Below are 113,310 nucleotides of genomic sequence, written 5' to 3' on the forward strand. Positions count from 1 at the left end.
AAGATGGACGGGGTATCAACTAATCTGGCGTTGATTTTTGGCACGCTGTTGAGTTCTCAAGGTGCGGACGCTTCCTTTGTACTCACCCTCGCGGGTTTTCCTCCGGGCGCTTCCTTCGTTCTTGCGTTTCCGACTCTATCAGATCTTTTCGACCCGATTTCCTCGGTGCTTTCCGGTTCATTTGCCAGGCATTCACCTTGCGAACCTTCGGCGGGGTCAAACACTACCAGGCTTTTCCGCTCCCCCTGACCACTCCGTCTGCGAGCATGCAGAGGTGTAGACCACTGGGGTTAGGATCTGACTGATAGTCGCTGCCGACCCACGACTCAAAGCCGCGTTGGGGTCAGGCAGGAGTACGACAGTACATCCCGTCGCCTCTAGAGGCAAATCGCTTGCCGTCGTCCCTAGGTCTGCCAACTGGTACGTCTCGTGCGGAACTGGGACTTCTTATGACTTAGGCTTCTGAACAGTACGCCGTCCAGGACAGGTAGTGACGGCGCCACACAATCTCCGCCCCTGGGAGGCTTCCCATGACAACCGTGTCGTCGCCACTCGCTGGACGCGCCATCGGTCTCGCCAATGTTCCCGACCCCGTCTTCTCCGGCGCGATGGTCGGGCCCGGCACCGCAATCGACCCCGTACGTGAGGCGTCCGAGGCCGTCTCGCCCGTGGACGGTGTCGTCGTTTCTCTGCACCCGCACGCGTTCGTCGTCGTCGACAGCGAGGGCCACGGTGTGCTCACCCACCTCGGGATCGACACCGTTCAGCTCAACGGCCAGGGCTTCGAGCTTCTGGTCAACAAGGGTGACACCGTGACGCGCGGCCAGGCCGTCGTGCGTTGGAACCCCGCCGAGGTCGAGGCCGCCGGCAAGTCCCCCATCTGTCCCATCGTGGCGCTCGAGGCCACCGCGGACTCGCTCTCCGATGTCATCGACGACCAGGACGTGAAGGCCGGCGACGCGCTCTTCTCCTGGAGCTGACGGCCAGCTCGTCGTCCTGACGAGCGCTTACGACATTCAACGCGGCGGCCCGGCCGCCGCTTCTACCGGAGACGGGTGAGATGGAGACAACGCTGCGAGGCGTCGGCGTCAGCCACGGAGTGGCGATCGGCGAGGTCCGGCACATGGGCACGGCGGTTCTCGAGCCGCCGGCCAAGCAGATTCCGGCCGATGAGGCGGAGCGCGAACAGGGGCGCGCCCGCCAGGCGGTGGAGGCTGTGGCGGCCGACCTGATTGCGCGCGGCAATCTGGCCGGTGGCGAGGCCCAGGCGGTGCTCGAGGCCCAGGCGATGATCGCCCAGGACCCGGAGCTCATCGCCGACGTCGACCGCCGGATCGCGGTCGGCAGCACGGCCGAGCGCGGTATCTACGACGCGTTCTCGCACTACCGCGAGCTGCTCGCGGGTGCGGGTGAGTACATGGCCGGCCGGGTGGCCGACCTGGACGACGTGCGGAACCGGATCGTGGCGCGCCTGCTGGGCGTGCCGATGCCGGGTGTGCCGGACAGCGACGAGCCGTACGTGCTGATCGCGCGGGACCTCGCTCCCGCCGACACGGCGCTGCTCGACCCGGCGCTGGTGCTCGGCTTCGTGACCGAGGAGGGCGGGCCGACCAGCCACAGCGCCATCCTGGCGCGGGCGCTGGGTGTGCCGGCCGTGGTCGCGCTGCCCGGTGCGGGTGAGCTGGCCGAGGGCACGGTCGTCGCGGTGGACGGTTCCACCGGTGAGATCTTCGTGGACCCGAGCGAGGAGAAGAAGGCGGCGCTGACGCGGGCCGCCGCGGAGCGCAAGGCCGCTCTCTCCGCTTCTTCCGGTCCTGGTGCCACCTCCGACGGGCACAAGGTGCCGCTGCTCGCGAACGTGGGCGGTCCCGCCGACGTCCCGGCGGCGGTCGAGGCCGGTGCCGAGGGCGTGGGTCTGTTCCGCACCGAGTTCCTGTTCCTGGACGACAGCAAGAAGGCGCCGTCCGAGGACAAGCAGATCGAGGCGTACCGCAAGGTCCTGGAGGCGTTCCCGGAGGGCCGTGTGGTCGTCCGGGTGCTGGACGCGGGCGCCGACAAGCCGCTCGAGTTCCTGACGCCGGTGGACGAGCCGAACCCGGCGCTCGGTGTCCGGGGGCTGCGTTCGCTGCTCGACCACCCGGAGGTGCTGCGCACGCAGCTGACCGCGCTGGCGAAGGCGGCCGAGGGGCTGCCGGTGTACCTCGAGGTCATGGCGCCGATGGTGGCCGACCGTACGGACGCGAAGGCGTTCGCCGACGCGTGCCGTGAGGCGGGTCTGCGGGCGAAGTTCGGCGCGATGGTGGAGATCCCGTCCGCCGCGCTCCGGGCGCGTTCGATCCTGCAGGAGGTCGAGTTCCTGTCCCTGGGCACGAACGACCTGGCGCAGTACACCTTCGCGGCCGACCGTCAGGTGGGTGCGGTGTCGCGGCTGCAGGACCCGTGGCAGCCGGCGCTGCTCGACCTGGTGGCGCTGTCCGCGGACGCGGCCAAGGCCGAGGGCAAGAGCTGTGGTGTCTGTGGTGAGGCGGCGTCGGATCCGCTGCTCGCGTGTGTGCTGACGGGTCTGGGTGTGACCTCCCTGTCGATGGGCGCCGCGTCGATCCCGTACGTGCGGGCGACGCTGGCCAAGTACACGCTGGCGCAGTGCGAGCGTGCCGCGGCCGCGGCGCGTGCGGCGGACACCGCGCACGACGCGCGGCTGGCCGCGCAGGCGGTGCTGTCCGGAGAGTGATCCGGGTGGTCCGGCCGTAGGCCGGGGTGAAGGGGCTTCTCGCCAGGTTCTGGCGGGGAGCCCCTTTTTTTCGCGTGTTCTCGCGTCTCAGTGCGGGTGGTGCCGGGGGTCGGTGTCGGGCAGTGGGTCGAGCGGGAGTCCGGCCAGGTGGTGGACGTGGGGTTCGGGGGCGATGGGGTCGCCGGTGTGGGCGTCGGTGCAGTACGCGTCGAAGACCTCGGCCTCGGTGAGGGGGTGGAGCTGTCCTTCGGCGAGGCGCCAGCCGTGCAGGCGGTCGGGGTGGCCGGGGGTGGTGGTGCGCAGGACGACCCCGCCGGGGCCGCCGAGGGCGATGCCGGCGGCGAGGACGGTGACGAACTCTCCGCCGTGCGGGGTGTCGAGGAGGTCAGGTCCCGTGCTGTGGGGGTCCGTCCGAAGTGCGGCGACGAGCTGGTCCTCGTCGGCGGGGACGCTGCAGACCAGGTGGTGGGTGCCGGGTCCGGCGGCGTCGAGGAGGCGGAGCAGCAGCAGGGAGGCGCGGGCGAAGGCGGCGTGGCCGATGTGGCGTCCGCAGTCGGGGCACTCCCCCGCCTCGGCGAGGAGGAGGGTGGCGTACTCCCAGGTGGTGTGGCGGACAGTGACCTCGACGAGGGTGGCGAGCAGGGTCGCGAGGGGTTGTCCGGTGTAGGGGACGTGGGGTCCGGTGGTGGCCTGGTCGGCGGTGTAGTGGGCGCGGCTGGTGGGGTGGTCGGGGTCGCGGCCGGTGGCGGCGCAGTGGTCGGCGTAGTCCTCGGGGTCGAAGAGGGTGACGGAGGTGTGGCCACCGGTGGCGCGGAGGGTCTTGAGGTGGTTCTCGACGTGGTGCAGGTAGTCGGTGTGGCTGGTGAAGGGGAAGGTGGCGTAGCGCCGCATGGCGGTGAAGTCCTCGGTGTCGGCGAGGAGGCCGAGGGTGGCGGTGGTCTCGCGGCGCAGGGTGCGGCGGGCGGTGGTGCGGGTCGGGCGGGTCGGGTGGTCGTGGTGGGTGGGCCGGGTCGGGTGGTGCTGGGTCATGGGTCCCCCTGGGTGCGGTGGCTTTCGCCGTCCATCACTTCTCACTCACCGTAACCGTCGGCACTGACAGTGACGGATCCGCGGCCGGTGCGGGGGCTGGGGCGGCCGGGGTGACGTGGTCGCGGAGCAGCCGGTGCTGGGTGGCGGCGGCGCCGACGAGGGCGAGGCCGAGCACGGGCCAGGCGAGCGGGCCCGCGGCCATGACGCCGGTGACCAGGAGCGGGCCCGCGAAGCGCTGGCCGGACTGGGCGAGGCCGTGGAAGCCGAGGTAGCTGCCCTGGGCCTCGGCGGGGGCGAGGGCGACGGAGAGTTCCCAGGAGGCGGTGGCGTGGATGATCTCGGCGAAGGTGAGCGCGATGACGGCGGCGATCAGGGCGCAGGTGGCCAGGACGGGTCCGCCGGTGGCGGAGACGGCGAGGCCGAGGGTGCCGGCGGCGAAGAGTCCGGCGAGCGGGACGAGGAGCCGACGGGCGGCGGGGGTGGTGGCGCCGAACCGGGCGAGCGGAACCTGGAAGAGGACGACGAGGACGGTGTTGAGGACCAGGAGCAGCGGGACGAGGCCGACCGGGGCGTCGGTGGCGTGGACGATCCAGAGCGGGACGGCGACCTGGAGGATCGTGTCGTCGAGGAAGAGGGCGGCGTCGGTGGCGGTGTAGCCGAGGAAGACGCGGTCGCGCCAGGGGTTCGCGGGGCGGTCACGGACGGCGTCGGCGCAGGCGTCGGCCGAGGCGTCGGCGCAGGCGTCGGCCGAGGCGTCGGTGGAGGTGGTGACGACACGGGCGGGGGCCGGGGGTTCGGCGCAGCGCAGGGTGAGGGCGGCGATCACGGCGTACGAGAGGACGTTGCCGACGAGCAGGTAGGTGTAGGCGTCGACGCTTCCGGTGGCGAGTGCGGCGGCGGCGCCGAGGCCGCCGATGGACCAGCCGATGTTGACGGTGGTGCGCTGGATGGCCTGGTAGCGGACGCGGTCCGGTCCGGCGAGGCGGGCGGCGTAGAGCTTGATGAGGACGCTGCCCGCGCGGTCGGGGAGGGCGCCGAGCGCGGAGTAGAGGGTGAGGAGGAGGTAGTGGTCGGTGGTGAGGAGGGCGAGCAGGGCGGCGCCGCGCAGGAGTTGGGTGGCGACGATCAGCCGGACGACGGGGAAGCGGTCGGCGAGGCGGCCGGCGATGGGGGCGCCCGCGAGGCCGACGCCGCCGGAGATGGTCATCAGGAGGCCGACCTGGCCGAGGCCGAGTCCTGAGACGTAGGTGAAGTAGAGGGCGGTGCAGCCGGCCCAGAGTCCGGTGCCGGTCTTGTCGATGATGCTGACGACCAGCATGCGGCGGCCGTCACGGCCGCCGGGTATGCGGTCGAGGACGGTGCGGTGGCGTGGAGTCGGGCGGCTCACTCGGTTCCCCCTTGACGCGAGTTATGTATTGATACATAGTTCAGTACGTGGCAACACAATATGCGATCAGTGGGACGACGGCCAAGGGAATTGCCGCGTCCGTCGAGCGGGGCGTTTCCGAGGGCGAGCTCGCGCCGGGGGACGCGCTGCCTCCGGTGCGGCGGCTCGCCGACGACCTCGGCGTCAGTCCCGGCACCGTGGCGACCGCGTACAAGGAACTGCGCGGCCGGGGCCTGGTGGTCACCCGGGGCCGCGGCGGCACGGTGATCGCCCAGGCGCCTTCGGTGGCCTCGCGCCGCCCGCTGCGGGTTCCGGACGGCCTGGTGGACCTCGCGGGCGGGCATCCCGACCCCGCGTTCCTGCCGGTGCTGTGCCCGCCCGCCGAACTGCGCCCCCGGTTCGGCTCGCACCGCGCCGCGCCCCGGCTCGACGCGCTCACCGGGCTGACCCGTGCCTGGTACGCCCGGGACGAGGTGCCCGCCGAACAGGTGAGCTTCGCGCACGGCGCGCTCGACTGCGTCGCCCGGCTGCTCGCCGTGGAACTGCGCCCCGGCGACGCGGTCGCGGTCGAGGACCCCGGCTTCCACCATCTGCTCGACCTGGTCCCGGCCCTCGGCCTGCGGATGGTCCCGGTCCCGGTGGACCGCGAGGGCATCACCCCGGACGGCCTCGCGACGGCCCTGCGGGCCGGAGTCCGCGCCCTGGTCTGCACCCCGCGCGGGCAGAACCCCACCGGGGCGTCCTTCTCCCCCGCCCGCCGGGACGCCCTCGTGGCGCTGCTCCGGGACGCCCCCGAGGTGCTGGTGGTGGAGGACGACTACACCGCGCCGCTCGAAGGACCGGCCGCGCCCACCCTCGCGGCAGCGGGTCTGGAGCGCTGGGCGCAGGTGCGGACCGTGTCCAAGCGGCTCGGCGTCGATCTGCGGTGGGCCGGGGTGGCGGGCGATCCGGTGACGATCGCCCGGCACGACGGGCGGCTCCTGATGACCTCGGGCTGGGTCAGCCACATCCTTCAGGACACGGTGGCCCGGCTGCTCGCGGACCCGGCGGTCGTCCGGCTGGTGACGGCGGGCGAGACGGCGTACGCCGAGCGGCGCCGGACGCTGACCCAGGCGCTCGCCGGGTACGGGATCCGCGCCGAGCCGGGCTGCGGGATGAACGTGTGGGTGCCGGTGCGCGACGAGTCGGCGGTGGTGAACGGGCTGCGCACCCGGGGCTGGTGGGTGGCGGCCGGTGCCCGGTTCCGGATCGACGCGCCCACCGCCGTACGGATCACCACGGCCGCGCTCCCGCCGGCGGAGTGCGTACGGCTCGCGGCGGACTTCGCGGCGGTGCTCGGGGATGCGCAGGCGACGTACGGCGGGTGAGCCCCGCCGTACCGCCGCGCCGTACGCCTGCGGCCGCCGGTCCCGCTACCGCTCGGCGCGGCTGCGGGCCAGCTCCTCGTAGAAGCGCAGCAGTTCCAGGTCGTCGACCGAGCCCGGGTTGACCGCGCGGGCCATCGGGGTGCCCTGGAGGAGGCGCTTGACCGGGACCTCGATGCGCTTGCCGGTCAGGGTGTGCGGGACGCCGGGGACCTCGATGATGTCGTCGGGCACATGGCGCGGGGAGAGTTCGGTGCGGATGGTGGCGCGGATCCGGCCGACGAGCTCCTCGTCGAGGGTGGCGCCTTCGGCCAGGTGGACGAAGAGCGGCATCCAGTAGCCGCCGTCCGGCTCCTCGATCCCGATGACGAGCGATTCGCGGATCTCCGGGAGGCGTTCGACGGCCTCATAGATATCGGCGCTCCCCATCCGGACGCCCTGACGGTTGAGGGTGGAGTCGGAGCGGCCGTGGATGACGACGGAGCCGTGGTCGGTGATCGTGATCCAGTCGCCGTGCCGCCAGACGCCCGGGAACATCTCGAAGTAGCTGTCCCGGTAGCGGCTGCCGTCGGGGTCGTTCCAGAAGCGGATCGGCATCGACGGCATCGGGTTGGTGACCACGAGCTCGCCGACCTCGCCGGTCAGCGGCTTGCCCGCCGGGTCCCAGGACTGCAGGTCGGTGCCGAGGCAGGCGGCCTGGAGCTCGCCGATGTGGACCGGGAGGGTGGGGACGGCGCCCGCGAAGCAGGAGCAGACGTCGGTGCCGCCGCTGACCGAGGCGATCCACAGGTCGGCGCGGACCTCGTCGTGCAGCCAGCGGAAGCCGTCCGGCGGCAGCGGGGAGCCCGTGGTGGCCACGCAGCCCACCTTCGACAGGTCGAAGTCGCGGCCCGGGTGGACGCCCGCCTTGGCGCAGGCCATCACGTACGCGGCGGAGGTGCCGTACAGGGTGGCGCCGGTGCGCTCGGCGATCCGCCACTGGGCGGCGGTGTCCGGATAGCCGGGGCTGCCGTCGTACAGGACGACGGTGGTGCCGGTGAGCAGGCCGGAGACGAGGAAGTTCCACATCATCCAGCCGGTGGAGGTGTACCAGAAGAACACGTCGTCGGGGCCGAGGTCGCAGTGCAGGCCGAGCTGCTTGAGGTGTTCGACCAGGATGCCGCCCTGGGACTGCACGATGGCCTTGGGCAGGCCGGTGGTGCCGGAGGAGTAGAGCACCCACAGCGGATGGGCGAACGGCACCTGCTCGAAGACCGGTTCGGTGTCGGCGGCGGTCAGCGCGGACCATTCCAGGGCGCCTTCAGGGGCGGCGGTGCCGAGCAGCGGGATGTGCACCACGGCGCGCAGGGTGGGGAGTTCGGCGCGGAGCTCGGCGACGGTGGCGCGGCGGTCGTGCTCCTTGCCGCCGTAGCGGTAGCCGTCGACGGTGAACAGGACGACGGGCTCGACCTGCTGGAAGCGGTCGAGGACGCTGCGGGCGCCGAAGTCGGGGGCGCAGGAGGTCCAGACGGCGCCGACGGCGGCGGTGGCGAGCAGGGCGACGACGGCCTCGGGGATGTTCGGCAGATAGCCGCTGACCCGGTCGCCGGGGCGGACGCCGAGGCCGCGCAGTTCGGCGGCGAGCGAGCCGACCTGGCGGCGCAGCTCGGCCCAGCTGACCGGGGTGGGCTCGTGGGTCTCGTCGACGTGGAGCAGCGCGGCGGCGTCGGGGCGGTCCTCGGCGGCGCGCAGGGCGTGCTCGGCGTAGTTGAGGGTGGCGCCGGGGAACCAGTCGGCGCCGGGCATCGTACGGTCGCCGATGACGCGCTCGTACGGGGTGCCGAAGCGGACGTCGAACCATTCGGTGACGGCGGCCCAGAAGGTGTCCAGCTCGTCGACGGACCAGCGGTGCAGGGCCGGGTAGCCGCCCTCGGCGGGGGCTCCGCGGCGCTCGGCGGCCCATGCCTGGAAGCGGGTGACGGCGGCCGCGGCGATGCGGTCCGCGTCGGGCTGCCACAGCGGCTCGGTCTGCGATGTCATGGGTCGGCTCCCTGGCTGTACGCGGGTCTGCGTGGGTCGCGCGCACGTGCTGGGGTGTGCGCGTGACGCGGCTGACAGGGACGATGCCATGGGAACCTCTTTCGCACCAGGGTTCGCCGCCCATGGTCGGACGGTTGAATATGTGCCCGCACCACAGGTGAACGGCAGTTGAACGAAGCGCATACCGCTCCGCGCGGATGGCAGGCTGAGCTGCATGGACGGTCGTGAGCTGGTGCGCTCGGTGCGGGAAACGGTTTCGGTGCGGGGGTTGCGGGGGGTGCGCTCGGCGTGGCTGCGGCGGCGGACGGACGCGCGGGCGCTGCCGCCGCCGGGCGCGGAGCGGGCCCGGGTGCCGGGTCCGGTGAGCACGGCGGAGACCGCGCCGGGCGGCGGGATCCTCCGGTTCGCCCGCTCGGAGCTGCGGGTCTCGGTGTCGGCGGGCGGCACGGTGTTCTGGGCGTGGGACGGGGCCGAGCCGCTGCCGTCGTACGGGCTCTGCGGGCAGCCGCCGGGGCCGGACCCCAGGGCCGTCCTGGAGCCGGACACCGACGGCGGCTGGCGGGTGGTGTCGGAGCGGGTGACGGTGGTGGTGTCCCGGCACGGGGCGGTGGAGGTGCGTACGCCCGGTGGCGTGGTGCTGCGCCGGGAGCTGCCGCCGCGCTGGTGGGAGCCGGTACGGGGCGGGGCGGCGCGCTGGGTGCAGCGCAGCGAGGTGGCGGCGGACGCCCGGTTCTTCGGGCTCGGCGGGCGGGCGGCGGGGCCGCGGCTGCGGGACGGCGTGTACCGGCTGTGGAACACCGATCCGAAGGCGCCGTTCGTTCCGGGCGACGATCCGCTGTACATCACCATGCCGGTGCAGCTGGTGGTCGCGGACGCGGGCACCCATCTGGCGTTCTACGACAACTCGTGGGACGGGCGGGTGGTGCTCACCGAGGGCGAGGAGGGCGCCGGATCCGGCCATGACCGGCCCGGCACCAGCGAACTGCGGATGGACGGCGGCCCGTTGCGCTGCTGGGTGGTGGTCGGCACCCCCGCGCGCGTGCTGCACGGCTGGGCGGCGCTCTCCGGGGCCCCGGCGCTGCCGCCGGCCTGGGCGCTCGGCCCACAGCACGCCCGCTGGGGCTTCGGCAGCGAGCGGGAGGTGCGCCGGGTGGTGGACGGCTACCGGGACCGCGGCCTGCCGCTGTCGGTGCTCCATCTGGACATCGACCACTACGCCGGGCACCGGGTGTTCACCGTGGACCGGGAGCGGTTCCCGGACCTGCCGGGGCTGGCGGCGGAGCTGCGCGGGCGCGGGGTGCGGCTGGTGTCGATCGTGGATCCGGCGGTGAGGGCGGAGCCGGGCGACCCGGTGTACGACGCGGGGCGGGCGGCCGGGGCGTTCGTGCGCGACGACCGGGGCGCGGAGGTGCGCGGCGAAGTGTGGCCGGGCGAGTGCGCCTATCCGGACTTCACCGATCCGGCGGCCAGGGCGTGGTGGGGCGGGCTGTACGAGGAGCGGCTGCGGCAGGGCTTCTCGGGGGTGTGGCACGACATGAACGAGCCGGTGTCGTTCGCCCCGTTCGGGGACCGTACGCTGCCGCGCTCGGCCCGGCACTCCCTGGAGGGCCGGGGCGGCGACCACCGCGAGGCGCACAACGTGTACGGCCTGACGATGGCCAGGGCGGGCTACGAGGGGCTGCGGGCGCTGCGGCCCGAGGAGCGGCCGTTCCTGTTCTCGCGGTCCGGCTGGGCGGGGATGCAGCGGTACGGCGGCACCTGGTCGGGTGATGTGGCGACGGGCTGGCCGGGGCTGCGGGCCTCGCTCGCCCTGGTGCTCGGGCTGGGGCTGTGCGGGGTGCCGTACTCGGGTCCCGACGTGGGCGGTTTCGACGGCAGTCCGTCGCCCGAGCTGTTCCTGCGCTGGTACCAGCTGGGGGCGTGGCTGCCGTTCTTCCGCACCCACTCCGCGATCGACGCGGGGCGGCGCGAACCGTGGGAGTTCGGCCCCGAGGTGCTGGCCCACGCGCGCGTGGCGCTCGCCGAACGGGAGCGGCTGCTGCCGTACTTCGTGACGCTGGCGCGGCTGGCCCGGACGACGGGCGCGCCGTACGTGCGGCCGGTGTGGTGGGGCACGCCGGAGGACCGGGCGCTGCGGGACTGCGAGGACGCCTTCCTGCTGGGTGACGCGCTCCTGGTGGCGCCGGTGCTGAGCGGCGGCGCGGACCGGCGGGCGGTGCGGCTGCCGCGCGGCCGCTGGTACGACACGGCGACCGGTGCCGCGTACGAGGGTCCTGGTCAGGTGCTGCTCGACGCGCCGCTGTCCCGGGTGCCGGTGCTCGCCCGGGCGGGCGCGGTGCTGCCGGTGCGCGACGAGGACGGCGCGGGGCTCGCCCTGGAGGTGTGGGCGCCGCAGGCCGGGCGGACCGGCGGCGGGCTCGTGGTGCGGGACGCCGGGGACGGCTGGGAGCCCGCCGAGATCGAGCGCTATCAGTCGCGGCTGGTGGACGGCCGGGTGGTGGTCGAGCGGGTGACGGACGCGGGGCCGGTGCCCGCGGACCTGCCGGTACGGGTGCGGGGCCTGGCGCCGTAGCGGGCGCGGGCCCGGGCGGTCCGGGCCGCGGGGGCCTGGCCCGGTGTGGGGTCAGCGGTCGTAGGCGCCGCTGAAGAAGCGCCGTACCGCCTCGGTGTGCAGCGGGAAGGCCAGCTCCTCGGGGCCGTGCAGCAGATGGTGGCCGGTGGTCTCGTCGGTCGGGGCCGGGGGCGGCAGGGTGTCCGCCGGGCGGGGCGGGAGCAGGCCGAGGACGAGGAGGTGTCCGGCGGGCGAGCTGAGGGCGTCGGCGAGGCGGACCTCGTCGGCGGTGGCCGGGATGCCGGTCTCCTCGTACAGCTCGCGGGCCACGGCGTGCTGCCAGTCCTCGCCGAAGTCGATGAATCCACCGGGCAGCGCGACCTGTCCGGCGGCCGGGGGGATGGTGCGGGTGATGACGACGAGGGCGGTGGACCCGGTGCCGGTGGTGACGGGCAGCAGGGCGATGGCGACCGGCAGCGGGTTGCGGTAGGCGGTGGTGCCGCAGCTCGGGCAGGTGCGGGGCCAGCCGGCGTCGGCCCGGTGGCGGGCGCCGCAGGACGAGCAGTGGGTGTGCGGGGCCGGGGCGGCGGGAGAGTCGGTCACCGGCCGACCGTACGCGATCGGCCTTTCGCGGCGCGGCCGTTCCGGGTAGACCGGGCCCATGACCGCATTCACGCACCGCACCGCGACGCACACGACGGCGACGCACCGCACCGGGCCGGGCCGCACCGGGCGCGGGCTCGCCGCCGCCCGCCGGGTCCTGGGCGCGCTGGCCGCCGCCGGGCTGCTCGCCGTCACCGCCGCCGTCCCGTCGGCCGAAGCGGCGCCGGGCCCGCGTCCCGCGCCGGAGCCGAAGGCGCCGCCGGAGTTCGTGGCCCTGGACCGGATCGATCCGACGATCCGTCAGGAGATGCGCTACGCGGGCGCGCACAATTTCGTGGGCGAGCGGATCGACGGGTACCGCCAGCCGCTGTGCGTCCTGACCCGGCCGGCCGCCGAGGCACTGCACCGGGCGCAGCGGCGGCTGCTCGCCCGGGGCTACACGCTGAAGGTGTACGACTGCTACCGGCCGCAGCGGGCCGTCGACCACTTCGTGCGCTGGGCGAAGGACCTGGACGACGAGCGGATGAAGCGGGAGTTCTATCCGCTGGTCGCCAAGTCCCGGCTGTTCCTGGACGGTTACATCGCGGAGAAGTCCGGGCACAGCCGGGGTTCCACGGTGGACGTGACCGTGGTGCGGCTGCCCGCGCGGCCCACCCGGCCGTGGGTGCCGGGCGAGCCGCAGGTGGAGTGTTTCCGGCCGCAGGCCGAGCGGTTCCCGGAGAGCTCGCTCGACATGGGCACCGGCTTCGACTGCTTCGACACGCTGTCGCACACCGACGATCCACGGATCGACGGGGCCCGGCGGGCCAACCGTGATCTGCTGCGCGGGGCGCTCGCCGAGCAGGGGTTCGTCAATCTGCCCGAGGAGTGGTGGCACTTCACGTTCAGGCCGGAGCCGTTCCCCACCACGTTCTTCGATTTCCCGGTGTCCCGCCGGTCGGTGGCCGGACACTGATGTCTTCCCCCATCGGGCCGCCCGTGCCAGACTCCTGACGGATCGTCAGATAATGGGGAGGCCCGGTTTCATGGCACGCACACGCAGGCCGGTGGTGACCGGCTGGTTCACCGATCCCGCCGAGGGGACGGACGGCGCCGTCCCCGAGGCGGACTTCCGGCTGCTCGGCACCCGCTGCACGGCCTGCGCGTCGGTGTTCTTCCCGCGCGAGGACGACAGCTGCCGCAATCCGCGCTGTCCGGGCGGCGGCGAGCTCGCCGAGACCCCGCTGTCCCGGCGCGGCCGGATCTGGTCGTACACCGACGGGCGTTACCGGCCGCCCGCCCCGTACGTCTCCGACCCGGACACGCCCTGGGTGCCGTACGTCCTGGTCGCGGTGGAGCTGGCGACGGAGGCGATGGTGGTGCTCGGGCAGGCGGCGCCGGGCGTGGGCACGGCGGACCTGGCGATCGGCGCCGAGGTGGAGCTGGTGCCCGGGGTGCTGAACGAGGACGACGAGCACATCTGGACCACCTGGCACTGGCGGCCGGTGGCCGCGGCGGACCGCGCAACGGGCCGGGAAGGGGAGCGGGCATGACGGAGACGACGGGCGCGCACGACATCGCCGTCCTCGGGGCGGGCATGCACCCGTGGGGCAAGTGGGGCCGGAGTTTCGTCTCGTACGGCACGGCGGCGGCCCGGGCCGCGCTCGCCGACGCCGGGCTCGACTGGTCCGACGTCGGCTCGATCGTCGGCGCCGACACCGTGCGCGGCGGCTACCCCGGCTATGTCTCCGGGGCCACCTTCGCGCAGGCGCTCGGCTGGCAGGGCGCCCGGGTGACCAGCGTCTACGCGGCCTGCGCCTCGGGCGCCCAGGCCGTGAACACCGCCCGGGCGCAGATCCTGGCCGGGCTCGCCGACGTGGTCCTGGTGGTGGGCGCGGACGCGGCCCCGAAGGGCTTCTTCGCCCCGGCCGGGGGCGACCGCCCGGACGATCCGGACTGGCTGCGGTTCCGGGTGCTCGGCGCGACCAACCCGGCGTACTTCGCGCTGTACGCCCGGCGCCGGATGGCGCTGTACGGGGACACCGCCGAGGACTTCGCCCAGGTGAAGGTGAAGAACGCGGCGGCGGGCGCGCTCAACCCGCGGGCCCGCTACCGCACGCCGGTGACCGCCGCCGAGGTGGCGGCCTCGGCCGTGGTGGCCGATCCGCTGCGGCTGCTCGACATCTGCGCGACCTCCGACGGCGGGGCGGCGCTCGTCCTGTCCAGCCTGGACTTCGCCCGGCGGCACGGGCACCGGGACCCGGTGCGGATCCGGGCGGTGTCCACGGTCACCCCGACCTATCCGAAGGCGGTGCTCGACCTGCCGGACATCGCGACCGACTCGGCGGTCGCCGTCGCCCCCTCGCCGCACTCCTTCCGCGCCTCGATCGCGAGGGCCGCGTACGAGGAGGCCGGGCTCGGCCCGGACGAGCTGTCGCTCGCCGAGGTCTACGACCTCTCCACCGCCCTGGAACTGGAGTGGTACGAGGACATCGGGCTCTGCCCGCCCGGCGAGGGCGCCAAGCTGCTGCGGGAGGGCGCCACGGCGCTCGGCGGCCGGATCCCGGTGAACCCGAGCGGCGGGCTCGCCTCGTTCGGCGAGGCGGTGCCCGCGCAGGCCATCGCCCAGGTCTGCGAGCTGACCTGGCAGCTGCGGGGCACGGCGGGCGACCGGCAGGTGCCGGGGGCGCGGGCCGGGATCACCGCCAACCAGGGCCTGTTCGGGCACGGTTCGGCCGTCGTCGCGGTCCGCTGACCGCGCCCGGCGTCGGCATCCCGCGGGCGCCCTGCCGCCAAGGCCCGGCGCGCGGACCTCAGTTGGTCAGCGCGGCGGGCCCGGCGGCCAGCTCCATGGCGTGCTCGACGACGGCGACGAGGACGTTCTTCACCGACTCGCGGTCCCGCGCGTCGCACATGAGCAGCTCCACCTCGGGGTCGAGGTCGAGCGCGCCGCGCACCGACTCCGGCGGGTAACTCCGCGCACCCTCGAAGCAGTTGACGGCCACCGTGAACGGGATGCCGCGCCGCTCGAAGTAGTCGATGGCGGCGAAGCTGTCCTCAAGACGGCGGGTGTCGGCGAGCACCACCGCGCCGAGCGCGCCCTGCGCCAGCTCGTCCCACAGGAACCAGAAGCGGTCCTGCCCGGGCGTACCGAAGAGGTAGAGCACCAGGTCCTCGCGGAGCGTGATCCGGCCGAAGTCCATGGCGACGGTGGTGGTCGACTTGGTCTCCACGCCGTGCAGGTCGTCCACCGGCCGGCCGGCCTCGCTGAGCACCTCCTCGGTGCGCAGCGGCCGGATCTCGCTGACGGCGCCGACCAGGGTCGTCTTGCCGACGCCGAAGCCGCCCGCGACCAGGATCTTCAGGGTCACCGGTTCGACCGGGGGCTGCCTGCGGCTCGCGCCGCCGGAGCTAGAGCGCCCGAAGGCCATTGATCACCTCGCGGAGGATGCTCACGTCCGGCAGCTCGGCCGGCGGAACGGGGCGGGTCACATGGACGAGCTCGTCGTCGACGAGATCGCCGACGAGGACCCGGACCACCCCGACGGGGAGGTCGAGTCCCGCGGCGAGTTCGGCGATCGACTGCGGCTGGTCGGCGCAGCGTTCGACGATCTCGACGTGCTCGGGGGACAGCGTCTGGTCCCGGCCGGGATCGTCGGCGGCCGGTTCGGGCACCACCAGCGCGATCAGGTCGAGCCGGTGGCGGGTGGCGGCACTGGTCCGGCCGCGGGTCATCGCGTACGGGCGGACCACCGGGCCCGCGTCGTCGTCGAACCAGCGGGCGGCCGGTTCCTCGCGGGACTGGTCCGTGCGGGACTGGTCCGTGTCGGTCATGGCGTCCCCCTCTTCCCTCATCCTCCGGCCGGCAGCCCGGTCCTGGGCGCCGTGGCGAGATGCGCGCCGACCCGCTTGACCATCAGGGTCATCTCGTACGCGACCTGGCCGACGTCCGAGTCGGCGTCGGCGAGCACGGCCAGGCAGCTGCCGTCACCGGCGGCGGTGACGAACAGGAAGGCGTCCTCCAGCTCGACCACGGTCTGCCGGACCCTGCCCGCCTCGAAGTGGCGGCCGACGCCCTTGGCGAGGCTGTGGAAGCCGGAGGCGACGGCGGCGAGGTGCTCACCGTCCTCACGGGTGAGGTCCTGCGAGGCGCCGGTGGGCAGGCCGTCGCTGGAGAGCACCAGGGCCTTGCGGATGGAGCCGACCCGCTGGACGAGTTCGTCGAGGAGCCAGTTCAGCTCCCCGTTGCCCTGGGCGGAGCTGTGGGCTGCGGCGTTCGGTGCGGTCATCGACCGTCCCCCTCGGGTGTCGTTCCTGGTGCTTGCGTCTCGGCGTTCTGCTCGCGGCCGCGCTGCCAGCCCCGCTGCATCGAGGCCATCCGGCTGCGCACCTCCTCGGCGTCGCGCTCGAAGGAGTCGGGTTCGGCGGCGGCCGGGGCCGTAGCTGTCCGGCCGGTGCGGTCCGGGCGGCCGGTGGCGGGCCGGTCGTCGGCGCGGCCGTCGGTCGCCCGCAGCTGGGGCGCGAGGCTGGCCTGCCGGACCCGGCGGGGCAGCCCGCCGAACGGGGTCTCGTCGTCCTGCGGCGCGTCGGCGCGCGGGACCGGGACGAGGGTGGGCGTGGTGCGCACCCGGGCCAGCTCCATGGTGTCGTCGGGACGGCCGCCGGGGCCGGGGCCCGCGTCGCGCGCGGGGCCTGGGGCGGTCGGTTCGTGGTCCGACGCGTCGGTGCCGGGGTGGGCGCGGCCGTCCTCGTCGAGGCGGCGGCCGTGGTCGACGACGAGCGTCGGCGGGCGGCGGCGGGGCAGCGGCACCGCGCGGACCGGCCGGTCGTCGTCCGGGTCGTGGCGGTCGGTGGAGCGGGCCCCGGCGTGGTCCTGGGCCTGCTGGTGCTGGTCGCCGCGGCGGCGGTGCTCACGGGCCCGGAACAGGCCGCCGCGCTCGCTGTCGGTGTCGAGCAGGTCGCCCGCGCCACCGAGCAGGCCGCGGCCGTCGTCGGCGAGCGGGGCCTCCAGCTCGACCGGTCCGTCGACGAGCGGCGGTACGGGCGCGAGCGCCGGGTCGGGCACCTTGGTGAGCGCGGGGCGGCGGATCGGCAGGCCCTCGGGCCCGGTGACGGTCCGGCCCGCCGGGTCGACCCGGTCCAGGTGCGGGCGCTCCGGCTGCGGCCGGTCGGTGCTCTTGCGGTCGAGCCGGAAGCCCGCGCCCTGGGTCTCGGGGGCGTCGGTGAGCAGTGCGGCCGGGAGGAAGACGACGGCGGTGGTGCCGCCGTACGGGGAGGGCTGGAGCGAGACGCGGACGTTCTGGCGCTGGGCGAGGCGGCTGACCACGAACAGGCCGAGGCGGTCGGTGTCGGAGAGTTCGAACTCGGGGGTCTCGGCGAGCCGGAGGTTGGCGTCGAGCAGGGCGTCGGGGTTCATGCCGAGGCCGCGGTCGTGGATCTCCAGCGTGAAGCCGTTGGCGACGCGTTCGCCGAGCACCTGCACGGCGGTGTGCGGCGGGGAGAACACGGTGGCGTTCTCCAGGAGTTCGGCGATGAGGTGGGTGAGGTCGGCGACGGCGGGGCCGCCGACGCCGAGCCGGGGCAGCCGCCGGACCTCGATCCGCTCGTAGTCCTCGACCTCGGCGACGGCCGCCCGGACCACGTCCATCAGCTGGACGGGCTTGCGCCACTGCCGGGAGGGCGCGGCGCCGGAGAGGATCACCAGGCCCTCGGCGTGCCGGCGCATGCGGGTGGTGAGGTGGTCGAGCCGGAACAGGTCGGCGAGCTCCTCGGTGTCCTCGGTGCGGCGTTCCATGGTGTCGAGGAGGGTGAGCTGGCGGTGCAGCAGCACCTGGTTGCGGCGGGCGAGGTTGACGAAGACCTCGGAGACGCCGCGGCGCAGCTCGGACTGCTTGACGGCGGCCTCGACGGCGGCGCGCTGGAGGGTGTTGAGGGCCTGGCCGACCTGGCCGACCTCGTCGTCCTCGTACCGCAGGTGGGGCACCTCGGTCTCGACGTCGACGTGTTCGCCCGCGGCGAGGCGGCGCATCACGCTGGGCAGCCGGACGCCGGAGACCTCCTGGGCCTCCTTGCGCAGGCGGCGCAGGTCGCGGATGAGTTCGCGGCCGACCCGGACCGAGACGACGACGGAGACGAGCAGGGCGACGAAGCCGAGGATGCCGGCGACGCCCGCCTTGAGCAGCACGCTGTAGGCGGCGGGCTGGACGCGGTCCTGGTAGCGGTCGCCGGCCGCGGTGTTCTCCTGGGCGAGGGTGTCGAGGACCGGGGTGGCCTGCTCGGCCCAGCGGGCGGCGGTGGCGGCGCGCGGGCGGTTGGTGGCGCCCTCGGTGATGACGGCTTCCTCGGCCTTGCGCAGCGGCAGGGTCTCGGTGCCGCCCCAGTACTTCTCGAAGCGGTCGCGTTCGGTGCCGGGCAGGATCTCCAGGTTGGCCTCGTAGAGGAGCTTGCGTCCGGCGACCAGGTCGGTGACGGCGCGGACCTCCTCGGCGGTGACGCGTTCGGCGGCGAGCGCGGAGACCACGAGGGCGTCCTCGCGGGAGAGGAGTTCACGGGCCCGGGTGATGCCGACGAGGGCGCGGCCCTGCTTGTCCATCTCGACGTTCTCCAGGGCGTGGAGCGTCATGAGGAAGCTGTAGCAGGGGTCGACGAGGCGGTTGTAGAACTCCAGGGCCTGCATCCGGCCGATGTCGCGGTTCTCCACGGAGCGGCGCAGCGCGGAGAGTTCGTCGAGGGCGGTGAGCAGTGAGCCGAGCCGCTGGGCGGTGACCGGGTTCATCTCGCCGCGCACGCCGGTGTCGGCGGCGTTGCGGCGGATGACGGTGATCTGCCGGTCGGTGGCCTCGCGTTGCTCGCGCAGGTCGGTGAGCGCGTCGGCGGCGCGCGGGTCGGCGAGGTAGACGAGGGACTGGCGGCGCTCCTGCTGGATGACGCGCGCGGTGTCCTCGACGGGGTAGCCGACCTTGTCGACGATGTAGCGGACGTCGAGGAGCTGGCGCGCCTCGCGTCCGGTGAGGACGGTGGCGAAGCCCCAGAGGGCGGTGAGGGAGACGAGCGGCACGAGCAACAGGGCCACGATCTTCCTGCGGATGGACTTCCCGCGAAAGCGCATGGCCTCCCCCAGCTCGGCCTCCGCGGCCACGGAGGTCCTTCACGTCGGTGCGCCCCGGTGTCAACACGCGGCGTCAACCTTCAGCTTCAACAAACGGCGGCGCGAGCCTACTACTGCATCACGGCCATCCCTAAGACGCACTCGGGCGATTTTCAGCCGGTCGAGTGAGTGTTGATCATGAGATGTCCCGGTATTCGGGGAGTTGGGTTCCGCCAGTGTGGTGCAGGACACCTGACGGAACGGGGGTTATCACCGGAACGGGGATGGCTGGAACTGGACGTTCCGGAATCGGTCCTACCGGGACCCGGCGAAACCTTTGTCCTCCCGCGTGCGTCATTCTGTACCGGGGCGGGTTGTGTCCGTGTAAAGCGACGCAAGACGGGCAGCCACCCTGGAGACGTCTGTGGTGGGGAGTGAGGGCGCGATGGGACGCGAGGCGCGGCCGGTGCGGCAGTTGTGGGTGGACGACGACCGGGGCCGTCGGCGGATGCCCGATCCGGTGCGGAGGGCGGCGGTACGGGCGTTGCTCATCACCTCGGTGACGCTGATCCAGGGCATGGTCGCGTTCCTGTGTTCCGTCACCGGCTCCTGGCTCGCCTTCCCGCTCACGGTCACCGCCGTCGCCAGCACCGTGGTCGCCACCTGGAGCGTGCTCGACGTGTGGATCACCCGTCAGGTGTGGCGCCAGCGCCACGGTGTGGTGTCGCAGCCGAGCAGCGTGGCGCGCGGTTCGCGGCACGAGCGGCACGGCAAGGACGGCGCGGCGCTGTCCGAGGCGGCCTGAGCCGGAGCGCGACGGCGCGGCGGTACGTACGCACTCGACCGGCCCGGTCCCCCGTACGAGGGGGCCGGGCCGGTCGCCGTCTCATGCCTCCGCGGCCTCCCCGGCCTCAGCCGTGGCTGCCATGGGCACCGTGGGCGCCGTGGGCGCCGTGGGGGCGTCGGCCGCGGCGGCGGTGTGCTGCGCGGGCAGCGCGCTCCGGCGGAACATCCGGGTCGCGGTGATCTCGCCGTGCACGGTCTCGCCCTCGGCGCTCGGCTGCGGCAGACCGGGCCGCAGGTGCTCCTCGACGCTGATGTACTTCAGGCCGGCGCGCAGGTCCGCGTCGTTGCGCAGCCGGATGACCAGGGGGAACTCGGCGAGCGCCGTGGTGTCGAACAGGCCCGTGGTGTAGAGCAGCTGGACACCGAGCGCGTCCGACACGGCCCGCTGGAGTTCGAGCAGGTACGTGGCGTTGGCGCGGCCGATCGGGTTGTCGAGGAACAGGGTGCCCGCGTGCCGGTGCTTGTCGCGGCCCCGGTCGTGGGAGCGCAGCGCGGCCATCGTGCAGTACAGGGCGATGGCGGCGGTGAGCAGCTGGCCGCCGGAGAACACGTCGCCCATCTGACCGACCGGCACCCGCTCGGCGCGCAGCACCGCGTCCGGCTTGAGGATCTCGACCGCGATGCCGCGCGGTTCGAGGGCGGCCTGGACGCCGCGGAGCAGCAGTGACATGCCGTCCCTGCGCAGGTCGGAGTTCTTCTTCACGGCGGCGCGGGTGGCCTCGTCGACGACCTCGCCGAGCCGCTCGGTCAGCGTCGCCTGGTCGGGCTCCTCGAAGCGGATCCGCAGGAACTCCTGCCCCGACCACTCCCCCAGGCCCTCGGGCAGCCGGGACAGCCGCTGCGCCGAACGCAGCGTGGTCAGCGCGGACTCCACCAGACCGCGCAGCCGGGCCACGATCGAGTCGCGGTTGCGCTCCAGCTGCGCCAGTTCGTCGGTGAGCACCCGCAGCCGGGGCGCGAACGCCTCGGCCCACTTGGCGGCGTGCTCCGGCAGCGCGGCGGCGGGCAGTTCGCGGATCTGCTGCCGGGCCGGGGTGCGGACCTGCTCGAAGCGGGTCGCGTTGGCGTGCCGGACCAGGATGTCCCCGGCCTCGCGGACGGCGGCGTCGGCGCCCGACAGGTCGGCGGCGCAGCCGCGCAGCGAGCGGCGGGCCTCAGCGGCGGAGGTGCGGGCCTCGGCGAGCGGGCCCGCGTACGGCTCGGGCGCGTCGGGCTCCTCCTCCGGGTGGTCGCGGAGCAGGTCGCGCAGCAGGGCGGCGGTCTCGTCGAAGCCGCCCGCCGCGTCCTCGGCGGCCCGGTGGGCCCCCAGCAGCCCGGTGTGGGCGGCGCGGGCGGCCTCCAGGGCGGCGGTGCGGGCGGCGAGTTCACCGGTGGCGGTACGCAGCAGGGTCTGGGCCTGGTCGGCGTCGGCCGGGACCAGGTCGTCGGCCAGCTCGGTGTGCTCGGCGCCGTCCTCGGGGGCGAGCCGCTCGGCCTCGCCGCGCAGCCGGCCCAGCTTCTCGCTGGCCTCGGACGCCCGGGTCTCCAGCTTCTGCACCAGGGCCTCGGCGCGGGCCGCGGCGGCCTGCCGGGACGGGCCGTCGGCGCCGTCGGTGGACTCCAGGAGCAGTTCGGCGCGGGCCCGGACCTTGTTGGTGAGCCGGTCGAGCTCGGCGAGCGCGGCGGACTCGTCGCTCTCGGCGCGGGCCTGCTCGGCGCGCAGATCGGCGCCGACGCCGACCTTCTCGTACACCTGGGAGGCGGCCCGGTACGCCTCGCGCAGGGCGGGCAGCGGGACGCGCGGCGCGTCGGGGTCGGCGGCGGGCAACTGCTCGGGGGCACCGGCGATCTCGGCGCGCTCGGCGCGCAGCGCGCGGGCCGTGCGGTGGGCGTCGTCGGCGGTGCGCTGGGCGGCCCGGCGGTCCTCGTCGGCGGCGCGGGCATGCTCCAGGCAGGTCTGTGCGCGGGCCTCGGACTCGGCGGCCTCGTCGGCGAGTTCGCGGAGCTTGGCCTGCCAGGCGGCGCGCTCGCGCAGCCGGTGGGCGAGTCCGGCGAGCGCGTCGGCGACCCGGCGGGCGCGCTGGGCGGCCTCCTGGCGCTCGTCGCGGACCCGGGTGGCGTCGGCGGCGGCCTCCTCGGCCTCGGCCCGTACCGTACGGGCCTCGGCGAGCGCGGCGGCCGCGGTCTCGGCGGTGGTGCGGGCGGTGGCGGCGACGGCGGCCAGCTCGGTGAGCATGCCGAACGGGCAGTCGGCGCGCCACGCGCCGATCCGGGCGGCGAGCGAGCGGTCGCCGGTGAGCCGGGCGGCGAGGGTGCGGATGTCCTCGTCGCGGGCGGCGGCGCGGGCGCGCAGCGCCTGGCGCTCCTCGTCGGCGGCGCCCTCGTCGTGCATGGCCGGGTTCGGCGGCACCAGGAAGACGTCGCCGTCCTGGCCGGACTCCGGCGCGGGCACCGGGGCGAGCAGGGCGGCGGCGGTGCCGACGGCGACGGTGGAGCGGGGCAGCAGGGCGGCCCCGGCCAGGACCTCGCGGGCCCGCCCGTACGAGACGGGGTCGGTGATGACGACGCCGTCGACGAGTTCGGGGCGGGCGGCGAGGACGGCGGCGTGGTCGGCGGGGTCGACGGCCTGGGCGAGGTAGCGCCAGCCGGGCAGGGCCGGGATGCCGTGCTCGCCGAGGTGTTCGACGGTGGCGAGGACGTCGGGGCCCGGCGGCAGCAGGCCGCCGTCGCCGAGCGCGCCGAGGATCCGGCTGTCGTCGGCGGCGGCGGTGCGCAGGTCGAAGAGCTGCCGTTCGGCGGCGGCGATGGACTGGTCGAGCAGGCCGCGCAGTTCGTCGGCGGAGCGGTCGAAGTCGGTGACGGAGAGCGGGCCTTCGGTGGCGGCCGCGGCGTCCGGTGCGGTGGCTTCGGCGGGTTCCGGGGTGCCGGAGCGCTGGCCGGGCAGCGGGGAGCCCTGGGCCGGGTCGGCGCCGGGCAGGCCGAGGAGTTCGGCCAGCCGCGGGTCGGCGGCGAGTGCCTCGGCGGCGCGCCGCTCGGCGTCGTAGGCGTGCTCGGCGGCCTCGGCGGCGTCGGCGGCGCGGGCGGCGGCGAGTTCGGCGCGGGACTCGGCGGCGGCGGCCTCGCGGGCCCGCTCGGTGGTGGCGCGGCCGGCGTCGCGGGCCGCGTCCCAGGCGGCGACGGTGGTCTTCTCGGCGTCGCTGGCGGCGAGCGCGGCGCGGGCCGGGTCGGCGTCGGGCGCGGTGTCGTCGAGCCAGCCGGCCCGGACCGCCTCGGCGGTCTCCTGCTCGACCTCGGCGAGCCGCTGGCGCAGGTGGCCGGACTCGCTGCGGGCCCGCTGGGCCTCGGTGGCGGCGGCGGTGGCGTCGCGGTGGGCGGCCTCACCGGCTTCCTGGAGGACGGCGGAGCGCTCCTCCTCCTCGGCGGCCCGGCGCTCGCCCTCCTCGGCGGCGGCGGCGAGCGCGCGGACCAGGTCGGCGGCGGCGGTGGCGCGGGCGGCGAGCGCCGGGGCGGCGTCCCGCTCGGCCTCCCGGATGGCGGCGGCGACCCGGGTGGAGCGGTCGCTCGCGGCGCGGTGGCGGAGCACCGACTCGGCGGCCTGCCAGGCGGAGTGCAGGGTGCGGGCGTCGGTGAGTTCGCGGCGCTGGGCGGCGGCGCCCTTCTCGGCGGCGGCGAGCGCGAGGGAGGCGTGCCGGTAGGCGAGTTCGGCGGCGATCAGGGCGCTGGTGGCGCGGCCGGCATCGGCTTCGGCGACGGCGTGCGCGGCGGCGGTGACCTGCTCGGCCAGTTCGCCGGTGCGGCCCCGTTCCACGGTGGCGCGGGCGGCGAGCCGCCGGGCCAGGGTGCGGGTGCGGCGCTCGGCTCCGGCGTGCACGTCGCGGGCCCGGGCGCGGGTCCCGGCGGCCTCGACGATCCGGCCGAGGAGGTCGACCGAGCCCGCGGTGAAGTCGCGTTCGGCGGTGAGTTCGGCGCGTCGGCCGAGCTTGTTGCCGAAGCCGCTGACCAGGTCGGCGAGACCGTCGGTGTCCCGGGTGTCGGTGACGGCGCGCAGCAGCAGGTCGGTGAAGTCGGAGTCCTTCTTGACCGCGAAGAGACCGGCGGCCTCGCCCTCGTCGGCGTTCATCTCGCGCTGGTAGCGGAAGAGTTCGGGGTCGAGTCCGAGGTCGCCGAGGTGCTCGTTCCAGCGGTCGTGGATCTCCTCCCAGAGCACTTCCAGATGCGGGTACGCCTTGCCCGCCTCGGTCAGCGCGTCGCGGAAGCCCTTCATGGTGCGGCGGCGGCCGGTGGCGCCGGACGCGCCCTCGGCGGCCGGTCGGACCGTGGTGGCCTCGGCGACCGGCAGGTTGTCGAGGCTGAGGCCGGGTCCGGGGCGGAAGGAGTACCAGGCTTCGGCGAACTTGCGGGGGTCGTTGGAGACCTGGCGGCCGCGCCACTCGCTGACCTTGCCGACGACGACGAGTTCGCCGGTGAGGGTGTGCTGCCATTCCAGGGCGACATGGCCGCAGTCGTCGGCGAGCAGGAACTTGCGGAGCACGCCGGAGCTGGCGCCGCCGAGGGTGTTGCGGTGGCCGGGGAGCATCACCGAGAAGATCAGCTTGAGCAGGACGGACTTGCCGCCGCCGTTCTCCAGGAAGAGCACGCCCGCGGGTGCGGGGCGGCGCGGCGGGCCGACCGGCTCGTCCTCGAAGAACTCCGCCTGGGTGGGGGCCGGGCGGGGCACCGGCGCGCCGACCCCGCGCAGGTCCAGGACGGTGTCGGCGTAGCGGGCACCGGCCGGTCCGATGGAGTAGAGGCGGACCCGGGACAGCTCGTACATGCGGCGGACTCTCGTGCTTCTCGTGCTGGTCGGACTGCTCGGACTGGCCTGCCTTGGGGGGGGGCGGCGTGGTGCGGGTCGGGCGTGGGCGGCGGGCGGGTCAGGCATGGGCGGCGGGCGGGTCAGGCATGGGCGGCGGGCGGGTCAGGCATGGAAGGGCAGGCCCGCGTCGGCGGCGATCTCCAGGTCGTCGCCCTCGGGCGGCGGCAGGAGGGTCGCGGAGCCGTCGCTGACGGGGACGACGCCGAGCTCCAGGAGCTCGGCGAGGGCGGCGCTGCCGGCCATGTCGCGGACCTGGAGCTGGTAGCGGGCGGTGGTGCGGTAGGAGCCGCCGGACTCGTCGCCGGTGCGCTGGAGGAAGCCGGACTCGGTGAGGAAGGCGACGGCCTTGCCGACGATGCCGGTGGTGGATCCGGCGAGGCGGCGGGCGTCCTTGGTGGCGCCGGTGGCGCTGCGGCGGGCGTAGACCCGCCAGGCGGCCTCCAGTCCCGGCGCGTCGGTGGCCGGGTCGGTGTTGTCGCCCTGCTGCTCGGCGCGCTCCTCCAGGCGGCGGCATGCCTGGCGGACGAAGCCGTCGACGCCGTTGACCGTGAAGCGGCCGATGTAGCCGTCGTCGGCGAGGTCCTCGGGGCGCGGGAAGGCCATGGCGGCGACGGCGAGGTGGGCGAGGCCGTGCAGGAAGCGGTCGGCGGAGTCGGGGGCGGCGCGCCGGGCGTAGTCGCCCATGCGGACGGCGAAGACGGAGTCCTCACCCGCGGTGACGGCCATGCCCGCGCGCGGGGAGACCTCCAGGACGACGAGGCCGAGGCCGGTGGCGACGGCGTCGGCGAGCCGGGCGAAGGCGGGGTCCTCGCGGTAGCGGCGGAGCAGGTCGGCGTACTCGGCGTCGCGGGCGGGCAGCAGCTTGGGCTGGAGTCCGAAGGAGACGAGCCGGGCGGCGTCGGCCGCGTCGGCGGGCGTCACCGCGGCGGGCGCGACCGGGGCGTGCGGGGCCTCCGGCTCGCTCCACGCGTCGGTGTGCTCGACGTGGTGTTCGCTCACGGCTGGGGCTCCTCGGGTGCGGACGGCGGGGCGGGCGGGCGCGGGGCCAGCGGCAGGCGTACGGGGGTGACGGCGACGGCCCGGATCGCGGGCGCCTTCTCGGGGGCCCGCTTGCGGGCCCTGGGCAGTGCCATCGGCCGGACGGACACGGGCTGCCGCTCGGCTGGCGGCGGCGCGATGGTGACGTGGGCGACGCGGGGCCCTGGCGCCCGGTCCTGGCGCGGGGCGGGGCCGGGGGCCTCGGCTGCGGGCGCCGGGGCCGGGTCCTGGGCGGGGACGGTGGGGGCGTCGGCCGGGAGCGGGCTCGGCGGGGTGCCGGTCAGCTGCTCGGGGGCGGTCATGACGCCTCCGTACGGTCGGCGGCCATGCCCACGGCGTCGAGCAGGGCGGTGCCGACGATGAGGTCGGCGCCGCCGAAGTCGGGGTCGTCGAGCGGGGTGCCGTCGTCGACGGCGAAGAGCAGCCGCTCCTCGCCCTGCCGGTAGGCCGTGCCGACCGGCGGGCTGGCCGCGTGCACGGCGAGCAGGGCGACCAGGTAGGCGAGGTCGGTGCCACCGGCGGGGCCGCCGCGGCGGCGGGCCTCGGCGAGCAGCCCGGACAGGCGGCGCGGGGCGTCGTGCTCCAGGTCGAGCAGGTCGAGGGCGGTGGCCAGCTGCTCCTCGGTGAAGCGGCTGTCGTCGGGGGTGGCGATCAGGTCGGGCTCGGGCATCTCGGCGCCCAGGTGCTGGCGCTCGACGGGCGGGGTGAGCAGCAGGTCGACGAGGTCGCCGACGCGGACCGAGGCGGGGGTGCGCAGTCCGGTGCCGTGGGCGAAGAAGGCGTCGGTGACCCGGGCGGCCCGCTCGACCGGGAGCGGCAGGATCGGGGCGACGAGCTGCCCGTACAGGTCGAGTCCGGTGTACGCGGTGGGCGCGGCGAACGCCTGGCGGTCCTGCTCGGCGCGGAACAGCGGTCCGGCCTCCAGGAGGCGGGACTGGAGCTGGGTGTGGCGGCGGATGCAGTCCTTGACGATGTCGACGAGCTCGGCGGCGCGGCGCTTGTGCTCGGCGGTCTTGGCGTCGGATCCCGCCTCGGCCTCGTCGCGCGCCTTGCGGATGTTGGTGAGGATCGCGTTCTCGTGCCGGTAGCGGTCGGCGACGTGGTCCAGGGCCTCGGCGATCATGTCGGGGACCGTCTGGAGCCAGTCGACCGCGCGGACGTTGCGCCGGGTGGCCTCCAGGGTCTTGCGGAGGGTCTCGGCGAACTGCACGGTCCGGTAGCGGGCCTGTTCGGCGGCGAGCTGGGCGTCGGCGAGGCGGCCCCGGTTGATCAGGACCTCCAGCTTCACCTCGGCGGCGATCTGGGCGCTGGTGACGTCGGTGTCGAGGGCGCCGACCAGCACGTTGACGGCCTCGTCGGTGGTGCGCAGGTAGATGCCGCCGCCGTAGCCGGGGACCTCTTCGATGAGCTTGAAGTCGTAGTCGCGGCGGGTGTAGACGCCGTCGGCGCCGAAGGTGCCGTAGACCGCGCGGAAGCCGCGGTCCACGCTGCCGACGTTGATCAGGTTCTCCAGGACCCAGCGGGCCACCCGCTCGTGCTCGGCGGCCGGGCGGTCCGGGGCCTGGGCGGCGACGCGGGGCAGCAGCCGGGCGACGATCTGCTCGTGGTCGGCGCCGGTGTCGAAGTCCATGGTGAGGGTGACCAGGTCGATCGCGGCGAGGGCGACCTCGGCCATCGCGTAGATCGAGTACTCGCCCGCGAGGTTCGCCTTGCGGGTGTCGAGGTCGTGCAGCGGCGCGGTGCACGCGAGCGCGCGGAGCCGCCGCGCGAGCCCTTCGTCGGCGGCCGGCCCCTGCGCGGGGCGCGGCCCCGCGCTGAGCTGGGGCGGAGCGAGGTCCGTCGAGGCAGGCGAAGTCACGGTGCACAGAGTAGGTCCTCGCACTGACAACGGTCGAAACGGCGCTTATACGACCGTGCCGGCGGGCCGGGCCGCCGTTGTGGCGGGGCTCACTCCCCCGGTGCGTCGACCGTCCGCGCGTAGACGTCCACGACCCGGGCCCTGGAGTCGTCGAGGTAGCGGGCCAGCAGCGCCTCGGCGCGGGCCCGGTCGCCGCCGGTGAGGGCGGCCAGGATCTCCCGGTTGCGCAGCAGGTAGGGCTCGTGGAGGCCGCGGGGGTCGGCGACGAGGTGGAAGGCGAGGCGGAGTTCGGCGAGGACCCCGCGCATCAGCTCGTCGGTGCGGGCGCTGCCCGCCAGGGCGACGAGTTCGCGGTGGAAGTGGATGTTGGCGGTGGACACGCCGGGCCAGTCGCCGCGCCCGGCGGCCCGCTCGCCCTCGGCGACGGCGGCGGCGAGGCCGTCGGTGGCGTACGGCGGCTCGCCGAGGCCGTGCACGACGGCGCATTCGACCAGCCGCCGGGTGCGGTAGATGTCGGCGACATCGTCGACCGCGAGCACCCGGACGAAGACACCCCGGTTGAGCTGGTGGACCAGCAGCCGTTCGTGGGTGAGCAGCCGGAACGCTTCGCGCAGGGTGTTGCGGGAGACGCCGAGGGCGCCGCCGATGCTCTCCTCGGAGAGCCGGGTGCCGGGCGGGAAGAAGCCTTCGGCGATCCGGGTGCGCAGGATGTCGGCGACCCGCTCCGCCGTGCTGGTGCGGCCCAGCAGGACGCGGTCGTCCGCGAGTTCGCCGATCGGGTCCATGGTGCCTCGTTCCCTGGTGGGTGCGCCGTTCGAGGGCCGAGTCAACCGCAGCGGGGCGGTGGCGGACAAGAAGGTCCGCCGGGCGGCGCGCGGGCGGGCTCGTAGGACGTCCCGTCATGAGGCTTGTCGGATCGTTGAACGATCCCTACATTGAACGACAGCTCGGCACATGGCACGACCGCTCGGCCGCACGACCTCCCGGCACGTCTCTCCCGCACCCTCCTCTTCCTCCTGCGAGGTGCAGATGAGCACGACCCAGACCCGGCGCCCCGGCACCGGCGAACAGCCCCACGACGACGGCCTGTTCGGCTGGCTGCGGGCACTCGGCCCGCGGGGCCGCCGCGCGTTCGGCGGCGCCTTCGGCGGCTACGCCCTGGACTCCTACGACTTCTTCACGCTGCCGCTCTCGATGGTGGCCATCACCGCGTACTTCCAGCTCGACAAGGGCCAGACCGGGCTCCTGACCACGGTCACCCTGGTGGTCTCCGCCGTCGGCGGCGCGCTCGCCGGGATCCTCGCCGACCGGGTCGGCCGGGTGAAGGCGCTCCTGGTGACGGTCGTCACCTACGCCGTGTTCACCGTCCTGTGCGGGTTCGCCCCGAACTACGAGACGCTGATGGTCTTCCGGGCCCTGCAGGGCCTCGGCTTCGGCGGCGAGTGGGCGGTCGGCGCGATCCTGGTCGCCGAGTACGCCTCCGCCCGGCACCGGGGCCGTACCCTCGGCGGCGTGCAGAGCGCGTGGGCGGCGGGCTGGGCGCTCGCCGTGATCGTCTACACCCTGGTCTTCCAGGTCGTGGACGCCGACACCGCGTGGCGGGTGATGTTCTGGACCGGGGCGCTGCCCGCGCTCCTGGTGGTGTGGGTGCGGCGGCACGTCCAGGACGCGCCGCGGGCCGAGGAGATGCGCCGGACGACCGCGGACCGCGGCTCGTTCACGGCCGTCTTCAAGGGGCCGCTGCTGCGCACCACGCTCTTCGCGGTGCTGCTGTCGACCGGGGTGCAGGGCGGCTACTACACCCTCGCCACCTGGGTGCCGACGTTCCTGAAGACCGAGCGCGGGCTGACCGTGGTCGGCACCGGCGGGTATCTGACCTTCCTCATCTCGGGCGCCTTCATCGGCTATCTGACCGGCGGCCATCTCACCGACCGGCTCGGCAGGAAGAAGAACATCGCGCTGTTCGCGGTCCTTTCGGCGGTCGCGGTGCTCGCCTACACCCGGATCCCGGACGGCGCGAACGGCCTCCTCCTGGTGCTCGGTTTCCCGCTCGGCTTCTGCATGTCGGCGATCTTCAGCGGCTTCGGCTCGTTCCTCGCCGAGCTGTACCCGACGGCGGTGCGCGGCACCGGGCAGGGCCTCACCTACAACACGGGCCGCGCGATCGGCGCGCTGTTCCCGACCCTGGTGGGCTTCCTGGCGGAGAGCTGGGGCGTGGGCGGGGCGCTGGTGTTCGGCGCGGTCGGCTACGGCCTCGCGGTGCTCGCGCTGCTCGGTCTGCCGGAGACCCGCGGGCGGGAGCTGACGTGACCGGCGACGCCCACCGGTCGCGTTTCTGTGCCGGAAGGAAAGGAAACCTCTGATGACCAGGGTCTCGATCGACCTCAACGCCGATCTCGGCGAGGGCTTCGGCCGCTGGACGCTGACCGACGACGAGCGGCTGCTCTCGGTGGTCACCAGCGCCAATGTGGCCTGCGGCTTCCACGCCGGGGACGCCGCCACCATGCGGCGGGTCTGCGCCCTCGCGGCGGAGCGCGGGGTGCGGATCGGGGCCCAGGTCTCCTACCGCGACCTGGCCGGGTTCGGGCGGCGCGCGATGGACGTGCCCGCCGGGGAGCTGGCCGCGGAGGTCGCGTACCAGATCGGCGCCCTGGAGGTGTTCGCGCGCGCCGCCGGGTCGCGGGTGGCGTACGTCAAGCCGCACGGCGCGCTCTACAACCGGGTGGTGCGCGACGCGGAGCAGGCGGCGGCCGTGGTCGAGGGGGTGCGGCTGGCCTCGGGCGGCGGGCCGCAGGGCGGTCCCGACGGCGGGCTCCCGGTGCTCGGGCTGCCCGGCTCGCGGCTGCACGAGGCCGCCGTGCGGGCCGGGCTCCCGGTCGTCGGCGAGGCGTTCGGCGACCGCGCCTACCGGGCCGACGGCACCCTGCTGCCACGGGGGGAGGAGGGTGCCGTGCTGCACGATCCGGGCGAGGTGGTGGAGCGCGCGGTGTCGATGGCCCGGTTCGGGACGGTCACCGCGCACTGCGGCAGCCCGGTCGCGGTGCGGGCGCGGTCGCTGTGCCTGCACGGCGACACCCCGGGCGCGGTGGACCTGGCCCGCCGGGTGCGGTCGGCCCTGGAGTCCGCCGGGGTCGTCGTGGCGGCGTTCGCGTGAGGGCCCGCGAGGTGTTCCGGGTGGGCGAGCGCGGGCTGCTCGTGGAGCTGGTGAGCGGCGAGGCGACCGAGGCGTTCCACGCGGAGCTGCTGCGGCGGCGCGCGGCGGGCACGCTGCCCGAGGTCCGTGAGATCGTCCCGGCGGCCCGCACGGTGCTCCTGGAGGGGGTGGCGGCGCCGGACCGGCTCGCGGCCGAACTGCGCGCGTGGGACGTGCCCGTGGGCCACGCGCGCGTGGCGGCGGTCGTCGAGCTGCCGGTGCGCTACGACGGGCCCGATCTGGCGGACGTGGCCGCGCTGTGGGGGGTGTCGGAGGAGGCGGTGGCGCGGATCCACGCGGCGACCGAGTTCCGGGTGGCGTTCTGTGGGTTCGCGCCCGGCTTCGGCTATCTCACCGGGCTCGGCGGGCGGTACGAGGTGCCGCGCCGGGCCACCCCGCGCACCGCGGTCCCGGCCGGCGCGGTCGCGCTCGCCGGTCCGTACACCGGGGTGTACCCGAGGTCGTCGCCCGGCGGCTGGCAGCTGATCGGCCGCACCGACGCGGTCCTGTGGGACACCGCCAGGGAACCGGCCGCGCTGCTCGCGCCCGGCACCCGGGTGCGGTTCACCGTGGCGGCCCGGTGAACGACCGGGCCTTCGCCGTCGTGCGGGCCGGGGCACTGACCACCGTGCAGGACCTGGGGCGGGCGGGCCACGCCCATCTCGGGGTGCCGCGCTCGGGGGCGCTCGACCCGGGCGCGGTGCGGCTCCTCAACCGGCTGCTCGGCAACGCGGAGGGGGCGGCCGTCCTGGAGACCACCGTCACCGGCTGCGCGGTACGGCCGCGCGGCGCGGTGTGGGCGGCGGTGGGCGGGGCGCCCTGTCCGGTGCGGGTGGCCGGGCGGCCGGTCGCCTGGGGCGTGCCGGTACGGGTCGGGGCGGGGCAGCTCCTGGAGGTGGGCGCGGCCGTGCGCGGGCTGCGCTCGTACGTGGGGTTCGGCGGCGGGATCGCCGTCGACCCGGTGCTCGGCAGCCGCTCCACCGACCTGCTGTCCGGGCTCGGCCCGGCGCCGCTGGCGGACGGGGCGGTGCTGCCGTTGGGGGCGGAGACGGCCGTACGGGGGTCGGCCGACGTCCCGCCGTGGCCGGGCCCGCCGGACGAACTCGTCCTGCGGGTCCGGCTCGGTCCGCGCGAGGACTGGTTCACCCCGGCGGCGCTGCGGGCGCTCGCCACGCGCGCGTGGCGGGTGTCGGCGGCGAGCAACCGGATCGGGCTGCGCACCGAGGGCCCGGCGCTCGGGCGCGCGGTGCACGGTGAACTGCCCAGCGAGGGGATGCCGTCGGGGGCGGTGCAGGTGCCGCCGGACGGGCGTCCGGTGGTGTTCCTCGCCGACCATCCGACGACCGGCGGCTATCCGGTGATCGCGGTGGTCCGGGAGGCCGATCTGGCGCTCGCGGCGCAGGCGCCGCCGGGGCTCGCGGTGCGCTTCGCGCCGTACCGCTGAGCACACGTCCGGCCGGCGCATGGGGTCAGGCCGGCGGGCCGTAGCCCCCGCCGCCCGGGGTGCGGACGATCAGCACGTCGCCGGGGCCGACGTCGGTGGTGGCGACGCCGTCGAGCGGCTCCAGGGTGCCGTCGGCGCGCCGCACCGCGTTGGCGCCGAGCGCGCCCGGTTCGCCGCCCGCCATGCCGTACGGCGGGATCCGGCGGTGGCCGGTGAGCAGGGCGACCGTCATGGGTTCGAGGAAGCGGATGCGGCGCTCCACGCCCGCGCCGCCGTGCCGGCGGCCCCGGCCGCCGCCGTCGGTGCGGACGGCGAAGGAGTCGACGCGGACCGGGAGGCGCGATTCCAGGATCTCGGGGTCGGTGAGCCGGGAGTTGGTCATATGGGTCTGGACGGCGTCGGCGCCGTCGAAGCCGTCGCCCGCGCCCGAGCCGCTGGCGACGGTCTCGTAGTACTGCACGCGGTCGTTGCCGAAGGTGACGTTGTTCATCGTGCCCGAGCCCTCCGCCTGGACGCCGAGCGCCGCGTAGAGGGCGCCGGTGACGGCCTGGGAGGTCTCGACGTTCCCGGCGACGGTGGCGGCCGGGAAGACCGGCGCGAGCATGCAGCCGGGCGGCACCCGGATGTCGAGCGGGGCCAGGCAGCCGCTGTTGAGCGGGATGTCGTCGTCGACCAGGGTGCGGAACACGTACAGGACGGCGGCGGTCACCACCGAGGTGGGCGCGTTGGTGTTGCCGGGGCGCTGGGGCGAGGTGCCGGTGAAGTCCAGGACGGCGGAGCGCCGTTCGCGGTCGACGGTGACGGTGACCTGGATCACGGCGCCCTCGTCGGTCTCGTAGCGGCAGGAGCCGTCCGGCAGCGTGGCGACGATCCGGCGCACGGACTCCTCGGCGTTGGCGCGGACGTGCCGCATGTAGGCGTGGACGACGTCGAGGCCGAACCGGTCGACGGCCTTGCGGAGTTCGTCGGCACCCTTCTCGTTGGCGGCGATCTGGGCGCGCAGGTCGGCGATGTTGGTGTCGGGGTCGCGCGAGGGGTGGCGCGCGCCGGTGAGCAGGGCCCGGGTCTCGGCCTCGCGGAAGTGCCCGCCGCGCACCAGCGGCCAGGTGTCGAGGAGGACGCCCTCCTCGTGGACGGTCCGGCTGAACGCGGGCATCGAGCCGGGGGTGATGCCGCCGATCTCGGCGTGGTGGCCGCGGGAGGCGACGAGGAAACGCAGCTCGGTGCCGGAGTCGTCGAAGACCGGGGTGACGACGGTGACGTCGGGCAGGTGGGTGCCGCCGTGGTACGGGTCGTTGACCGCGTACACATCGCCGGGCCGCAGTGTGCCCGCGGTGCGGCGCAGCACCTCTTTGAGGGAGTCGCCCATGGAGCCGAGGTGGACCGGGATGTGGGGCGCGTTGGCGATGAGGTTGCCGTCGGGGTCGAAGAGCGCGCAGGAGAAGTCGAGGCGTTCCTTGATGTTGACGGACCGCGCGGTGTTCCGCAGGCGCACGCCCATCTGTTCGGCGATCGCCATGAAGAGGTTGTTGAAGACCTCCAGGAGCACCGGGTCGACGTCGGTCCCGGCGGCGGTGCGGGCGGGCCGGGGCACGGCCCGGCGGAGCACCAGGTGGCCGGTGGCGGTGGCGGTGGCGCGCCAGCCGGGGTCGACGACGGTGGTGGCGTCGGGTTCGGTGAGGATCGCGGGCCCGTCGACGGTGTCGCCGGGGCCGAGGTCGGCGCGCCGGTGCAGCGGCGTCGGGAGGGCGCGGCCGCCGCTGTACGTGGTGACGGTGGGCGCGGAGCGGGCGCCTGGGCCTGGGCCGGGGCCGTCGGGACCGGTGCCGGTGCCGTGGTCAGGCTCCGTGCCGGGCGGCACGACCGGGCCGTGCTCCCCCGCCGCGCCGACCGCCTCGACCGTCACGGCCTCCACGACGAGCGGCTGGTCCATGGTGAAGCCGTAGCGCTCCCGGTGCCGGGCTGTGAACCGGGTTGTCATGGTTTCCGGCTGATCGAGCGGTACCGAGAGCCCCGCGTCGGTGCCCGCGTAGCGCAGCAGCACGCGCGCGTGGGTGGTGATGGCCGCGTCCGGCACGCCGTCGGAGCGCAGTTCGGCCCGGGTCCGCGCGGCGAGTTCGGCCGCGAGCGTCTCGACCTCGGCCGGTGTGCCGGGGTCGGCGAGCGGGGCCTCCACCGACCGTTCGCGCAGCGCGGTGGCGTCGGCGAGCCCGATCCCGTACGCGGAGAGCACCCCGGCGAGCGGCGGTACGAGGACGGTGTCGACGCCCAGCGCGTCGGCGACGGCGCAGGCGTGCTGGCCGCCCGCGCCGCCGAAGCTGGTGAGGGCGTAGCGGGTGATGTCGTGGCCGCGCTGCACCGAGATCTTCTTGACGGCGTTGGCCATGTGGAGGACGGCGATCTCCAGGAACCCGGCGGCGACCTCCTCGGGGGTGCGGCCGTCGCCGATCTCGGCGGCGAGCGCGGTGAAGCGCTCCCTGACCACCTCGGGGTCGAGCGGCAGGTCGCCGCCGGGGCCGAACACGGCGGGGAAGCGGTCCGGCCGGATCCGGCCGAGCATGACGTTGGCGTCGGTCACGGTGAGCGGGCCGCCGCGCCGGTAGCAGGCGGGGCCCGGGTCGGCGCCGGCCGAGTCGGGGCCGACCCGGTAGCGGCTGCCGTCGTAGTGGAGGACGGAGCCGCCGCCCGCGGCGACGGTGTGGACGCTCATCATCGGGGCCCGCATCCGCACCCCGGCGACCTGGGTGCCGAGCTCGCGCTCGAACTCCCCGGCGTAGTGCGACACATCGGTGGACGTGCCGCCCATGTCGAAGCCGATGACCCGGTCGTACCCGGCCTGCCGGGCGGTACGGGCCATGCCGACGACGCCGCCCGCGGGTCCGGACAGGACGGCGTCCTTGCCGCGGAAGTGCGCGGCCTCCCGCAGTCCGCCGTTGGACTGGAGGAACATCAGGCGGATCCCGGCGAGTTCGCGGGCGACCTCGTCGACGTACCGGCGCAGGACCGGGGAGAGGTAGGCGTCGACGACGGTGGTGTCGCCGCGCGGGATCAGCCGGATCAGCGGACTGACCTCGTGCGAGCAGCTGACCTGGGTGAATCCGGCGGCGCGGGCGAGTTCGGCGACCCGGGTCTCGTGACCGGGGCGGAGGTGGCCGTGCAGCAGCACGACCGCGGCCGCGCGCAGTCCCGCCCGGTGGGCGGCGGCCAGCGCGTCGGCGACGGCGGTCTCGTCGAGCGGGGTGAGGACGCGGCCGTGGGCGTCGACGCGTTCGGGGACCTCGGCGACGCGCGCGTACACCGGCTCGGGGAGCACGATGTGCCGGTCGAAGATGCGCGGCCGGTTCTGGTAGGCGATCCGCAGGGCGTCGCCGAAGCCCTGGGTGATGAGCAGCAGGGTGGGTTCGCCGCGCCGCTCCAGGAGGGCGTTGGTGGCGACGGTGGTGCCCATCCTGACGACGGCGATCCGGTCGGCCGGTACCGGCTCGTCGGGGCCGAGCCCGAGCAGCAGCCGGATCCCGGCGACGGCGGCGTCCTGCGGGCGGGCCGGATCGTGGGAGAGCAGCTTGCGGGTGACGAGCCGCCCGTCGGGCCTGCGGCCCACGACGTCCGTGAAGGTGCCGCCCCGGTCGATCCAGAACTCCCAGCGTCCGGTCATGCCCTCATTGTGGCGGCGCGGTGGCCGTCAGCGCGGCGGACAGGGCCCGCTCGGCGCGGGCGTCGAGCAGGGCTCGGGTGCCGGTGGCGGAGTGCCGTACCTCGGCGGCGGCGAGCACCACCAGCTGCGGCAGCAGGTCGCCGCAGCGCCGCACCACCCAGGCGGTGCCCGCGGTGGCCAGCCACAGCACGGCGTCCGCGCGGGACGGCGGCGGCTGCTCGGGGTCGGGCGACGGCGGCGCGCCGAGGGCGAGACCGCGTTCGCGCAGCAGCCGGTGGAAGGCCCCGGCGATGGCCCGGTGGCCGCGTTCGCCGGGGTGCAGCCGGTCGGCGCTCCACAGCGTGCGGTCGTCGGTCCAGCCGGGCGCGTCGAGGTGCAGGTGCACGGCGCCGTACCGCTCGGACAGGGCGTGCACCACGGCGTTGACGGCCCGCTGGCGGCGGGCCAGCGGGCGGGCGAGCGGCCCGGGCAGCGACAGCATCCGGCCGGGGTCGGGCAGGCAGGCGGTGAGCAGCACGGTGCCGGTCGCGGTGAGTTCCGCGCACACCCGGTCGAGCCGGCGGGCCAGCTGCCCGATGTCGAAGGTGCGGCGCAGGGTGTCGTTGACGCCGACGACGACGGACGCGAGGTGCGGGCGCAGCCGCAGCGCCTCGGGCAGCTGGATGTCGGCGACGTCGAGGCTCTGTGCGCCGCTGACCGACAGATTGGTGAAGGCGACCTTGTCGCGGGCCGGGCGCAGGCCCTCGGCGAGCAGCGCGGCCCAGCCGCGCCAGCCGGGGCCGACCCGGTCGCCGACGCCCTCGCTGAGGGAGTCGCCGAGCACCACGAAGCGGGTGACGGCGGGGACCGGGTCGGGACCGGGTACGAGCAGGACGGGGCCGGGCAGGGCGGGGCCGGGCGCGGGCCGGGCGGCCGGTATGCCGGGGCCCGGCGGTGCGAGCGCCTCGTCGGGGCGGGCGGTCATCGGAGGGTCTCCTGGCGGGGCGCGCGGACCTGGGTGGGCGGGAGGGCGTCGTGGGCGGCGAGGAAGGCGGCGGTGGCGCGGGGCCAGGAGAAGAGCGCGGCGCGGGCCCGGGCGGCGGCCCTGCGCTCGGCCTCGGGCCGGGCGAGGACGGTGCGGATCGCCCGGGCGAAGGAGGTCGGGTCGTCGGCGGCGGCCGCCCCGGCGTCGGCGACCACCTCGGGCAGCGCGGAGGAGGCGCTGCACACCACCGGGGTGCCGCAGGCGAGCGCTTCGAGGGCGGCGAGCCCGAAGGTCTCGGCGGGCCCCGGGGCGAGGCACACATCGGCCGTGGCCTGCAGGTCGGCCAGCTCGCCTCGGTCGGCGACATGGCCGAGGAACCGTACCGGCAGGCGCAGTTCGGCGGCCCGGCGCTCCAGGGTGGCGCGCAGCGGTCCCTCACCGGCCACCACGAGCGTCGCGCGCACCCCGTGGGCACGGAGCTCGGCGAGGGCTTCGAGGGCGGTCCCGGGGCGCTTCTCGACGGACAGGCGTGAGCACATCACCAGGAGGTACCGGGCGCCGTCCGCGTGCCGGGCGCGCAGCAGCGCGCTGTGCCGGTCGGGGCGGCAGCGCACCAGGTCGACCCCGAGCGGGGCGCGGACCACGTTGCGGGCGCCGATCCTGATGAACTCCCGCTCCGCCCATTCGGTGGTGCAGACGACGCGGGAGTAGGCCCAGGCGGTGCGCCGGTTGAGCCGGTCGGCGGCGCGGCCCGCGAGCGCGGCGGGCACGCCCCAGGTGCGCAGCACCCCGTCGGCGGTCTCGTGGGAGACCATCACGGACGGCACGCGCGCGCGTCGGGCCCATTCGCCGGTCCAGCGCAGGGTGGTGCGGTCGGAGACCTCCAGGCGGTCGGGGGCCAGCTCCGCCAGGAGGTCGCGGACCCGGCGGTGGTCGGCGAGGACGCGGTAGCCGCCGGTGCCGGGGATCTCGGGCCCGGGCAGCGTGATCACCCGGCCCTGGGCGGTCTCCTCGTCGCTCGCGGTGTCGCCGGGGACGATGAGCACCGGGTGGTGGCCCGCGTCCCGGTAGCCGCGGCCGAGCTGGTCGAGGGCGGTGCGCAGGCCGCCGGAGGTCGGGGTGACGAAGTTGGCGAGCCGGACGATCCGCAGCCCGGCGGCCGGGGCGGCGCCGGGTGCGGTGGCGGCGGGCTCGGTGCCGCCCCCGGCGGCCGTACCGCCGCGGCGGCGGAGGTCTCTGACGCCGCTCACGCCGCCACCGCCGTCCGCTCGCGCAGCACCTCCAGGTAGTGGCCGATCAGCTCGTCGCCGATCGCCTCCCAGGTACGGCGCCCGACGGCGGTGCGCCCGGCGGCGCCGTACCGGGTGCGAAGGCCGGGCTCGGCGGCGAGGGCGGCGACCGCGCGGCGCAGCGCGGCGATGTCGTTGGGTGGCACCAGGACCCCGGTGGTGCCGTCGTCGACCAGGTCGAGCGGGCCGCCGACGGCCGGGGCGACCACCGGCACGCCGCTGGCCATCGCCTCCTGGACGGTCTGGCAGAACGTCTCGTACGGGCCGGTGTGGGCGAACACGTCGAACGAGGCGAAGATCCGGGCGAGGTCGTCGCCGGTGCGGCGGCCCAGGAACACGGCGCCGGGCAGCCCGGCGCGCAGGGTGGGCTCGCTGGGGCCGTCGCCGACCACCACGACCTTCACACCGGGCAGCCCGCAGACGCCGGAGAGCAGGTCGACGCGCTTCTCGGGGGCGAGGCGGCCGACGTAGCCGACGAGCAGCTCGCCGTTCGGGGCGAGTTCCCGGCGCAGCGCCTCGTCGCGCAGCTCGGGACGGAAGCGCGCGGTGTCGACGCCCCGGCCCCAGAGCCGGATCCGCCGGATCCCGTGCGCCTCCAGGTCGCGGACGGCGGCGGTGGACGGGGCCAGGGTGCGGTCGGCCGCGCCGTGCACGGCGCGCAGTCGGCGCCAGGCGGCGGACTCGCCCGCGCCCATGTACGTACGGGCGTATCCGGCCAGGTCGGTCTGGTAGACGGCGACGGCGGGCACCCCGAGCCGGGCGGCGGCGGTCATGCCGCGCATCCCGAGCACGAACGGGCTGGCCAGGTGGACGAGGTCGGCGTGGTGCGCGGCGATGGCGGTGGCGACCCGGCGGCTCGGCAGCGCCACCCGCACCTGCGGGTAGCCGGGCAGCGGCAGGGAGGGGATGCGGATCACGGGGCAGGGCGCGTCGGCGTCCGTTCCCGGGGCGGATGCGGGAACCGCGGGGGCGACGACGAGGGGGTGGTGGCCCCGGCGGACGAGGTGGCGGGCGGTCTGCAGCGCGGTGTGGGCCACACCGTTGACATCGGGCGGGAAGGACTCGGTGACGATGACGACACGCATACCCGTGTTGTCGTCGGACGCGGCGTGTCCCCGTCAAAGTGGATCTGGACGCCCGGGAAACGTCCCATGAGCGTTTTCCCCCGGCGGTCGGCAGGCCCCGAGGACAGGGGCCCGGCCCCGCACCCGATGCCGGGTGCGGGGCCGGGTCCGGCGCCGGGCGGTTCACTCGTCCAGATCCGCCTCGGTGAAGAGGAAGATGCCGCCGATGATCAGCGAGGCGCCGATGAACTGCCACAGGGTGATCGCCTCGCCGAGGAAGACGATCGCGGCGGCCACGCCGAACACCGGGATGATGTTGAGGATGACGCCCGCCGCGCTCACCGAGACCTGGGTGATGGCCCGGTTGTAGAGCAGGTAGGCGACGCCCAGGCCGAAACCGCACACCACGATCACCACCAGCCAGTGGCCGAGGTGGACGGACGGGGTGAACGGCCGGTCGCCCGCGAACCACTGCCAGACGAGCAGCGGCAGGGTGAAGAGCAGACCGAACGCGAACTGGTACGCCGTCACCACCAGCGGCGGCATGTCGACGACGGCCCGGCCCGCGATCATGGTCGCGATGGCGGCGGCCAGCGAGCCCGCGAGCACGAGCAGCGAGCCGAGCGAGAGGCCGAGGTCGGCGCGCGGCCCGCCGAGCAGCGCCACGCCCACGGCCGCGAGCACCACGCCCCCGATCGCCCGGCCGGTGGGCATCCGGCGGTTGAGGAAGGCCGCGAGCGCGACGATGAAGACCGCCTCCGTGCCGTCCAGGAGGGCGGCGTCGGCGGCGTTGATGTAGGCGAGGCCGAGGCCGATCGCCCCGTATCCGAGCATCGGCTCGAACAGGCCGAGCAGCGCGAGCAGTTTGAGCTGCTGGAGGTTGGGCCGCTGGTGCCCCTGGCGGAGCAGGATCGCCCAGAGCAGCGCCGTGGCGGAGGCGAGCGTCACGGTCAGCAGCGTGACGACGGACATGCCCGCCAGGCCGAACTTCTCGCCGGTGGTCCAGACCCCCCACAGGATGGAGGCGACGAGCAGCGGCAGCAGCCCGCGCTGCCCTCGGGTGATCACTGTGCTCATGGAACTTCGAGAACCCTCTCAACGATGTGTTCCGCGTCGGCCACCGATCCGGCGTCGGCGCCGACCACCAGATAGCGCCATTTGCCGTCGGTCTCGCGGGTGTCCGTGGTCAGCACGGCGCGCACCTGGCCGGCCGGGTCGGTCAGTCCCTCCGCCGTGAGGCGGCGCACCGCCTCGGCGAAGTCCGGGCCGCCGTCGGCCGCGCCGAGCCGTCCGTCGGCACGCCAGTGCACCGGATCCGGGCCCGGCCGCAGCCGGGTCGCCAGCTTGTGCAGGTAGGTGCCTCCGGTGGTCCGGACGTTGGCCTCCGTCACCACGTAACCGCCCTCGAACGTACCGAAGTCGACGTCGAAGAGCCCACGGTAGCCGTGGGCGTGGAGCCATTCGCCGACGGTCCGTGCCGCCTTGCGCATCACGGGGGTCGACGGGCCGTCGGCGGCCGGGGTGATCATGCCCGTCCAGCCGTTGTTCACGGTCCGCTGGTCGCAGCTGTAGTAGTCGGTGACCCCGTGCTCCTCGGCCGTCATCTCGTAGCTGGGCGAGGCGGTCAGCGGCAGGAACTCCTCGTAGATCCAGCCGGAGGCGCGGTCGGTCTCCGCGGCGAGCGCCGCGTTGACCCGGTCCTCGCGGTCGCGGCGCGCCCCGGCCTCGATCACGATGTTGCCGAACCCGGTGGAGGAGCGGTTCGCCTTGACGATGGCCGCCGGGTGGGCGTCGAGGAAGTCGACGACCCCGGCCACCAGTTCGGCCCGGCGGGCCGCGAAACCGCCCGCCGCGACGGGCAGTCCGAGGTCCGCCACCACCTGACGGATCCCGGCCTTGGTGTTGACGTGCCGGACGGTGTCCAGGACCTCGTCGGCGGGCGGCGCCTCGTACGGGTGGAGCCGTACGCCGGTCCGCCGGGCGAAGTCGAGCACCGGGCGGTCCAGGGCGAACGCGTCGAGCACAGGGCGCGCGGTGACCAGGTCGCCCGCGCCCAGTTCGGCCACCAGGGTGAGCGGGTGGACCAGGGCCGTCTCCGGGGGCGCGACGATGTCGATGCCGCCCAGGTCGAGGCCGAGGGTGTCGGCGAGGTAGTCCCGGAAGCGGGCGGGGCAGGGGGCGAGCATGACGACGCAGTCGCCGGGCTCGGCCTCCCACAGCATCCGGGGGGTGGGGACGGCCATGGCCCGCAGATAGCGCTCGGTGGGGTTCTCGACCATGGTGTCGCTGTTCAGGTTCGACAGGATGGTGCGGCTCGGCCGCGTGGTCATCGGTGGGGGCTCCTTCCGGCTCTCCGCGGTGCGTTCACGGCCTCACGCGTCGGTGGGCGCGGGCGGGTAGACGTGCTCCTCGCCCCACGGGTCGGTGACCCGGCCGCCGTCGTCCGAGAGGTAGACGGGGCCGATGGGCACCTTGCCGTGGCCGCCGGGGATGTCCAGGACGTAGGTCGGCTGGCACATCCCGGAGACCCGGCCGCGCAGTCGCCGCATCAGCTCCTGGCCCTCGTCGATGGTGGTGCGGAAGTGGCCGGTGCCCTTCGCCAGGTCCCCGTGGTGCAGGTAGTAGGGCTTGATCCGGTTCACGATGAGCGTGCGGAACAGGTCCTCGAGGGCCTCGGGGGTGTCGTTCACACCCTTGAGCAGCACGGTCTGGCTGACCAGCGGGACCCCGGCGTCGACCAGGCGGGCGACCGCGGTACGGGCGTCGTCGCCGAACTCCTGGCTGTGGTTGGTGTGGACGACCACCCAGACCGGGGTGGACAGCCGCAGCGCGTCGACGAGGTCCTGGGTGACGCGGCGCGGGTCGACCACGGGCACCCGGGTGTGGAAGCGGATGACCTTCACGTGCTCGATGGCGTCGAGCGCCTCCAGCATGGGCCGCAGCTTGGTCGGGGCGATGATCAGCGGGTCGCCGCCGGTGAAGATCACCTCCCAGATCTGGGGGTGGGCGCGGATGTAGTCGAGCGCCGCCTCCAGGCTCTGGTCCTTGAGCATCTGGTCGCCGGGGCCGACGACCTCGCGGCGGAAGCAGAACCGGCAGTAGACCGGGCAGACGTGCACGGGCTTGAACAGCACGCGGTCCGGATAGCGGTGGGTGATCCCCTTCACCGGGGTGAACGGGTCGTCCCCGATGGGGTCGTCGTTCTCCTCCGGCGTGGTGATCAGTTCGAGGGCGGTGGGGACGAACTGGCGCCCCACCCCGTCGTCCGGCTCGAAGATGCGGTCCTGGATGGCCGGCGTGATGCTGACGGCGTAGCGCTGGGCGACATCGGCGATGGTCGGCAGGTCGTCCTCGTCGATGAACTTGGCGGCCAAGAGGTCCTTCGGGGTGCGCGCGGATCGCTGACCCATGATCGGTATCTCTCCCGTTGCATTCGACAGGAATTCTCGGGGGAGCCTGACACCGGCGCGTAATTCCTGGCGATCACCCGCAGGCGATGTGACCAAAAACGAAGCACGGTTGACCGAAAACCGGGGTTGCCGAGCGGCGGCCCGAATACGCGGAATGCCGGGCACCGGATTCTCCAATTCCGAGGGAGAAGTCGGGACGGAAAGGGTTGCGGCCACCTTTTCGCTCGGGCGGCACACGGCCGAAAATCGTCCTGCCGATGATCTTCCAGGCGGGCGGATCAACGGCCCATGATCTTGCAATGGCGTCCGGCCGTGGACTAGCGTCCCGTCCCGTTCGCGAATTCCATCGTCCTTGACGTCGTGCACGACAACCGGGGGTTGGGTATGGTGACGTCCTCGTCCGGGTGGCCTCGAATAGGGGTGACCACACGATTCCGCCACGCGATCGACAGCCATGCGATTCATCGCGGCTATATCGACCAGATCATCCGCTCGGGTGGATTACCGGTCGTCCTTCCGACGCTCGGCCCCGAATACGGCGACGACCTGCTCGCGGCGCTCGACGGGCTGCTCCTCACCGGCGGCGAGGACATCGACCCGGACCACTGCACCGGCACCGTCCGGCGGCCCGACTACACCTACCACCCGCACCGCGACGCCTTCGAACTGCGGCTCGCGCGGCTCGCCCTCGACCGGGGCCTGCCGGTGCTCGGCATCTGCCGGGGCTCGCAGATCCTCTGGTCGGTGACCGGGAACCCGCTCATCCCGCACATCCCGGACGTCAACGACGGACTGGTGGCGCACCGCACCTCGCTCACCGAGACCTCCCGGCACCTGGTCCGGCTCTCGCCCGGCAGCGCGGTCGCGCGGGCGTACGGCGAGGGCGGCGCGGAGGTCGCGGAGGGCGCGGAGGGCGAGCACAAGGCCGAGGTGACCTCCTACCACCACCAGGGGCTCGGCGAGCAGACCCCGGGCGACCTCCGCTGGCGGGTGACGGCCCGCGCCGAGGACGGCCTCGTCGAAGCCTTCGAGCGGGCGGACGCCGCCGCCCCCTGGGCGGTCGGCGTCCTGTGGCACCCCGAACTCCCGGCCGACGACGGCCGGACCGATCCGCTGGTCTCCGCCTTCGTGTCGGCGGCGGGTGCCCGGTGAACTTCGACGTCCGGCGCCTCGGCCCCGCCGACCTCGACCTGCTCCTCGGCCTGCAGGAGCGGATCCGCTCCGCGCTGCCCGACCCGTCGGTCTTCCAGACCAGCACGCCCGAGTTCATCGCCTACTGCCTGGCCGACGGCGGGCGTTGCTACCAGGTGCTGCACGAGGGCGAGCCCGTCGCGTACCGGATGGTCTACTTCCCGCGCGACCGCGCCTTCAACCTGGCCAAGGACACCACCCTGCCCGCCGCGCACCACGGGACCGTCGCGCACTGGGACACGGTGGCCGTGCTGCCCGCGTGGCGGGGCCACGGACTGGCCGGGCTGATGAACGCACGCGCGCTGGGCGAGCTGGCGGACACCGGCATCCGGCATGTGTTCGCGACCAGTTCGCCCGCCAACCCGCACGGCGTCCGCACACTGATGGAAGCCGGTTTCCAGCCCGTCGGCCTCCTGGAGAAGTTCGGCGGAAAGCTGCGCTTCCTGCTCTACCGGCCCTATCCCCAGGCAGCACCGCCGTCGGCATCGCAGCCGATCACGCAGTCGGCACCGCTGTCCGCATCGCTGTCCGCATCGCCGTCGGCACAGCGGCCGACCGCGCCGACCGGGTCCGAGGAGCGCCTCGTCGCGTTCTCGGCCACCGATGAGCTGGCCCGGGCGTTCCGGGACGGCTGGTCCGGCACCGGCCTCCGCCTCGACGGGCCCACCGGCCCGGACGGCCCCGCCCCGCGCGGCGCCGCCCTGCTGCGGATGGTGCGGCGCCCCCTGCCCTTCCGGGTCCTCACGTCGCTCTGAGCGTCGCGTGCCCCGGCTCGGCCCTCCCCTCTCATCGCACCGCACCCCGGCTCGAACAGGACTCCCGCGAGATGAAGATTCTGCTCACCCTGGCCTGTCCCGACCTCGCCTCCACCGACTTCCTGCGCTCCGGCGCCCTCGCGCACGAACCGGCGGCGGACTCCGCCCCCGCCGACGCGCTGCTCGCCGCCCTGCTCCGGCACGGCGCCCGCGCCCTGATCACCACCCGCCGCCCCGACGACGCGACGCTGCGTGCCTGGGCGGAGCACACCGCGGGACCGGTCCACGTGGCGTACGTGACGAGCGACGCGGACCCGGCGGGCGCGGACCCGGCCGGGCGGCCGGACCAGACGGACCAGACGGACCAGACGGGCCAGACGGGCCAAGCGGACCAAGCCGTCCGGACGGTCCGGACGGTCCGGCCGTCGCGTCCCGTCCACCCGGCCCACCCCGTGCACGAGTTACGGCTCGACGGCACCGGGCTCGACGCCGTCGCCGACGCCCTCGCGCACTGCGAGCGCACCGCCGCCCTCGCCCGCCCGATACCCGTCGGCCTCGCGCCCGACGCGGGCGGCCCGCGCGAGGCGTTCGTGATCGGCGCCGGGGTCGTCGGCCTGGTGACCGCCCTCCAACTGGCCGACGACGGCTACCGGGTGACCGTGGTGGACCGCTCGCCCGCGCCCGGGACGGCGCCCTGGCAGGCGTACGGCTGCACCCACGGCGGCGACGACGCCCGGATGTTCACGTTCACCGAGATGGACAACTACGGCAACCAGGACTTCCACGGCGAGGCCCCCGAGTGGTTCCGGCAGCCCGTCGAGAAGCACGGCTGGCTGGCCCGTGACGCGGCGACGCTCACCGCCCGGGAGCTGGGCTGGATCGAGGAGTTCGAGAGCATCCCGTCCTGGCTCGCCCGCGCCTACAACGCGGACATCTTCGCCCTCACCGCCGAGGCCGGTGAGGGCTGGGCAGCGCTGCGCGCCCGCTTCCCCCGGCTCTTCGAGGACGTCGAGCTCGCCGAGGACGTGTTGCGCGTCTACTCCGACCCCGACCATCTGCGGGCCTCCCTGGCCCGGCACCGTACGCTCGGCGCCGTGCTGCGCGAGCTGTCCGCAGCCGAACTCGCCGACGGCTACCCGGCCCTTGCCGCGCCCGCCCGCAACGGCACCCTCGCCGGCGGCGTCCTCGTCCCCGGATTCACCGTCAACGTGCACCGGTTCGCCGAGCGGGCCGTCGAACTGCTCACCGGGCTCGGCGCCCGCTTCCACTGGGACACCCCGGTCACCGGCGTCCGCCGCGCCCCGGACGGCACCGTCACCGGCTTCGACTGCGCCGTGCCGGTGCCCGCGCACGCCCATGTCATCGCCTCCCCCGGGGTCGACGGCGCCGCGCTGCTGCGGGGCACGCCCTGCGAGGGCCGGATCCACGGCGTCCTCGGCGGCTGGGCGCGCGTGGAGAACCGCGCCCCGGCGCTCGGCACCTCGCTGAAGGTGGCCCGGCGCGGGCACGTCACCGAGGACGCCAACGTGACCGTGGCCCGCGACGCCGACGGCCGGGAGGTCCTGATCATCGGCTCCGGCTACGGCTACACCGGCGCGGCGGGCGCGCCCGAGGAACGGCAACTGGCCGCCATGCAGGCGGGCATCGCCGACACCGTCGAGCGGCTCTTCCCCGACCGCGACGAACCGGACGCGTCCTCGCGCCCGTCCGACAACTACGGCTTCAAGTACTGCGTCCGGCCGTGGACCTCGACCTCGCTCGGCCTGTACCACGCCGAACCGCTCGGCGACCGGGGCGGCCTGTACGTCGTCACCGGCGGCCACAACACCGGCGGCTTCGCCCAGGCGCCCGCCACCGCCCGCGCCGTCCTCGCCTCGCTGCGCGGCGCACCGCACCCGATGCACGCGCTCTACCACCCGGAGCGCTACCCGGCCTTCGCCACCGGCGCCTGACCGCCCGCCCCGCCCGCCAGGTCCATCACTCCGCCAGGTCCATCAGGTCCACCAGACACGAACGAGGACACACGCCCATGCACCCCCATCCCCCGCTGGACCCGGCCGACTGGGACGAGTTCCGGGCCCTCGGCAAGCAGATGATCGACGACATCGCGGACCTCCTCTCCGGGATCCGCGAACGGCCGGTGTGGCAGCAGGTCCCCGAGGAGATCGCCGCCTCGTTCCGTACCGGCCTGCCCCAGGAGGGCCGGCCCGCGGCCGAGGTGTACGAGGAGTACCGCAGGACGATCCAGCCCTACCCCCGGGGCAACATCCACCCCCGCTTCTGGGGCTGGGCCAACGGCTCCGGCGTGCCCGTGGCCGCGTACGGCGATCTGCTCGCCTCGGTGCTCAACTCCACCCTGGGCTCGGGCGGGAACGCCGCCATGATGGTCGAGCAGCAGGTGATCGGCTGGCTCGGGGAGGCCCTGGGCTGGCCCGGGGCCGGTTCCGGTCTGCTCACGTCCGGCGCCTCGCTCGGCCAGGTCACCGCCCTGGCGGCGGCCCGCGCGGCCAGGGCGCCCGGGTTCCGGGAGACCGGGGCGGCCGAGTCCGGGGTCCAGTTCACCGTGTACGGCTCCACGGAGACCCATCACTCCGTCGACAAGGCCGTCGAACTCCTCGGCATCGGACGGCGGTTCTTCCGCCGTGTCCCGGTCGGCCCGGACCACCGGGTGGACGTCGGGGCGCTGCGGGCGGCGATCCGCGCCGACCGGGCCGCCGGTCTCGTACCCCTCTGTGTCGTCGGCAACGCGGGAACCGTCAACACCGGGGCGGTGGACCCGCTCGCCGAACTGCTCGCCGTGGCCCGCGAGGAGGACCTCTGGTTCCACGTCGACGGCGCGTTCGGCGCGTTCGCCCGGCTGCTGCCCTCCCACCACGCGCTCCTGGACGGCCTGACCGAGGCCGACTCGCTCGTCCTCGACCTGCACAAGTGGCTCTACATGCCGTTCGACGTCAGCTGTGTGCTCACCCGCCGCGACGGCGACCTGGAGGCCGCGTTCCGGTCCGGGGCCGACTACATCAGCAAGACGGCCCAGGGGCCCGCCGCCTTCCCGCTGGCGTTCTCCGACCGGGGGGTGGAGCAGTCGCGCCGGTTCCGGGCGCTGAAGGTGTGGTTCGCGCTCAAGACGTACGGCGTACGGGCCTTCGCCGACTCGATCGCCGGGAACATCGCCCAGGTCGCCCATCTGGTGAAGCTGGTCGAGGCCGCCGACGACCTGGAGCTCGCCGCCCGCAGCGAGCTGAACGTGGCCTGCTTCCGTTACGTGTGGCCCGGCGCGGCCCCCGAGGCGCTGGACCGGGTGAACCGGGCCGTGCTCGACCGGCTCCAGACGGACGGCACCGCCATGCCCTCGCACACCGTGCTCGACGGCCGGTTCGTGCTGCGGGTCGCGAACAACAACCACCGTTCCACCGAGGCGGACTTCGACCACCTGGTCGCCGAGGTGCGCCGGTGGGGCGCGGAGTACGCCGCCGCCGAGACCGGCCGCTGAGATGGACCAGGAGCACGAACCGTACGAAGACGTCGAGGAGCCCGAGGAGCCCGAGGAGTCCAAGGAGTTCAAGGAGTCCGAGGAGTTCAAGGAGTCCGAGGAGTTCAAGGAGTTCAAGGGGTCCGAGGGGTCCGAAGAGTTCGTGGAGTCCGAGGAGTACACGGTGGCGGGGCTGACCGCCCCCGTGGAGATCCTCGTCGACACCCACGGCGTCCCCCACCTCTACGCGAGCGACGAGGACGACCTCTTCCTCGCCCAGGGCTTCGACGCCGCCCGGGACCGGCTGTTCCAGCTGGATCTGTGGCGGCGGCGCGGACTCGGGCTGCTCGCCGAGGCGTTCGGCGAGGAGTACGTCGAACGGGACCGGGCCGCCCGGCTGTTCCTGTACCGGGGCGACCTCGACACCGAGTGGGCCGCCTACGGGCCCGGCACCGCCCGCGTCGCGACCGCGTTCGCCGCCGGTGTCAACGCGTACATCGAGCTGTGCGAGCGGCGGCCGGAGCTGCTGCCGCCGGAGTTCGCCGCGCTCGGGCACCGGCCGGGCCGGTGGCGGCCCGAGGACGTGGCGGTGATCCGCAGCCACGGCCTGTTCGGCAACGTCGAGCAGGAGGCGGCCAGGGCCCGGACGCTGCACGCGTTCGGGCCCGAGGTGGAGGACCTGCGCCGGGTCAGGGAGCCCGCCCGCGCCCTGCGCGTACCCGAGGGTCTCGACCTGTCCGCCGTCACGGAGGACGTGCTCGCGGTGTACCGGCTGGCCACCTCGCCGGTCGACCTCGCCGCACCCGGCGCGCCGAAGCCCCGGATCCGGCCGGAGGGCAGCAACAGCTGGGTGGTCGGCCCCGGCCGCACCGCCACCGGGCGGCCGCTGCTCGCCAACGACCCGCACCGCGCGGTGACCCTGCCCTCGCTGCGGCGCCTGGTGCACCTGTCCGCGCCCGGCCTCGACGCGATCGGCGCGGGCGAACCGGCGCTGCCAGGGCTTTCCGTGGGCCACAACGGGCGGCTGGCGTTCGGTCTGACCTTCTTCGCCGCCGACCAGGAGGACCTGTACGTCTACGAGACCGATCCGGCGGACCCGACCCGCTACCGCCACGACGGCGGCTGGGTCCCGATGCGCCGGGTGCGCGAGCGGATCCCGGTGGCGGGCGCGGAGCCGGTGGAGGTGGAGCTGTGGTTCACCCGGCACGGCCCGGTGGTGCACCGCGACCCCGGGCGGCGGCGGGCGTTCGCCGTGCGGGCCGCCTGGCTCGAACCCGGGATGGCCCCCTATCTGGGCGGCCTCGGCCTGCTGCGGGCCCGGACCAGCGAGGAGTTCCTGGCCGCGCTCGACCACTGGGGCGCGCCCGGCGAGAACATGGTGTGGGCGACGGCCGACGGCACCATCGGCATGCGGCCCGCCGGACGCGTCCCGGTCAGGACCGGCTGGGACGGGCTGCTCCCGGTCCCGGGCGACGGGCGGTACGAGTGGGCCGGAACGCTCCCCGCCGACGCGCTGCCGGTCGTGATCGACCCGCCGGAGGGGCTGCTGATCGGCGCCAACGAGATGAATCTGCCCGCGGACTTCCCGCACGACCGCCACCCCGTCGGCTTCGACTGGGACCACCGCCACCGCTACGAACGCATCGCCGAGGTGCTGCGCGGGGCCGAGAACGTGACCGTCGAGGACTGCGTACGCCTCCAGGCCGACACCGTGAACCACTCGGGCCGGTTGATCCTGGCCACCCTGGCGGGCCTGGCCGCGCGCCTCGGGGACGCCTCGGCCGCCGAGCCGAACCCGCATCCTGGCCCGCACCCGGGCGGCCCCGCGTTCCCTCGCGCCCTCGCCCTGCTCCGCGACTGGGACGGCGACGAGCGGGCCGACTCCGGCGCGGCCGCCCTGTTCCAGATCTGGCAGCACCGGCATCTGCGCCCGGCGCTGCTGCGGCACGCCCTCACCCCGCTGGTCCCGGCCGCCGATCTGCCGGACGCGCTGGCCCTGCTCCTGGTGGACGAGGAGCTGGGCGCGGACGTGCGCACCGATCTGGCGCTGCTCGCGGAGCTCGGCGGTGCCCAGGAGGGCCAGCGGCCCGATCCGACCGCCCCGGGCGCGCTCGACCGCATCCTCGCCCGCACGCTCGGCGCGGCCTGGGCCGAGACCGCGGCCCTGCTCGGCCCGGACCCGGCGCGCTGGCGCTGGGGGGACCTGCACCACGCGGCGCCCGCGCACCCGCTCACCGGCCTGGTCGGCGACCCGCTCACCGAGCTGTTCCCCCGGCTGCCCCGCCGGGAGCGCGGGGGCGGCGGCGACACGGTCCTGAACACGAGCTACGACGAGGCGTTCCGGCAGCAGGAGGGCGCGAGTTTCCGGGTCGTCGTCGACGTCGGGGCCTGGGACCTGTCCCGGGTGGTGAACTCCCCCGGCCAGTCCGGGCGGCCCGACAGCCCGCACTGGGACGACCTGTACGACACCTGGGCGGCGGACGGCTCGTTCCCGCTGCACTACAGCCGCGCCGCGGTCGAGGCGCACACCCGCACCCGTGTCATCCTCTCCCCGCAAGGGGTCCCGACGGCCCGGACAGTCCCGGCGGCCCGGACGGTCCCGACCGGCACGTGGAGGAAGAAGCGTCGATGACAGCGAGGACGACGGAGGCGTACCGCGCCTATCTGGTCGGCTTACCGGCCGCCCTGGCGGCGACCGCCCTGTGGGGGTTCACCTTCCTCGGGCCCGCCGCCGTGGCCCCGGTCAACGTCTACTGGCTGGTGGTGGGCCGGTACGCGGTGTTCGGGCTGATGTCCCTGGCCGTGCTGCTGGTCCGGCGCGGCGGAGCGCGCGGCGGGCTGCGCGCGCTCGGCACCCGGCGGCTGCTGACGGCCGTCCATCTGGGCGTGGTCGGCTACATCGGCTTCTATCTGCTCCTCGCGATGTCCGCCGAGCTGGGCGGCGGGGTGCTCGCCTCGACGATGACCGGTCTCATCCCGCTGATGGTCACCCTGGTGTCGAACCGGCTGGAGAAGGTGCTCGCCTGGCGGCGGCTCGCGCTGCCGGTGGTGGTGATCTCGGTGGGGCTGCTGCTGGTCAACGGCGCCGATCCGGCGGGGCGGACCGCGAGCGGCCGTGACCTCGCCCTTGGCGCGGCCTTGGGCTTCCTGTCCGCCGCGGCCTGGTCGTACTTCGTCATCGTCAACCGCCGCGCGCTGCGGGCCGACGGCCGCCCCGCCGTGGACGGCACCACCTGGACGGCCTGCATCGGCCTCGGGGCCTGTGTGGGGTCGCTGTTCCTGCTGCCGCTCGCGGTGGGCGGCGGCGGGCCCTCGCCGGTGTCGGACGCCGGGGTGCTGTGGCCGTTCCTCGGGTGGTGCGTGGCGCTCGCCGTGCTCGGCTCGTGGTGCGCGACCTGGTTCTGGAACCTGGCGTCCGAGCGGCTCCCGGCCACCGTGATGGGGCCGGTGATCGGCATGGAGGCGGTCTTCGGCGCCGCGTTCAACCTGCTGTGGGAGGGGCGGACGCCGACCTTCCACGAGCTGTGGGGCGGGCTGCTGGTGGTCGCGGGGGTGCTGCTCGCCTCGTACCTCTTCAACCGGGCCGGGCTCACCCGGGACGGCGCCGGGACACCGGCCCCCGCCCGGGCGGCCGCGCCCGAGGATCCGGTGCCCGCCCGCGCGGATCGCGCCTGAGCCACCCGTACGGCTCCGGGGTCACCCGTACGGAAAAGTGCGGGGCAGCCGTTCCAGGCCGCCCCGCACTCCTCGTACAGCGCACTCCTCGTACCGCATCGGCCTCGAAGGCCCGTCCGGTCAGACCTGGAGGTCGAGATCGGGCCCTATCCGGTTGCGGACGGCCGTCTGGACCTCGGCCTCCTCGGCGGGGTCCGCGGCGAGCCGGCGCAGCCGGTCGGCGACCCGTACGTCTCCGGTCTCGGCGTACTGCGCGGCGACCTCGCGGGTCGTCTCCTCGCAGTCCCACAGGCACTCGACGGCGAATCCGGTGGGGAAGCCGGAGTCGGTGGCGGCGAGGGCGACGGCGGTACGGCCGCGCAGCTGGGAGGAGGCCGTCTCGCGGTAGATGTGGCGCAGCACGGGCGCGGCGCAGGCGATGCCGAGCCGGCCGGCGCCGTCGACCAGCGGGTAGAGGGCGGGGGTGTCGGGACCCTGGGCGCGCACGGTCTCGCGGAGGGCGCCGAGGACGAAGGGGGAGTCCTCGGAGCCGCCGCGGCAGGCGAGCGTCCCGGCGGCGGCGCTGCCGAGGGCGTCGGGCCGGTGGATCCAGCGGCGGGCGCGGTCGACGGCGGCCTCGCCGCTCATCCGGCGGTACGCGGTGACGGCGGCCTCCGCCACGGTGGGGGAGCCGTCGGCGACGGCGTGTTCGACGAGGTCGAGGACGGCGGCGTCCTGGGTCTCGGCGAGGTGGTGCAGGGCGGCGACGCGGGCGCCGTCGGGGCCGCTGCGGGCGGCCGTGAGGATGGCCGGGCGGTCGTCGGGACCGGCGACGGCGGTGAGGCAGCGGGCGGCCGCCCCGTGCAGTTCGGCGCCGCGCTCGTGGCCCTCCTGGGCCCAGTCGAGGACGGCCCGGACGCTCCAGCCGGGGCGCGGCCCGGTGGGCCGGAGCTGGCGCTGCCAGCGGTCGAAGGAGCCCTGTTCGCGGGCGGCGCGGATGCGGGCGCCCACGGACTCCCGGGGATCCTCGCCCCACAGGCGCCAGGGCCGGGGCTCGTAGGCGTCGCGGACGGCGGCGGCCAGCTCGGCCTCGCCGTCGGCGGTGGCCGGGAACCGGGCGAGCACGGGCTCGGCGAGGGCGCGCAGGCCCGCGTCGTCGTCGCGCAGCGCCAGCTCGTCCAGGGCCCAGGCCCAGTTGGTGCCCACGGCGGCGTAGCGCCGGAGCAGGGTCAGGGCGTCCTTGCGGCCGTAGGCGGCGAGGTGGCCGAGCACGGACAGCGCGAGGCCGGTCCTGCACTCCTCGGTGTCGAGGTGGTCCTCGACCGAGAACAGGTGCGCCTCGATCTCCTCGAGGCCCGCGTGGAGGTCGAGGTAGAGCCGGGCGTAGTAGAGGGAGCGGTTCTCGACCCGCCAGTCGGGGCGGGGGTCGTCGAGCACGCAGTGGCTGAGGGCCGCGAGGGCCTCGTCGCGCGGCGCGGCGAGCGCGTGGAGGGTGCCGTCGCCGCGGCCCCGCTGCAGCAGACCGAGCAAGGTGCCGCTCGGCGCTATGACTGGATCGAACATGGAAGACGCCTCACATCAAGCTGTCGACACGACCGGGGGGAATCCGGGATGAACCGGGTCAGGCTGTTCGCCTAGGCCGTGCGGCAACATGTCGGGCCGCCCGTCGTCCTGCGCTTGTCCGTGACCATCTTCCGCTGCCTCTCGTCCGTGGCCCCCTGTGGGCCCGTCGTCATGATGACCCACCCATTTCGCCACCGCGACCACATTTACGGCGCCGCCCCACCTGGGATTCAGCCGTCGTTCACCGGGCGGCGAACAGCTCCAGGAGTTCCGTCTTCCCGAACATCCGGGCCGTATCCACCGCGGACGGAGTTCCGGCTTCCGGATTCGCGCCGCCGGCGAGGAGCGCGCGGATCACGGCGTCCTCCCCCTTGAAGACGGCGCCCGCGAGCGGGGTCTGACCGCGGTCGTTGGCGCGGTCGGCGTCGGCGCCGTGGGCGAGCAGGGCGGCGACCGCCCCGGCGTGCCCGTGGTAGGCGGCGAGCATCACGAGCGAGTCGCCCTTCTCGTTGCTGAGGTCCGCCGGGACGCCGGCGTCGAGGTAGGCGGCCAGGGTCACGGCGTCGCCGGTGCGGGCGAGGCCGAAGACCTTCCCGGCGAGCTCGATCAGCTCCGGGTCGACGGTCTCGTGCAGCTCCGGGGCGACGGTCTCGTGCTCAGGGGTGCCGTGCTCGCTCATGGTGGTGCCTGCCTCTCTTTTCCGCTGCCCGCACGCCGAGCGGGGCCGTACGAGTGAATCGACAGGGTACTGCCCGTCGGACGACATGAGGGGGCGGTCCGGCGGCAAGGATCATCGCGGTCCTGGCCGGGACCCGCGCACTACCTCAGCCGGAGCGTTTCGCCACCCGGAACGGGCCCTGGCGTCCGCCGGTCAAGTGATATCGCCGGTGATTCACCCATTTACACCTTTAGTCACATAGATACTTGCTGTGAACCTGGAAGGACTCAAGGTGACTGTCCCCTCAACCAGGAGAACACCTCATGATCCTGTCCATCTCAGGCGTGGTCCTGCTCGGCATCATCTGCTTCCTGTTCTTCAAGAAGGACGGCATGAAGGCGTCGCACGCCCTCGTCAGCGCGCTCTTCGGCTTCTACCTCGCCGGCACGGCCATCGCGCCCAGCATCACCGCCGGCGGCCAGAGCCTCGCCAGCCTCCTGGGCGGGATCAAGTTCTGACCCTCCTCCATCCCTTCCACCTCTTCAGGAGTACGACGTGGCCCGGCGACCACTCCCCCGCATTCTGAGCAGCGGCAGCGCACAGATCGCTCGCAGCCGAGAGATCGCGCGCACGGCCGCCGACAGCGCCACCGATGTGCTCCATCCGCTGATCACCATCTCGCGTGGTCTGCGGAAGCTGGCCGCGACCGCGCGCGCCAAGTGGGCCGCGACCCCCAAGGAACGGCGGGGTCCCACGCTGTTCCTGGTCGCGGCCTGCCTCGTGGTCGTCGCCCTCGTGCCGTACGGCCCGCTGCTCGCCCTCGTGGCGCTGATGGGCGTGGCCGCCTGGCGGGGACATGAGCGCCCGGTCGTCAAGACCGGGCCCGACGACGCGGAGGTCGCCCGGCTCAAGGGCCTCTACGAAGCGCTGGTGCCCTACCTGTCGCTGCCCGAGGACCCCGAGCCGCTGTTCGCCCACGGCGGCGACTGGAGCGCGGCCTTCGCCGACCACGCCTTCGACGAGGACGGCCGGCTCACCCGGCTGCGGATCTCCTACCCCCCGTACTTCACCGACGGCGAACCGGCCGCCAGGGCCCGGGTCGAGCAGCTGCTGCACGCCAAGTCGGGCCGCGGCCGCGAGTACCTCTTCGACTGGGACGAGGAGGGCAACCGGCTCACCATGCGGGTGCTGCCCGCGCTCTCCACGGCGATCGCCGCCCAGCGCTTCGTGACCGTGCCCGGCGAGACCGTGCTCGGCTTCACCGACGCCGACGCGGTCCAGCGGACCGTGCCGGTCCAGGCGTCCGACGGCACCGAGGACGCCCCCGCCGTCGTCTGGCGCACCGGCCCGCGCTCCACCGAGCCGCACCTGCTCGCGGTCGGCCAGCCGGGCAGCGGCACCAGTTCGCTGCTGCGCTCGATCGCCCTGCAGGCGCTGCCGTACGGCGACGTCCTGATCGTCGAGGGCAGCGGCACCGGCGAGTACGCGTGCCTGGTCGGCCGGGACGGCGTGCTGGCCGTCGAATGCGGTCTGACCGGCGCCCTGGCCAGCCTGGAGTGGGCGGCGCACGAGACCGAGCGGCGGCTGATCGCCGCCAACCGGGCCCGGCAGTCCGGGCTCGCGGCCCCCGAGGACACCCGGCGCCCGCTGTGGATCCTGCTCGACCGGCCCAGCGTGCTCGGCCACCTGGCCGCCGCCGACGGCCGGCCCGACCCGCAGGACCTGCTCCAGGTGCCGCTGCGGCACGGCCGGGCCGCGTCGGTCACGGTGGTGGTCGCCGAGCAGTTCGACTGCCTGGACGCGCTGACCGAGACGGTACGGAGCCACACCCGCGCGCGCGTGGTGCTCGGCCCGGCCGCCCCTGAGCTGATCGGCCACGTCCTGGGCGCCGCCCCGCACACCACCCCGGTGCCGGACGTCCCGCCCGGCCGCGGCTACGCCCGGCTCGGCGCCGGACCGGTGCTCCGGCTCCAGGTCCCGGCCACCCCCGACCCGTACGACGACGCCACCAGCGCCGCGCACCGGCAGGCCGTCCTGGAACTGCTGCCCGCGCGGCGGACGGCCGAGACCGCCGCCGCGGTCGCCACGGCGCCGGGCTCGGCCCCGGAGCCGGACCTCGACCTGGACGCGGACACCGCGCCGACGATCCGCACCGAGGTGGCCCCGGCCGGGCTGCCGTCCCCGGTGCCCGCGGAGGGCTGAGCACCCACGAGGACGGGCGAGGGCGGCCGCACCCGCGGGGGGTGCGGCCGCCCTCGTCGTTCGTCGTTCGTTCGTCGTTCCTGTCTCCGGTCGGGCGCTCGGCGGGTGCTCAGGCCACGAAGGAGCGCGGGCCCTCGGCGACCCCGGTGCCCGCCCCGGACTCCACCAGACGGGCCGCCGCCGCGAGCCGGGCCGCGGCCTCGTCGGCGACCGGGCCGCCGACCGTGAACGGCAGCCGGACATACCCCTCGAAGGCGCCGTCCACGCCGAACCGGGGCCCCGACGGCACCCGGACCCCGACCCGCTCGCCGACCTCGGCGAGCCGGGAGCCGGACAGACCGCCGGTGCGCACCCAGAGCGTCAGACCGCCGCGCGGCACCACGAACTCCCACTCGGGCAGCTCCCGGCGCACCGCGGTCACCAGGGCGTCCCGGTTCTCCCTGGCCTGGGCACGGCGCAGCCCGACGGCCTCGGTCCAGCCGCCCGTCCGCATCAGCCAGTTGACCCCGAGCTGTTCCAGGACGGGGGTGCCCAGGTCCGCGTACGCGCGGGCGGCGACCAGCGAGCGGATGACGTCGGGCGCGGCCCGCACCCAGCCGATCCGCATGCCCGCCCAGAACGCCTTGCTGGCCGAGCCGACGGTGATCACGGTGGAGCCCGCCGGGTCGAAGGCGCAGACCCGGCGGGGCATCGCCACGTCGTCGTCGAGGTGGAGCTCCGTCATGGTCTCGTCGACCACCAGGACCGTCCCGGCCGAGCGGGCCGCCTCGACCAGGCCGCGGCGCTGGTCCTCGTCGGCGAGGGCGCCGGTGGGGTTGTGGAAGTCGGCGACGACGTACGCGAGGCGCGGCGCCGCGTCCCGAAGGACCTGGCGCCAGCGGGCCAGGTCCCAGCCGCCGAGCCCCTCGGCCATCGCGACCGGCACCAGACGGGCCCCGGCCTCGCGCATCAGCTGGAGGATGTTGGCGTACGAGGGCGACTCGACGGCGATCCGCTCGCCGCGGCCCGCGAAGAGGTGGCAGATCGCGTCGATGGCGCCCATCGCGCCGGTGGTGACCATGATCTGCTCGGGCATGGTGGGGATGCCGCGTTCGGTGTAGCGGTCGGCGAGCATCTGGCGCAGCGCGGGCAGGCCCGCCGGGTAGTCGCCGTGGGTGTGGGCGTACGGCGGCAGTTCCTCCAGGGCGCCCTGGATGGAGCGGGTGAGCCAGGGCTCGGGCGCGGGCAGCGCGGCGCAGCCGAGGTCGATCATGGAACCGAGGGACTCCGGCGGCAGCGGTTCGAGGCCGCGGGCGGGCAGCGGGTTCCCGGCCGGCACGGCGGTCCAGCTCCCGGCGCCGCGCCGGGACTCCAGGAAGCCCTCGGACCGCAGCGCCTCGTAGGCGGCGGCCACGGTGGTGCGGCTGACGGTGAGGGACACGGCCAGCTCGCGCTCGGCGGGCAGCCGGGCGGCGACCGGGACCCGGCCCTCCAGGACGAGGAGCCGGATGCCGTCGGCGAGGGCCCGGTAGGCGGGCGGCTTCCTGATGCCGGGCGTGGCGGGCTTGGGCTGCTGCGCCTGGAGCTGCCGGGCGAGCTGCGCGGGCCCCACGGCCGAGGTCCACTGAGCCATGGAAATCAGTCCACCTTCCGCGAATTGGCCATGGTTGGCTGGTTGTCCCCCGCCACAGAGTGGCATGAGCCAGTCCACCATCACCAGTCAGGTCCGTCGAGCGGACCACCGGAAACCTTCAGAAACAGGGGGCCGTCCCATGTCCATCGCCTCCGGCGTCCCGGATCCGGGTCCCGGCACCGCAGCTGGTGCAGGCCCGGGTCCGGATGCCCGTCCGCGCGGCCGCCGGCTGCCGCGCCGTCTCGTCCAGCTCTACGTGGGGCTCGCGCTGTACGGCGTGAGCTCGGCGCTGCTCGTACGCGGCGGGCTCGGCCTCGAACCCTGGGGTGTGCTGCACCAGGGCATCGCCGAGCGCACCGGGCTGAGCATCGGGGTCGTGTCGATCATCGTCGGCGCGGTGGTGCTGCTGCTGTGGATCCCGATCCGGCAGCGGCCAGGACTCGGCACCGTGTCCAACGTCTTCGTCATCGGCATCGCCATGGACGGCACCCTGGCGCTCGTGCCCGAGCTCGACGGACTCCCGGCCGGGATCACCCTGATGGTCCTCGGCATCCTGCTCAACGGCCTGGCCACCGGCCTCTACATCGCCGCCCGCTTCGGCCCTGGCCCGCGCGACGGCCTGATGACCGGCCTGCACCGGCTGACCGGCCGCTCGATCCGGCTGGTGCGGACCTTGATCGAGATCGCGGTGGTGGCCACCGGCTTCGCCCTCGGCGGCTCGGTGGGCGTGGGCACGGTGCTCTACGCGCTGTCGATCGGCCCGCTGGCGCAGTTCTTCCTGCGGCTGTTCGCGGTGCCGGAGCGGGAGACGGCGGGGGGCGGGGGCGGGCCTGGGGGTGCGTCGGTTGGATCCAACATCCCGGATCTGGGTACCGGATCCACCGTCCTGGATGCTGGATCCAATCTCCGGGATTCTGGATCCACCGTCCTGGATTCTGGATCCAACATCCGGGATATCGGATCCGGATCCCACGCCTCGGATCCTGGATCCGACGTCCGGGATATCGGATCCGACATCCGGGCTCCTGGATCCAATGTTCAGGATCCTGGATCCAGCCCCGTCGTCTCCCCGACACCGGAGCAGGCGATACTGCGCCCGTGACTCGCGTACGCCACCCCTATCTCGACCACCCCTCCCCCATCCCCTTCGCCCACCGCGGCGGCACGGCGGACGGCCTGGAGAACACCGCGGAAGCCTTCCGAAGGGCCTCCGCGGCCGGTTTCCGCTACTTCGAGACCGATGTCCACACCACCGCCGACGGCAGGCTCGTCGCCTTCCACGACTCCACGCTCGACCGGGTCACCGACACCGGCGGCCGGATCAGGGACCTGCCCTGGGCCGAGGTCAAGGAGGTCAGGGTGGCGGGCAAGGAGCCGCTGCCGCTGTTCGAGGACCTTCTGGAGGAGTTTCCCGAGGCCCGCTGGAACGTGGACCTGAAGGCGGAGTCCGCGATGGTCCCGCTGCTCGACCTGATCAGCCGGACCGGCGCCTGGGACCGGGTCTGCGTGGGCTCCTTCACCGAGGGCCGGATCGCCCGGGCCCAGCGGCTCGCCGGGCCCCGCCTCGCCACCTCGTACGGCGTGCGGGGCGTGCTCGGTCTGCGGCTGCGTTCGCTCGGCATCCCGGCGGCGCTGCGCGCGGGGGCGGTCGCCGCCCAGGTGCCGGAGCGTCAGTCGGGCATCCCCGTGGTGGACCGGCGCTTCGTGCGCGAGGCGCACGCGCGCGGGCTCCAGGTGCACGTCTGGACCGTGAACGAGCCGGAGCGCATGAACGCTCTCCTCGATCTCGGAGTGGATGGCATCATGACCGATCATCTGGAGACGCTGCGCGCGGTCATGACCGAGCGGGGTGTGTGGGTCTGAGCACCCATCGCCCGGGCGCGCGTCCCGGTCACGGGGACACGGGGACCGACGAGGGGGCAGCGGCCATGACCGCCGACACCACAGAACCGCCCGGCGGCACGCCGGGCCACGCGGCGGACGGGCCGGCCGATCCGGCCGAGCGCCGCCGGGAGCAGCGCGGCTGGTACTTCTACGATTTCGCCTGCTCGGTCTACTCGACCAGCGTGATCACCGTGTTCCTGGGGCCCTATCTGACCTCGGTGGCCAAGGCCGCGGCGGACGCCGACGGGTTCGTGCACCCGCTGGGCGTGCCGGTGCGGGCCGGTTCCCTCTTCGCGTACACCGTCTCGGTCTCGATCGTGGTGGCGATCCTGCTGATGCCGCTGGTGGGCGCGGTGGCGGACCGTACCGGCCGGAAGAAGCCGCTGCTCGCGGCGGCGGCGTACACCGGCGCGGCGGCCACCACGGGGATGTTCTTCCTCCAGGGCGAGCGGTATCTGCTCGGCGCGTTCCTGCTGATCGTGGCGAACGCGGCGCTCTCGGTGTCGATGGTGCTCTACAACGCCTATCTGCCGCAGATCGCGGAGCCGGACGAGCGGGACGCGGTCTCCTCGCGCGGCTGGGCGTTCGGGTACACCTCGGGGGCGCTCGTCCTGGTCCTGAACCTGGTGCTCTACACCGGTCACGACTCGTTCGGCCTCACCGAGGGCGCGGCCGTGCGGATCTGTCTGGCCTCGGCGGGGCTGTGGTGGGGGGCGTTCACGCTCGTGCCGCTGCGCCGTCTGCGCGACCGCCGCGCGGCCGTGGACCCGGCGGCCGGCAAGATCGCCGAGGGTGCGGTGGGCAGCGGCTGGAAGCAGCTGCGGGCGACGCTGCGCGACATGCGCCGCCATCCGCTGACGCTGGCGTTCCTGCTGGCCTATCTGATCTACAACGACGGCGTGCAGACGGTGATCTCGCAGGCGTCCGTGTACGGCTCCGAGGAGCTGGGCCTCGACCAGACCACGCTGATCACGGCCGTCCTGCTGGTACAGGTGCTCGCGGTCGCGGGGGCACTCGGGATGGGGCGGCTCGCCCGTTCGTACGGCGCCAAGCGGACCATTCTGGCCTCGCTCGCGGTGTGGACGGCCATCCTGGTGGCGGGTTACTTCCTGCCCGCCGACGCGCCGGTGTTCTTCTACTGCCTTGCGGCGGCGATCGGCCTGGTCCTGGGCGGCAGCCAGGCGCTCTCGCGCTCGCTGTTCTCGCATCTGGTGCCGCGCGGCAAGGAGGCCGAGTACTTCTCCGCGTACGAGATGAGCGACCGCGGACTGAGCTGGCTGGGGCCATTGGTGTTCGGTCTCGCGTATCAGCTGACCGGGAGCTACCGGGATGCCATCATCTCCCTGGTGATCTTCTTCGGCGTCGGCTTCGTGCTGCTCGCGCGGGTGCCCGTGCGGGCGGCGGTGGCCGCCGCGGGCAATCCTGTACCCGCCCGGATTTAGACGCGGGAGTGAAAGGGCGGTAGTGTACGCCTTTGGCCTGCCAGGCGGACCGTTACTGCGTGCCGCTTTAGTGAAGACGCTGAGTGACATCTACTGTCAGATGTGACAAAACGGGCACTGGTGGGTACAAAAAGGGGCGGCACGACGGGCGACGCATGACCCGGAACGGGAATCTTTACCGCCGACCGGACGTTGACCGGATGACGACGACAGCGACACCTGTCCTGTGGGCGACAAGCCCGGGAGGCACGATTCATGAGTGAGCGAGCTCTTCGCGGCACGCGCCTCGTGGTGACCAGCTACGAGACCGACCGCGGCATCGATCTGGCCCCGCGCCAGGCGGTGGAGTACGCATGCGAGAAGGGGCATCGTTTTGAGATGCCCTTCTCGGTCGAAGCGGAGATTCCGCCGGAGTGGGAATGCAAGGTCTGCGGAATCCAGGCTCTCCTGGTGGACGGAGACGGTCCCGAGGAGAAGAAGGCGAAGCCTGCGCGTACGCACTGGGACATGCTCATGGAGCGGCGTACCCGCGAGGAGCTCGAGGAGGTGCTGGCCGAACGGCTGGCCGTCCTGAGGTCCGGCGCCATGAACATCGCGGTGCACCCGCGCGACAGCCGTAAGTCCGCCTGACGGACCGACGGCGGCCGCACGGCCACGCGAAACAACAAGAGATAACGCCGCGGGGCCCGGTACACATCGTGTACCGGGCCCCGCGGCGTTTCCCGTGCGCGCGGGCGGGCGCGCACCGACCGCCCGGCCCTCACCGGTCCCCGGTACACGCCCGCACCGCGGCGGACGGGCCTGCGGTGCGGGTGGCGGGGCGCCCGGCGAGGGGCGTCGGGCTCAGGGCATCAGGGGCGGACGGGAGTCCTGGGGCCTGGACGGCCCCTGAGGGGCGTCCTCGCGGACGACCTCACCCTGCACGACCTTCCCGTCCGGCCGGTGAATCCGCGCCTGCTGGAAGGCATCCTGGAGACTGCCGGGCGGCGCGGCGGCCATCCGGCGCTCGGCGGTGCGCTCCGCGTACCGTCCGACGGCCGACCTGACCTGCGGAATCAGCAGGAGCAGGCCGAGGGCGTCGGAGATCAGGCCGGGGATCATCAGGAGCAGGCCGCCGAGCATCAGGAAGCCGTTGCGGTCCTCGGTGGCCGCCTTGTCCGGCGCCGTGGGCGCCTCGCCGCGCTGGGCGGCCTCCTGGGCGCGCTGGAAGGTGCCGGTGAGGTTGGCGAAGGCGCGGCGCCCGGCCCGCTTGATCACGGTGCCGCCGAGCACGGCGCCACCGACCAGGAGCAGCAGGACGGTGAGGCCGCCGGCCGCCTTCGCCACGACCGTGAGCAGCCAGATCTCCAGGACCAGCCACGCCGCGAAGGCCAGCGGGACGTAGGTGCGCGCGCGGGAGCGCTTGGGGGCAGGGGTGGGCGGTACGCCGGTCGTCATGGTCCCCAGTGTGCCTGGCGGGCCGCGGGAACGTCGTAAAGGAAAGATCAGTACGGCCGTCGTACGGGGCGGCCCCCGCACGGACCGCCGGGCCGCCGGAGCGGCGCCTTCAGGGGCGCCTTCACGAGCCTTCAGGGGAGCCCGAGAACCTCCGGGAGCTTCCGGAGGACGTACGGACGCCTCAGGAGGACTTGCGGCCGAGCAGCTTGCCGACCTTCTCGGCGCGGGCGGTCAGGCCCCAGCCGGTGACCCGCCACAGCGCCTCGACCACGATGTTGCGGCTCATCTTGGAGTCGCCGACCTCGCGCTCGACGAAGGTGATGGGCACCTCGACGACGTGGAAGCCGGCGGCGACCGCGCGGCGGGCCAGGTCGACCTGGAAGCAGTAGCCGGCCGAGGCGACGTCGTCGAGGCCGAGGCCGAGCAGGGTCTCCTTGCGGAAGGCCCGGTAGCCGCCGGTGACGTCGCGGATCGGCACGTCGAGCATGACGCGGGAGTACAGGCTGCCGCCCCGGGAGATGAACTCGCGGGACTTGGGCCAGTTCACGATCCGGCCGCCGGGCACCCAGCGGGAGCCGAGCACCAGGTCGGCGCCCTTGAGCGCGGTGAGCAGCCGGGGCAGCTCCTCGGGCTGGTGGGAGCCGTCGGCGTCCATCTCGACGAGGACGTCGTACCCGTGCTCCATGCCCCAGCGGAATCCGGCCAGGTAGGCGGCGCCGAGGCCCTCCTTGCCCTTGCGGTGCAGGACGTGCACGTGGTCGTCGTCCGCGGCGAGCTCGTCCGCGTACTTGCCCGTGCCGTCGGGGCTGTTGTCGTCGGCGACGAGAATGTGCGCCTCGGGGACCGACTCCCGTACACGGGAGACGATCGGCTTGATGTTGTCCGCCTCGTTGTACGTGGGGATGATCACCAACGCCTTGCCGAGCGGGCCGTAACGCCTCTGGCCACCGTCGTTCACTACTGCCCCTTCGGATACATACGCGAGCCCCCACCATAGCGAGCCATGCGCACGGGGTGCGGGATCGGGGCCCGGCGTCCTTCGGGCCGACCCGGGATCCGCTGGCTGCGGATCGACCGAGGCCGTTGTCTACTGAACGCCGGGGCCCCACCCGGGTCGCACCCTCCGCCGGAAAAACCTTCCCTCGCCCCCGAGGCGCGGGCGGCGTTCGGTGCCAGCGTGGAGGTTTGAAACCGGTCGGACGTCCTTGGTGGACTCGCCGAACCTACCGGCCGGTGGCGGTCCGCTGTCAACACCCGTTTGACCTGCGGTGATGAACCGTCTCTGCAGGACAGGGACGAAGATCCGCAGGTCGCGGGCGAACTCGACACAGTTCGAGTCAGGAATCGAAATGCCCCGACGTCACTCGTTCGGCCGTACGAACACGGTTTGTCCGGAGACGACCGTCTCCAGGCAGACGGGCAGCGGGCCACCAGGGGACAGATCGGGCAGACCGGGCGTGCCGGAGCGCGGGTCGGTCGACCAGCGGGCCACCCGGTCGTCCGGCGCCTGCACGACGAGCTCGCCGGTGCGCCAGATCGCGTAGTCGGCGGGGGCACCCGGCACCAGGGTGCCCGCGTCGTCCCGGCCGACCGCGCGCCAGCCGCCCCGGGTGTGCGCGGTGAAGGCGGCGCGCACCGAGATCCGGTGCTCGGGCGTCCGGTGGAAGGCGGCGGCCCGTACCGTCCCCCACGGGTCGAGCGGGGTCACCGGGCTGTCCGAACCGAAGGCGAGCGGCACGCCCGCGCGGAGCAGCGCCGCGTACGGGTTGAGGGTGCGGGCCCGGTCGGCGCCGAGCCGGTCGGCGTACATGCCGCCCTCGCCGCCCCAGTACGCGTCGAAGGCGGGCTGCACGGAGGCGGTGAGGCCCAGCTCGGCGAAGGCCGCGATGGCGTCGGGCCCGACCATCTCGGCGTGCTCGACACGGTGCCGGGCGGACCGGATCCGGGCCAGGCCCAGCTTCTCGGCGGCGGTCCGGACGCCCTCGACGACCGCGTCCACGGCGGCGTCCCCGATGGCGTGGAAACCGGCCTGGAGGCCCGCCTCGGTGCAGCCGACCACATGGGCGGCGATCGCCGCCGCGTCCAGGTGGGCGGCGCCGGTCCCGGCCCGGTCGGCGTAGTCGTCGTGCAGGCAGGCGGTGTGCGAGCCGAGCGAGCCGTCGGCGAACAGGTCGCCCGCCGCGCCGAGCGCGCCGAGCGCGCGTGCCCGCTCGATGTCGAGGTCGGCCCAGTAGCCGACGATCCGGGGCCCCGGCTCGGTGCGGGCCAGGTCGAGCAGTCCGGTGAAGTCCTCCTCGGAGGAGATCTCCGGGCCGCCGCACTCGTGCAGGGTGCCGATGCCGAGCGAGGCGGCGTGCTCGCGGGCGGTGCGCTGCGCCTCGGCGCGCTGGCGCGGCGAGAGCGCCGCGTAGGCGGCGGCCCGTACCGCGTGGTGGGCGGCGCCGGTGAGCGGCCGCTGCCCGTCGTGGAAGCCGTCCAGGGCCCGGACGCCGGGCACCAGGTCGAGCAGCGCGGTGGTGACGACGGCCGAGTGCACGTCGATCCGGGTGAGGTAGAGCGGCCGGCCGCCGGTGAGCCCGTCCAGTTCGGCGCGGGTCAACGGGCGGCGCTCGGGCCAGCGGGCGGCGTCCCAGCCGTGCCCGATGAGGATCCGGTCCTCGGGGCGGTCGGCGGCGTACGCGCGGATCCGGTCGGCCGCCTCGGCGAGCGAGGCGGCGGCGGACAGGTCGAGGCCGGTGAGCGCGAGACCGGTCGCGGTGGTGTGCACATGGGCGTCGACGAACGCGGGGGTGACGAGCGCGCCCGCCAGGTCGACGACCTCGTCGACCCCGGCGGCGAAGGCGTCGGCCGCGCCCTCCGAACCCACCCAGGCGACGTGTCCGCGCTCCACCACCATGGCGGTGGCGAAGGGGTCGGCCGGGCTGTGTACTTCTCCACCGCGCAGCAGCACGGTGCGGTGTTCGTTCGCGCTCATCCCACCAGGCTAGGGCGTGCCGGGGAGTGCTCCGCGCCGGGGCCGCGGGGGCGTCGGCGCGGGGCGGGCGGTGCGTCAGACCCGGGGCGGGCGGGCCTCGTACGGGGTGGACAGGACGACGGTGGTACGGCTGGAGACATGGGCCTGCGAGCGGATCCGGCTCAGCAGGTGCTCCAGCTCCAGCGGGGTGGCCACGCGCACCTTGAGGATGTAGTTCTCATCGCCCGCGACGCTGTGGCACGCCTCGATCTCCGGGATGTCGGCGAGCCGGTCGGGGGTGTCGTCGGGGGCGCTGGGGTCGAAGGGTTTCACCGAGATGAAGGCGGTGAGCGGCAGGCCGACGGCCTCCGGGTCGACGACCGCGGCATAGCCGCGGATGACTCCGCGCTGCTCCAGACGACGCACGCGCTGATGCACGGCCGAGGTGGACAGGCCGGTGGCCTTGCCCAGGTCGGTGTAGCTCATGCGCCCGTCCTTGACGAGCAACTCGACGATCTGACGATCCAGCTCCTCCATGCGGTGACCCTAGTGCCCCGGCGGCGCCGGGGCACAGCCGGGGGCCGCGCGAGAACGGGCGGGCGGGCGCGCCCGGGGACGTACACCGCGCGTACGCCGGGCATACGTGGGGCACGCGGGCGGCACCTGCGAGCGGCATGTGACGAACGCCACAGGCGTACCGGAGTCTCGGTCGTGACCTCACGGTTATGCGGCGGGCCGTATGGGAATTGGTTGCTGTGGTCGAGGCCGTTCAGAGCCGACCGACCCGTTCGAGGGGGAGATTCTCCATGCAGGAGCCTGTTGATTCCGTCGACATCGCCGACGAGCTCGACGCGTACGACACCTTTGAGATGTTCCGGGTGATCTGCCCGGACTGTGAGCAGCCGATCGCGCTGCTCGCGGACGAGGACGTCCTGCCGGAGCACGCGCTGTGCCCGACGCCGTGGAACCCCTTCGTCCTCACCGTGTGCTCGGGCACCGGCCGCACGGCGGTCGACACCGACCCGGCGGACGAGACCCTGGAGGTCCAGGAGCAGGACACCGCGCTGCTCCTGACGCTGCCTCAGGGCCTGGACTGGCGGATGCAGCCGTTCTCGCACGTGGGCGGTCCGGGCTCGCGCCCGATCAAGCCGGCCCAGCTGCGCCGCGCGGCCTGAGGCACGTGCCCCGCGCCCCGCGGGGTGGCGGGCCGGTCGGGCGGCCGTGGCCGCCCGCGCCGACCCGCCGGTCTCACCAGTAGTCGCCCCGCACCATCGCCGCGAGGGTGGCGTGGTGCAGGATCAGACCGTCGACGTTCTCACCCTTCGCGGGCACCTCGACCTCGCCGAAGTACGCCTGCCGGTAAGCGATCCTGAGCATCACGATCGCGTGCCGCAGCGCCGCGTACAGGGTGTGGAACTCCATGTCCCGGGGCGTGTGGCCGGTGAGTTCGGCGTACCGCCGCTCGACGGCTTCCCGGCGCAGGAAGTCCGGCAGGCCCGGCTGGCCGAAGCTCACCGTGAGGTCCTGGAAGAAGCGGTGCAGATAGACCGTCCAGCCGAGGTCGACCTCGCGCGGGGCGTACGCCGCCATCTCCCAGTCGAGCACGGCGGCGGGCGTGAACCCGTCGTACACGATGTTCCCGATCCGGGCGTCGCCCCAGTTCAGCACCGCCGGGCCCTCGTCCGCGGGCCAGTGCGCCTCCAGCCAGTCGAAGGCCGACTCGATCAGCGGGGACGGCGCGAGCCCGGCCACCACCCAGGCGTAGTAGGCGCGTTGGGCGTCCACATGGCGGCGCAGCGGACTCCCCTCACCCTGCGACAGCAGGAACTCCGCCCGCTCCGGCGGGAATTGCTGATGCAGCCGGGCGACGATGCCGACCGACTCGGCCTCCAGAGCGGCGCGTTGGGCGTCGTCGGCGGCGTGCAGCCAGTTCCCCTCGTAGGTGTACGGCATGACGTCGGGCGGCACCCGTCCCTCGGCCCGCGCCATCACGAAGAACGGCGCCCCGAGCGGCTCGGGGTCCTCCTCCAGCCACAGCGCCCGGGGCACCGGCAGGTCGGTGTGCTCGCCGACCAGCCGCATCACCGTGTGCTGGCGGGCCATGTCGTACACGGGGAAGACGGTGTACGCAGCGGGGTCGGCCGCGAGCCGGAGCGCGCAGCCGCGCACCGGGGCGTCCGGGTGCTCCAGGTCGAACAGCAGGGTCTCGCTGGACATCCCGTTGGACCCGGGTACGGCGAGCCCGGAGACCCGGGCGCCGGGCAGCCGGGTCGCCAGCCAGGCCCCGAGCCGGCGGCCCAGTTCCTCCGGGTCACGGGTGGTGGTGCGGGGTCGGGGCGCGGTGGCCATGGGCGGGCTCCTTCACGGGGCGGGCGGCACGGGGGCGCGGGTGAGCGGCGGGCGGACGAGGGGCGACGGCTGTGGGTCGGCGGCTACGGGGCGGTGGAGGTGTAGTCGGCGAAGCCGCTGGGGTCGTGGCGGCCGAAGGAGCCGTGCTCGAAGATGCCGTAGCCGATCCGGCCGTCCAGGGTGAAGCGGGCCGCGTGGTCGGTGACGCCGTACGCGGCCATCGGGTGGGCGGCCGGGTCGGAGAGGTCGTACACCCGACGGTCGGTCCAGTCGCGGCCCTGCCAGCTGCCGTGCTGCCAGTCGGTGGCGGGCGGGTATCCGGCGCCGACGGCGAGCGGCGAGGAGGCGAGGATCTCGACGCCGATCTCCAGCGGCTTGCCCGCCGGGTCGGTGAGGTGGACGACGGCCCGTTCCGGGTCGCGGGTGCCGGGGCGGTAGCTGATCTCGGTGCGGGGCCAGCCGAGTTGGGTGTCTCGGTCGCCGTCGCGGACCAGCACCGCCTCGTTGAGGGTGCGGTAGCCGTCCGCGTCCTCCTGGGCGATGACCATCACGAAGCGGTCGTCGAACCGCATGGGTATCCAGAGCCAGTGGAAGCCCTCGGGCCTGAACTCCTCGGCGCGGCCCGGCTCTTCGCCGGGGATCGGCCGCACGCCCCAGCTGCGGTCGCGGGTGCCGGTCCACTCCCCCGCCGTGACGGCGAACTCCTCGCCGCCCGCCCGGATGGCGCCGGTGACATGCCCTGCCTGCACGAAGCGGCGCCCTTCCAGGATCAGCCGCCCGCCGCGCCGCTGGGTGTGGTGCGGCTCCCAGACGGCCGGGAAGTCGCCGGTCCAGGTGAGCTCGAAGGAGAGCCCGTCGGGGTCGGCGGGGTCGGGGTCGCAGGTGAGGGTGAGGCGGCGGAGGGGTTCGTCGACGGTGATCCGGAGCGGGCCGACGGCGAGGTTCATCCGGTCGTCGCCGAGCGCGTCGGAGGCGCGGACGGCGTGCAGCCGGTCGCCGACCCGCAGGGTGGCGTAGGCGTCGACGACCCCGGCGTTGGGGTAGACGCCGAGCCCGGCGATGAGCAGGGCCCTGCCCTGGTGGTCGAGGACGTGGAAGATGCACCGGTCGTAGGCGTTCCGGTCGCCGCTGACGTGGTGCTTCATGGAGAGCGGGGCCTGGTGCACGGGGTATTCGTCGAGCGGTACGGGCCGGTCGTCTGACACGTGTGACCTCCTGGTCGGCGAGCGGGAGTTGACGGTACGTCAGAAACGGTGCGGGAGACCAGAGCCGTGCGGCGTGACGAGGCTCGCGGTCGGGGGCGGGGGTGGGGCCTGGTTGCGGGCCGGGGTGGGGCCGCCGAGGCCGTACGCGTGGCCCGTCGCGGCCGACCCACCCCGGGGACGCGTCGAACTGCCGCTCGAACCGCTCCGGCGGTGACCGTCGACCAGCACCGACCGTTGGTCCGGTCATGACCACGCTGTATACGACACCCAGCGGATACGGCCGACACCGGCAGTCCGCACCGCTCCCGCTCCCCGCAGCCGTCCCGCACCTTGAAGAATCGGTTCAGCAGTTGCCGGCGCCCCTGCCGGTCCCCGCACCCGCTCCCCCCGTCGCGGCGCCCGTTCCGGCGCATGTTGCGGCTCCCGTCCCGATGGCGGTACTCGCCGATCCGCCGATCTACCGGGCGGTCCTCGACCTCTGGGCGAGCCACGGCCGCACCCTGCCGGGCCACCTCGACCAGGAGTGGCGCACGCTGGCCGCGGGACCGGTGTGGGCGGGCCGTACGGTCCGGGTCAGCGGGACGCTGCTCCGGCCAGGGGGTCACGGCGGCCTCTGAGACCGTCGAATCCTAAGATCTCCGGCATGGCCACACGACTTGTGCAGATCAACATGAAGGCTCAGGACGACGCGGCGCTCGGCCGGTTCTGGGCGGAGGCGCTCGGCTGGGGCATCGACAGCGAGGGGCCGGGTGTGACCAACCTCGAACCGGTCGGCTTCACGTACCCCGATCCCACGGCCGTCTGTGTCGACATCATCGCCCGCCACGAGCCCAAGACGGCCAAGAACCGGGTGCACCTGGATCTCGCCAGCACCTCGCTCGCGCACCAGGCGGAGCTGGTCGCGCGCCTGACGGCGCTCGGCGCGACCCCGGCCGACGTGGGCCAGGGCGACGTCCCCTGGACGGTGCTTGCCGACCCGGAGGGCAACGAGTTCTGCGTCCTGGAGCCCCGGCCCCTCTATGAGGGCACCGGGCCGATCGCCGCGGTCGTGGTGGACTGCGCGGACCCGCGCGCGATGGCCGCCTTCTGGGGCGAGGCGATGGACTGGACGGTGCACGAGGTGGCCGACGACCACGCGCGGCTGCGCTCCGCCGCGGAGGTGGGCCCGTACCTGGAGTTCGTCCGCACCCCCGACGCCAAGAGCGGCTGGAACCGCGTCCACCTCGACATCGCCCCGTACCGCGGCGACGACCTGGCGGCGGAGGCGGACCGGCTGCGCGGCCTGGGTGCCACGGACCCCGATTTCGACCAGTCCGAGATCTCCTGGACGGTGCTGGCCGACCCGGAGGGCAGCGAGTTCTGCCTCCTCACGCCCCGCTGACGCGATGCGTTGACTCCTGCCGGCCACGGGCCTACGCTCCGCCCCGCCCGGCCGGTCAGGAGGAGGTACGGATGAGGACGTCCCTGGCGCTCGGCGCGGCGGGCCTGACCCTGCTGCTCCTGACCCTCGCCGCCCCGACCACCCTGGCCCCGCTCGCCCTGTCGGGCCTCACGGGCCTCGCCGGATCCCTGACCCTCCTGGCGGCCTCAGCCCTGACCCGGCCCCGCCCCCACACCCGCCCGACCCGCACGGCCGTCGCCCTCGCCGTCTGCTCCTGCACGGCGACGGCGCTCGGCGGCTATCCGGTGGGCCTGGTCCTGGGCATCGTGGCGATCCTGACGGCGCGGGGCCGCGTCACATCAGACCGAGCTGCGTGACGAACATGGCGAGCACGACCACGAGGGTCCACCCGGCGAGATGCTCCAGGACCTTCGGCCCCTGATCCTTGGGCCCACCGGTCCGCGCACGCAGACGGGCGGCGACATGGGAATTGGCAGTCATACGCCCCACGTTCCCACCGCCCGAGCCGACCGTCAGCGACCCAGATCACCCTGCCGCAGCACCGCTGGTCCACGGCCCGCCGAGCCGGCCCCCAACCGCCGTGCACCGCACGCCAGTCGACCGCCCCGGAGCGAGACGGCACCCCCACCCCCTGTGTCGAACACCACGCCTCTCCACAAACCACCCGGCCCCGCACGATGCCCCTCCCTTCCTTGCGGCGCCCCACGCTCCCAAGCCACCAACGCCGGACACCCACCTCTGCCAAAATGACCCTCATGCGCCACCACCACAGCAGGGGTAAAGCCCAGGCAAAGCCCGCCTGAAGCCGCAGGTCAGGAAGAGTGGTCCCCGCGCGAGCGGGGGTGTTCCGCTGATCTGCGCGCTGTGGGCCGTCGAGAGCGGGTGGTCCCCGCGCGAGCGGGGGTGTTCCGCTGCCGCCCTCGTGCTCGTGGGGCTTCTCGTCGTGGTCCCCGCGCGAGCGGGGGTGTTCCGCCGCACATGCGGCCGAGGTGCCAGCTCATCGGGTGGTCCCCGCGCGAGCGGGGGTGTTCCGTAGGCGGGGCCCGCCTCGTCGCCCAGGCCGCCGTGGTCCCCGCGCGAGCGGGGGTGTTCCGTCCTTGGGCTTGCCGATGATGCTCTGCTGCACGTGGTCCCCGCGCGAGCGGGGGTGTTCCGCAGGGAGCGGACTTCGGTCCGAGCACCTACGTGTGGTCCCCGCGCGAGCGGGGGTGTTCCGCCCATGCCCGCGTCTATCTCGTGCTCCAGACCGTGGTCCCCGCGCGAGCGGGGGTGTTCCGCACCGGGCGGGGTGGCGGCCGGACCGGCTGCGGTGGTCCCCGCGCGAGCGGGGGTGTTCCGTTGTCGCGCACCTCGACGGCTGTCTCCGGCAGGTGGTCACCGCGCGAGCGGGGGTGTTCCGGCACCCGGTAGCGCCGGCCTCTGCGCGTCATCGTGGTCCCCGCGCGAGCGGGGGTGTTCCGCATGGTCCAGGCGATCGCGGAGTACGTCACCGGTGGTCCCCGCGCGAGCGGGGGTGTTCCGGCGATGTTGACGTTGTGCAGACGGGTCCGCATGTGGTCCCCGCGCGAGCGGGGGTGTTCCGGATGACGGACATCAGCACGGAGCCGGTAGTGGGTGGTCCCCGCGCGAGCGGGGGTGTTCCGCCCGGTCGGTGCGAAGGGCCGCGCGAGGCGGAGTGGTCCCCGCGCGAGCGGGGCTAATCCGACGCAGCCGCTCGGGCCCGATACCTGCCGCCGCGGCGCACCCAGCCGCTTCCCACCACACACACCAGTTCACAGCCCGGACCCAGCGCCACCAAAGGCCCACGTGAAGACCACCTACCGTGGCACACGTTCAAGAAGCGCCCCGGCTCCGCAGCGAGCATCAGTCCAGCGGCCCCGCAGCCCGCGACTGAGCACCCACCCCACCCACCCCCGCCTCCTCCGGCCGCATCGCAATCAGCGTGAGCCCGTCGAAATCCACCGGGACTCGGCGTCGTTCACCGGCGGTGAGCAGGGTGTAGCCCTGTTCGTTGGCGTCCGGGTGGGCGAGGAGCGCGGCGCCCGTACCGATGGACGCGCTGACCGTGGCCCACAGTTCGTCGCGGACACGTGCCGAGAGCGAACCGATGTAGATGCCCGGGGCCGGTTCGGTCATCCAGCGGGTGAGGGCGCCCCGCACGTGGTCAGGGACAGCGGTGGTGGCGAGGACGGTCATGGAAGGCATGGTTCGGCTCCGCCCTCCGGCGCACCGGAACTATCGGATGTATCGGACGGCTCCGCCTCGGTCACGACCGTACCGGCGTAGTTGACGCCTGCGGGCACGGAGCCCGTTTCGGGGTCCCAGAGGTTGACCAGTTCGACCGCGTGCCCATCGGGGAGCGGGGCCGTGTCGTCCGGGGAGAGGAGTGTCTGGATGTCGTTGACGATGCGCGGCAGGAGCTTGTAGAGGCGGAGTCCCTCGCGGAAGCTGCGGCGCGCCATGGCTTCGGGTTGGGGCGAGTCGTGCAGCGAGAAGGCAAGAGGAATGGTGAGTTCTGCCTTGTACAGGTCGGCGATGTCGTAGACGAGTGCATGCTGCTTGCCCTGGTGGACGAAGCCGAGGGCGGGTGAGCAGCCGAGGGCGACGATGGCGGCGTGGGTGATTCCGTAGAGGCAGGTGTTGGCGGACGAGAGGGCGAGGTTGACGGGGTCCTGTTGGTCCCAGGCAGCGGGGTCGTAGGAGCGGCGGAAGCGTCCGATGCGATGTTGTTGCGCGAGCAGTTTGTAGAGGGCCTTGACTCGTTGGCCCTCGAGACCGCGCAGGCTGTTGAGGGGGGTGTCCGGAGGGACCGCGATGTTGAAGCGCCGGTGGTACATGCGTTGGGCGACGGCGAGGCGGCGCTCCGGATCGCTCCATTGGTGCACCTGCGCTTCGAGCCATCGGGTGGTCAGCGCGTCGGAGGTGGTGGTGGAGTAGCAGCGGACGCCGCCCGATCCGGTGCAGACGACGGTGGTTCCGTGGCGGGCGAACGTAGCGAGGGCGGGTTGGGTGATGGACGTCCCGGGGCCGAGCAGCACGCAGCTGAGGGCGGCCGTGGGGATGTGGACGCGGGTGGTCTCGCCGTCCTCGGTCGTGGTCTCGGCGCTGACGCCCGTGTCGTCCTGGACGATGCGGACGATGTCGGCGTACAGGAAGGACAGTGAATCGGCGATGCGGGGCAGCATCGCGAGTGTCGGCGCGGCGATGCGACGGCGTGCGGCGCTGTCGCGGCGGGGCGTGGAACTGGTCATGGCCTCGTGGCTGGTCAGGTCGCGGGGTGGGCGGGGGCGAGGCTGAGCAGTCCGCACCCGTAGGACTTGGCTCGGCCGATGCCGTGCAGGAGCGCCTGCCGCAGGGCGTCGGCGTCGCGAATGGTGGCGGTGCCCTCGAAACGGGTGCCCTTGTGGTGGACGGCGGTTCTGTCGGCTCGGCCGGCCCCCGCTCCGCCGTGCCAGGCGGTGAGCGTGTCGCAGGCGTCGGACTGGAGGGTGTGGAGGGTGAGCCCGGCCTTGTCCGCGCGTTCGGTCCACCATGCTTCGGCATCGGGACCGTACAGCGTGAGGGCCTGCTTCCAACGGCCTTCGGTGCTGTTTCGGCCGCAGCGCTTCACCGCGTTCCCGAGGAGCCGGTAGTGGACGCCCAGGCCGGGGCGAAGGGCGTCGAGGAGCGGCGTGATGCTCTTGGTCCGGGCGTGGGCGTAGTCCGCCGGGAGGCGCTCGAGGTCAGGGGTGGTCCGGGTCTGGACGAGCAGGGCGGGCGCGCCGGGTGCTCCCTGGTCGAGCCGGAAGAGGAGACCGCTTCGGGCGCGAGGACTGTCGCCGAGTCCGTCAGGGACGAGGCTCATGACCCTGCGATGCAGCGCGGCGGCGTCCCGGAGGTCGTACTGGACTGCCTTGCTGGCGAGGTTGAGGCGCAGGAGGGTCAGCCAGGTGCCGGTGAGCCGGGCGTCGTCGGCCCCTTGCTCGGACGGGGGAGCAGTGTCCGTCCCGGTCCTGGTGCCGGTCTTGGCCTCGGCGCCTGTGGTGGTGTGGGTCATGCGGATACGTCCTGGGGCGTCGTGGTTGTTCCGAGGTAGGCGAGCAGGGCGTCGAGGTAGTCGCTTCCGTAGCCCGCGCACAGGTCGACGGGAAAGGTGCGGGTGGTGCTGTAGGAGCTACGGGTGCGGTAGACGCGGTCGTGGGGGGTGAGACGGACGGGGTCGTCGTTCAGCGAGGTGATCACGCCCCGGGCGGACAGGGGGTCTGCTGTGGCGCCAGGACCGGCATCCGTGGGGCTGAAGGGCGCATCCGCCGTGAACCGCACCTGGACCGTGCTGCCGGAGGTACGGGGCCGGGCGAGCGGAAGGCTGGTCCGCAGGTCGGCCAAGGGGTCGTCGCGTCGGGCGGCCAAGAGGAAGGGGGCGTTGGGCGGGCAGGAGCGGCGGCCCAGGTACGGAGGCCAGTGGGGCGCGGCGAGGGCGTCCGCACACTCCTGGAGGAGGCGCGCGGGGTCGGGTGCGTGGGGCGCGGTGACGGCGATGGTGAAGACGGCGTCGGCCAGATAGTGCCGGTGGGAGACGATTGTGGTCTGGCCCGCGCCACGGCGGCCGCCCTTGGCGGTGGGCACGGTGCGGTGGGCGGGCAGGCCGCCGCCGACCGTCTGGAAGTCCCTGAGCCGGGTACCGGGGCGGTCGTGCCGGATGGTGAAGCGCAGGTGGCCCAGGCGCTCGAAGGAGGTCGGGGTGCCGTCGGCGGCGGGGGCGGGGGCGGCCTCGTGCCGGGGAATCCCAAGCGCGGCGGCGACCATGCCGATCAGACCGGAACGGGTTGGGTGGGCCACGGTGTCGCGGTCGTTGAAGGCGCTGTGCTCGCCCCAGGACTGCAGCGGCCCGCCAACCTGCAGCAGGAATCCGGTCACGCCTCTTCGCTCCCGCTATCGGCGACGCCGCCGGGGAGAACGCCGGAGAGGCCATCGGAGACGGCGGCTGAGAGCGCGGCGGCGACGAGGGCGGGGAAGGACGCGGTGCGGGAGCCGAGGGCATCGCTCGGGGAGTCGTCGATTCCGGCGTAGCCGCCATACACCCGGCCGCCGTCACCGAGGAGCAGGGCAGCCTTGGAGGCGTACGTGTTCAGCGCCTTACGCGAGGGTTCCGACCAACCGTTTCGGGTGGCCTGGACGGGCTGTTCGAAGGCGGCGGCGAAGGAGACGGGTCGGTCGGAGCGGACCGCGAGGTGGACGAGGTCGGGGAAGGTGTGCGGGGCGGTGGAGTTCTTCTTCGCCGGGGGCATGCTCCGGATGAACTCAGTGAGGAACGCTTCGGCGAGTTCGCGCGCCGTGACCGGGTCTCCGGTGTTGCGGGTCAGATCGGCGAGGTCGAGAGTGGCATAGCGGTAGAAGACGCCCGAGCTGTACTCGGCGGTGTTCATGTGCGCGCTGCCCGCGTCGGAGGCCCACTCGTCGATGTCGTCGACTGCGGTGAAGAAATCCGCCTGTACGGAAGTGGCATGGGTGGTGAAGGCGTGGGCCACCTGGACCGCGCCGTCCACACCCGCGCCGGGGATCTCGGCGAGCATTCGCCCGAAGAGGGCGATGGACCCGTTGCGGGATCGGAGGATCTCGTGGATCGCGTCCTTGGGGAGCTGAGGCTTCGACGCGGCCTTGGTGCCGAGCGCCTTCTCCAGGACGTCGCGGTGCTTGTCGGCGATGTCGGCCAGCAGTCCGGCCGCCTCGTCGGGCAGGAACAGCAGTGACGCGGTGGTGGCGTTGTCGTCCAGGTCGAGCTTGGACTCGGCCGACCTGATGATCTGGACACCCGCCAGCTCCGCCAGATCCTCCGGCCAACCGCGCTCCTCGGTCAGGATCTTGGCCACCCGGAGCGGAATCCGGCGGGTGCGACGGGCCTTCTGTCCGATCGCGGCTTCAACGGCGTGGCGGGTGGGCCGCTTCCACGACTGGCTGGAGACCCTCGTACGGGTGGTACCGCCGTAGATCACGGTCTTGGGCGAGCCGAGGTCGTCCCGGTTGACGTTGCTGTAGGGCAGGGTCTGCAGGATGTGCACGTCGATGTAGCGCGCGCCCGGCGACGGGGTCATGTGGTGGTTCCTGTTCCTTGGTCGTGGTCCTGGAGGCGTGAGGCTGGGCTCGATGGCAAGCCGATATGAGCGGAGTGGGCGTCAGGCGCTGGGGTCCGCGCGGCGAAGCGTGCGGTAGTAGTCCTCCAGCCACCGCAAGGTGACGTCGCCGCGCCGGTACGGCCATTGCACGAGGTCCGACAAGAGGCGCCCGTAGTCCACCGCGAGGCCCGCGGATCCGAGCTGCCGTACGAGCGGCGGCAGCATGCGGTGGACGTTGTCGATGTCCTGACGGACGAGAAGGTGGAGTCTTTGTTCCACCCCGCTGATCTTCTCCGCCCGATCGGGAGGGGGTGACGCACCGCCGGTCGGGGCGGCGGCGCGGTCTCGGTCTCGGTGAGCGTTGAGACCGGCCAGGGTCTCTCCCAGGCTCGTCCCCCAGGACGCTTTCGGCTCCGGGCGCTCGACGCCGGATTCACGAGGGGTCCGGCCACCGGCCTCCTGGCCTGCTCGCTGTGCGGGTACGTCGCCTGCTCGCTGTGCGGGTACGTCGCCTACCGGCGGGGCGGGTTCGTCGCCCGCCGACGAGACGGGTACGTCCGTACGCGCGGGCTCGTCGTCCGCTCGACGCTCCGCCCGCGGTCGGGCGGCCACCAGCGCGGCCACGGCGTAGAAGGCCCGCTTGTCCGTGTTGCTCAACCGCCCTGGCATCAACCCATGGCGCAGCAGGGCGGCATGGGTCCGCCCAGGCATGTCGTCCAGGGTGCGGCCGAGCCCCGCACGCAGTGCTTGCTGCGTCCCAGGACACCGACACAGCTCGAGAACCTCGCTGACGAAGGTGTCGTAGCGCGCCAGCGCCTCGTGGCGTACCGGTGGTGGCCTCTCGCCTTCCGGGCGGGTGAGATCTGGGGGACTGCTGTTCAAGCTCATCGATCCTTCTCGGCGTAGGGGCGTTCAAGGAGGCTGAGGGATCCGGGGCGTGGGATGGACGCCCCAAGGAGGAACGGCCGCCCGCTAGCACAGGAGGTGCGGACCTCGCGGCGACCGGTCCGGCGAAGGTCAGGCGCGCTGCCGGTCGAGCATGCTGCGAACGAGGCCGCGGTGCGCTTCCCTGGCCTTCGCGCCTCGCGGCTGGACGGCGATCGGGGCCGTCAGGTCGTCGAAGACGCGCAGGGCGATCGCTCCGAACGCGGCCAGGGCCGCCGAGAAATCCTCGTTGTCGAACAATTGCCAGAACTGCTCCTCGGCGGCCGGCCAGAACGCGGCCAGCGCCTGCTCGGGCCAAGGACCGGAGCCACGTTCCTTCTTCTTCCGGCCGCTCCCTGCATCGTCCCCGAAGGGAAGGGTATACGTGCGCCAGGTGGCGTGGAGGGCCTTCTCCAGCCTCCAAGCAGCGTGCTCGGCGGCCTCCCGCCCGGCCTTGATCCCGAGAGCGAGTGCCCGGTCGGGTGCGTCGCGGGAAGCGGCGAGCAGTGCGAACAGCGGGGGTGTGACGGCGGTGAAGTAACTGCGGTCTCGGGTCTGCCCGTCCTGGTCGAACCCGTAGGCGACCACGCGCAGGTGGGCGGACGTATCTTCGGGGAGCTGAGTGCCGGTGAGCGACTCGAAGATGCCGGGCCGTCGGCTCCTCCCCCCGCGGTCCTGGAGAACCAGACCGTCCAGATCCCGCCACATGGCTCGCTCGGCGTCGGCTCGGCGGGGATAGAGCGTGCCGTCCTTGGCCTCGTCCCAGATGAGGTACGGGTCGTCGACGGGAGGGCGGTTGTGGCGCAGGGCCCAGGTGATGGTGGCGTCGATGGCATGCCCGCCGTCTCCGGAGGGGTGCAGGAGCACGGCGTGCTGATGCCGGTCGGTCAGCAGCTGCCTCGGCCCGGCCGACGGTGCGGCCGGTTCGAGGGCCGCGATCGGTCGCGGGTCCTCCCAGGGGCACCGATCCGTCCGGCCGGGCTGCGCACTCGGCCGCTCGGGGAGCGGAAGGCCCAGGAGCAGGGTGTCACGGAGGTTCCGGCCGAGGGGGTGGCAGGACAGCACCCGCCGCAGCGGACCGGCGTTGACGTTCCCGTACTTCTGGCCGTCGACGGTCCGCGGTGTGCACTGCCCTGAGGGCCCGTAGTAGAGCTGTGCGATGAGATGCAGCACGGCCTCTTCGGAGGGCAGGGGTACGGGGTCGTCGTCGCTGAAGTGTCCGAAGAAGACCTGGTTGTTTCCCGCCGGGCGCCCCAGCACCAGTTTGTTGATGCCGGAGGTCGAGGCGCACTCGTGAGCGAGGCGGGCGTCCTGGAGGAACGGACGTTCTTCGTCATAGAGCCTCAGCCCGTCGGCATGATCGACGAAATAGTCGAGCACCCGCTCCTGGTCGAAGCCCCCTCCGTCCTCCAGCAGCTCGAACCGCGCGTCCAGCCACGGATCGGGGCCGCTGTCGCCGGTCATCGTGTCGAGCCCGGTCACCCTGGCCGTGATCGCGCACAGCACCCGCATCAGTCCGGCGGCAGCGGGCGGTGAGGCGACCGCGAGTCCGGTGAACTCGTGTGCTCGGAGGAACAGTTCACGCAGCCCTACTCGCACCGTGGCACCGCTCTGCGTGGCGACGGGAACCCAGGGCATCGCGTCGAGCGGGTAGCGAGCGTCGTGGGAGGCGGGTTCATGCATAAGTTCGGACCTCGAGGGGGAGACAGAGTGGAGGCGCCAGGAGTGAGGCGACGTGGCAGGCAGGCCCTGCACTGGAGGGGCCGCGAGGGTGCGTTTCTCCGCGAGGGCGGAGGTGAACCGATGGACACTCGTGGCAGGCGGGAACAGCAGACTCGTTCCCCGCGCAGGCGGGGGTTCCGCGGAGTTGGCCCGGCTGGCTGCCGGGCCAACTCCGTCTGTTCTCACCAACGTTGGCGGATCCACCGTAGCCTGACTCAATGCCTCTGAACCTCGCGTTCGAAAAGATGGATACTCGCGTCAGGCGATCCGTCTCAATCGGTTCGCTCAGTGGCCAGTCCCAGCACCCGGTCGTACGTGATCCGGAGATCTCCGATGCACGCCCCCTCCGGCGGCCGCCCGTCGCCCGGACAGCGGTGGGGCAGAAGGACCACCGAGGCGAGGCGCGGCTCCTTGGCCCAGGACTTGGGGGGTTGATGCGCCGGGCCGCAGTGCGCTCGCCATGGTCCATAGGCCAGCGGAGCCACGTGAGCGAGCAGGTCGCGGACCTCACGGCGGGTGAACCGCCCTCGTGGTGCACTGCCGTGCAACGGCAGAGGCATGGTGCAGTGCTCGTCCAGCCATCGGCCGTCCTCGTCCTCGTAGACGGGCAGCACCTGTACGGAGTCGATGCCGAGGCGGGTGCGGACCAGGTCCTCGTCGGCGTCGCTGGTGGTGAGCGAGTGCAGCGACAGGACGCGATGCGGCGGCGGGATGGCGACCATCTCGGCCATGCCGGTACTCGCCATGTCGCCGGCGAGTCGCTCGAAGTCGCGTTCGAGGAGGGCGTCCGGTTCGGCCGAAGCGAACTCGGGGGCGTAGACCTGATCGACCAGTCGCTGCACGTCCCCCGGTACGGCGATGGGAGCGCCCCGCAGGCCGGTGAGCAGGTCGAGCGTGCGGTGCAGGAGTGAGGGCGAGTAGACCTCTCCCCACGAGGGCGGCGGTTCGACCCTGCCGCTGCGCGCGCCCTTGCCGACCGGAGCGAGGACGACGACTCGTGGACCGTCGGCCCAGGAAGGGCGCGGGGGTGCGGGCGTCAGATGGCGCCAGACGCGGCCTGCGCGCTGCAGGAGCATGGCGAGTGGCGCCAAGTCCGACACCACAAGATCGAAATCGAGGTCGAGTGACTGCTCGATGACCTGAGTGGCCACGAGCACGGCTCCCCGCGCGCCGGTCGGACGCCGCACCCCGGGCTTGTCCGTCCTTCCGAACCATGACTCCGCTTCCGCGGTCAGCTCCGCACGCCGGGCAGCAGGGAAGCGGGCATGCAGCAGCCGCAGGTACGGGCCGGCCGCCGCGTCGCACCGAGCCTGATCGTCTTCCGCGCGGTCGTCCCACCCCCGGTAGTCGTCGCCGAACCGGGAGCGGTAGTGCACACGCAGCGCCTCGTGGGTTCGCTGGGCTTCGGCGACCGTCGTACAGATGACCGCCGCGCATCCGCCATGACGTGCGACCTCGTCGAGGGTCTCCAGCAGGACGCCGAGACGGCCCTGCGGATGAGCGGAATCGTACGTGTGGGTCACGCGGCGGACGTCGATGGCAAGGTCGCGCTGCTGCTCGCTGGCGAGCGGCTCCGACGGTTCGATCACGCGGCTCGCGTCAGCCGGTACGTACAGCCAGCCCGGGTAGGCGGGCGACGGTACCTGCGGCGGCGCGCCCGTCGGCGACGCTCCGGACAGATAGGCGCGGATCATCCCCCGCGCGATGTCCCCGGTCAGGGTCGCCGACATGAGCACGATCGGGATCCGCAGGGCTCCCAGCCACTCCAGCAGGCGCAGCATCAGGGCGTGGGTGTAGGCGTCGTAGGCGTGGGCCTCGTCGATGACGACGGTCTTGCCCGTGAGGCCGAAATGCCGCAGTGCGTTCCTCTTGAGCGGGAGGACCGCCATCAACGCCTGGTCGATCGTGCCGACGGCCAGGGGCGCGAGAATGCCACGTCCACGATCGCGGAGCCATCGCCCGGCCACGACCGACACGTACGATTCGACGCCTTCAGTGTCCTCGTGATCGCACAGGACCAGCGGTTCGGCCCGCTCACGGGCCTCCGGAACGGACAGCGGGTCGCTGTAGGGCCCGTAGAGGTCTGCGGCTCCGTGGAGCAGCGTCAACTGGGCCGAGGAAGCCAGGTTTGTTCGGGCGAAATCGACAAGACGGCCGTACATCTGATTGGCCGTGGCCTGCGTGGGGAGCGCGAAGAAGATGCCTTCGGCTCCGCCCGCCTTGCCCATCACGGTGGCCGCGTAGAGGGCGGTCTCGGTCTTCCCTTCCCCGGTGGGAGCGGAGATGAGCAGGATCCCGGGCCCGTCGAGCCGCCCCTCCCCCAGCCCGGCCTCGACGCTCGCCTGCAGGGGTCGCGGACGCGCGATGCCGGGGAACACCTCACGGAACGCCCCGCCCTTGAACTCCACCCGCCCCAGGCCGGCGTCCTCGATGAGCCCGGGGGCCGACTGCTCCATTCGCCGCGCGTGCGCCAACAGTGCGGCGGGCGACGCCAGATCCACGGCCGACCGCACGGCACGCTGCTGACCTTCCACCACGTGCTCCTGGCTGGCGATCCAGTCGGAGACGATGACCATCCCGGCCAGGACCACCGCCAACGACACCGGAAGCGCACGCGCTTGAGGCACCGGCGGCTTCCCCAACACCTCGTGGAGGGCCCGAAAATGCGACTCCCGCTGCCGGGCCCATTCCTTCGCGCCGAGTTCCGGAACGTCCATCAGCGGATCGTCGAGGTGTCCGCGTTCATGATCAGGCGGATAGCAGCCATGATGTCCACCGAGAACCTGTGCGACCTGCGTCAGCAACCAGCCCGCTGGCCGCCCTGACCGCGGATACCCCAGATCCGTCAGCAACGACGGCAGCGCGACATGGGTCGCGTACTCGTGCCGCATGCGGGCCACCTGACCACCGGTGCTCCGGTCGTACTCGTACCCAGTCTCGGACAGAAAGCCCCTGTGCCGCGGACGCTTCCGGAACAGCATGTCCTGAAACGGCGGACTGATCTTGCCCAGGTCGTGCAACCCCGCCCAGAACATCACGTTCCCCCGAGCGTCTTCGACCCCCAACCCCAGCGCATCAGCGATGCGTCGCCCCCGCCGCTCCCCCAGGACGCGATCCCACAGGGCCCCGCAGACCATCGCCGTGTCGACCAGATGCCCGATCACGGGATAGGGCTCGGCCAGCCCTTCGGACTTGCCACCTAACCGGGCATCGACCACGATTCCTCCTCCTGTCGCTCCGAGGGCGCGAGTCCATCACATGACACTGACAACGCGTGCCGGAGTGCACAACTCCCAGTGGGCGAGGTGGACATGCTTGCGCGGCGGGCTCCACGCTCTGCCAAGATGAATGGGTGGGCTTTGACGTCGCCTTGGTCGGCAAAGAGATGGCAATGCGGTTCTGAACGTGCAGGTCGGGAAGCCTGGTCCCCGCGCAAGCGGGGGTGTTCCTTGGCCCCGGGCCGTCCGGCCTGACCGGCTGCCCTGGTCCCCGCGCAAGCGGGGGTGTTCCGGAATGGGCGACCGTCCGGGACATCACCAACCGCTGGTCCCCGCGCAAGCGGGGGTGTTCCGACCACTCGCGCACGGAGTTCACCGCCACCAGCCTGGTCCCCGCGCAAGCGGGGGTGTTCCGCGCTGCACGCGCTGCGGAAACTCGTCACCGGCCTGGTCCCCGCGCAAGCGGGGGTGTTCCGCGGGTGGTACGGGGTACCGGCCAACCGAAAACCTGGTCCCCGCGCAAGCGGGGGTGTTCCGGAAGTGCTCTTCCGACTGCGGCTGATGCACCCCTGGTCCCCGCGCAAGCGGGGGTGTTCCGCCCCGGCGGGGCTGCGGGCCTTGCTCGCGGGCCTGGTCCCCGCGCAAGCGGGGGTGTTCCGGCGGCCACTGTGCCCCGCTTGACGACCCCTCACTGGTCCCCGCGCAAGCGGGGGTGTTCCGACCGCGAAGCGCGTCGTGCCCGTGAAGAAGGCCTGGTCCCCGCGCAAGCGGGGGTGTTCCGACCGGCACCGCCGGACAGACCCTCATCGCCTCCTGGTCCCCGCGCAAGCGGGGGTGTTCCGGTAGGTGCATGGTCACTCAAACCCCCGCCGGCTGGTCCCCGCGCAAGCGGGGGTGTTCCGTCGTAGACGCGCGGTGGCCAGGGCCGCTGGATCTGGTCCCCGCGCAAGCGGGGGTGTTCCGTAGCCGCGCACCTCGAACGCGGCGCCCCTTCACTGGTCCCCGCGCAAGCGGGGGTGTTCCGGAGGCGGAGTTCTTGCAGCGGATGGTCGAGCGCCGTCCCCGCGCGCGGGGGTGTTCCAGAGGCCGGAGGTGAACGCGGTCAACGCGATCGCTGGTCCCGCGTAGGCGGGGGTGGTCCGGCAAAGCGGGACTCCCAGGGGGAGTCCCCCTCACAGCACCCCCACAGCCTCCAACGCCCTCCGCTGCCCCGCGCTCGGCCGCTCCGGCCAGTACAAGTAGCAGACCCCGCCCGTCCCCGACACCACCTTCCCGCTCGCGTTGTACCGCTTCGTGCGGAGCCAGATGTTCTCCCACTCCCTTCGGCGGTAGACCCGGCGGACCGCCGGGTTCGTCGGGGAGGCGGGGTCGTTCGCGATGATGTCGCCGGTCGGGGTGAAGCCGATCACCGTCATCAGGTGGCCGGAGGTGCCGTAGCCCGCGCCGGTGAGTTCTTCCTTCAGGAAGGACTGGGACGTTATGGCCGGGATGCCCGCGCGGACCAGGGATTCCAGTTCGGTCAGGGAGCGCAGGCGGGTGACGACCGCGTTCATGTCGCGGTAGCCCGCCGCGTAGGCGGCGTTGAAGGGCCAGTTGCCGCAGCCCTTGTACTGGTGGTCGTAGGTGTAGCGGGCCGCGTGGCAGACCTGGGGGTCGGTGTAGTCGGGGTTCACCCAGGACAGGTCGGCGGGGGTGGGGCGGCGGCCCCAGTACTCGACGATCATCTGGGAGGAGGTGGGGCTGCACCATGCCTCGCCGCCGTTGTCGTACTCGGGGTACTGGCCGACGTGGGTGTTCTGCGAGTAGCGCGGGACGATCAGTTCGTGGCCCCGGCCGGGGGCCGACGCCGGGACGGTGAAGCGGTCCGGGATGTCGGAGGCCATCGCGCCGAGGCGCCAGACCGTGGGGGTGCGGGTGGTGCCGGGGGTGCGGAAGAGGGTGAGGCGGAGGCGGTACGAGGTGAGGCGGAGGCCGCTCGCCGGGTCGTCGACGGAGAAGGTGTCCGTCCAGACGGTGGCGCGACCGTCGGTCTGGTCGTCGACCGAGGTGCGGCGGATGTCGGCGTCGCCGGAGGCCCAGCGGCCCATCACGAACCAGGGCGTCTCCTTGCCGTCGCCGTACGTGCCGCGCAGTTCGACCTGGAGCCAGGTGCCGGGCGGGGTGTGGGCGTTCCAGGAGGCGATCACCTCGGTCGCCGGGACCGTGGAGGTGTGGGTGGGTGAGGTCCAGCTCGCCAGCTCCCAGGTGCTGGTGCGGCCGGTGTGCGGGTCGGTGTAGTCGGTGCGGCCGGTGGGCCGGTCGATCACCAGGCCCGGCCGCCGGCCCGAGACCGCGCGGGTCCCGGCCGGAGTGCCGCAGCGCCAGTCGGTGTAGGTGCTCCAGAAGCGGTTGTCCACCAGGCCGGGGGCCGGGGCGTGGCCGCGGTGTCCGTCCGCCGCGCACGCGGCCCGGTCGGCGCACGCGGGCTCGGCGGGCTCGGCGGCTTCTGCTCCGGTGGCCGTGCCCGCCGCCGCGGCAGCGGCGGCGAAGGCGGCGAGGACGGTACGGCGCGGAGTGGCAGGGGGCATGGCGGTGACCCTCCAGGCGGTGCGAGCGGACGGCTGCGCGCCCCACTATGACGGCGCCCGCACCCCTCGGGCCAGCGATTCGACGCGTGCCGCCGGACCAATATGGGTCTGGACCACTGGCGTCGGCCACCCGGCTGACCTGCGTCGCCTACCCTGGGTGCCATGTCCGGACTCGATCATGCCGCCGCCGCGCTGCGGCTGCTCCCGCCGTCCTGCGGACCGGTGCGGCTGGTCGCGGTCGACGGGCACGCCGGATCGGGGAAGTCGACGCTCGCCGGGCGGCTCGCGGCCGCCCTGGGGGCGCACGGCGACGGGCCCGCGCCGGTGCTGCACACCGATGACCTCGCCACCCACGACGAGCCCTTCGCCTGGACCGGCCGGATCCTCGACCAGGTGATCGGCCCGCTGTCCCGGGGCCGGACGGCGCACTACCACCCGTACGACTGGAACACCCGCGAGTGGCGTCCGGCCCGGCCGCTGGAACCGGCCCCGGTGGTGCTGGTCGAAGGCGTCGGCGCCGGTCGGCGGGCGCTGCGGCCCTTCCTGGCGCGGCTGCTGTGGATGGACCGCGGCCCCGAGGAGTCCTGGGCGCGCGGCCGCCGCCGCGACGGGCCGGCGCTCGCCACCTACTGGGACGGTTGGACCGTGGCGGAGACTCGCCATTTCGCCGAGGACCCTTCGCGGCCGTTCGCGGACACCTTGGTACGGGAGCGCGACGAGGGCTGGGAATGGCTCCCTGGGCCCGCTGTGACAGCGGGCCCGAACCAGATCATCACCCACCGTGACGACTCCCCGGCCGCAAACTGAGTGCGCGGAAGTCCGCTTCCGCAAGTGCCTCAACGTGGCTTGACCCAAGGGGCGTACAGGTCTTACGTTCTGAATGTGCGGCTCTCCGGAGCCGCCGCGGACGCGAAGCCCCCGGTTGTTCCCCCGTGATCGGGGGCTTCGTTCCGCCCCGGTGATCACCGAGTGTCACCGGCCCGGAACGGGCCGCGGATCGCGTCGATCACGGCGGATCGCCTTCTTCTCCCTCATCACGCACCCTCTGCGCAGGTACGATGCCCCTCGGTGCGGTCAATTCCCGTCCACGTGTAGACGGTTGTGGGGGACCCGATGGACTTCGGCACACAGGGCGCGCATGCCCCCGCCGAGCTCGCCTGGCTGCGCGGAGTCGACGCCTACACGATGGGCGCCTATCCGCAGGCGGAGGAGGAGTTCCGTACGGCGGTGCGCATCGACCCCGGCATGGCCGACGGTTGGCTCGGTCTGCACGCGCTGCGGGTGGACACCACGACCGCGTTACTGCGGATGTACCGCAACCGCGACCGGTTCGGCGAGCAGCGCGCGCGACACCGCAGAACCCTCAACTCCTGGTACTGGCTGGGCTGGTGGGTGCAGCCAGTGCTCGAATCCCCGCGCGACCTGCTGCTCGCGCACGCCTCGCACTGGCTCGACGGGCGCCATGTCCCCGAACTCGACCGGGCGTTGGCGGGACTCCCGCCGGTCGACGCCGATCCGCAGGTACGTTTTCTGCACGCCTGCCGCTCCTATCTGGTCAAGGACTGGGAGCAGTTGGTACGACACACCGAGCCGCTGGTCGACGATCCGTTGCTCGGCATCGAGGCCGGACTCTTCGGCGGCATGGCCCGGGTACGGCTCGAGATGTACGGGCAGGCCGAGCCGCTGCTCGCCACCGCGCTGATGCGCTGCCGCAGCGAACAGCCGCAGCGCAAGGAACTGCGCTACTGGCTGGCCCGGGCGCACGAGGGCACCGGCCGCACCGCCGCCGCGCTGCCGCTGTACCGGGCGGTGCACCGGATCGACCCCGCCTTCATGGACACCGCTGCCCGGCTCGCCGCGATCGCCGAGTACGACGGCTTCGACGGGCCCGACGACCCGGTCGGCTACGCCCCCGCCATGTACGGCGGGCTCGGTCAGGACTCCGTGGACGGCGAACGGGCCGACCCCGAGCCGGGGCCGGGAGACGGCCTGCTGGTCAAGCCGGAGGCCGTGGTGCCGACGGCCGCGCCCGAACCCACCGAGTTCGTACGGCAGAAGGCGGCGGTCCCGCCACAGCCCGCGCCGCCCCGCTTCCCGGCCAGTCCCACCGACCCGGCACTGCTCGCCGAGGCGCTGGCGGAGCTGGAGCGGATGGTCGGGATGGAACCGGTCAAGCGCCAGGTGAAGGCACTGTCGGCGCAGCTGGAAATGGCCCGGCTGCGGGCCGGGCAGGGCCTTCCGGTGCAACCGCCGAAACGTCACTTTGTCTTCTCCGGCCCCTCCGGCACCGGCAAGACCACCGTCGCCCGCATCCTCGGCCGGGTCTTCTACGCGCTCGGCCTGCTCGGCGGCGACCACCTCGTGGAGGCCCAACGGGCCGATCTCGTCGGCGAGTACCTGGGCCAGACCGCGGTCAAGGCGAACGAGCTCATCGACTCGGCGGTCGGCGGCGTGCTCTTCGTCGACGAGGCGTACTCGCTCTCCAACTCCGGCTACAGCAAGGGCGACGCCTACGGCGACGAGGCCCTCCAGGTGCTCCTCAAGCGGGCCGAGGACAACCGGGACCACCTGGTGGTGATCCTGGCCGGCTACCCCGAGGGCATGGACCGGCTGCTCGCCACCAACCCCGGACTCTCCTCGCGCTTCACCACCCGGGTCGACTTCCCCTCGTACCGCCCGCTGGAACTCACCGAGATAGGCAAGGTGCTGGCGGCGGCCAACGGTGACGGATGGGACGACGAGGCCCTGGAGGAGCTGCGCTCCATCAACGGGCACGTCGTCGACCAGGGCTGGATCGACGAGCTCGGCAACGGGCGTTTTCTGCGCACCCTGTACGAGAAGTCGTGCGCGTACCGCGATCTGCGGCTCTCGGGGTACGGCACCACGCCGTCCCGGGACGACCTGGCGACGCTGCGGCTGCCGGATCTGATGCAGGCGTACGGGGAGGTCCTGTCGGGCCGCGGTCCGATGAACCGCGGCCCGCAGGAACCGCCGGGTATCTGATCCGATATCCCGGATCTAATATTCGGATCGAGTATTTCGGATCCACGATTCGGATCCACGATTCGGATCCGATATTCGGTATCCCGGATCTGAGATACGGGATACGGGATACGGATGTTGGATCCAGTCTCCGGGACATCGGATATTGGATCCGGTGTCCGGGATGTTGGATCCGGGACCCCGGGATCCGGGATGTTGGATCCGGGACGTCGGATAGTGGATGTTGGATCCGGGGTATCCGATACCGGATATTGGATCCCGGATCCACAAACACCCCCCGGCTCAGCCCGTCAGCACCACCCGGTGCGCCGGGTCCCGCACCTCCCCCACCAGCATCTCCAGGACGTCCTCCAGGGCCACAAGCCCCAGCACCCGCCCCGACGGATCCGCCACCTGCGCCAGATGCGTCGCCGCCCGGCGCATCACCGTGAGGGCGTCGTCCAGCGGGAGTTCGGCCCGCAGCGTGGCCATCGGGCGCCAGACGGCCTGCGGCACCGCGCGCTCCCGGTCCTCCAGGTCGAGGACGTCCTTCACGTGCACGAAGCCCATGAAGGTGCCCCGGCCCTCGGTGCGGACCGGGAAGCGGGAGTAGCCGGTGCGGACGGTCAGTTCCTCGATCTCCCGTGGGGTGACCGAGGGCGGCACGGTGATCAGCGCGGCGGACGGGATGAGGACGTCCGTGACCGGGCGGGTGCCCAGTTCCAGGGCGTCCTCAAGACGTTCCTGCTCGGCCGGGTCGAGCAGACCCGCCTGGCCCGCGTCCTCGACCAGACGGCCGAGCTGGGCGCTGGTGAAGACGGCCTCCACCTCGTCCTTGGGCTCGACCTTGAAGGCCCGCAGCACCAGCCGGGCGCAGGCGCCCAGCGCGCTGGTCACCGGGTGGCAGACCCGGGCGAAGGCGACCAGGCCCGGGCCCAGCATGAGCGCGGTGCGCTCGGGGTCGGCCATCGCCAGGTTCTTCGGGACCATCTCGCCGATCACCAGGTGGAGGAAGACCACCGCGGCGAGGGCGATCACGTACCCGAGCGGATGGATCAGCCCGGCCGGTACTCCGACGGCGTGGAAGACCGGTTCGAGCAGGTGCGCCACGGTGGGTTCGGCGACGGCGCCGAGGGTCAGCGAGGCGATGGTGATGCCGAACTGGGCGGCGGCCATCATCCGCGGCAGGTTCTCCAGGCCGTACAGGACCTGGCGGGCCCGTTTGCCGCCGAGCGGTTCGATCTGGCTGCGGCGGACCGAGACCAGGGCGAACTCCGCGCCGACGAAGAAGCCGTTCGCGAGGACCAGGAATCCGGCGAAGAGCAGAGGAAGCAGGCTCATCGGACCGCCTCCGCGGCGCGCGGCGCGGCAGATCCGAGCGGGCCGGACCCGAGTGGATCGGATCCCACCGCACTGGATCCGACCGGACTGGATCCCACCGCAATGGATCCGATCGGACTGGATCCGACCGGACCCGAACCGAGACGGCCGGACCCGCCCGACGCGGCGTCCGACGAACCCGATCCACCCGACGCGGTGCCCAGCGGCGCCGTCCGCATGATCCGGACCCGTTCGGCGCGGTAGCGGTCGACCTGGCGCACCGAGAGCCGCCAGCCGGGGAGTTCGGCCCGGTCGCCCGGGGCGGGGATGCGCCCGAGCAGGTCGGCGACGAGCCCGGCGACCGTCTCGTACGGGCCGTCGGGCACGTCGAGTCCTATCCGGTGCAGGGTGTGCACCCGACAGGAGCCGTCGGCCTCCCAGGTCTGGTGGCCGTCCTCGGAGGGCACGGCGGCGAGTTCGGGCCGTTCGTCGGCGGCGGTGTCGTGCTCGTCGCGGACCTCGCCGACGAGTTCCTCGACGATGTCCTCCAGGGTGACGACCCCGGCGGTGCCGCCGTACTCGTCGACGACGACGGCGATGGGCTGTTCCCGGCGCAGCCGCTCCAGGAGGGTCTGGGCGGGCAACGACTCGGGGACGAGCAGTGGCGGGACGGCGATCCGGCCGACCGGGACCCGGTGCCGCTCGTGCGGGACGACCGCGAGGGCGTCCTTGAGGTGGACCATGCCGACGATCTCGTCGATCCCCTCCCGGTAGACCGGGAAGCGGGAAAGGCCGGTGGCCCGGGTGAGGTTGAGGACGTCGGCCGCGGTGGCGTCCGCCTGGAGCGCGCTCATCTTCACCCGGGGGGTCATGACGTGCTCGGCGGTGAGTCCGCCGAGCGAGAGGGTCCGTACGAAGAGGTCGGCGGTGTCCTGTTCGAGGGCACCGGCCTGCGCGGAGTGGCGGGCCAGCGAGACCAGCTCGCCGGGGGTGCGGACGGAGTCGAGCTCGTCGGCCGGCTCGACGCCGAACAGCCGGACCAGCCGGTTGGCGACGGTGTTGAGGAGCGCGATCACGGGGCGGAAGGCGCTGGAGAAGACGTGCTGCGGTCCGGCCACGAAGCGGGCCACCTGGAGCGGCCGGGAGACCGCCCAGTTCTTCGGCACGAGCTCGCCGACCACCATCTGCACGGCGGCGGCGAGCAGCATGCCGACGAGGACGGCGATGCCGGAGACGGCCCCTTCGGGCAGTCCCGTGGCGGTCAGCGGCCCGTCGAGCAGCCCGGCGAGCGCGGGCTCGGCGAGCATGCCGGTGACGAGCGAGGTGATGGTGATGCCGAGCTGGGTGCCGGAGAGCTGGAAGGACAGCTCGCGCAGGGCGCGGACGACACCGCGGGCCCGGCGGTCGCCTTCGGCGGCGGCACGCTCGGCGTCGGCGCGTTCGACGGTGACGAGGCCGAACTCGGCGGCCACGAAGAAGCCGTTGGCCAGGATCAGCAGGAACGCTGCCGCGAGCAGCAGGAGGGAGACGATCATGCCGCCGCCTCGGGTGAGAGGGCGGCGCGGGTACTACCGGACGATCCGTCCATTGCCGGAGGGAGTCACTCCTCGGGTTGTAGGGCGGCCTCGCGGGCCGCCGGCGGGCGGCCCTGCACAGCGCGAGGCGGTGGTGCCGCTCGGCACCACCGCCACCAGATTAGTCACGCCCGAGCCGCCACGGGCAGGGGGTCGGCCCCGTATGGGGGACGGATCAGGGATGCCCCGCCCCCGGCCCCCCGCGCTATGCCCGGTGCTCGGCGCCGGTGCCGTGGCTCTCGGCGAGGGCCCGCAGCGCGCGGGCGTCGCGGATCGCGGCCTGCTTGGCGACGCCCGGCTGGATGCCGAGGGCCGGCATGCTGGTGCCGTCGCTGAGGTCGAGGAACACCCAGGGGTCGCCCGGGCGCAGGTTGACCCGCAGGATCTCGGCCCAGGCCAGCCGCCGGGTCCTGGTGATGTTGACGACCGTGACGCCCTGGTCGTCGGCGACCACCTTGGGACGGCTCAGCATCACGAGCACGCCCAGGAACAGGGCGGCGGTGAAGACGAAGCTGACCCGCTCCCCCGGGTTGAGCCGCTCCAGCATCAGCGCGACGGCGGTGATGACGACGAACATCGTCACGCCGACGGTCAGCAGCACCGCCCGGGTGCGGCCGGGTCGGAAGGTGACCGGGAGGACGGGGGCGGGGGCGTCGGTGGTCATGCGGTTTCCCGGGTTCGTCGTGGAGCGGCGGGGCGCGATGCGGTACGGCGCGGAGCGCCACGCCAGGGAGCCGTACGGCATGAGCGTACGGCGTGGCGGCGGCGGCCCGAGCACCGGGTACGGGCTCCGGAGCGGCGCGCCGACACCCGGACACCGGACAGTCGGGCCCGGGCCCGACGCCCCGACCCTAGGCCCGGGCACCCCGCCCCGTCTGTCGCCTCAGAGACGGCAGGCGTGGATCGCCGTGGTGAGGATGGCGCGGGCGCCCAGCTCGTACAGGTCGTCCATGACCTTCTGCGCCTCCCGCGAGGGGACCATGGCGCGGACCGCGACCCAGCCCTCGTTGTGCAGCGGCGAGACGGTGGGCGACTCGAGGCCCGGGGTGAGGGCGACGGCCTGCTCCAGGTGCTCGGCGCGGCAGTCGTAGTCCATCATCACGTACGACCGGGCGACCAGGACGCCCTGCAGGCGGCGCAGGAACTGCAGCACCTTGGGCTCGTCGACGGGGGCGCCGACCTGGCGGATCACGACGGCCTCGGAGGTGAGGATCGGCTCGCCGATCACCTCGAGTCCGGCGTTGCGCAGGCTGGTGCCGGTCTCCACGACGTCGGCGATGATCTGGGCGACGCCCAGCTTGATCGCGGTCTCGACGGCGCCGTCGAGGTGCACGACGGAGGCGTCGACGCCCTGCTCGGCCAGGTGCTTGGCGACGATGCCCTCGTAGGAGGTGGCGATCGTCATCCCGTGGAAGTCCTCGGGGCCGTTGGCGGTGCCCGGGCGGGTGGCGTAGCGGAAGGTGGACCGGCCGAAGTTCAGCGGCAGGATCTCCTCGGCGTTGGCGCCGGAGTCGAGCAGCAGGTCGCGGCCGGTGATGCCGATGTCGAGCCGACCGGACGCCACGTAGATCGCGATGTCCTTGGGGCGGAGGTAGAAGAACTCCACCTCGTTGTCCGGGTCGACGACGACGAGTTCCTTGGACTCCTTGCGCTGCCGGTAGCCCGCCTCATGGAGCATCTCCATCGCAGGTCCGGAGAGGGAACCCTTGTTGGGGACGGCGATGCGCAGCATGGGGTGGGCTTCCTTTGCCTCAGGTGGTGTCTTCAGGGACTACTGGGACTTCTGGCTGTGACTTCTGTGACTTCGGGGTACGTCAGGGCAATTCCGGGGCTTCCGGGGCCTCTGTGCCCCCCGGGGCCCCTCGGGCCTGGACCTATGCCTGGACCTGTGCCTGGACCTGGATCCGATCCGGACCCCCGGGGGCCGTACGTACGCCTCAGAGATGGGCGTAGACGTCGTCGAGGGAGATCCCGCGCGCGACCATCATCACCTGGACGTGGTACAGCAGCTGGGAGATCTCCTCGGCGGCGGCTTCCTTGCCCTCGTACTCGGCGGCCATCCAGACCTCGGCGGCCTCCTCGACGACCTTCTTGCCGATGGCATGGACGCCCTTGCCGACCAGTTCCGCGGTACGGGAGGTCTCCGGGTCGCCGGTCTCGGCCTTGCGCGAGAGCTCGGCGAAGAGCTCTTCGAAGGTTTTGTTCGCCATGATGTCCTTAGAGTACGGGGTGTGACGTGCCCGCTCAGCGCCAGGGTTCGCTGACCGTCCGCAGGATGGTCGCGGTGGCGACGGCGGCGGTGACGGCCTCGTGGCCCTTGTCCTCGGTGGAGCCTTCGAGGCCGGCCCGGTCGAGGGCCTGCTGCTCGGTGTCGCAGGTGAGGACGCCGAATCCGACGGGTACGCCGGTGTCGATCGAGACCTGGGTGAGGCCGTGGGTGACGCCCTGGCACACGTACTCGAAGTGCGGGGTTCCGCCGCGGATGACGACGCCGAGGGCCACGATGGCATCGTAGCCCCGCTCGGCGAGCGTCTTCGCCACGACCGGGAGCTCGAAGCTGCCGGGGACCCGCAGCAGGGTGGGCTCCTCGATGCCGAGCTCGGCGAGCGCGCGCAGGGCGCCGTCGACGAGGCCGTCCATGATCTTCTCGTGCCACTGGGCCGCGATGACGGCCACTCGCAGGTCGCCGCAGTTCTTCACGCTGAGGACGGGTGCGCCCTTGCCGCTCATGTCTCTCCTTGTCGATGTGCCGATGTGCCGATGTGCAGGTGGTACGGACGGGTCTTGCCGAATCGCGCCGGAAGGTCTTCCTACTGGTTGCCGCAGGCCGGCGCGACCGCGCCGTCGAGCCAGGGCAGGTCGTGGCCCATCCGGTCGCGCTTGGTGCGCAGGTAGCGCAGGTTGTGCTCGCCCGCCGTGACCGGCATGGGCTCGCGGCCCTCGACCGTGAGGCCGTACCGGGTGAGGGCGTCGATCTTGTCGGGGTTGTTGGTCATCAGGCGCAGGCTGCGCACGCCGAGGTCGGTGAGGATCTGCGCGCCGGCCGCGTAGTCGCGGGCGTCGGCGGGCAGGCCGAGTTCCAGGTTGGCGTCGAGGGTGTCCCGGCCGCGCTCCTGGAGCTCGTACGCGCGGAGCTTGGACAGCAGGCCGATGCCGCGGCCCTCGTGGCCGCGCAGGTAGACCACGACGCCGCGGCCCGCCGTGGTGATCCGCTCCATGGACGCCTCCAGCTGGGGGCCGCAGTCGCAGCGCAGCGAGTGGAAGATGTCGCCGGTGAGGCATTCGGAGTGGACCCGGACCAGGACGTCGGAGCCGTCGCCGATCTCGCCGTGGACGAGGGCGACGTGCTCGACGCCGTCGACCGTGGAGCGGTAGCCGTACGCGGTGAACTCGCCGTGCGCGGTGGGGAGGTGGACCTCGGCCTCGCGGCGGACGGTGGGTTCGGCGGAGCGGCGGTAGGCGATCAGGTCCTCGATGGAGATGATCGTCAGGCCGTGCTTGCGGGCGAACGGGATCAGCTCGGGCAGCCGCAGCATGACGCCGTCCTCGCCCGCGATCTCGACGATGGCGCCGGCCGGGCGGAGTCCGGCGAGCCGGGCCAGGTCGACGGCGGCCTCGGTGTGGCCGTTGCGGGTCAGGACGCCGCCGGACTTGGCGCGCAGCGGGAAGACGTGGCCGGGGCGGACGAAGTCGCCGGGCTCGTGCCGGCCACCGGCCAGCATCCGCAGGGTGGTGGCGCGGTCGGCGGCCGAGATGCCGGTGGTGACGCCGTGGGCGGCGGAGGCGTCGACGGAGACGGTGAAGGCGGTCCGCATCGACTCGGTGTTGTGGTCGACCATCTGCGGCAGCTGGAGGCGCTCCAGCTCCTCGCTCTCCATGGGGGCGCAGATCAGGCCGCGGCACTCGCTCATCATGAAGGCGATCACCTCGGGGGTGGCCTTCTCGGCGGCGATGACGAGGTCGCCCTCGTTCTCGCGGTCCTCGTCGTCGACGACGACGACGGGGCGGCCCGCGGCGATGTCGGCGATGGCCTGTTCGACCGGGTCGAGGCTGAGGTCCGAGGCGTCGAACAGCAGGGGCGCGGTGCTCATGCGGCCGCTCCTTCCAGGGCGGAGGGAGCGGTGCGGGACCGGAGCCACCAGTCGCGCATGCCCCAGATGACGAGGGCGAAGTAGATGACGTACACGAGGCCGGAGAAGGCGAGGCCGCTGTTGAAGGCGAGCGGGACGCCGACCAGGTCGACGAGCAGCCAGGCGAACCAGAACTCGACGAGGCCGCGGGCCTGGGCGACCATCGCGACCAGCGTGCCGACGAAGATGTACGCGTCGGCCCACGGGCTCCAGGAGAGCGACGGGTACAGGGTGAACAGGCCGCCGACGGCGAGGGTGCCGGCGACCGCGCCCGCCAGGAGCAGTCCGCGCTCCTTCCAGCTGGCGAAGCGGACCGCTATGGAGCCGTCCTGGGCCTGCTGCCTGCCGCGGTTCCACTGCCACCAGCCCCAGGCGGCGACGCCGATGACGAGGAGCTGCTTGCCGACGCCGCCGGAGAGGTGGGCGGAGGCGTAGGCGCCGACCAGGATGACGCCGGAGAGCAGCTGGGCGGGCCAGGTGAGGATGGAGCGGCGCCAGCCGAGCGCGAGGGCGATCAGACCGATCGTGTTGCCGATCATGTCGGACCACAGGATGTGCTGGTCGAGGACGGTGAACGCCTCGGAGTTGAGCCAGTTCACTTGACGTTCTCCTGTGCGTTCGGGCCGAGCAGCCGCTCGACGTACTTGGCGATGACGTCCACCTCGAGGTTGACCGGGGCGCCAGGCTGCTTGATGCCGAGCGTGGTCAGGGCGAGGGTGGTGGGGATGAGGCTGATGGTGAACCAGTCGTCGCCGACCTCGACGACGGTGAGGCTGACGCCGTCGACGGTGATGGAGCCCTTCTCGACGACGTAGCGGGCGAGCGCGGCGGGCAGGCCGACGGTGACGACCTCCCAGTGCTCGGAGGGCTCGCGGCGCAGGATGGTGCCGGTGCCGTCGACGTGGCCCTGGACGATGTGGCCGCCGAGCCGTCCGCCGACCGCCATGGGGCGCTCCAGGTTGACCCGGGAGCCGGTCTCCAGGGCGCCGAGCGAGGACCGCTTGAGGGTCTCGGCCATCACGTCGGCGGTGAACTCGCCGTCGCCGTGCTCGACGACGGTGAGGCAGACGCCGTTGACGGCGATCGAGTCGCCGTGCCGGGCGCCCTCGGTGACCACGGGGCCGCGCAGGCGGAAGCGCGAGGCGTCCGTCAGCTGCTCGACGGAGACGACCTCGCCCAGCTCTTCGACGATTCCGGTGAACACGGTCAGGCTCCCTTGGGGGTGACGGGCGACGAGGTGGTGAAGGCGGCGGCTTCCGCCGTCGGGACGGTGGCGGTGACGCGGAGGTCGGGGCCGATCCGGGTGGTCTCGGTGATGTCGAGCCGCAACGCGTGCGCGAGGGTCCCGATTCCCGCGTCGCCGAGGGCCTGCGGGCCGGAGCCGAGCAGGACCGGGGCAAGGTAGCCGACGACCTGGTCGACGGCGCCGCCTTCGAGGAAGGCGCCCGCGAGGGTGGGGCCGCCTTCGAGGAGCACGGAGCGGACGCCCCGCGCGTACAGCTGGGTGAGCAGGTCGTGGACGCCGATCCGGCCGTCGTGCAGCGGCAGCCGGAGGATGTCGACGCCGGGCAGGTGCCGGGTGTCGGCGTCCTCGCCGACGACGAGCAGGGTGGGTGCGGTGTCGTCGAGGAGGCGGGCGGTCGGCAGCAGGGTCGCGTGGGTGTCGAGGGCGACCCGGAGCGGCTGGGTGACGCCCTCGATGCCGCGGACGGCGAGGTGCGGGTCGTCGGCGCGCAGGGTGCCGCCGCCGACCAGGACCGCGTCGGCCTCGGCGCGCAGCCGGTGGACGTCGGCGCGGGACTCGGCGGAGCTGATCCAGCGGGAGGTGCCGTCGGCGGCGGCGATCCGGCCGTCGAGGGTGGCGGCGTACTTCCAGCGGACGAAGGGGCGGCCGGTGCGGACCGCGGTGAGCCAGGCGAGGTTGCCGGTCTCGGCCTCGGCTTCGAGGAGGCCCTGGGCGACCTCGGTGCCGGCCGCGCGCAGGGTGTCGGCGCCGCCGGTGGCCTGCGGGTTCGGGTCGCCGACGGCGTAGTGGACGCGGGCGATCCCGGCCTCGATCAGGGCCTGCGCGCAGGGACCGGTGCGGCCGGTGTGGTTGCAGGGTTCGAGGGTGACGTACGCGGTGCCGCCGCGGGCCCGGTCACCGGCCGCGCGCAGGGCGTGGATCTCGGCGTGCGGGCCGCCGGCGCGCTGGTGGTAGCCCTCGCCCACGGTCTCGCCGTCGGCGTCGGTGATGACGCAGCCGACGACGGGGTTGGGGCTGGTGGAGCCGAGACCGCGGGCGGCGAGCGCGACCGCGCGTCGCATGGCGGTGATGTCGGCCTGGGTGGCCACCGGGTCCTCCTGCCTCTTCGGGCACGGACTCCGGGGCCTGTCGATGACGACAGAGAGCGGGCAGGACACCGGACACAGGGTGCGCCGAGGCCGCGTACGCGGGGACGCCGCGGCCCGGATACGGGTACGGCGACCAGCGGACGTACGGCCGGCACACCCCTGACAGGGGTCGCCCGCCGCGCACTGCCTCCCATCCGGACTTTCACCGTCGGTCCAGGAATTTCACCTGGTCAACCGGCCGCTGGCTGCGGACGGGTCGCGGACTATACCGCCGGTTCGGAATTACACCGACCCCGGAGTGCGCTGCTGCTGATACAGGGCCAGTGTGCCACGGCCCGGAACCGGCCATACGGGCGAAGTCCTGTGGGCTGGATCACATCCGGGACACGGATCGGCGTCACCCTGTCACGAAATCCTTCGTTGGTCCAGACCTATTGACGCACTGGTCTAGTCCTCTTAATCTCCGTTTCACCTCCCGAGGCACGGCCCGCCGGGGTGCGCACTCCCTGGGCCCAACACGACCCACCCCCTTGTTCGTTGTGTTCTTCCCACTCCCCAGGAGGCACCGATCGTGTTGTCCCCCACGAAGAAGCGGGCTTCGCTGCTCGCGTCCGGCGCCGCCGTCGCCGGGCTGCTGGTCAGCTCGCTCGCCGGAGGCGTCTCGTACGCCGCCGACAACGAGTCCTGTCGCCCGGACGGGCTGTACAAGACCCCCGGCGTCGACGTCCCCTACTGCTCGGTCTACGACACCGAGGGCCGCGAGAAGATGGGCGCCGACCACCAGCGCCGGGTCATCGGCTACTTCACCGGCTGGCGCGACGGCAAGAACGGCCAGCCCGCCTACCTGGCCAAGGACATCCCGTGGGACAAGATCACCCACATCAACTACGCCTTCGGCCACATCGGCGGTGACAACAAGCTCTCCGTCGGCACCGACGGTCCGAACAACGCCGCCACCGGGATGACCTGGCCGGGCGTCGCGGGCGCCGAGATGGACCCCGCGTACAGCTACAAGGGCCACTTCAACCTGCTCAACAAGTTCAAGAAGCAGCACCCGAACGTCAAGACGCTGATCTCGGTCGGCGGCTGGGCGGAGACCGGCGGCTACTTCGCGGACAACGGCGACCGGGTCAACTCCGGCGGCTTCTACTCGATGGCCACCAACGCCGACGGCTCGGTCAACCAGGCGGGCATCGACACCTTCGCCGCCTCCTCCGTCGACTTCATCCGCAAGTACGGGTTCAACGGCGTCGACATCGACTACGAGTACCCGACCACGATGAAGGACGCGGGCAACCCGCTCGACTGGCAGCTCGCCAACGCGCGCCGCGCCGGTCTCGTGCAGGGCTACGCGGCCCTCATGAAGTCCCTGCGCGAGAAGCTGGACGTGGCCGGTGCCGCCGACGGCAAGCACTACCTGCTGACCGTCGCCGCGCCGTCCTCCGGCTACCTGCTGCGCGGCATGGAGACGTTCCAGATGCAGAAGTACCTGGACTACGTCAACATCATGTCCTACGACCTGCACGGTGCCTGGAACGAGTACGTCGGCCCGAACGCCTCGCTGTTCGACGACGGCAAGGACGCCGAGCTCGCCGCCGCCAACGTCTACGGCAGCCAGCAGTACGGCAACATCGGCTACCTCAACACCGACTGGGCCTACCACTACTTCCGCGGCTCGATGCCGCCCGGCCGGATCAACATCGGCCTGCCCTACTACACCCGCGGCCACAAGAACGTGCAGGGCGGCACCGACGGCCTGTGGGGCAAGGCGAGCGCGACCAGCTGCCCCGCCGGAGCCGGTCTGACCAAGTGCGGTGACGGCGCCGTCGGCATCGACAACCTGTGGCACGACAAGGACACCAACGGGCAGGAGTCGCCCGCCGGTTCCAACCCGATGTGGCACGCCAAGAACCTCGAGAAGGGGATCGTCGGCGACTACGTCACCCAGTACGGCTTCCCCGCCAACACCACCCTGACCGGCACCTACGCCCGCAAGTACGACTCGACCCTGGTCGCGCCGTGGCTGTGGAACGCGCAGAAGAAGGTCTTCCTCTCCACCGAGGACGAGCAGTCCGTGGCCGCCAAGGCCGACTACGTGGTCAACCGCGGCATCGGCGGCACCATGGTCTGGGAGATGGCGGGCGACTACGCCTGGAACGCCACCAAGGGCCAGTACGAGATGGGCTCCACGCTCACTTCGCTGATGTACGACAAGTTCAAGGCGGCCACCCCGTACGGCGCCAAGAAGTCCAACAAGGCGCTGCCGACCCAGGCCGTGAAGATCGACACCCAGTTCACCGAGTTCAAGCTGGGCGACTCGAACTACCCGATCACCCCGAAGATCAAGATCACCAACAACACCGCGACCGCGCTGCCCGGCGGCACGGAGTTCCAGTTCGACTACGGCACCTCGGCCCCGAGCAACGCCTCCGACCAGTCCGGCTTCGGCACCAAGGTGATCAGCAGCGACCACACCGGCAGCAACGTGGGCGGTCTGAAGGGCGACTTCCACCGGGTCTCGCTGAAGCTCCCGGCCTGGCAGTCGCTGGCCCCCGGCGCCACCGTGGACCTGGCCTTCAACTACTACCTGCCGGTCTCGACCCCGTCGAACTGGACGGTGACCATCAACGGCACGGCGTACGCGCTCGCCGGTGACCTGGCGCGCGGCACCACCGTGGTGGAGCCGGGCGGCACGACCCCGCCGACCACCCCGCCGACCACGCCGCCCACCACTCCCCCGACGACGCCGCCCACGACCCCGCCCACCACGCCTCCGACCACCCCGCCGACGACGCCGCCGACCGGCTGCGCCAACCCGGCGTACGTGGCCGGTTCGGTCTACACCGGCGGCCAGACCGTGTCCCACAAGGGCCACAACTGGAAGGCCAAGTGGTGGACCCAGAACGAGGAGCCGGGCACGACCGGTGACTGGGGCGTCTGGCAGGACCTCGGCGCCTGCTGAACCCGCTGACCCCTCGTGTCCGTGCTACGAGGTGTCCCACCTGAGATACCCCCGGCGGCGGACTCACGGCCCTTGCCGTCGCCGGGCCACACCGCGCCGCGTTCCCCTGTCCGGGACGCGGCGCGGTGCCGTGTTCCCCGGGCCCGGCCCCGGCTCCCGCGCCCCGGTACGGAAGCGGCACCGTTACGGGAAGAGCGCGTCCTGGGCCGCGTCGCGGGCCGTGAGCAGGGCGCCGCGCAGGATGGCGGTGTCGCCGAGGGTGGTGGCGCGGACCTCGGTGCGCAGCGGGGAGAGCGCCGCGAGCCGCTCCTCGACGCGGGCGGCGAGCGCGGGCCCGCCCCGGTGGCCGGTCTCGCCGCCGAGCACCACGCATCCGGGGTCGAGGACGGCCGCGACCGAGGCCGCGCCGATCGCGAGCCGGTCCACGAGCGTGTCGAGGAAGGCCGCGGTGCCGGAGCCGGACGGGCCGCCGGGCCCGGCACCGAGGGCGGTCTCCAGGGCGGTCGCCGGGTCGAGCCCGTGGCCGAGCGCCAGGGCGTCGACGGCCGCCGCGCAGGCCAGTTGGTGGAAGCCGCCGTCGCAGCCGTGCGCGGAGGGCAGCCCCGTGGTGCCGGGCACCGGCAGGAAGCCGATCTCGCCCGCGCCGCCGGAGGCGCCGCGCCGCAGCTTGCCGTCCAGGACGACGGCGGCGCCGATGCCCTGGCCCAGCCAGAGCAGCACGAAGGTGTCCCGGTCGGCGCGGGCGGCGCCCTCGCGGAGTTCGGCGACGGCGGCGAGGTTGACCTCGTTCTCGACCAGGACGGCGGCGGGCAGCCGCTCCCGGAGGGCGACGACCAGGCGCCGGTGCCACTCGGGCAGCTTGGCGGTGTCGCGCAGCTGCCGGGTGGCCGGGTCGATCAGGCCGGGCGCGCCGACGGCGACGGTGTGCAGCCGGCCGGCGCCCGCGTCCCGGGCGGTGCGTTCGAGAAGTTCCACCGCGCGGTCGGCGGCGGGGCCGGGGGCGACGCCGTCGTCGATCGGCAGGGTGGCCTCGGCGACGGTGGTGCCGAGCAGGTCGGCGACCGCGACGGAGACCGAGCGGGTGCGCACGTCGAGCGCGGCGAGATGGGCCCGGTCGGCGACGATCCCGTACAGCTTGGCGTTGGGGCCGCGGCGCTCGGCGCCGGACTCGCCGACCACGTGCACGAGCCCGGAGCCGCTGAGCCGCTCGACGAGGTCGGCGACGGTGGGGCGGGACAGCCCGGTCAGCGTCTTCAGCTGGGTCGCCGTCAACGGGCCCTCGGCCTGGAGCAGGCCCAGTGCGAGCCGGTCGTTGATGGCCCGTGCGGTGCTCGGGGAAGCGGGCATGCGGGGATCCTCTCAGACGTCGGGGGGCGTCCGGACCTCGGTCCACTATTTATCAGGCAGGGTTCCTGATAGTTTACGCGCCACACACACCACACAGACGGCACCGACACTCGGCTTCGGCACCGGCTCCGGGGAGGGGCACCTCATATGGCGGACGGAACCGTCTTCACCACCGAGCGGCTGCGGCGGGCGCGCTTCGCCGTCGCCGCCGTCTTCTGCGTCCACGGCGCGGTCACCGGCAGCTTCGCCACCCGGATCCCGTGGATCCAGGAGCACGCGGGCGTGAGCGCGGGCCAGTTGGGCCTCGCGCTGGCCTTCCCGGCGATCGGCGCCTCGCTCGCGATGCCGCTGGCCGGGGCGATCAGCCACCGCTTCGGCGCCCGCAACGCGCTGCGCGGGCTGCTCGCGCTGTGGACCCTCGCGCTGATCATGCCGTCGCTCGCGCCCGACATCTACGGGCTGTGCGCCGTGCTCCTGGTGTACGGCGCCACCGCGGGCATGTCGGACGTGGCGATGAACGCACTCGGCGTCGAGACCGAGAGCAGGCTCGGCCGCTCGATCATGTCGAGCCTGCACGGCATGTGGAGCGTGGGCGCCCTGATCGGCTCGGCGGCCGGCACGGTCGCCGCCCATGCCGGCACCGACGCCCGGCTGCACCACCTGGTGGCGGCCCTGGTGCTCACCGCGGCCGGTCTGGCCGCCTGCCAGGGCGTGCTCGACCTGACCAGCGCGCCCGAGGAGGAGGCGCCGCCGAGGTTCGCGCTGCCGCCGAAGTCGGCCCTGGTGATCGGTGCGATCGGGTTCTGCGCGGTGTTCGCCGAGGGCGCCAGCCTGGACTGGTCGGCGGTCTACCTGAAGGACGAGCTGGGCACCTCGGCCGGGCTCGCGGCGGCCTCCACCACCGCCTTCGCGCTGACCATGGCGGTCGCCCGGCTGGTCGGCGACCGGGTGGTGGACCGGTTCGGCGCGGTCCGTACCGTACGGGTCGGGGGCGCGGCCGCCACCCTCGGCGGCGTGCTCGTGGTCACCGCCCCGCACGCGGCGGTGGCGCTGACCGGTTTCGGCCTCATCGGGCTCGGCGTGGCCGTGGTGGTGCCGCTGGCGTTCGCCGCGGCGGGCCGCAGCGGGCCGAACCCGAGCCAGGCGATCGCGGGTGTCGCCACCATCACGTACACCTCGGGTCTGATCGCGCCCTCGGCGATCGGCGGGATCGCCGACGCGACCTCGCTGATGTTCTCCTTCGGTCTGGTCACGGTGCTCGCGTTCGGTCTGGTGATCGGGGCGAACGTGCTGCGGGCGGCGGGCCGGACGCCGGGGACGAAGGACGCCGAGGGGGGCACCGGCGGCACGGACGGCCCGGGCGGGGCGGCGGACCGGGCGGCGACGGCGGGCGCCACTGAAGGCGTGCGCTGAGCCCGGCCCGCTCCCGCTCCCGCTCTCGCTGGGCCGACGGGTCCATCGGCCCGGGTGCGCCGGACTTCCGGACGGGGTGAGGGCCGCTGTCGCGGCTTACCATGTGGCTGATCTTTTTCGGTCCTGGCGCGACGTGGCCGGACCCGATCCGACCTCGGAGAACTGGAGCGAGCACATGAGCCTCGGCGTGCGCTGGACCTTGCACGGCGACGGGAGGACACCCGCTCCGGGAGCCGTCGTCCGGCCGGACGAGCGGCTCTCCTGGCCCCGTACGGCCGGCCTCGGCGCGCAGCACGTGGTCGCGATGTTCGGGGCGTCGTTCGTCGCCCCGGTGCTCATGGGTCTCGATCCCAACCTGGCGATCATGATGTCCGGTGTCGCCACCGTGATCTTCCTGCTCGCGACCCGCGGCACCGTCCCGTCCTACCTGGGCTGTTCGCTGTCGTTCGTGGGTGTGGCCGCCGCGATCCGCGCCTCGGGCGGGTCGAGCGCGACGGTGACCGGCGCCGTGTTCGTGGTCGGCGCGGCGCTGTTCCTGGCGGGGCTCGCGGTGCGGAAGTTCGGCGCCCGGATCATCCACGCGGCGATGCCGCCGGTGGTCACCGGCGCCGTCGTCATGCTGATCGGCTTCAACCTGGCCCCGGTGACGGCCTCCACCTACTGGCCGCAGGACCAGTGGACGGCGCTCCTGGTGATGCTGTTCACCGGGCTCGCGGTGGTCGCGCTGCGCGGTTTCTGGTCGCGGATCGCGATCTTCCTCGGCCTGATCTTCGGCTACGGCATCTCCTGGATCTTCGACCTGGTCTTCGGCAAGATCCACTCGGTGTCGGCGGGCGGCCAGGTCACCGACCACTGGCGGCTGGACCTCTCCGGCGTCTCCAAGGCCGACTGGATCGGCCTGCCCAGCCTGCACGGCCCCAGCTTCGAGTGGTCCGCGATCCTGGTCGCGCTGCCGGTCGTGATCGCGCTGATCGCCGAGAACGCCGGACACGTCAAGGCGGTCGGCGAGATGACCGGCGACCCGCTCGACGACAAGCTCGGCACCGCGATCGCGGCCGACGGCGCCGCGTCCATGCTGTCCACCGCCGTCGGCGGCCCGCCGAACACCACCTACTCCGAGAACATCGGCGTGATGGCGGCGACCCGGGTCTACTCCACCGCCGCCTACTGGGCGGCGGCCGGATTCGCGCTGCTCTTCGGCCTCTGCCCCAAGTTCGGCGCGATCGTCGCCGCGATCCCGGGCGGTGTGCTCGGCGGCATCACGGTGATCCTGTACGGCATGATCGGCCTGCTCGGCGCCCAGATCTGGATCAACGCCAAGGTCGACCTGCGCAACCCGCTCAACCTGGTGCCCGCCGCGGCCGGCATCATCATCGGCGTCGGCGGCGTGAAGCTGACCTTCACCGACACCTTCGAGCTCGGCGGCATCGCGCTCGGCACCATCGTGGTCATCACCGGCTACCACGTGCTGCGGGCGCTCGCCCCGGCCCACATGAAGGAGCAGGAGCCGCTGCTCGACTCCGGCACCAGCTCGTACGAGAGCGGCTCCGGCGGCGGTTCCGGCGGCGGTTCCGAGGACACGGCCGGCGGGAGCACGCCGCCGGGGCGCCCGGGCGCGAACTAGCCGCGGATTCGCCCGTTCTGGGGAAGCCGGGCGGCGGAACGCCACCGTCCGGCCCCGCGGCTGCCACCCTGCACCCATGGCGCAGACGCAAGCCCACGACCTCCCGCTCGGGCCGTTCACGGCCGTCGACCCGGTGGTGCACCGGATGCGGGCCATCCGCGCGGCCGCGCACCCGGCCGACGGGGTCGCGGTGTTCAACCGGGTCTATCTGACGGTCACCGAGGAGATCGGCCGGGCCATCGAGGCGGGCACCTTCGCCGACCGGCGGGCCGCCGCCACTCTCGACGTACGGTTCGCCCAGCGCTATCTCTCGGTCGTCGACGCGGTCGCGGGCGGCGGCCCGGCCCCCGCGTGCTGGCGGCCGCTGTTCCACTACCGGCGCCATCCCGGCGTACGGCCGCTGCAGTTCGCGCTCGCCGGGATCAACGCCCACATCGGGCACGACCTCGCGCTCGCGGTGGTCGACACCTGCCGGGCCCTGGAGTGCGCGCCCGCCGACCTGGAGGACGAGTTCGACCGGGTCGGCGACATCCTGGTGCTCCTGGAGGAGCGGATCCGGGAGGAGCTGATGCCGGGCCCGGACCTGCTGGAGATCGCGGACCCGCTGACGCATCTGCTGGGCTGCTGGAGCCTGGACCGGGCCCGCGACGGGGCCTGGCTGGCCGCCCGCTCGCTGTGGCAGCTGCGCGGACTGCCGGAGCTCGCCGAGGAGTTCACCGAACGCCTCGACCGGTCGGTGGGCCTGGTGGGACGGATGCTGCTGACCCCGCTGGCCAGGCCCGAGGACCTGCGCCGCCCCCGCTAGGGCCGCGCGGCCCCCGGCGGTCAGTCCTCCGGCAGCTCGACCGGGGCGATCTCGTCGTAGACGTCGCCGGGGCCCGGGTTGGTGGCGTCGGTGGTGCCGCCGAAGTGGTGCATCACGCCCCACACAGCGTTGAGCGCCGTCTGCACCGCGCCCTCCGCCCAGCCCGCCGTCCACGAGATGTCGTCACCGGCCAGGAAGATGCCCCGCTTGTCCTCGGGCAGCCGGTCCTGCATGAAGTGGGTGAACAGCCGGCGCTGGTAGCGGTAGTGGCCGGGCAGGTTCGCCTTGAAGGCGCCCATGAAGTAGGGCTCGTTCTCCCAGGACACGGTCACCGGGTTGCCGATGATGTGGCTGCGGATGTCGACCCCGGGGTAGATCTCGCCGAGCGACTTCAGCATGACCTCCATCCGCTCGTTCGCGGACAGCGGCAGCCACTTCAGGCTGTCGTCGCACCAGGTGTACGACAGGCAGATCACGGCCGGCTTGTCCGGGCCGTCGTCCAGCAGGTAGGTGCCGCGGGTCATCCGGTCGGTCAGCGTCATCGACATGACGTCACGGCCGGTCGGCTCGCCCTTGTCGTCGACGGCCTTGTCCAGCCAGAACGGCCGGTCGACCGGCACGAACAGCTTGGAGCTCTCCATGTAGTGGGTGCGCTCGATCGCCGTCCAGTGGTCGATCGGGAAGAGCGAGTCGTCGCAGGCGATCTTGGAGAGCAGCATCCAGGACTGCGCGGTGAAGATCGCCGCCCGGTAGGTGCGGATGTCGCCGTTGGCGTCGGTCACCGTGATGTGGTTGCCCGTGGTGCGGTGCAGCCGGGTGACGGCGGGCTTGGGGGTACGGCCCTCGTGCAGCGAGGCGAGCGAGGTGCCCTGCGCCCAGTGCACGATCTTCTCCGGCTCGCGCTCCCACATCCGCAGCGGCAGCTGCTGGGAACCGCCGTCGATGCCCTGGTGGTGGTCGTCGGCCTCGGTGTAGACGACCCGCAGGATCTCCAGGATGGAGTTCGGGAAGTCGGTGTCCCAGCCGCCGGTGCCGAAGCCGACCTGGCCGAAGATCTCGCGGTGCCGGAAGGACTTGAACGACTCGGACTCGCACAGGAAGCCGTAGAAGGTCTGGTTGTCGAGCTTCTCGACCAGCCGGGCCCAGATCTCCCGGATCCGCGGCACGTCGCGCTCGCGCATCGCCCGGTTCATGTCGGAGAAGTCGGCGCCCTCGTCCAGGCAGCGGTTCCACGCCTCGGCGACGTCGCGGTAGACCTGCGGCAGGTCGGCCACGGTCTCGGCGTAGTGCGACTCGCCCTTGAGGTCGACGACGGTCGACGGGGTCGCCTCGGCGAGCGGGTTCGGGAACGGCGAGGTGGTCAGGCCGACCAGGTCGATGTAGTGCTGGAGCGCCGTCGAGGAGGGCGGGAAGCGCATCGCGCCCATCTCGGCGGTCAGGCCCTCGGCGCCGGTGCCCTCGAAGCCCACCGTGCGCAGCCGGCCGCCGATCTGGTCGGCCTCGTAGACGACGGGCTTGAGGCCCATCTTCATCAGCTCGTAGGCGGCGACGATGCCCGAGAGACCGCCGCCGATGACGGCGACCTCGGTGCCGTGCTCGGTCGCCGGTATCTGGCCGAGCCCGGCCGGGTGGGCCAGGAAGTCGTCGTAGGCGTACGGGAAGTCCGGCCCGAACATGGTGATCGGCGGCTGCGCGTCGGTGTGCTGGACGGCGGTGGGCAGCGTGGACGTCATGGGGTACGGACTCCTTGCACGAAAGCGGTGGAACAGACGGGGAGGTCGGGGGGCGCGGCGCGCGGGCGGCTCAGGACACGGTCAGGGCCTGATCAGGGCGTGGTCCGGTCCTGGTCCGGGCCCGGGCCGGGCGCGGCCGGGGCGTGATCACGGTGCGGTCAGCGGCCCGTACAGGCCGGGACGGCGGTCGGCCAGGTACGGGTTGAGCGCCCGCGAGGCGGCCAGGGCGGCCGGGTCGACGTCGCCGAACAGCAGGTCCTCGCCCTGTCCGGCGCGGACCCGGGCGGTGCCGTCGGGGCCCGCCAGGGTGGACCGGCCGACGAACTCGAAGTCGCCCTCGGGGCCGGTGCGGTTGGCGTACGCGATGTAGAGCTGGTTCTCGAAGGCGCGCACCGGGACCACCGCGTCCGGGACGATCTCGGCGGGGTGCATCAGGGCGGTCGGCACGAGCAGCAGATCGGTGCCGGCCAGGGCCTGCGCCCGGACGTTCTCCGGGAACTCGACGTCGTAGCAGATCATCATGCCGACGGTGAGGCCGCCGAGCTCGGCCTGCGCCACGCCGGTGTCGCCGGGCGTGAACCACTCGGCCTCGAAGCCGCCGAAGAGGTGGGTCTTGCGGTAGCGGATCAGCGAGGCGCCGTCCGGGCCGAACAGCTGGGCGGCGTTGTAGATCACACCGTGCCGCTCGGTGTCGCGCTCGGGGTAGCCGTAGCCGATGGCGAGGCCGTGCCGGGCGGCGAGGGCCGCGACGGCGTCGGCGGAGGGGCCGTCGGAGGGCTCGGCGAGCCGGGCGATGTCGGCGCCGATGGCGTAGCCGGTGAGGAAGAGCTCGGGCGCGAGCAGCACGCCCGCCCCGGCGGCCGCGGCGCGTCCGGCGGCCTCGTCGAGGATCTTCAGATTGCCGGCGACGTCACCGAGCCGGCCGGAGCTCTGGAGCAGGGCGGTGCGCAGCGCGGGCATGGTGATCCTCGTGGGGGCGGTGGGGCGGCAGGTGCCGAGGGGGCGATGGCGATTCAAGGGGAAGACGTCAAAAACGGTACGGTTTCGGGCTCGGCCCGGACAAGGCGAGACCGTTGCGGACCGACCGTCGAACCGTTGCGCGATCACCGGCCGGGGCGGCGATTCGTTGCGCGGGGCCCGTGGGGTGCTTCGCGGGCACCCCGGGGGCGCTGCCGGGCCCCCGGCCGGACCGGATCCGGGGGCCGGGACCGAGGCCGGACCGAGACCGGACCGAGGCCGCTGCCGGGGGTGCTCCGACCGGGGGCGTACGGCTCCCCCGCCGCGTGGCGGAGACGGGGACCGTGCCGTGGCGCGATGTCCCGGCGGGGTGGCGGCGGAAGAGTGGTGCGTGCCCGGTCGGAGCGACCGGAACACCGCAGGACCTGCCGAAAGGACCGCACGGTCATGAACCGTCGTACGAAGATCGCCGCCCTCGCCGCCGCACTGCTGATCACCGCGGGCGGCGCCGGATCCGCCGCCGTGGCCTCGGGCGACGGGAGGGGCGCGCACCGCGAGGCGGCGGCGCTGACCGGCACGGCGAAGCTGTACCGCCCGGCCGGGGACGACATCACCTTCTCCTTCGACGCCCACCTGGCGGCGAAGGACAACATGAACCCGCAGGCGGCCACCGGCACCTTCTGGTTCAGCCACTACCGGGACGGCAAGGGCGGCAAGGCGGCCGTGAAGGTGGACTGCCTGGTCACCGGCGGCAAGGTGGCGGTGGTGACCGGCCGGGTGACCGAGACGGACGTCAAGGAGTTCGAGGGCGCCCGGGTCGGTGTCTCGGTGCACGACCTGGGCGGGCGCGACCGGCTCGGCTACAGCTGGATGACCCAGGACCCCGACAAGGGCGATGTGCCGCCGTGCCAGACCGCGCCGCCGTTCGAGAAGGTCAAGGCCGGTACGGGCGACTTCCGGGTGCTGCCCTGGCTGCCGGAGTACGAGCAGCCCGCCGCCCGCTGAGGACCGTCAGGTCGGCGAGCCGGAGGAGAAGCGGCGCAGCAGCGGTGAGAGCACCAGGACGGACTTGGTGCGCTCCACGAAGGGCTCGCCCGCGATGCGCTCCAGGACGCGCTCGAAGTGGCGCATGTCGGAGGCGAAGACCTGCACGACGGCGTCCGCGTCACCGGTCACGGTCGACGCGGACACCACCTCCGGATACCGCTCCAACCCTCGCCGGATGTCCTCCGGCGAGGTGTTGTGGCGGCAGAAGATCTCGACGAAGCCCTCCGTCTCCCAGCCGAGCGCCGCCGGGTCCACCCGTACGGTGAAGCCGGTGATGGCGCCCTCGGCCCGGAGCCGGTCCACGCGCCGTTTCACGGCGGGCGCGGAGAGTCCGACGAGCGAGCCGATGTCGGCGTAGCTGCGGCGGGCGTCTTCCGCGAGGGCGTGGACGATGCGTTCGTCGAGGTCGTTGAGTCGCACTACGGGTGGATCACTTCTCTGCGGGGGCCTCTGCCACGGCCGGTGCCGTGGCCAGTCGGGAGCGGCGCATGCCGTACAGGAAGTAGAACACGAGTCCCGCGGCCATCCAGCAACCGAAGACCACCCAGGTGATCGAGTCGAGGCTGAACATGTTGTAGACGCAGAAGATCAGGCCGAGCGCCGGGAGGACCGGGCCGAACACGACCTTGAAGGTGCGCGGCATGTCGGGGCGGGTGTAGCGGAGCACCACGACCGCGATGTTGACCAGGGCGAAGGCGAACAGGGTGCCGATGCTGGTGGCGTCGACGAGCTTGCCGAGCGGGATCATCGAGGCGAGCGCGGCGCAGAACAGCGAGACGATCACGGTGTTGACGCGCGGGGTGCCGGTCTTGGCGCTGACCCGGCCGAAGACCTTGGGGACCAGGCCGTCGCGGGACATGGCGAACAGCACGCGGGTCTGGCCGTAGAGCACGGTGAGGACGACGCTGGCGATGGAGATGACGGCGCCGGCGGCGAGCAGGGTGCCCCAGAAGGACTGGCCGGTGACATCGTTCATGATCGCCGCCAGGGTGGCCTCGGAGCCCGCGAAGTCCTTCCAGTGCCAGGCGCCGACCGCGACGGCGGCGACGAGGACGTACAGGACCGTGACGATGACCAGCGAGAGCATGATCGCCCGCGGCAGGTCGCGCTTGGGGTTCTTGGCCTCCTCGCCCGCCGTGGAGGCGGCGTCGAAGCCGATGTACGAGAAGAACAGGGTGGCGCTCGCGGCGCCGATGCCGTTGACGCCGAGCGGCATGAAGTCCTTGTAGTTGCCGGACTTGAAGCCCATGAAGCCGATGGCGCAGAACAGCACCAGGGCGGCGATCTTCACCGCGACCATGATGGTGTTGACCACGGCGGACTCGCGGGCGCCGCCGAGCAGGAACACCATCGCGAGCAGGACCACGATGAGGCCCGGCAGGTTGATGATGCCGCCCTCGCCCGGGGCGGAGGAGAGCACGTCGGGGATGGTGACGCCGATGGTGCCGTCGAGCAGTTCGTTCAGGTACTCGCCCCAGCCGACCGCGACGGCGGCGACCGAGACGCCGTACTCCAGGACCAGACACCAGCCGCAGACCCAGGCGACGAGTTCACCCATCGTTGCGTACGCGTACGAGTACGAGGAGCCCGCGACCGGTATCGACCCGGCCAGCTCGGCGTAGGACAGGGCCGAGAACAGCGCCGTGAGTCCGGCGATGACGAACGCGACCGTGACGGCCGGGCCGGCCTTCGGGACCGCGTCGCCGAGCACCACGAAGATGCCGGTGCCGAGCGTCGCACCGATGCTGATCATGGTCAGCTGCCACATCGAGAGGGAGCGGCGGAGCGTTCCGCCCTCCCCCTGGCCACCTTCCGTGACCAGGACTTCCACCGGCTTGCGGCGGATCAGGGCGGAGAGCGGGGAGGTGGTGCGAGAGGTGGGGGCGGTCGTGTCCTCGACCGGTGGGGCTGCGCCGTGGTCCAGCACTGCGGAGGCTCCTTATCGCTGCCTGTCGGCGGGGCGGGGACCACGGCGGCCACGCGGGCAGGCCGAAGCCGCCCACGGGGGGAGGGGAGACCGCCGAGCAGGCGGTCGCCGCCACTCCTGGTACGGGGCATGAGCCTAGGGCCCCGCGGTTCGCATCCGTAATGCAGGGTTGTTGCGCAGTGCCGGATGATCATTGCGCGCTCGGGGCCGGGACGGGGAAACATTGCGCGCCCCTGCATGAATCGACACATCGGGGGCATTGGCGCTCCTCCGGCGCGGGCGGTCGGCGGGGGCTCCAGGACGGGCCTCGCGGGGCGATGCGCCGACGCGGTACGGACGGGCCGCGCGGACCTGCCGAAGTGCGCGCCGGGACCGTCGCGCGCATTGACTCCTCCGGGCCGGTCACGCACGCTGCACCCGCCCGAACGGAGGTCATCGGTGAGCTGGCTGGAGCCCGAACCCTTTCTGCGCGGTACCGCCTGGCGGGACGGCGACCGCCCGGTCCGCGCCGACCCCGCCGACCTGGCGCGGCTGCCCTGGGACATCGCGCAGCGGGCCGAACTCCCCATCGGGGTACGGCTCGAGTTCACCGCGACGCCCGGCACCCGGGCGGTGCTGCTGCGCTACCGGGCCACCGTCCCGGCCGCCGGGGACGCGCTCAGGTCGCTGCGGCACGGCTTCGCGCTGTGGCGGGGCGGCAGCTGTGTGGCCGAGGTGTTCGCCGAACCGGTGACGGAGGGCACCGTACGGCTCGAACTGCCGCCATGCGGCGGCGAGTTCACCGTGCATCCGCCGGAGGGGCAGGCGCCCGTGCTGCTCGGTCTGCGGGCGGTCGGCGGGGCCCTCGGGCCCGCCCCGCACCGGCCGCGCTGGCTGGTGCACGGCGACTCGATCACCGAGGGCTGGTGGTCCACCCGCCCGGCGCACTCCTGGCCCTCGACGGCGGGCCGGCTGCTCGGCCTCGACGCGGTGAACCTGGGGTTCGCGGGCGGCGCGCGCGGCGAGCTCCCGCTGGCCGAGCAGCTCGCCCGGCTCCCCGGCGACCTGATCACCCTCGCCTTCGGCACCAACTGCTGGGCCGTCGTGCCCTGTTCGGCGCCGCTCCTGTACGAGACCACCCGGGCCTTCGTCACCCTGGTCCGGGGCGGCCACCCCGACACCCCGCTGCTGCTGCTCTCCCCCGTGCTCCGCCCGGCGGCCGAGGACACCGGCAACGCGCTCGGCGCCACCCTGGGCGCGCTGCGCGGGGCGATGGAGAGCGCGGTGCTCGATCTGATGGCGGCGGGCGACACCCGGCTCGCGCTGCTGCCCGGCGGGGCGCTGCTCGGTCCCGGCGACCTCGCCGACGGTCTGCACCCGAACGACCGGGGCCACCGGAGGATCGCGACGGCGGTGGCGGGCGCGCTGCGGGCCGCCCGCTTCGTCGCCTGAGCGCGTCCGGGCACGTCTGGGCACGTCTGGGGCGCACCGGGGGCGCGGCCGGGGCCCGGAGCCGTCCAGGCCCGCCCCCGGTCCCGTACGGCCCGGGAAACGCCGCAGGCCCCCGGGAGAAGCTCCCAGGGGCCTGCGGGCCGCGGACTAGCTCCAGCTGGCGTGCAGCGGCTTGCCCTCGGCGTAACCGGCGGCCGACTGGATGCCGACGACCGCGCGGTCCTCGAACTCGGCCAGGTTGTTGGCACCGGCGTAGGTGCAGGACGAGCGGACACCGGCGATGATCGAGTCGATCAGGTCCTCGACGCCCGGACGCTGCGGGTCCAGGAACATCCGCGAGGTGGAGATGCCCTCCTCGAACAGCGCCTTGCGGGCGCGGTCGTAGGACGACTCCTCGCTGGTGCGGTTCTTGACGGCGCGGGCCGAGGCCATGCCGAAGGACTCCTTGTAGAGGCGCCCGTTGGCGTCCTGCTGGAGGTCGCCCGGGGACTCGAAGGTCCCGGCGAACCAGGAGCCGATCATCACGTTGGACGCACCGGCGGCGAGCGCCATGGCGACGTCACGGGGGTGACGGACACCGCCGTCGGCCCAGACGTGCTTGCCGTACTTCTTCGCCTCGGCGGCGCACTCCAGGACGGCCGAGAACTGCGGGCGGCCGACCCCGGTCATCATCCGGGTGGTGCACATGGCGCCGGGGCCGACACCGACCTTGATGATGTCCGCGCCGGCCTCGATGAGGTCCTTGACGCCCTCGGCGGCGACGATGTTGCCCGCGACGATCGGGACGTGCGGGTCGAGCGCCCGGACGGTCCTGATCGCGGCGATCATCGACTCCTGGTGGCCGTGCGCGGTGTCGATGACGAGCGTGTCCACGCCCGCGTCGAGCAGCTGCTTGGCCTTGCCCGCCACGTCGCCGTTGATGCCGACGGCGGCCGCGATGCGCAGCTTGCCCTGGGCGTCGACGGCCGGGGTGTAGAGGGTCGCGCGGAGCGCGCCCTTGCGGGTGAGGATGCCGACCAGCTTGCCGTCGGCGTCGACGGCCGGGGCGTAGCGGCGGTTGGCGCCGTCCAGCTTGTTGAA

Annotated in this window: 91 protein-coding genes, 1 pseudogene, 2 CRISPR repeat arrays and 1 riboswitch (1 of these 95 only partly in view); of the genes and pseudogenes, 37 read left to right on the top strand and 55 right to left on the bottom strand. The window is 73.4% G+C overall.

Annotated features, from left to right (window positions below; all coding sequences use genetic code 11):
• The 3 genes from ACIPXM_RS12585 to ptsP form a co-directional block, all read left to right on the top strand.
• Positions 1–249 (top strand): hypothetical protein (locus tag ACIPXM_RS12585; protein ID WP_401654822.1); only part of this gene is annotated, 249 nt, incomplete at its 5' end.
• Positions 250–530: 281 nt separating this feature from the next.
• Positions 531–980 carry a PTS glucose transporter subunit IIA gene (locus ACIPXM_RS12590; protein ID WP_401654823.1) on the top strand — a complete coding sequence of 150 codons (450 nt, stop codon included), beginning with the start codon at positions 531–533 and terminating at the stop codon, positions 978–980.
• Between the two features lie 80 nt (positions 981–1,060).
• Entirely contained in the window at positions 1,061–2,731 is a 1,671-nt protein-coding gene (ptsP, locus tag ACIPXM_RS12595; protein ID WP_401654824.1) for a phosphoenolpyruvate--protein phosphotransferase, read from the top strand.
• Positions 2,732–2,818: 87 nt separating this feature from the next.
• On the opposite strand, the gene ACIPXM_RS12600 is transcribed toward ptsP, so the two are convergent.
• Both ACIPXM_RS12600 and ACIPXM_RS12605 read right to left on the bottom strand, forming a co-directional pair.
• Positions 2,819–3,760 (bottom strand): hypothetical protein, encoded by a 942-nt coding sequence (locus ACIPXM_RS12600; RefSeq protein ID WP_401654825.1) that lies wholly within the window; start codon positions 3,758–3,760, stop codon positions 2,819–2,821.
• A gap of 34 nt (positions 3,761–3,794) precedes the next feature.
• Positions 3,795–5,147 carry an MFS transporter gene (locus ACIPXM_RS12605; RefSeq protein WP_401654826.1) on the bottom strand — a complete coding sequence of 451 codons (1,353 nt, stop codon included), beginning with the start codon at positions 5,145–5,147 and terminating at the stop codon, positions 3,795–3,797.
• Between the two features lie 47 nt (positions 5,148–5,194).
• On the opposite strand from ACIPXM_RS12605, the gene ACIPXM_RS12610 reads away from it, so the two are divergent.
• A complete protein-coding gene (locus ACIPXM_RS12610; protein ID WP_401654827.1) occupies positions 5,195–6,514 on the top strand; it encodes an aminotransferase class I/II-fold pyridoxal phosphate-dependent enzyme in 1,320 nt (439 codons plus the stop codon).
• Between the two features lie 45 nt (positions 6,515–6,559).
• Here ACIPXM_RS12610 and ACIPXM_RS12615 read toward each other — a convergent pair whose 3' ends face one another.
• Positions 6,560–8,530 carry an acetoacetate--CoA ligase gene (locus ACIPXM_RS12615; protein ID WP_401654828.1) on the bottom strand — a complete coding sequence of 657 codons (1,971 nt, stop codon included), beginning with the start codon at positions 8,528–8,530 and terminating at the stop codon, positions 6,560–6,562.
• Between the two features lie 214 nt (positions 8,531–8,744).
• On the opposite strand from ACIPXM_RS12615, the gene ACIPXM_RS12620 reads away from it, so the two are divergent.
• A complete protein-coding gene (locus ACIPXM_RS12620) occupies positions 8,745–11,102 on the top strand; it encodes a glycoside hydrolase family 31 protein (RefSeq protein ID WP_401654829.1) in 2,358 nt (785 codons plus the stop codon).
• A gap of 51 nt (positions 11,103–11,153) precedes the next feature.
• Here ACIPXM_RS12620 and ACIPXM_RS12625 read toward each other — a convergent pair whose 3' ends face one another.
• Entirely contained in the window at positions 11,154–11,744 is a 591-nt protein-coding gene (locus ACIPXM_RS12625) for an NUDIX domain-containing protein (protein ID WP_401655201.1), read from the bottom strand.
• Here ACIPXM_RS12625 and ACIPXM_RS12630 point away from each other — a divergent pair.
• The 3 genes from ACIPXM_RS12630 (at position 11,743) to ACIPXM_RS12640 (ending at position 14,418) form a co-directional block, all read left to right on the top strand.
• A complete protein-coding gene (locus tag ACIPXM_RS12630; protein ID WP_401654830.1) occupies positions 11,743–12,639 on the top strand; it encodes a M15 family metallopeptidase in 897 nt (298 codons plus the stop codon). The two genes, ACIPXM_RS12625 and ACIPXM_RS12630, sit on opposite strands and share 2 nt — an antisense overlap.
• A 70-nt stretch (positions 12,640–12,709) precedes the next feature.
• Entirely contained in the window at positions 12,710–13,216 is a 507-nt protein-coding gene (locus tag ACIPXM_RS12635) for a Zn-ribbon domain-containing OB-fold protein (RefSeq protein ID WP_401654831.1), read from the top strand.
• The gene (locus ACIPXM_RS12640) at positions 13,213–14,418 is read left to right on the top strand and encodes a lipid-transfer protein (protein ID WP_401654832.1); all 1,206 of its coding nucleotides are present in this window, start codon (positions 13,213–13,215) and stop codon (positions 14,416–14,418) included. The genes ACIPXM_RS12635 and ACIPXM_RS12640 overlap by 4 nt, the downstream gene beginning before the upstream one ends.
• Before the next feature lie 58 nt (positions 14,419–14,476).
• Here the strand turns inward: ACIPXM_RS12640 and ACIPXM_RS12645 are convergent, their stop codons facing one another.
• Genes ACIPXM_RS12645 through ACIPXM_RS12660 form a run of 4 tightly spaced genes read right to left on the bottom strand, consistent with a single transcriptional unit; the run spans position 14,477 to position 18,771 of the window.
• Positions 14,477–15,094 (bottom strand): GTP-binding protein, encoded by a 618-nt coding sequence (locus ACIPXM_RS12645; protein WP_401654833.1) that lies wholly within the window; start codon positions 15,092–15,094, stop codon positions 14,477–14,479.
• Positions 15,075–15,497 (bottom strand): DUF742 domain-containing protein, encoded by a 423-nt coding sequence (locus tag ACIPXM_RS12650; protein WP_401654834.1) that lies wholly within the window; start codon positions 15,495–15,497, stop codon positions 15,075–15,077. Before ACIPXM_RS12650 ends, ACIPXM_RS12645 begins: the two co-directional genes overlap by 20 nt.
• Before the next feature lie 17 nt (positions 15,498–15,514).
• The gene (locus tag ACIPXM_RS12655) at positions 15,515–15,952 is read right to left on the bottom strand and encodes a roadblock/LC7 domain-containing protein (RefSeq protein WP_401654835.1); all 438 of its coding nucleotides are present in this window, start codon (positions 15,950–15,952) and stop codon (positions 15,515–15,517) included.
• On the bottom strand, positions 15,949–18,771 hold the full coding sequence (locus ACIPXM_RS12660; RefSeq protein ID WP_401655202.1) for a nitrate- and nitrite sensing domain-containing protein: 2,823 nt from the start codon (positions 18,769–18,771) through the stop codon (positions 15,949–15,951). The genes ACIPXM_RS12655 and ACIPXM_RS12660 overlap by 4 nt, the downstream gene beginning before the upstream one ends.
• Before the next feature lie 424 nt (positions 18,772–19,195).
• On the opposite strand from ACIPXM_RS12660, the gene ACIPXM_RS12665 reads away from it, so the two are divergent.
• Positions 19,196–19,555 (top strand): hypothetical protein, encoded by a 360-nt coding sequence (locus ACIPXM_RS12665; RefSeq protein ID WP_401654836.1) that lies wholly within the window; start codon positions 19,196–19,198, stop codon positions 19,553–19,555.
• Between the two features lie 81 nt (positions 19,556–19,636).
• On the opposite strand, the gene ACIPXM_RS12670 is transcribed toward ACIPXM_RS12665, so the two are convergent.
• The 5 genes from ACIPXM_RS12670 to ACIPXM_RS12690 all read right to left on the bottom strand — a co-directional run bounded on the left by ACIPXM_RS12670 (position 19,637) and on the right by ACIPXM_RS12690 (position 28,111).
• Positions 19,637–24,388 carry a hypothetical protein gene (locus tag ACIPXM_RS12670; protein ID WP_401654837.1) on the bottom strand — a complete coding sequence of 1,584 codons (4,752 nt, stop codon included), beginning with the start codon at positions 24,386–24,388 and terminating at the stop codon, positions 19,637–19,639.
• 144 nt (positions 24,389–24,532) lie between these two features.
• The gene (locus ACIPXM_RS12675; RefSeq protein WP_401654838.1) at positions 24,533–25,429 is read right to left on the bottom strand and encodes a hypothetical protein; all 897 of its coding nucleotides are present in this window, start codon (positions 25,427–25,429) and stop codon (positions 24,533–24,535) included.
• Entirely contained in the window at positions 25,426–25,770 is a 345-nt protein-coding gene (locus ACIPXM_RS12680) for a hypothetical protein (protein WP_401654840.1), read from the bottom strand. Before ACIPXM_RS12680 ends, ACIPXM_RS12675 begins: the two co-directional genes overlap by 4 nt.
• A complete protein-coding gene (locus tag ACIPXM_RS12685) occupies positions 25,767–27,326 on the bottom strand; it encodes a hypothetical protein (RefSeq protein ID WP_401654841.1) in 1,560 nt (519 codons plus the stop codon). The genes ACIPXM_RS12680 and ACIPXM_RS12685 overlap by 4 nt, the downstream gene beginning before the upstream one ends.
• A gap of 89 nt (positions 27,327–27,415) precedes the next feature.
• Entirely contained in the window at positions 27,416–28,111 is a 696-nt protein-coding gene (locus ACIPXM_RS12690) for a GntR family transcriptional regulator (protein ID WP_401654842.1), read from the bottom strand.
• Between the two features lie 244 nt (positions 28,112–28,355).
• Between ACIPXM_RS12690 and ACIPXM_RS12695 the strand changes: the two genes are divergently transcribed.
• From ACIPXM_RS12695 to ACIPXM_RS12710, 4 genes are read left to right on the top strand one after another with little or no spacing between them, the layout of a single operon-like run.
• The gene (locus ACIPXM_RS12695; RefSeq protein ID WP_401654843.1) at positions 28,356–29,636 is read left to right on the top strand and encodes an MFS transporter; all 1,281 of its coding nucleotides are present in this window, start codon (positions 28,356–28,358) and stop codon (positions 29,634–29,636) included.
• Positions 29,637–29,688: 52 nt separating this feature from the next.
• Positions 29,689–30,480, top strand: a complete 792-nt coding sequence (locus ACIPXM_RS12700) for a LamB/YcsF family protein (RefSeq protein WP_401654844.1) — start codon at positions 29,689–29,691, stop codon at positions 30,478–30,480.
• A complete protein-coding gene (locus tag ACIPXM_RS12705; protein WP_401654845.1) occupies positions 30,477–31,103 on the top strand; it encodes an allophanate hydrolase subunit 1 in 627 nt (208 codons plus the stop codon). The genes ACIPXM_RS12700 and ACIPXM_RS12705 overlap by 4 nt, the downstream gene beginning before the upstream one ends.
• Positions 31,100–31,963: a biotin-dependent carboxyltransferase family protein gene (locus tag ACIPXM_RS12710; protein ID WP_401654846.1), complete on the top strand. Its 864-nt coding sequence runs from the start codon at positions 31,100–31,102 to the stop codon at positions 31,961–31,963. Before ACIPXM_RS12705 ends, ACIPXM_RS12710 begins: the two co-directional genes overlap by 4 nt.
• Positions 31,964–31,988: 25 nt before the next feature.
• Here ACIPXM_RS12710 and ACIPXM_RS12715 read toward each other — a convergent pair whose 3' ends face one another.
• From ACIPXM_RS12715 to ACIPXM_RS12745, 7 genes are all read right to left on the bottom strand, one after another.
• Positions 31,989–35,618 carry a hydantoinase B/oxoprolinase family protein gene (locus ACIPXM_RS12715; protein WP_401654847.1) on the bottom strand — a complete coding sequence of 1,210 codons (3,630 nt, stop codon included), beginning with the start codon at positions 35,616–35,618 and terminating at the stop codon, positions 31,989–31,991.
• A 4-nt stretch (positions 35,619–35,622) separates the two neighbouring features.
• Entirely contained in the window at positions 35,623–36,582 is a 960-nt protein-coding gene (locus ACIPXM_RS12720; protein WP_401654848.1) for an SGNH/GDSL hydrolase family protein, read from the bottom strand.
• The gene (locus ACIPXM_RS12725; protein ID WP_401655203.1) at positions 36,579–37,733 is read right to left on the bottom strand and encodes a glycosyltransferase; all 1,155 of its coding nucleotides are present in this window, start codon (positions 37,731–37,733) and stop codon (positions 36,579–36,581) included. The genes ACIPXM_RS12720 and ACIPXM_RS12725 overlap by 4 nt, the downstream gene beginning before the upstream one ends.
• Positions 37,734–37,828: 95 nt before the next feature.
• Complete coding sequence (locus ACIPXM_RS12730; RefSeq protein ID WP_401654850.1) at positions 37,829–38,956, bottom strand: glycosyltransferase family 4 protein; 1,128 nt, start codon at positions 38,954–38,956, stop codon at positions 37,829–37,831.
• 162 nt (positions 38,957–39,118) lie between these two features.
• Positions 39,119–40,012: a DMT family transporter gene (locus tag ACIPXM_RS12735; protein WP_401654851.1), complete on the bottom strand. Its 894-nt coding sequence runs from the start codon at positions 40,010–40,012 to the stop codon at positions 39,119–39,121.
• Positions 40,009–41,265 (bottom strand): hypothetical protein, encoded by a 1,257-nt coding sequence (locus tag ACIPXM_RS12740; RefSeq protein ID WP_401654852.1) that lies wholly within the window; start codon positions 41,263–41,265, stop codon positions 40,009–40,011. Before ACIPXM_RS12740 ends, ACIPXM_RS12735 begins: the two co-directional genes overlap by 4 nt.
• A gap of 42 nt (positions 41,266–41,307) precedes the next feature.
• Entirely contained in the window at positions 41,308–42,345 is a 1,038-nt protein-coding gene (locus ACIPXM_RS12745) for a lysine-2,3-aminomutase-like protein (protein ID WP_401654853.1), read from the bottom strand.
• 420 nt (positions 42,346–42,765) lie between these two features.
• On the opposite strand from ACIPXM_RS12745, the gene ACIPXM_RS12750 reads away from it, so the two are divergent.
• The 6 genes from ACIPXM_RS12750 to ACIPXM_RS12775 all read left to right on the top strand — a co-directional run bounded on the left by ACIPXM_RS12750 (position 42,766) and on the right by ACIPXM_RS12775 (position 51,435).
• The gene (locus ACIPXM_RS12750) at positions 42,766–43,497 is read left to right on the top strand and encodes a gamma-glutamyl-gamma-aminobutyrate hydrolase family protein (RefSeq protein ID WP_401654854.1); all 732 of its coding nucleotides are present in this window, start codon (positions 42,766–42,768) and stop codon (positions 43,495–43,497) included.
• On the top strand, positions 43,494–44,291 hold the full coding sequence (locus tag ACIPXM_RS12755; RefSeq protein ID WP_401654856.1) for a GNAT family N-acetyltransferase: 798 nt from the start codon (positions 43,494–43,496) through the stop codon (positions 44,289–44,291). Before ACIPXM_RS12750 ends, ACIPXM_RS12755 begins: the two co-directional genes overlap by 4 nt.
• A gap of 71 nt (positions 44,292–44,362) precedes the next feature.
• Positions 44,363–46,243: an FAD-dependent oxidoreductase gene (locus tag ACIPXM_RS12760; RefSeq protein ID WP_401654858.1), complete on the top strand. Its 1,881-nt coding sequence runs from the start codon at positions 44,363–44,365 to the stop codon at positions 46,241–46,243.
• A 77-nt stretch (positions 46,244–46,320) separates the two neighbouring features.
• Positions 46,321–47,781: a pyridoxal phosphate-dependent decarboxylase family protein gene (locus ACIPXM_RS12765; RefSeq protein WP_401654859.1), complete on the top strand. Its 1,461-nt coding sequence runs from the start codon at positions 46,321–46,323 to the stop codon at positions 47,779–47,781.
• Between the two features lies 1 nt (position 47,782).
• Positions 47,783–50,392 carry a penicillin acylase family protein gene (locus tag ACIPXM_RS12770; protein ID WP_401654860.1) on the top strand — a complete coding sequence of 870 codons (2,610 nt, stop codon included), beginning with the start codon at positions 47,783–47,785 and terminating at the stop codon, positions 50,390–50,392.
• Positions 50,389–51,435 carry a DMT family transporter gene (locus tag ACIPXM_RS12775; protein WP_401654861.1) on the top strand — a complete coding sequence of 349 codons (1,047 nt, stop codon included), beginning with the start codon at positions 50,389–50,391 and terminating at the stop codon, positions 51,433–51,435. Before ACIPXM_RS12770 ends, ACIPXM_RS12775 begins: the two co-directional genes overlap by 4 nt.
• A gap of 120 nt (positions 51,436–51,555) precedes the next feature.
• Here ACIPXM_RS12775 and ACIPXM_RS12780 read toward each other — a convergent pair whose 3' ends face one another.
• Both ACIPXM_RS12780 and ACIPXM_RS12785 read right to left on the bottom strand, forming a co-directional pair.
• Positions 51,556–52,977 carry a HEAT repeat domain-containing protein gene (locus ACIPXM_RS12780; RefSeq protein WP_401654862.1) on the bottom strand — a complete coding sequence of 474 codons (1,422 nt, stop codon included), beginning with the start codon at positions 52,975–52,977 and terminating at the stop codon, positions 51,556–51,558.
• A gap of 241 nt (positions 52,978–53,218) precedes the next feature.
• Positions 53,219–53,656 carry an ankyrin repeat domain-containing protein gene (locus tag ACIPXM_RS12785; RefSeq protein ID WP_401654863.1) on the bottom strand — a complete coding sequence of 146 codons (438 nt, stop codon included), beginning with the start codon at positions 53,654–53,656 and terminating at the stop codon, positions 53,219–53,221.
• A 302-nt stretch (positions 53,657–53,958) separates the two neighbouring features.
• Between ACIPXM_RS12785 and ACIPXM_RS12790 the strand changes: the two genes are divergently transcribed.
• Together ACIPXM_RS12790 and ACIPXM_RS12795 are read left to right on the top strand one after the other, a co-directional pair.
• Complete coding sequence (locus tag ACIPXM_RS12790) at positions 53,959–54,153, top strand: hypothetical protein (RefSeq protein WP_046907412.1); 195 nt, start codon at positions 53,959–53,961, stop codon at positions 54,151–54,153.
• 37 nt (positions 54,154–54,190) lie between these two features.
• Entirely contained in the window at positions 54,191–55,837 is a 1,647-nt protein-coding gene (locus ACIPXM_RS12795) for a hypothetical protein (protein ID WP_401654864.1), read from the top strand.
• Positions 55,838–55,946: 109 nt separating this feature from the next.
• Here the strand turns inward: ACIPXM_RS12795 and ACIPXM_RS12800 are convergent, their stop codons facing one another.
• Complete coding sequence (locus ACIPXM_RS12800) at positions 55,947–57,449, bottom strand: PLP-dependent aminotransferase family protein (protein WP_401654865.1); 1,503 nt, start codon at positions 57,447–57,449, stop codon at positions 55,947–55,949.
• Between ACIPXM_RS12800 and ACIPXM_RS12805 the strand changes: the two are divergent.
• The 4 genes and pseudogenes from ACIPXM_RS12805 to ACIPXM_RS12820 form a co-directional block, all read left to right on the top strand.
• Positions 57,448–58,275 (top strand): annotated as a pseudogene (locus tag ACIPXM_RS12805) (YitT family protein); the annotation flags it as partial. The gene ACIPXM_RS12800 and the pseudogene ACIPXM_RS12805 overlap by 2 nt on opposite strands.
• A gap of 272 nt (positions 58,276–58,547) precedes the next feature.
• The gene (locus tag ACIPXM_RS12810) at positions 58,548–59,312 is read left to right on the top strand and encodes a glycerophosphodiester phosphodiesterase (protein WP_401654866.1); all 765 of its coding nucleotides are present in this window, start codon (positions 58,548–58,550) and stop codon (positions 59,310–59,312) included.
• A gap of 65 nt (positions 59,313–59,377) precedes the next feature.
• The gene (locus tag ACIPXM_RS12815; RefSeq protein ID WP_401654867.1) at positions 59,378–60,775 is read left to right on the top strand and encodes an MFS transporter; all 1,398 of its coding nucleotides are present in this window, start codon (positions 59,378–59,380) and stop codon (positions 60,773–60,775) included.
• Between the two features lie 255 nt (positions 60,776–61,030).
• Positions 61,031–61,405: an RNA polymerase-binding protein RbpA gene (locus ACIPXM_RS12820; RefSeq protein ID WP_389213013.1), complete on the top strand. Its 375-nt coding sequence runs from the start codon at positions 61,031–61,033 to the stop codon at positions 61,403–61,405.
• 213 nt (positions 61,406–61,618) lie between these two features.
• On the opposite strand, the gene fxsA is transcribed toward ACIPXM_RS12820, so the two are convergent.
• The 4 genes from fxsA to ACIPXM_RS12840 all read right to left on the bottom strand — a co-directional run bounded on the left by fxsA (position 61,619) and on the right by ACIPXM_RS12840 (position 65,702).
• The gene (gene fxsA, locus ACIPXM_RS12825; RefSeq protein WP_401654869.1) at positions 61,619–62,212 is read right to left on the bottom strand and encodes an FxsA family membrane protein; all 594 of its coding nucleotides are present in this window, start codon (positions 62,210–62,212) and stop codon (positions 61,619–61,621) included.
• A gap of 181 nt (positions 62,213–62,393) precedes the next feature.
• Complete coding sequence (locus tag ACIPXM_RS12830) at positions 62,394–63,170, bottom strand: polyprenol monophosphomannose synthase (RefSeq protein ID WP_401654870.1); 777 nt, start codon at positions 63,168–63,170, stop codon at positions 62,394–62,396.
• Between the two features lie 402 nt (positions 63,171–63,572).
• Positions 63,573–65,186 carry an amidohydrolase gene (locus ACIPXM_RS12835; RefSeq protein WP_401654871.1) on the bottom strand — a complete coding sequence of 538 codons (1,614 nt, stop codon included), beginning with the start codon at positions 65,184–65,186 and terminating at the stop codon, positions 63,573–63,575.
• A 75-nt stretch (positions 65,187–65,261) separates the two neighbouring features.
• On the bottom strand, positions 65,262–65,702 hold the full coding sequence (locus ACIPXM_RS12840) for an Lrp/AsnC family transcriptional regulator (RefSeq protein WP_128976955.1): 441 nt from the start codon (positions 65,700–65,702) through the stop codon (positions 65,262–65,264).
• A gap of 269 nt (positions 65,703–65,971) precedes the next feature.
• Here ACIPXM_RS12840 and ACIPXM_RS12845 point away from each other — a divergent pair, with 269 nt between their 5' ends.
• Complete coding sequence (locus ACIPXM_RS12845; protein ID WP_401654872.1) at positions 65,972–66,340, top strand: hypothetical protein; 369 nt, start codon at positions 65,972–65,974, stop codon at positions 66,338–66,340.
• A 73-nt stretch (positions 66,341–66,413) separates the two neighbouring features.
• On the opposite strand, the gene ACIPXM_RS12850 is transcribed toward ACIPXM_RS12845, so the two are convergent.
• Positions 66,414–67,514: a phosphotransferase family protein gene (locus tag ACIPXM_RS12850; protein ID WP_401654873.1), complete on the bottom strand. Its 1,101-nt coding sequence runs from the start codon at positions 67,512–67,514 to the stop codon at positions 66,414–66,416.
• An 83-nt stretch (positions 67,515–67,597) separates the two neighbouring features.
• Positions 67,598–68,719 (bottom strand): hypothetical protein, encoded by a 1,122-nt coding sequence (locus ACIPXM_RS12855; protein WP_401654874.1) that lies wholly within the window; start codon positions 68,717–68,719, stop codon positions 67,598–67,600.
• 431 nt (positions 68,720–69,150) lie between these two features.
• Between ACIPXM_RS12855 and ACIPXM_RS12860 the strand changes: the two genes are divergently transcribed.
• From ACIPXM_RS12860 to ACIPXM_RS12870, 3 genes are all read left to right on the top strand, one after another.
• Complete coding sequence (locus ACIPXM_RS12860) at positions 69,151–69,336, top strand: hypothetical protein (protein ID WP_401654875.1); 186 nt, start codon at positions 69,151–69,153, stop codon at positions 69,334–69,336.
• A gap of 26 nt (positions 69,337–69,362) precedes the next feature.
• A complete protein-coding gene (locus ACIPXM_RS12865) occupies positions 69,363–70,100 on the top strand; it encodes a VOC family protein (protein WP_401654876.1) in 738 nt (245 codons plus the stop codon).
• Positions 70,101–70,171: 71 nt separating this feature from the next.
• The gene (locus ACIPXM_RS12870) at positions 70,172–70,477 is read left to right on the top strand and encodes a DUF6114 domain-containing protein (protein ID WP_401654877.1); all 306 of its coding nucleotides are present in this window, start codon (positions 70,172–70,174) and stop codon (positions 70,475–70,477) included.
• Here the strand turns inward: ACIPXM_RS12870 and ACIPXM_RS12875 are convergent.
• The 10 genes from ACIPXM_RS12875 to ACIPXM_RS12920 form a co-directional block, all read right to left on the bottom strand.
• Positions 70,455–70,601 carry an SCO1431 family membrane protein gene (locus ACIPXM_RS12875; RefSeq protein WP_401654878.1) on the bottom strand — a complete coding sequence of 49 codons (147 nt, stop codon included), beginning with the start codon at positions 70,599–70,601 and terminating at the stop codon, positions 70,455–70,457. The genes ACIPXM_RS12870 and ACIPXM_RS12875 overlap by 23 nt on opposite strands.
• Before the next feature lie 341 nt (positions 70,602–70,942).
• A CRISPR array of direct repeats spans positions 70,943–71,825; the repeat unit is 29 nt; unit sequence GTGGTCCCCGCGCGAGCGGGGGTGTTCCG.
• Between the two features lie 159 nt (positions 71,826–71,984).
• Positions 71,985–72,326 carry a type I-E CRISPR-associated endoribonuclease Cas2e gene (cas2e, locus tag ACIPXM_RS12880; protein ID WP_401654879.1) on the bottom strand — a complete coding sequence of 114 codons (342 nt, stop codon included), beginning with the start codon at positions 72,324–72,326 and terminating at the stop codon, positions 71,985–71,987.
• Positions 72,314–73,372 carry a type I-E CRISPR-associated endonuclease Cas1e gene (gene cas1e, locus ACIPXM_RS12885; RefSeq protein ID WP_401654880.1) on the bottom strand — a complete coding sequence of 353 codons (1,059 nt, stop codon included), beginning with the start codon at positions 73,370–73,372 and terminating at the stop codon, positions 72,314–72,316. Before cas1e ends, cas2e begins: the two co-directional genes overlap by 13 nt.
• A 14-nt stretch (positions 73,373–73,386) precedes the next feature.
• Positions 73,387–74,157 carry a type I-E CRISPR-associated protein Cas6/Cse3/CasE gene (gene cas6e, locus ACIPXM_RS12890; protein WP_401654881.1) on the bottom strand — a complete coding sequence of 257 codons (771 nt, stop codon included), beginning with the start codon at positions 74,155–74,157 and terminating at the stop codon, positions 73,387–73,389.
• Positions 74,154–75,017, bottom strand: coding sequence for a type I-E CRISPR-associated protein Cas5/CasD (gene cas5e / locus ACIPXM_RS12895; protein ID WP_401654882.1), 864 nt, complete (start codon positions 75,015–75,017; stop codon positions 74,154–74,156). Before cas5e ends, cas6e begins: the two co-directional genes overlap by 4 nt.
• Positions 75,014–76,192, bottom strand: a complete 1,179-nt coding sequence (gene cas7e, locus ACIPXM_RS12900) for a type I-E CRISPR-associated protein Cas7/Cse4/CasC (RefSeq protein WP_401654883.1) — start codon at positions 76,190–76,192, stop codon at positions 75,014–75,016. The genes cas5e and cas7e overlap by 4 nt, the downstream gene beginning before the upstream one ends.
• 81 nt (positions 76,193–76,273) lie before the next feature.
• Positions 76,274–77,095, bottom strand: a complete 822-nt coding sequence (casB, locus tag ACIPXM_RS12905; RefSeq protein WP_401654884.1) for a type I-E CRISPR-associated protein Cse2/CasB — start codon at positions 77,093–77,095, stop codon at positions 76,274–76,276.
• Positions 77,096–77,230: 135 nt separating this feature from the next.
• Positions 77,231–78,820, bottom strand: a complete 1,590-nt coding sequence (gene casA, locus ACIPXM_RS12910) for a type I-E CRISPR-associated protein Cse1/CasA (RefSeq protein WP_401654885.1) — start codon at positions 78,818–78,820, stop codon at positions 77,231–77,233.
• A 311-nt stretch (positions 78,821–79,131) separates the two neighbouring features.
• Complete coding sequence (locus tag ACIPXM_RS12915; RefSeq protein ID WP_401654886.1) at positions 79,132–82,077, bottom strand: CRISPR-associated endonuclease Cas3''; 2,946 nt, start codon at positions 82,075–82,077, stop codon at positions 79,132–79,134.
• A 203-nt stretch (positions 82,078–82,280) separates the two neighbouring features.
• Positions 82,281–83,159: direct repeats of the CRISPR family, unit length 29 nt; unit sequence CTGGTCCCCGCGCAAGCGGGGGTGTTCCG.
• A 90-nt stretch (positions 83,160–83,249) separates the two neighbouring features.
• Positions 83,250–84,644 carry a peptidase C39 family protein gene (locus ACIPXM_RS12920; protein ID WP_401654887.1) on the bottom strand — a complete coding sequence of 465 codons (1,395 nt, stop codon included), beginning with the start codon at positions 84,642–84,644 and terminating at the stop codon, positions 83,250–83,252.
• Positions 84,645–84,806: 162 nt separating this feature from the next.
• On the opposite strand from ACIPXM_RS12920, the gene ACIPXM_RS12925 reads away from it, so the two are divergent.
• Positions 84,807–85,451 carry a uridine kinase gene (locus tag ACIPXM_RS12925; RefSeq protein ID WP_401654888.1) on the top strand — a complete coding sequence of 215 codons (645 nt, stop codon included), beginning with the start codon at positions 84,807–84,809 and terminating at the stop codon, positions 85,449–85,451.
• Positions 85,452–85,757: 306 nt separating this feature from the next.
• Positions 85,758–87,647, top strand: a complete 1,890-nt coding sequence (locus tag ACIPXM_RS12930; protein WP_401654889.1) for an AAA family ATPase — start codon at positions 85,758–85,760, stop codon at positions 87,645–87,647.
• Between the two features lie 282 nt (positions 87,648–87,929).
• Here ACIPXM_RS12930 and ACIPXM_RS12935 read toward each other — a convergent pair whose 3' ends face one another.
• From ACIPXM_RS12935 to ribD, 10 genes are all read right to left on the bottom strand, one after another.
• Positions 87,930–88,967 (bottom strand): hemolysin family protein, encoded by a 1,038-nt coding sequence (locus tag ACIPXM_RS12935; protein ID WP_401654890.1) that lies wholly within the window; start codon positions 88,965–88,967, stop codon positions 87,930–87,932.
• A complete protein-coding gene (locus ACIPXM_RS12940) occupies positions 88,964–90,481 on the bottom strand; it encodes a hemolysin family protein (protein ID WP_401654891.1) in 1,518 nt (505 codons plus the stop codon). Before ACIPXM_RS12940 ends, ACIPXM_RS12935 begins: the two co-directional genes overlap by 4 nt.
• A gap of 244 nt (positions 90,482–90,725) precedes the next feature.
• Positions 90,726–91,184, bottom strand: coding sequence for a PH domain-containing protein (locus tag ACIPXM_RS12945; protein WP_401654892.1), 459 nt, complete (start codon positions 91,182–91,184; stop codon positions 90,726–90,728).
• Positions 91,185–91,403: 219 nt separating this feature from the next.
• On the bottom strand, positions 91,404–92,252 hold the full coding sequence (gene hisG, locus ACIPXM_RS12950; RefSeq protein WP_401654893.1) for an ATP phosphoribosyltransferase: 849 nt from the start codon (positions 92,250–92,252) through the stop codon (positions 91,404–91,406).
• Between the two features lie 205 nt (positions 92,253–92,457).
• Positions 92,458–92,730 (bottom strand): phosphoribosyl-ATP diphosphatase, encoded by a 273-nt coding sequence (locus ACIPXM_RS12955; RefSeq protein ID WP_401654894.1) that lies wholly within the window; start codon positions 92,728–92,730, stop codon positions 92,458–92,460.
• A gap of 34 nt (positions 92,731–92,764) precedes the next feature.
• The gene (ribH, locus tag ACIPXM_RS12960) at positions 92,765–93,250 is read right to left on the bottom strand and encodes a 6,7-dimethyl-8-ribityllumazine synthase (protein ID WP_401654895.1); all 486 of its coding nucleotides are present in this window, start codon (positions 93,248–93,250) and stop codon (positions 92,765–92,767) included.
• An 80-nt stretch (positions 93,251–93,330) separates the two neighbouring features.
• Positions 93,331–94,611, bottom strand: a complete 1,281-nt coding sequence (locus ACIPXM_RS12965; protein WP_401654896.1) for a bifunctional 3,4-dihydroxy-2-butanone-4-phosphate synthase/GTP cyclohydrolase II — start codon at positions 94,609–94,611, stop codon at positions 93,331–93,333.
• On the bottom strand, positions 94,608–95,189 hold the full coding sequence (locus ACIPXM_RS12970) for a nicotinamide riboside transporter PnuC (protein ID WP_401655204.1): 582 nt from the start codon (positions 95,187–95,189) through the stop codon (positions 94,608–94,610). The genes ACIPXM_RS12965 and ACIPXM_RS12970 overlap by 4 nt, the downstream gene beginning before the upstream one ends.
• A gap of 56 nt (positions 95,190–95,245) precedes the next feature.
• A complete protein-coding gene (locus tag ACIPXM_RS12975; protein ID WP_401654897.1) occupies positions 95,246–95,854 on the bottom strand; it encodes a riboflavin synthase in 609 nt (202 codons plus the stop codon).
• 2 nt (positions 95,855–95,856) lie between these two features.
• On the bottom strand, positions 95,857–96,984 hold the full coding sequence (gene ribD, locus ACIPXM_RS12980) for a bifunctional diaminohydroxyphosphoribosylaminopyrimidine deaminase/5-amino-6-(5-phosphoribosylamino)uracil reductase RibD (protein WP_401654899.1): 1,128 nt from the start codon (positions 96,982–96,984) through the stop codon (positions 95,857–95,859).
• 176 nt (positions 96,985–97,160) lie between these two features.
• Positions 97,161–97,290: riboswitch (FMN riboswitch) on the bottom strand.
• A gap of 265 nt (positions 97,291–97,555) precedes the next feature.
• On the opposite strand from ribD, the gene ACIPXM_RS12985 reads away from it, so the two are divergent.
• On the top strand, positions 97,556–99,946 hold the full coding sequence (locus ACIPXM_RS12985) for a chitinase C-terminal domain-containing protein (protein ID WP_401654900.1): 2,391 nt from the start codon (positions 97,556–97,558) through the stop codon (positions 99,944–99,946).
• A 183-nt stretch (positions 99,947–100,129) separates the two neighbouring features.
• On the opposite strand, the gene ACIPXM_RS12990 is transcribed toward ACIPXM_RS12985, so the two are convergent.
• Complete coding sequence (locus ACIPXM_RS12990; protein WP_401654901.1) at positions 100,130–101,293, bottom strand: ROK family transcriptional regulator; 1,164 nt, start codon at positions 101,291–101,293, stop codon at positions 100,130–100,132.
• Between the two features lie 147 nt (positions 101,294–101,440).
• On the opposite strand from ACIPXM_RS12990, the gene ACIPXM_RS12995 reads away from it, so the two are divergent.
• The 3 genes from ACIPXM_RS12995 to ACIPXM_RS13005 all read left to right on the top strand — a co-directional run bounded on the left by ACIPXM_RS12995 (position 101,441) and on the right by ACIPXM_RS13005 (position 105,135).
• Positions 101,441–102,706 carry an MFS transporter gene (locus tag ACIPXM_RS12995; RefSeq protein ID WP_401654902.1) on the top strand — a complete coding sequence of 422 codons (1,266 nt, stop codon included), beginning with the start codon at positions 101,441–101,443 and terminating at the stop codon, positions 102,704–102,706.
• Between the two features lie 175 nt (positions 102,707–102,881).
• Positions 102,882–104,330, top strand: a complete 1,449-nt coding sequence (locus ACIPXM_RS13000; RefSeq protein ID WP_401654903.1) for a uracil-xanthine permease family protein — start codon at positions 102,882–102,884, stop codon at positions 104,328–104,330.
• A gap of 76 nt (positions 104,331–104,406) precedes the next feature.
• A complete protein-coding gene (locus tag ACIPXM_RS13005) occupies positions 104,407–105,135 on the top strand; it encodes a DUF5995 family protein (RefSeq protein WP_401654904.1) in 729 nt (242 codons plus the stop codon).
• A gap of 20 nt (positions 105,136–105,155) precedes the next feature.
• On the opposite strand, the gene ACIPXM_RS13010 is transcribed toward ACIPXM_RS13005, so the two are convergent.
• On the bottom strand, positions 105,156–106,868 hold the full coding sequence (locus ACIPXM_RS13010; RefSeq protein WP_401654905.1) for a flavin monoamine oxidase family protein: 1,713 nt from the start codon (positions 106,866–106,868) through the stop codon (positions 105,156–105,158).
• A 147-nt stretch (positions 106,869–107,015) separates the two neighbouring features.
• Complete coding sequence (locus tag ACIPXM_RS13015; protein ID WP_401654906.1) at positions 107,016–107,828, bottom strand: carbon-nitrogen hydrolase family protein; 813 nt, start codon at positions 107,826–107,828, stop codon at positions 107,016–107,018.
• Between the two features lie 444 nt (positions 107,829–108,272).
• Between ACIPXM_RS13015 and ACIPXM_RS13020 the strand changes: the two genes are divergently transcribed.
• On the top strand, positions 108,273–108,830 hold the full coding sequence (locus ACIPXM_RS13020; protein WP_401654907.1) for a Repetin: 558 nt from the start codon (positions 108,273–108,275) through the stop codon (positions 108,828–108,830).
• Between the two features lie 6 nt (positions 108,831–108,836).
• Here ACIPXM_RS13020 and ACIPXM_RS13025 read toward each other — a convergent pair whose 3' ends face one another.
• Both ACIPXM_RS13025 and ACIPXM_RS13030 read right to left on the bottom strand, forming a co-directional pair.
• A complete protein-coding gene (locus tag ACIPXM_RS13025) occupies positions 108,837–109,292 on the bottom strand; it encodes an Lrp/AsnC family transcriptional regulator (RefSeq protein WP_401654908.1) in 456 nt (151 codons plus the stop codon).
• Between the two features lie 10 nt (positions 109,293–109,302).
• Entirely contained in the window at positions 109,303–110,799 is a 1,497-nt protein-coding gene (locus ACIPXM_RS13030; RefSeq protein WP_401654909.1) for an amino acid permease, read from the bottom strand.
• Between the two features lie 438 nt (positions 110,800–111,237).
• Between ACIPXM_RS13030 and ACIPXM_RS13035 the strand changes: the two genes are divergently transcribed.
• Positions 111,238–112,230: a GDSL-type esterase/lipase family protein gene (locus ACIPXM_RS13035; RefSeq protein ID WP_401654910.1), complete on the top strand. Its 993-nt coding sequence runs from the start codon at positions 111,238–111,240 to the stop codon at positions 112,228–112,230.
• A gap of 147 nt (positions 112,231–112,377) precedes the next feature.
• Here ACIPXM_RS13035 and ACIPXM_RS13040 read toward each other — a convergent pair whose 3' ends face one another.
• Positions 112,378–113,310, bottom strand: the 3' portion of a protein-coding gene (locus ACIPXM_RS13040) for a GuaB1 family IMP dehydrogenase-related protein (protein WP_401654911.1). The gene runs 510 nt beyond the window's last position; only the last 933 of its 1,443 coding nucleotides appear in the window; its start codon lies beyond the right edge, outside the window; it ends in the stop codon at positions 112,378–112,380.

This window comes from Streptomyces sp. NPDC090025, from assembly GCF_044748125.1.
In the GTDB taxonomy this organism is placed as follows: domain Bacteria; phylum Actinomycetota; class Actinomycetes; order Streptomycetales; family Streptomycetaceae; genus Streptomyces.

Excerpts from the sequence above, each read along its gene's own strand:
- ACIPXM_RS12590 (WP_401654823.1), top strand. The coding sequence starts at position 531 with ATGACAACCGTGTCGTCGCCACTCGCTGGACGCGCCATCGGTCTCGCC.
- ptsP (WP_401654824.1), top strand. The coding sequence starts at position 1,061 with ATGGAGACAACGCTGCGAGGCGTCGGCGTCAGCCACGGAGTGGCGATC.
- ACIPXM_RS12600 (WP_401654825.1), bottom strand. The coding sequence starts at position 3,760 with ATGACCCAGCACCACCCGACCCGGCCCACCCACCACGACCACCCGACC.
- ACIPXM_RS12615 (WP_401654828.1), bottom strand. The coding sequence starts at position 8,530 with ATGACATCGCAGACCGAGCCGCTGTGGCAGCCCGACGCGGACCGCATC.
- ACIPXM_RS12620 (WP_401654829.1), top strand. The coding sequence starts at position 8,745 with ATGGACGGTCGTGAGCTGGTGCGCTCGGTGCGGGAAACGGTTTCGGTG.
- ACIPXM_RS12630 (WP_401654830.1), top strand. The coding sequence starts at position 11,743 with ATGACCGCATTCACGCACCGCACCGCGACGCACACGACGGCGACGCAC.
- ACIPXM_RS12625 (WP_401655201.1), bottom strand. The coding sequence starts at position 11,744 with ATGGGCCCGGTCTACCCGGAACGGCCGCGCCGCGAAAGGCCGATCGCG.
- ACIPXM_RS12635 (WP_401654831.1), top strand. The coding sequence starts at position 12,710 with ATGGCACGCACACGCAGGCCGGTGGTGACCGGCTGGTTCACCGATCCC.
- ACIPXM_RS12640 (WP_401654832.1), top strand. The coding sequence starts at position 13,213 with ATGACGGAGACGACGGGCGCGCACGACATCGCCGTCCTCGGGGCGGGC.
- ACIPXM_RS12645 (WP_401654833.1), bottom strand. The coding sequence starts at position 15,094 with ATGGCCTTCGGGCGCTCTAGCTCCGGCGGCGCGAGCCGCAGGCAGCCC.
- ACIPXM_RS12650 (WP_401654834.1), bottom strand. The coding sequence starts at position 15,497 with ATGACCGACACGGACCAGTCCCGCACGGACCAGTCCCGCGAGGAACCG.
- ACIPXM_RS12655 (WP_401654835.1), bottom strand. The coding sequence starts at position 15,952 with ATGACCGCACCGAACGCCGCAGCCCACAGCTCCGCCCAGGGCAACGGG.
- ACIPXM_RS12660 (WP_401655202.1), bottom strand. The coding sequence starts at position 18,771 with ATGCGCTTTCGCGGGAAGTCCATCCGCAGGAAGATCGTGGCCCTGTTG.
- ACIPXM_RS12665 (WP_401654836.1), top strand. The coding sequence starts at position 19,196 with ATGGGACGCGAGGCGCGGCCGGTGCGGCAGTTGTGGGTGGACGACGAC.
- ACIPXM_RS12670 (WP_401654837.1), bottom strand. The coding sequence starts at position 24,388 with ATGTACGAGCTGTCCCGGGTCCGCCTCTACTCCATCGGACCGGCCGGT.
- ACIPXM_RS12680 (WP_401654840.1), bottom strand. The coding sequence starts at position 25,770 with ATGACCGCCCCCGAGCAGCTGACCGGCACCCCGCCGAGCCCGCTCCCG.
- ACIPXM_RS12690 (WP_401654842.1), bottom strand. The coding sequence starts at position 28,111 with ATGGACCCGATCGGCGAACTCGCGGACGACCGCGTCCTGCTGGGCCGC.
- ACIPXM_RS12695 (WP_401654843.1), top strand. The coding sequence starts at position 28,356 with ATGAGCACGACCCAGACCCGGCGCCCCGGCACCGGCGAACAGCCCCAC.
- ACIPXM_RS12700 (WP_401654844.1), top strand. The coding sequence starts at position 29,689 with ATGACCAGGGTCTCGATCGACCTCAACGCCGATCTCGGCGAGGGCTTC.
- ACIPXM_RS12715 (WP_401654847.1), bottom strand. The coding sequence starts at position 35,618 with ATGACCGGACGCTGGGAGTTCTGGATCGACCGGGGCGGCACCTTCACG.
- ACIPXM_RS12720 (WP_401654848.1), bottom strand. The coding sequence starts at position 36,582 with ATGACCGCCCGCCCCGACGAGGCGCTCGCACCGCCGGGCCCCGGCATA.
- ACIPXM_RS12730 (WP_401654850.1), bottom strand. The coding sequence starts at position 38,956 with ATGCGTGTCGTCATCGTCACCGAGTCCTTCCCGCCCGATGTCAACGGT.
- ACIPXM_RS12735 (WP_401654851.1), bottom strand. The coding sequence starts at position 40,012 with ATGAGCACAGTGATCACCCGAGGGCAGCGCGGGCTGCTGCCGCTGCTC.
- ACIPXM_RS12740 (WP_401654852.1), bottom strand. The coding sequence starts at position 41,265 with ATGACCACGCGGCCGAGCCGCACCATCCTGTCGAACCTGAACAGCGAC.
- ACIPXM_RS12745 (WP_401654853.1), bottom strand. The coding sequence starts at position 42,345 with ATGGGTCAGCGATCCGCGCGCACCCCGAAGGACCTCTTGGCCGCCAAG.
- ACIPXM_RS12760 (WP_401654858.1), top strand. The coding sequence starts at position 44,363 with ATGAAGATTCTGCTCACCCTGGCCTGTCCCGACCTCGCCTCCACCGAC.
- ACIPXM_RS12765 (WP_401654859.1), top strand. The coding sequence starts at position 46,321 with ATGCACCCCCATCCCCCGCTGGACCCGGCCGACTGGGACGAGTTCCGG.
- ACIPXM_RS12770 (WP_401654860.1), top strand. The coding sequence starts at position 47,783 with ATGGACCAGGAGCACGAACCGTACGAAGACGTCGAGGAGCCCGAGGAG.
- ACIPXM_RS12775 (WP_401654861.1), top strand. The coding sequence starts at position 50,389 with ATGACAGCGAGGACGACGGAGGCGTACCGCGCCTATCTGGTCGGCTTA.
- ACIPXM_RS12780 (WP_401654862.1), bottom strand. The coding sequence starts at position 52,977 with ATGTTCGATCCAGTCATAGCGCCGAGCGGCACCTTGCTCGGTCTGCTG.
- ACIPXM_RS12785 (WP_401654863.1), bottom strand. The coding sequence starts at position 53,656 with ATGAGCGAGCACGGCACCCCTGAGCACGAGACCGTCGCCCCGGAGCTG.
- ACIPXM_RS12790 (WP_046907412.1), top strand. The coding sequence starts at position 53,959 with ATGATCCTGTCCATCTCAGGCGTGGTCCTGCTCGGCATCATCTGCTTC.
- ACIPXM_RS12800 (WP_401654865.1), bottom strand. The coding sequence starts at position 57,449 with ATGGCTCAGTGGACCTCGGCCGTGGGGCCCGCGCAGCTCGCCCGGCAG.
- ACIPXM_RS12815 (WP_401654867.1), top strand. The coding sequence starts at position 59,378 with ATGACCGCCGACACCACAGAACCGCCCGGCGGCACGCCGGGCCACGCG.
- ACIPXM_RS12820 (WP_389213013.1), top strand. The coding sequence starts at position 61,031 with ATGAGTGAGCGAGCTCTTCGCGGCACGCGCCTCGTGGTGACCAGCTAC.
- fxsA (WP_401654869.1), bottom strand. The coding sequence starts at position 62,212 with ATGACGACCGGCGTACCGCCCACCCCTGCCCCCAAGCGCTCCCGCGCG.
- ACIPXM_RS12835 (WP_401654871.1), bottom strand. The coding sequence starts at position 65,186 with ATGAGCGCGAACGAACACCGCACCGTGCTGCTGCGCGGTGGAGAAGTA.
- ACIPXM_RS12840 (WP_128976955.1), bottom strand. The coding sequence starts at position 65,702 with ATGGAGGAGCTGGATCGTCAGATCGTCGAGTTGCTCGTCAAGGACGGG.
- ACIPXM_RS12845 (WP_401654872.1), top strand. The coding sequence starts at position 65,972 with ATGCAGGAGCCTGTTGATTCCGTCGACATCGCCGACGAGCTCGACGCG.
- ACIPXM_RS12850 (WP_401654873.1), bottom strand. The coding sequence starts at position 67,514 with ATGGCCACCGCGCCCCGACCCCGCACCACCACCCGTGACCCGGAGGAA.
- ACIPXM_RS12860 (WP_401654875.1), top strand. The coding sequence starts at position 69,151 with ATGGCGGTACTCGCCGATCCGCCGATCTACCGGGCGGTCCTCGACCTC.
- ACIPXM_RS12865 (WP_401654876.1), top strand. The coding sequence starts at position 69,363 with ATGGCCACACGACTTGTGCAGATCAACATGAAGGCTCAGGACGACGCG.
- ACIPXM_RS12870 (WP_401654877.1), top strand. The coding sequence starts at position 70,172 with ATGAGGACGTCCCTGGCGCTCGGCGCGGCGGGCCTGACCCTGCTGCTC.
- ACIPXM_RS12875 (WP_401654878.1), bottom strand. The coding sequence starts at position 70,601 with ATGACTGCCAATTCCCATGTCGCCGCCCGTCTGCGTGCGCGGACCGGT.
- cas2e (WP_401654879.1), bottom strand. The coding sequence starts at position 72,326 with ATGCCTTCCATGACCGTCCTCGCCACCACCGCTGTCCCTGACCACGTG.
- cas1e (WP_401654880.1), bottom strand. The coding sequence starts at position 73,372 with ATGACCAGTTCCACGCCCCGCCGCGACAGCGCCGCACGCCGTCGCATC.
- cas6e (WP_401654881.1), bottom strand. The coding sequence starts at position 74,157 with ATGACCCACACCACCACAGGCGCCGAGGCCAAGACCGGCACCAGGACC.
- cas7e (WP_401654883.1), bottom strand. The coding sequence starts at position 76,192 with ATGACCCCGTCGCCGGGCGCGCGCTACATCGACGTGCACATCCTGCAG.
- casA (WP_401654885.1), bottom strand. The coding sequence starts at position 78,820 with ATGCATGAACCCGCCTCCCACGACGCTCGCTACCCGCTCGACGCGATG.
- ACIPXM_RS12920 (WP_401654887.1), bottom strand. The coding sequence starts at position 84,644 with ATGCCCCCTGCCACTCCGCGCCGTACCGTCCTCGCCGCCTTCGCCGCC.
- ACIPXM_RS12925 (WP_401654888.1), top strand. The coding sequence starts at position 84,807 with ATGTCCGGACTCGATCATGCCGCCGCCGCGCTGCGGCTGCTCCCGCCG.
- ACIPXM_RS12930 (WP_401654889.1), top strand. The coding sequence starts at position 85,758 with ATGGACTTCGGCACACAGGGCGCGCATGCCCCCGCCGAGCTCGCCTGG.
- ACIPXM_RS12935 (WP_401654890.1), bottom strand. The coding sequence starts at position 88,967 with ATGAGCCTGCTTCCTCTGCTCTTCGCCGGATTCCTGGTCCTCGCGAAC.
- ACIPXM_RS12940 (WP_401654891.1), bottom strand. The coding sequence starts at position 90,481 with ATGATCGTCTCCCTCCTGCTGCTCGCGGCAGCGTTCCTGCTGATCCTG.
- ACIPXM_RS12945 (WP_401654892.1), bottom strand. The coding sequence starts at position 91,184 with ATGACCACCGACGCCCCCGCCCCCGTCCTCCCGGTCACCTTCCGACCC.
- hisG (WP_401654893.1), bottom strand. The coding sequence starts at position 92,252 with ATGCTGCGCATCGCCGTCCCCAACAAGGGTTCCCTCTCCGGACCTGCG.
- ACIPXM_RS12955 (WP_401654894.1), bottom strand. The coding sequence starts at position 92,730 with ATGGCGAACAAAACCTTCGAAGAGCTCTTCGCCGAGCTCTCGCGCAAG.
- ribH (WP_401654895.1), bottom strand. The coding sequence starts at position 93,250 with ATGAGCGGCAAGGGCGCACCCGTCCTCAGCGTGAAGAACTGCGGCGAC.
- ACIPXM_RS12965 (WP_401654896.1), bottom strand. The coding sequence starts at position 94,611 with ATGAGCACCGCGCCCCTGCTGTTCGACGCCTCGGACCTCAGCCTCGAC.
- ACIPXM_RS12970 (WP_401655204.1), bottom strand. The coding sequence starts at position 95,189 with ATGATCGGCAACACGATCGGTCTGATCGCCCTCGCGCTCGGCTGGCGC.
- ACIPXM_RS12990 (WP_401654901.1), bottom strand. The coding sequence starts at position 101,293 with ATGCCCGCTTCCCCGAGCACCGCACGGGCCATCAACGACCGGCTCGCA.
- ACIPXM_RS12995 (WP_401654902.1), top strand. The coding sequence starts at position 101,441 with ATGGCGGACGGAACCGTCTTCACCACCGAGCGGCTGCGGCGGGCGCGC.
- ACIPXM_RS13000 (WP_401654903.1), top strand. The coding sequence starts at position 102,882 with ATGAGCCTCGGCGTGCGCTGGACCTTGCACGGCGACGGGAGGACACCC.
- ACIPXM_RS13005 (WP_401654904.1), top strand. The coding sequence starts at position 104,407 with ATGGCGCAGACGCAAGCCCACGACCTCCCGCTCGGGCCGTTCACGGCC.
- ACIPXM_RS13010 (WP_401654905.1), bottom strand. The coding sequence starts at position 106,868 with ATGACGTCCACGCTGCCCACCGCCGTCCAGCACACCGACGCGCAGCCG.
- ACIPXM_RS13015 (WP_401654906.1), bottom strand. The coding sequence starts at position 107,828 with ATGCCCGCGCTGCGCACCGCCCTGCTCCAGAGCTCCGGCCGGCTCGGT.
- ACIPXM_RS13020 (WP_401654907.1), top strand. The coding sequence starts at position 108,273 with ATGAACCGTCGTACGAAGATCGCCGCCCTCGCCGCCGCACTGCTGATC.